At 69.6% G+C, this 112,014-nt stretch carries 101 protein-coding genes, 1 tRNA gene and 1 pseudogene (2 of these 103 cut by a window edge); 61 read left to right on the top strand and 42 right to left on the bottom strand.

Going from position 1 to position 112,014, the window contains the following annotated elements; all coding sequences use genetic code 11:
* A protein-coding gene (locus AC07NG_RS09785; RefSeq protein ID WP_494593642.1) for a TonB-dependent receptor crosses the window boundary here: on the bottom strand, positions 1-514 show its 5' portion. The gene continues 2,246 nt to the left of window position 1, outside the view; only the first 514 of its 2,760 coding nucleotides appear in the window; its start codon is at positions 512-514; its stop codon lies off the left edge, out of view.
* A 306-nt stretch (positions 515-820) separates the two neighbouring features.
* Here AC07NG_RS09785 and AC07NG_RS09790 point away from each other — a divergent pair, with 306 nt between their 5' ends.
* Entirely contained in the window at positions 821-2,656 is a 1,836-nt protein-coding gene (locus AC07NG_RS09790) for an alpha-amylase family glycosyl hydrolase (protein WP_494593644.1), read from the top strand.
* Positions 2,653-4,281 carry an alpha-amylase family glycosyl hydrolase gene (locus tag AC07NG_RS09795; protein WP_492856715.1) on the top strand — a complete coding sequence of 543 codons (1,629 nt, stop codon included), beginning with the start codon at positions 2,653-2,655 and terminating at the stop codon, positions 4,279-4,281. Before AC07NG_RS09790 ends, AC07NG_RS09795 begins: the two co-directional genes overlap by 4 nt.
* A 188-nt stretch (positions 4,282-4,469) precedes the next feature.
* On the opposite strand, the gene AC07NG_RS09800 is transcribed toward AC07NG_RS09795, so the two are convergent.
* Positions 4,470-5,519, bottom strand: a complete 1,050-nt coding sequence (locus tag AC07NG_RS09800; protein WP_494593935.1) for a LacI family DNA-binding transcriptional regulator — start codon at positions 5,517-5,519, stop codon at positions 4,470-4,472.
* 89 nt (positions 5,520-5,608) lie between these two features.
* Between AC07NG_RS09800 and AC07NG_RS09805 the strand changes: the two genes are divergently transcribed.
* Complete coding sequence (locus tag AC07NG_RS09805; protein ID WP_494593646.1) at positions 5,609-7,642, top strand: glycoside hydrolase family 97 protein; 2,034 nt, start codon at positions 5,609-5,611, stop codon at positions 7,640-7,642.
* A gap of 126 nt (positions 7,643-7,768) precedes the next feature.
* Here AC07NG_RS09805 and AC07NG_RS09810 read toward each other — a convergent pair whose 3' ends face one another.
* Positions 7,769-8,662, bottom strand: a complete 894-nt coding sequence (locus tag AC07NG_RS09810) for an NAD(P)/FAD-dependent oxidoreductase (RefSeq protein WP_494593648.1) — start codon at positions 8,660-8,662, stop codon at positions 7,769-7,771.
* Positions 8,652-9,116, bottom strand: a complete 465-nt coding sequence (locus tag AC07NG_RS09815) for an RrF2 family transcriptional regulator (RefSeq protein WP_494593650.1) — start codon at positions 9,114-9,116, stop codon at positions 8,652-8,654. Before AC07NG_RS09815 ends, AC07NG_RS09810 begins: the two co-directional genes overlap by 11 nt.
* Before the next feature lie 327 nt (positions 9,117-9,443).
* Between AC07NG_RS09815 and AC07NG_RS09820 the strand changes: the two genes are divergently transcribed.
* The 9 genes from AC07NG_RS09820 to AC07NG_RS09860 all read left to right on the top strand — a co-directional run bounded on the left by AC07NG_RS09820 (position 9,444) and on the right by AC07NG_RS09860 (position 20,212).
* A complete protein-coding gene (locus tag AC07NG_RS09820; protein ID WP_494593652.1) occupies positions 9,444-10,979 on the top strand; it encodes an MFS transporter in 1,536 nt (511 codons plus the stop codon).
* Between the two features lie 8 nt (positions 10,980-10,987).
* The gene (locus AC07NG_RS09825; protein ID WP_494593654.1) at positions 10,988-13,330 is read left to right on the top strand and encodes a glucan 1,4-alpha-glucosidase; all 2,343 of its coding nucleotides are present in this window, start codon (positions 10,988-10,990) and stop codon (positions 13,328-13,330) included.
* Positions 13,331-13,384: 54 nt separating this feature from the next.
* Positions 13,385-13,801: a DUF5990 family protein gene (locus AC07NG_RS09830; RefSeq protein ID WP_494593656.1), complete on the top strand. Its 417-nt coding sequence runs from the start codon at positions 13,385-13,387 to the stop codon at positions 13,799-13,801.
* Between the two features lie 82 nt (positions 13,802-13,883).
* Positions 13,884-14,888, top strand: coding sequence for a leucine-rich repeat domain-containing protein (locus AC07NG_RS09835; RefSeq protein ID WP_494593658.1), 1,005 nt, complete (start codon positions 13,884-13,886; stop codon positions 14,886-14,888).
* A gap of 81 nt (positions 14,889-14,969) precedes the next feature.
* The gene (locus AC07NG_RS09840; RefSeq protein ID WP_494593660.1) at positions 14,970-16,349 is read left to right on the top strand and encodes a hypothetical protein; all 1,380 of its coding nucleotides are present in this window, start codon (positions 14,970-14,972) and stop codon (positions 16,347-16,349) included.
* Positions 16,350-16,397: 48 nt separating this feature from the next.
* A complete protein-coding gene (locus AC07NG_RS09845; RefSeq protein ID WP_492856727.1) occupies positions 16,398-17,705 on the top strand; it encodes a DNA recombination protein RmuC in 1,308 nt (435 codons plus the stop codon).
* An 8-nt stretch (positions 17,706-17,713) separates the two neighbouring features.
* Complete coding sequence (def, locus tag AC07NG_RS09850) at positions 17,714-18,235, top strand: peptide deformylase (protein WP_494593662.1); 522 nt, start codon at positions 17,714-17,716, stop codon at positions 18,233-18,235.
* Between the two features lie 271 nt (positions 18,236-18,506).
* The gene (gene zapE / locus AC07NG_RS09855; protein ID WP_494593664.1) at positions 18,507-19,625 is read left to right on the top strand and encodes a cell division protein ZapE; all 1,119 of its coding nucleotides are present in this window, start codon (positions 18,507-18,509) and stop codon (positions 19,623-19,625) included.
* 2 nt (positions 19,626-19,627) lie between these two features.
* On the top strand, positions 19,628-20,212 hold the full coding sequence (locus tag AC07NG_RS09860) for a GDP-mannose pyrophosphatase (protein ID WP_492856730.1): 585 nt from the start codon (positions 19,628-19,630) through the stop codon (positions 20,210-20,212).
* Between the two features lie 35 nt (positions 20,213-20,247).
* On the opposite strand, the gene AC07NG_RS09865 is transcribed toward AC07NG_RS09860, so the two are convergent.
* Positions 20,248-21,681 (bottom strand): sensor histidine kinase, encoded by a 1,434-nt coding sequence (locus AC07NG_RS09865; protein ID WP_494593667.1) that lies wholly within the window; start codon positions 21,679-21,681, stop codon positions 20,248-20,250.
* Between the two features lie 180 nt (positions 21,682-21,861).
* On the opposite strand from AC07NG_RS09865, the gene sdhC reads away from it, so the two are divergent.
* The 7 genes from sdhC (at position 21,862) to AC07NG_RS09900 (ending at position 27,400) form a co-directional block, all read left to right on the top strand.
* Positions 21,862-22,269 (top strand): succinate dehydrogenase, cytochrome b556 subunit, encoded by a 408-nt coding sequence (gene sdhC, locus AC07NG_RS09870; RefSeq protein ID WP_494593669.1) that lies wholly within the window; start codon positions 21,862-21,864, stop codon positions 22,267-22,269.
* A 2-nt stretch (positions 22,270-22,271) separates the two neighbouring features.
* The gene (sdhD, locus tag AC07NG_RS09875) at positions 22,272-22,673 is read left to right on the top strand and encodes a succinate dehydrogenase, hydrophobic membrane anchor protein (RefSeq protein ID WP_110119586.1); all 402 of its coding nucleotides are present in this window, start codon (positions 22,272-22,274) and stop codon (positions 22,671-22,673) included.
* Positions 22,673-24,460: a succinate dehydrogenase flavoprotein subunit gene (gene sdhA / locus AC07NG_RS09880; RefSeq protein WP_487291951.1), complete on the top strand. Its 1,788-nt coding sequence runs from the start codon at positions 22,673-22,675 to the stop codon at positions 24,458-24,460. Before sdhD ends, sdhA begins: the two co-directional genes overlap by 1 nt.
* A 10-nt stretch (positions 24,461-24,470) precedes the next feature.
* A complete protein-coding gene (locus tag AC07NG_RS09885) occupies positions 24,471-25,253 on the top strand; it encodes a succinate dehydrogenase iron-sulfur subunit (protein ID WP_110119588.1) in 783 nt (260 codons plus the stop codon).
* A gap of 229 nt (positions 25,254-25,482) precedes the next feature.
* Entirely contained in the window at positions 25,483-26,712 is a 1,230-nt protein-coding gene (locus AC07NG_RS09890) for an NAD(P)/FAD-dependent oxidoreductase (RefSeq protein ID WP_494593672.1), read from the top strand.
* 29 nt (positions 26,713-26,741) lie between these two features.
* Entirely contained in the window at positions 26,742-27,062 is a 321-nt protein-coding gene (locus AC07NG_RS09895) for a 2Fe-2S iron-sulfur cluster-binding protein (protein ID WP_492856734.1), read from the top strand.
* Between the two features lie 53 nt (positions 27,063-27,115).
* Positions 27,116-27,400, top strand: a complete 285-nt coding sequence (locus tag AC07NG_RS09900) for a hypothetical protein (protein ID WP_494593674.1) — start codon at positions 27,116-27,118, stop codon at positions 27,398-27,400.
* Between the two features lie 14 nt (positions 27,401-27,414).
* Here AC07NG_RS09900 and AC07NG_RS09905 read toward each other — a convergent pair whose 3' ends face one another.
* The 6 genes from AC07NG_RS09905 to hemC all read right to left on the bottom strand — a co-directional run bounded on the left by AC07NG_RS09905 (position 27,415) and on the right by hemC (position 32,174).
* Complete coding sequence (locus AC07NG_RS09905) at positions 27,415-27,705, bottom strand: DUF6916 family protein (RefSeq protein WP_110119591.1); 291 nt, start codon at positions 27,703-27,705, stop codon at positions 27,415-27,417.
* A 178-nt stretch (positions 27,706-27,883) separates the two neighbouring features.
* Positions 27,884-27,959: transfer RNA gene (locus AC07NG_RS09910), tRNA-Thr, on the bottom strand.
* A 41-nt stretch (positions 27,960-28,000) separates the two neighbouring features.
* Positions 28,001-29,569 carry a heme biosynthesis HemY N-terminal domain-containing protein gene (locus AC07NG_RS09915; RefSeq protein WP_494593676.1) on the bottom strand — a complete coding sequence of 523 codons (1,569 nt, stop codon included), beginning with the start codon at positions 29,567-29,569 and terminating at the stop codon, positions 28,001-28,003.
* Complete coding sequence (locus AC07NG_RS09920) at positions 29,566-30,465, bottom strand: COG4223 family protein (protein WP_494593678.1); 900 nt, start codon at positions 30,463-30,465, stop codon at positions 29,566-29,568. Before AC07NG_RS09920 ends, AC07NG_RS09915 begins: the two co-directional genes overlap by 4 nt.
* Positions 30,466-30,507: 42 nt before the next feature.
* Complete coding sequence (locus tag AC07NG_RS09925) at positions 30,508-31,209, bottom strand: uroporphyrinogen-III synthase (RefSeq protein WP_494593679.1); 702 nt, start codon at positions 31,207-31,209, stop codon at positions 30,508-30,510.
* Positions 31,206-32,174 (bottom strand): hydroxymethylbilane synthase, encoded by a 969-nt coding sequence (hemC, locus tag AC07NG_RS09930; protein ID WP_494593681.1) that lies wholly within the window; start codon positions 32,172-32,174, stop codon positions 31,206-31,208. The genes AC07NG_RS09925 and hemC overlap by 4 nt, the downstream gene beginning before the upstream one ends.
* Positions 32,175-32,246: 72 nt before the next feature.
* Between hemC and tsaD the strand changes: the two genes are divergently transcribed.
* The 9 genes from tsaD to AC07NG_RS09975 all read left to right on the top strand — a co-directional run bounded on the left by tsaD (position 32,247) and on the right by AC07NG_RS09975 (position 40,281).
* Positions 32,247-33,362 carry a tRNA (adenosine(37)-N6)-threonylcarbamoyltransferase complex transferase subunit TsaD gene (gene tsaD / locus AC07NG_RS09935; protein ID WP_494593683.1) on the top strand — a complete coding sequence of 372 codons (1,116 nt, stop codon included), beginning with the start codon at positions 32,247-32,249 and terminating at the stop codon, positions 33,360-33,362.
* Positions 33,359-34,354 carry an NAD(P)H-dependent glycerol-3-phosphate dehydrogenase gene (locus tag AC07NG_RS09940; RefSeq protein ID WP_494593685.1) on the top strand — a complete coding sequence of 332 codons (996 nt, stop codon included), beginning with the start codon at positions 33,359-33,361 and terminating at the stop codon, positions 34,352-34,354. The genes tsaD and AC07NG_RS09940 overlap by 4 nt, the downstream gene beginning before the upstream one ends.
* A 187-nt stretch (positions 34,355-34,541) precedes the next feature.
* Entirely contained in the window at positions 34,542-34,823 is a 282-nt protein-coding gene (locus tag AC07NG_RS09945) for a YciI family protein (protein WP_110118036.1), read from the top strand.
* Positions 34,824-34,840: 17 nt separating this feature from the next.
* Positions 34,841-35,197 carry a Rieske (2Fe-2S) protein gene (locus AC07NG_RS09950; RefSeq protein ID WP_494593687.1) on the top strand — a complete coding sequence of 119 codons (357 nt, stop codon included), beginning with the start codon at positions 34,841-34,843 and terminating at the stop codon, positions 35,195-35,197.
* A 71-nt stretch (positions 35,198-35,268) separates the two neighbouring features.
* Entirely contained in the window at positions 35,269-36,060 is a 792-nt protein-coding gene (locus tag AC07NG_RS09955; protein ID WP_494593689.1) for a class I SAM-dependent methyltransferase, read from the top strand.
* Between the two features lie 119 nt (positions 36,061-36,179).
* Positions 36,180-36,824 carry a TrmH family RNA methyltransferase gene (locus AC07NG_RS09960; protein WP_494593691.1) on the top strand — a complete coding sequence of 215 codons (645 nt, stop codon included), beginning with the start codon at positions 36,180-36,182 and terminating at the stop codon, positions 36,822-36,824.
* A gap of 168 nt (positions 36,825-36,992) precedes the next feature.
* The gene (locus tag AC07NG_RS09965; protein WP_494593693.1) at positions 36,993-38,825 is read left to right on the top strand and encodes a methyl-accepting chemotaxis protein; all 1,833 of its coding nucleotides are present in this window, start codon (positions 36,993-36,995) and stop codon (positions 38,823-38,825) included.
* Positions 38,826-38,860: 35 nt separating this feature from the next.
* Complete coding sequence (locus tag AC07NG_RS09970) at positions 38,861-39,256, top strand: hypothetical protein (RefSeq protein ID WP_492856746.1); 396 nt, start codon at positions 38,861-38,863, stop codon at positions 39,254-39,256.
* 62 nt (positions 39,257-39,318) lie between these two features.
* Positions 39,319-40,281, top strand: coding sequence for a KpsF/GutQ family sugar-phosphate isomerase (locus tag AC07NG_RS09975; protein ID WP_492856747.1), 963 nt, complete (start codon positions 39,319-39,321; stop codon positions 40,279-40,281).
* Positions 40,282-40,494: 213 nt separating this feature from the next.
* Here the strand turns inward: AC07NG_RS09975 and AC07NG_RS09980 are convergent, their stop codons facing one another.
* Positions 40,495-41,244, bottom strand: a complete 750-nt coding sequence (locus tag AC07NG_RS09980) for a creatininase family protein (RefSeq protein WP_492856748.1) — start codon at positions 41,242-41,244, stop codon at positions 40,495-40,497.
* A 123-nt stretch (positions 41,245-41,367) separates the two neighbouring features.
* Between AC07NG_RS09980 and AC07NG_RS09985 the strand changes: the two genes are divergently transcribed.
* From AC07NG_RS09985 to acs, 5 genes are all read left to right on the top strand, one after another.
* Positions 41,368-42,000 carry a peroxiredoxin gene (locus AC07NG_RS09985; RefSeq protein WP_492856749.1) on the top strand — a complete coding sequence of 211 codons (633 nt, stop codon included), beginning with the start codon at positions 41,368-41,370 and terminating at the stop codon, positions 41,998-42,000.
* Positions 42,001-42,264: 264 nt separating this feature from the next.
* The gene (locus AC07NG_RS09990; protein ID WP_494593696.1) at positions 42,265-43,200 is read left to right on the top strand and encodes a GAF domain-containing protein; all 936 of its coding nucleotides are present in this window, start codon (positions 42,265-42,267) and stop codon (positions 43,198-43,200) included.
* 120 nt (positions 43,201-43,320) lie between these two features.
* Positions 43,321-44,757 (top strand): DUF1593 domain-containing protein, encoded by a 1,437-nt coding sequence (locus tag AC07NG_RS09995; protein ID WP_494593698.1) that lies wholly within the window; start codon positions 43,321-43,323, stop codon positions 44,755-44,757.
* Positions 44,758-44,890: 133 nt separating this feature from the next.
* A complete protein-coding gene (gene adh / locus AC07NG_RS10000) occupies positions 44,891-46,411 on the top strand; it encodes an aldehyde dehydrogenase (protein WP_494593700.1) in 1,521 nt (506 codons plus the stop codon).
* Positions 46,412-46,671: 260 nt separating this feature from the next.
* On the top strand, positions 46,672-48,624 hold the full coding sequence (gene acs / locus AC07NG_RS10005; RefSeq protein WP_494593702.1) for an acetate--CoA ligase: 1,953 nt from the start codon (positions 46,672-46,674) through the stop codon (positions 48,622-48,624).
* On the opposite strand, the pseudogene AC07NG_RS10010 reads toward acs, so the two are convergent.
* Positions 48,589-48,743 (bottom strand): annotated as a pseudogene (locus AC07NG_RS10010) (hypothetical protein). The gene acs and the pseudogene AC07NG_RS10010 sit on opposite strands and share 36 nt — an antisense overlap.
* 60 nt (positions 48,744-48,803) lie before the next feature.
* Between AC07NG_RS10010 and AC07NG_RS10015 the strand changes: the two are divergent.
* Both AC07NG_RS10015 and AC07NG_RS10020 read left to right on the top strand, forming a co-directional pair.
* Complete coding sequence (locus AC07NG_RS10015; protein WP_494593704.1) at positions 48,804-50,462, top strand: lysine--tRNA ligase; 1,659 nt, start codon at positions 48,804-48,806, stop codon at positions 50,460-50,462.
* A 273-nt stretch (positions 50,463-50,735) separates the two neighbouring features.
* Positions 50,736-50,945 (top strand): hypothetical protein, encoded by a 210-nt coding sequence (locus AC07NG_RS10020; protein WP_110119483.1) that lies wholly within the window; start codon positions 50,736-50,738, stop codon positions 50,943-50,945.
* A 28-nt stretch (positions 50,946-50,973) separates the two neighbouring features.
* Here AC07NG_RS10020 and AC07NG_RS10025 read toward each other — a convergent pair whose 3' ends face one another.
* A complete protein-coding gene (locus AC07NG_RS10025; protein WP_494593706.1) occupies positions 50,974-51,603 on the bottom strand; it encodes a S24 family peptidase in 630 nt (209 codons plus the stop codon).
* Positions 51,604-51,808: 205 nt separating this feature from the next.
* On the opposite strand from AC07NG_RS10025, the gene AC07NG_RS10030 reads away from it, so the two are divergent.
* From AC07NG_RS10030 to AC07NG_RS10065, 8 genes are all read left to right on the top strand, one after another.
* Entirely contained in the window at positions 51,809-52,288 is a 480-nt protein-coding gene (locus tag AC07NG_RS10030) for a MerR family transcriptional regulator (RefSeq protein WP_110119494.1), read from the top strand.
* A 118-nt stretch (positions 52,289-52,406) separates the two neighbouring features.
* A complete protein-coding gene (locus AC07NG_RS10035; protein WP_494593708.1) occupies positions 52,407-54,200 on the top strand; it encodes an acyl-CoA dehydrogenase C-terminal domain-containing protein in 1,794 nt (597 codons plus the stop codon).
* 2 nt (positions 54,201-54,202) lie between these two features.
* On the top strand, positions 54,203-55,366 hold the full coding sequence (locus tag AC07NG_RS10040; protein WP_494593710.1) for an acyl-CoA dehydrogenase family protein: 1,164 nt from the start codon (positions 54,203-54,205) through the stop codon (positions 55,364-55,366).
* Positions 55,366-55,719: a hypothetical protein gene (locus tag AC07NG_RS10045; RefSeq protein WP_494593712.1), complete on the top strand. Its 354-nt coding sequence runs from the start codon at positions 55,366-55,368 to the stop codon at positions 55,717-55,719. Before AC07NG_RS10040 ends, AC07NG_RS10045 begins: the two co-directional genes overlap by 1 nt.
* The gene (locus AC07NG_RS10050; RefSeq protein WP_487292472.1) at positions 55,719-56,210 is read left to right on the top strand and encodes an OsmC family protein; all 492 of its coding nucleotides are present in this window, start codon (positions 55,719-55,721) and stop codon (positions 56,208-56,210) included. Before AC07NG_RS10045 ends, AC07NG_RS10050 begins: the two co-directional genes overlap by 1 nt.
* Before the next feature lie 24 nt (positions 56,211-56,234).
* A complete protein-coding gene (locus tag AC07NG_RS10055; RefSeq protein WP_492856759.1) occupies positions 56,235-57,440 on the top strand; it encodes an acetyl-CoA C-acetyltransferase in 1,206 nt (401 codons plus the stop codon).
* A gap of 108 nt (positions 57,441-57,548) precedes the next feature.
* Positions 57,549-59,732, top strand: coding sequence for a 3-hydroxyacyl-CoA dehydrogenase NAD-binding domain-containing protein (locus AC07NG_RS10060; protein ID WP_487292470.1), 2,184 nt, complete (start codon positions 57,549-57,551; stop codon positions 59,730-59,732).
* A gap of 151 nt (positions 59,733-59,883) precedes the next feature.
* The gene (locus AC07NG_RS10065) at positions 59,884-60,534 is read left to right on the top strand and encodes a hypothetical protein (RefSeq protein ID WP_494593716.1); all 651 of its coding nucleotides are present in this window, start codon (positions 59,884-59,886) and stop codon (positions 60,532-60,534) included.
* Positions 60,535-60,760: 226 nt separating this feature from the next.
* On the opposite strand, the gene AC07NG_RS10070 is transcribed toward AC07NG_RS10065, so the two are convergent.
* The 3 genes from AC07NG_RS10070 to mmcB form a co-directional block, all read right to left on the bottom strand.
* Positions 60,761-62,785, bottom strand: a complete 2,025-nt coding sequence (locus AC07NG_RS10070; protein ID WP_494593718.1) for a TonB-dependent receptor plug domain-containing protein — start codon at positions 62,783-62,785, stop codon at positions 60,761-60,763.
* A gap of 28 nt (positions 62,786-62,813) precedes the next feature.
* Positions 62,814-63,329: a hypothetical protein gene (locus tag AC07NG_RS10075; protein WP_492856762.1), complete on the bottom strand. Its 516-nt coding sequence runs from the start codon at positions 63,327-63,329 to the stop codon at positions 62,814-62,816.
* 237 nt (positions 63,330-63,566) lie between these two features.
* Positions 63,567-64,001: a DNA repair putative endonuclease MmcB gene (mmcB, locus tag AC07NG_RS10080; protein WP_487292387.1), complete on the bottom strand. Its 435-nt coding sequence runs from the start codon at positions 63,999-64,001 to the stop codon at positions 63,567-63,569.
* Between the two features lie 171 nt (positions 64,002-64,172).
* Here mmcB and AC07NG_RS10085 point away from each other — a divergent pair, with 171 nt between their 5' ends.
* Positions 64,173-64,856 (top strand): hypothetical protein, encoded by a 684-nt coding sequence (locus AC07NG_RS10085; protein ID WP_494593720.1) that lies wholly within the window; start codon positions 64,173-64,175, stop codon positions 64,854-64,856.
* 9 nt (positions 64,857-64,865) lie between these two features.
* On the opposite strand, the gene AC07NG_RS10090 is transcribed toward AC07NG_RS10085, so the two are convergent.
* From AC07NG_RS10090 to AC07NG_RS10105, 4 genes are all read right to left on the bottom strand, one after another.
* On the bottom strand, positions 64,866-65,369 hold the full coding sequence (locus tag AC07NG_RS10090; protein ID WP_494593722.1) for an STM3941 family protein: 504 nt from the start codon (positions 65,367-65,369) through the stop codon (positions 64,866-64,868).
* A gap of 69 nt (positions 65,370-65,438) precedes the next feature.
* On the bottom strand, positions 65,439-65,990 hold the full coding sequence (locus AC07NG_RS10095; RefSeq protein ID WP_494593724.1) for a lipocalin family protein: 552 nt from the start codon (positions 65,988-65,990) through the stop codon (positions 65,439-65,441).
* Positions 65,991-65,993: 3 nt separating this feature from the next.
* Positions 65,994-66,527: a lipocalin family protein gene (locus AC07NG_RS10100; protein WP_487292382.1), complete on the bottom strand. Its 534-nt coding sequence runs from the start codon at positions 66,525-66,527 to the stop codon at positions 65,994-65,996.
* Between the two features lie 326 nt (positions 66,528-66,853).
* Positions 66,854-67,978: a ferritin-like domain-containing protein gene (locus AC07NG_RS10105; RefSeq protein ID WP_110119468.1), complete on the bottom strand. Its 1,125-nt coding sequence runs from the start codon at positions 67,976-67,978 to the stop codon at positions 66,854-66,856.
* Between the two features lie 157 nt (positions 67,979-68,135).
* Here AC07NG_RS10105 and AC07NG_RS10110 point away from each other — a divergent pair, with 157 nt between their 5' ends.
* A complete protein-coding gene (locus AC07NG_RS10110) occupies positions 68,136-68,840 on the top strand; it encodes an NAD-dependent deacylase (RefSeq protein WP_494593726.1) in 705 nt (234 codons plus the stop codon).
* A 182-nt stretch (positions 68,841-69,022) separates the two neighbouring features.
* Here the strand turns inward: AC07NG_RS10110 and AC07NG_RS10115 are convergent, their stop codons facing one another.
* From AC07NG_RS10115 to AC07NG_RS10135, 5 genes are all read right to left on the bottom strand, one after another.
* Entirely contained in the window at positions 69,023-69,508 is a 486-nt protein-coding gene (locus AC07NG_RS10115) for a tetratricopeptide repeat protein (RefSeq protein ID WP_487292380.1), read from the bottom strand.
* 34 nt (positions 69,509-69,542) lie between these two features.
* Positions 69,543-70,436: a LysR substrate-binding domain-containing protein gene (locus AC07NG_RS10120; RefSeq protein WP_492856767.1), complete on the bottom strand. Its 894-nt coding sequence runs from the start codon at positions 70,434-70,436 to the stop codon at positions 69,543-69,545.
* Between the two features lie 28 nt (positions 70,437-70,464).
* On the bottom strand, positions 70,465-70,656 hold the full coding sequence (locus AC07NG_RS10125) for a hypothetical protein (RefSeq protein ID WP_492856768.1): 192 nt from the start codon (positions 70,654-70,656) through the stop codon (positions 70,465-70,467).
* A gap of 264 nt (positions 70,657-70,920) precedes the next feature.
* Entirely contained in the window at positions 70,921-71,331 is a 411-nt protein-coding gene (locus AC07NG_RS10130; protein ID WP_494593729.1) for an SWIM zinc finger family protein, read from the bottom strand.
* On the bottom strand, positions 71,328-71,729 hold the full coding sequence (locus AC07NG_RS10135) for a metallopeptidase family protein (protein WP_492856770.1): 402 nt from the start codon (positions 71,727-71,729) through the stop codon (positions 71,328-71,330). Before AC07NG_RS10135 ends, AC07NG_RS10130 begins: the two co-directional genes overlap by 4 nt.
* A gap of 121 nt (positions 71,730-71,850) precedes the next feature.
* Between AC07NG_RS10135 and divL the strand changes: the two genes are divergently transcribed.
* Both divL and AC07NG_RS10145 read left to right on the top strand, forming a co-directional pair.
* Entirely contained in the window at positions 71,851-74,160 is a 2,310-nt protein-coding gene (gene divL, locus AC07NG_RS10140; RefSeq protein WP_494593732.1) for a cell cycle protein kinase DivL, read from the top strand.
* An 86-nt stretch (positions 74,161-74,246) separates the two neighbouring features.
* On the top strand, positions 74,247-74,735 hold the full coding sequence (locus AC07NG_RS10145) for a GNAT family acetyltransferase (RefSeq protein WP_494593734.1): 489 nt from the start codon (positions 74,247-74,249) through the stop codon (positions 74,733-74,735).
* 16 nt (positions 74,736-74,751) lie between these two features.
* Here the strand turns inward: AC07NG_RS10145 and AC07NG_RS10150 are convergent, their stop codons facing one another.
* The 4 genes from AC07NG_RS10150 to AC07NG_RS10165 are packed head-to-tail and all read right to left on the bottom strand — an operon-like array spanning position 74,752 to position 76,934.
* A complete protein-coding gene (locus AC07NG_RS10150; protein ID WP_494593736.1) occupies positions 74,752-75,315 on the bottom strand; it encodes a GNAT family N-acetyltransferase in 564 nt (187 codons plus the stop codon).
* Positions 75,290-75,817, bottom strand: coding sequence for a phage tail protein (locus AC07NG_RS10155; RefSeq protein ID WP_487292373.1), 528 nt, complete (start codon positions 75,815-75,817; stop codon positions 75,290-75,292). Before AC07NG_RS10155 ends, AC07NG_RS10150 begins: the two co-directional genes overlap by 26 nt.
* A gap of 15 nt (positions 75,818-75,832) precedes the next feature.
* Positions 75,833-76,366 carry a phage tail protein gene (locus AC07NG_RS10160; protein ID WP_494593738.1) on the bottom strand — a complete coding sequence of 178 codons (534 nt, stop codon included), beginning with the start codon at positions 76,364-76,366 and terminating at the stop codon, positions 75,833-75,835.
* 25 nt (positions 76,367-76,391) lie between these two features.
* Complete coding sequence (locus AC07NG_RS10165) at positions 76,392-76,934, bottom strand: phage tail protein (protein ID WP_110119455.1); 543 nt, start codon at positions 76,932-76,934, stop codon at positions 76,392-76,394.
* 479 nt (positions 76,935-77,413) lie between these two features.
* Here AC07NG_RS10165 and AC07NG_RS10170 point away from each other — a divergent pair, with 479 nt between their 5' ends.
* Positions 77,414-86,008, top strand: coding sequence for a putative Ig domain-containing protein (locus AC07NG_RS10170; protein ID WP_494593740.1), 8,595 nt, complete (start codon positions 77,414-77,416; stop codon positions 86,006-86,008).
* Positions 86,009-86,319: 311 nt separating this feature from the next.
* Here AC07NG_RS10170 and AC07NG_RS10175 read toward each other — a convergent pair whose 3' ends face one another.
* Positions 86,320-86,646: a hypothetical protein gene (locus AC07NG_RS10175; protein ID WP_492853989.1), complete on the bottom strand. Its 327-nt coding sequence runs from the start codon at positions 86,644-86,646 to the stop codon at positions 86,320-86,322.
* Between the two features lie 205 nt (positions 86,647-86,851).
* Positions 86,852-88,702: a DNA helicase RecQ gene (gene recQ / locus AC07NG_RS10180; protein ID WP_494593742.1), complete on the bottom strand. Its 1,851-nt coding sequence runs from the start codon at positions 88,700-88,702 to the stop codon at positions 86,852-86,854.
* 388 nt (positions 88,703-89,090) lie between these two features.
* On the opposite strand from recQ, the gene AC07NG_RS10185 reads away from it, so the two are divergent.
* The 6 genes from AC07NG_RS10185 to AC07NG_RS10210 all read left to right on the top strand — a co-directional run bounded on the left by AC07NG_RS10185 (position 89,091) and on the right by AC07NG_RS10210 (position 95,061).
* The gene (locus tag AC07NG_RS10185) at positions 89,091-89,399 is read left to right on the top strand and encodes a metalloregulator ArsR/SmtB family transcription factor (protein ID WP_492853987.1); all 309 of its coding nucleotides are present in this window, start codon (positions 89,091-89,093) and stop codon (positions 89,397-89,399) included.
* Entirely contained in the window at positions 89,396-90,088 is a 693-nt protein-coding gene (locus tag AC07NG_RS10190) for an SdpI family protein (RefSeq protein WP_492853986.1), read from the top strand. Before AC07NG_RS10185 ends, AC07NG_RS10190 begins: the two co-directional genes overlap by 4 nt.
* A gap of 76 nt (positions 90,089-90,164) precedes the next feature.
* A complete protein-coding gene (locus AC07NG_RS10195; RefSeq protein WP_492853985.1) occupies positions 90,165-90,710 on the top strand; it encodes a hypothetical protein in 546 nt (181 codons plus the stop codon).
* A 151-nt stretch (positions 90,711-90,861) separates the two neighbouring features.
* Complete coding sequence (locus AC07NG_RS10200) at positions 90,862-92,838, top strand: transglycosylase domain-containing protein (protein ID WP_492853984.1); 1,977 nt, start codon at positions 90,862-90,864, stop codon at positions 92,836-92,838.
* A gap of 74 nt (positions 92,839-92,912) precedes the next feature.
* Positions 92,913-94,127 (top strand): NAD(P)/FAD-dependent oxidoreductase, encoded by a 1,215-nt coding sequence (locus tag AC07NG_RS10205; RefSeq protein WP_494593745.1) that lies wholly within the window; start codon positions 92,913-92,915, stop codon positions 94,125-94,127.
* Positions 94,128-94,200: 73 nt separating this feature from the next.
* Complete coding sequence (locus AC07NG_RS10210) at positions 94,201-95,061, top strand: DUF1206 domain-containing protein (RefSeq protein WP_494593747.1); 861 nt, start codon at positions 94,201-94,203, stop codon at positions 95,059-95,061.
* 42 nt (positions 95,062-95,103) lie between these two features.
* On the opposite strand, the gene AC07NG_RS10215 is transcribed toward AC07NG_RS10210, so the two are convergent.
* Positions 95,104-95,490 (bottom strand): MerR family transcriptional regulator, encoded by a 387-nt coding sequence (locus AC07NG_RS10215; protein WP_494593749.1) that lies wholly within the window; start codon positions 95,488-95,490, stop codon positions 95,104-95,106.
* A 69-nt stretch (positions 95,491-95,559) separates the two neighbouring features.
* On the opposite strand from AC07NG_RS10215, the gene AC07NG_RS10220 reads away from it, so the two are divergent.
* Complete coding sequence (locus tag AC07NG_RS10220) at positions 95,560-96,306, top strand: MauE/DoxX family redox-associated membrane protein (RefSeq protein ID WP_494593751.1); 747 nt, start codon at positions 95,560-95,562, stop codon at positions 96,304-96,306.
* Between the two features lie 171 nt (positions 96,307-96,477).
* Here the strand turns inward: AC07NG_RS10220 and AC07NG_RS10225 are convergent, their stop codons facing one another.
* Positions 96,478-98,226: an acyl-CoA dehydrogenase gene (locus AC07NG_RS10225; protein WP_494593753.1), complete on the bottom strand. Its 1,749-nt coding sequence runs from the start codon at positions 98,224-98,226 to the stop codon at positions 96,478-96,480.
* Between the two features lie 186 nt (positions 98,227-98,412).
* Here AC07NG_RS10225 and AC07NG_RS10230 point away from each other — a divergent pair, with 186 nt between their 5' ends.
* The 3 genes from AC07NG_RS10230 to AC07NG_RS10240 are packed head-to-tail and all read left to right on the top strand — an operon-like array spanning position 98,413 to position 101,327.
* On the top strand, positions 98,413-99,036 hold the full coding sequence (locus AC07NG_RS10230; RefSeq protein ID WP_110119447.1) for a YceI family protein: 624 nt from the start codon (positions 98,413-98,415) through the stop codon (positions 99,034-99,036).
* Positions 99,037-99,063: 27 nt separating this feature from the next.
* Complete coding sequence (locus AC07NG_RS10235) at positions 99,064-100,419, top strand: YceI family protein (protein WP_494593755.1); 1,356 nt, start codon at positions 99,064-99,066, stop codon at positions 100,417-100,419.
* Positions 100,347-101,327, top strand: a complete 981-nt coding sequence (locus AC07NG_RS10240) for an L-threonylcarbamoyladenylate synthase (RefSeq protein ID WP_494593757.1) — start codon at positions 100,347-100,349, stop codon at positions 101,325-101,327. Before AC07NG_RS10235 ends, AC07NG_RS10240 begins: the two co-directional genes overlap by 73 nt.
* Here the strand turns inward: AC07NG_RS10240 and AC07NG_RS10245 are convergent.
* A complete protein-coding gene (locus AC07NG_RS10245) occupies positions 101,287-102,366 on the bottom strand; it encodes an NAD-dependent epimerase/dehydratase family protein (RefSeq protein ID WP_494593759.1) in 1,080 nt (359 codons plus the stop codon). The genes AC07NG_RS10240 and AC07NG_RS10245 overlap by 41 nt on opposite strands.
* Before the next feature lie 188 nt (positions 102,367-102,554).
* Between AC07NG_RS10245 and AC07NG_RS10250 the strand changes: the two genes are divergently transcribed.
* Positions 102,555-104,978, top strand: coding sequence for a TonB-dependent receptor (locus tag AC07NG_RS10250; RefSeq protein ID WP_494593760.1), 2,424 nt, complete (start codon positions 102,555-102,557; stop codon positions 104,976-104,978).
* A gap of 210 nt (positions 104,979-105,188) precedes the next feature.
* Here the strand turns inward: AC07NG_RS10250 and AC07NG_RS10255 are convergent, their stop codons facing one another.
* From AC07NG_RS10255 to AC07NG_RS10280, 6 genes are all read right to left on the bottom strand, one after another.
* Positions 105,189-105,950, bottom strand: coding sequence for an ABC transporter permease (locus AC07NG_RS10255; protein ID WP_487290362.1), 762 nt, complete (start codon positions 105,948-105,950; stop codon positions 105,189-105,191).
* On the bottom strand, positions 105,947-106,891 hold the full coding sequence (locus AC07NG_RS10260; RefSeq protein WP_494593937.1) for an ABC transporter ATP-binding protein: 945 nt from the start codon (positions 106,889-106,891) through the stop codon (positions 105,947-105,949). Before AC07NG_RS10260 ends, AC07NG_RS10255 begins: the two co-directional genes overlap by 4 nt.
* Positions 106,892-106,941: 50 nt before the next feature.
* Positions 106,942-107,436 (bottom strand): hypothetical protein, encoded by a 495-nt coding sequence (locus AC07NG_RS10265; protein WP_494593762.1) that lies wholly within the window; start codon positions 107,434-107,436, stop codon positions 106,942-106,944.
* Positions 107,437-107,468: 32 nt separating this feature from the next.
* Positions 107,469-107,933, bottom strand: coding sequence for an NfeD family protein (locus tag AC07NG_RS10270; protein WP_494593764.1), 465 nt, complete (start codon positions 107,931-107,933; stop codon positions 107,469-107,471).
* Positions 107,934-107,937: 4 nt separating this feature from the next.
* Positions 107,938-108,915: an SPFH domain-containing protein gene (locus AC07NG_RS10275; protein ID WP_492854003.1), complete on the bottom strand. Its 978-nt coding sequence runs from the start codon at positions 108,913-108,915 to the stop codon at positions 107,938-107,940.
* Positions 108,916-108,992: 77 nt separating this feature from the next.
* Positions 108,993-109,424 (bottom strand): TIGR02301 family protein, encoded by a 432-nt coding sequence (locus tag AC07NG_RS10280; protein ID WP_492853971.1) that lies wholly within the window; start codon positions 109,422-109,424, stop codon positions 108,993-108,995.
* A 215-nt stretch (positions 109,425-109,639) separates the two neighbouring features.
* On the opposite strand from AC07NG_RS10280, the gene AC07NG_RS10285 reads away from it, so the two are divergent.
* Both AC07NG_RS10285 and AC07NG_RS10290 read left to right on the top strand, forming a co-directional pair.
* Complete coding sequence (locus tag AC07NG_RS10285; protein ID WP_110118296.1) at positions 109,640-109,849, top strand: hypothetical protein; 210 nt, start codon at positions 109,640-109,642, stop codon at positions 109,847-109,849.
* Between the two features lie 123 nt (positions 109,850-109,972).
* Positions 109,973-110,743, top strand: a complete 771-nt coding sequence (locus AC07NG_RS10290) for a Crp/Fnr family transcriptional regulator (protein WP_494593767.1) — start codon at positions 109,973-109,975, stop codon at positions 110,741-110,743.
* Between the two features lie 4 nt (positions 110,744-110,747).
* Here AC07NG_RS10290 and AC07NG_RS10295 read toward each other — a convergent pair whose 3' ends face one another.
* Positions 110,748-112,014, bottom strand: the 3' portion of a protein-coding gene (locus AC07NG_RS10295) for a PI-PLC domain-containing protein (RefSeq protein ID WP_494593769.1). 74 nt of this gene lie beyond the right edge of the window; 1,267 of the gene's 1,341 nt are visible here — the last part of the coding sequence; the start codon falls outside the window, past its right edge; it ends in the stop codon at positions 110,748-110,750.

Below are 112,014 nucleotides of genomic sequence, written 5' to 3' on the forward strand. Positions count from 1 at the left end.
TGCGCATGTCGGCGGTGCCGGCCAGGCCCTGGCCCAGCAGCGAGGCGTCGGGGGTCTTGTAGATGACCACGCCGCTCAGCAGTTCCGACGGATACTGGTCGAACTCGACGCCGCGGTTGTCGCCGGTCGAGACCTGCTCGCGGCCGTTCAGCAGGGCGGTGGTGAAGTCCGGGGCCAGGCCGCGGATCGAGATCACCTGGCCGCGGCCGTCGAGGCGCTGGGCGGTCAGGCCGGGCAGGCGGGCGATCGACTCGGCGATCGACACGTCGGGCAGCTTGCCGATGTCTTCGGCCGAGACGGCCTCGACGATCGAGGTCGAGTCCTTCTTCAGCGAGATGGCGCCTTCGATCCCGCGGCGGATGCCGGTGACGGTGATCTCCTCGACGGTGTCGGGTTCGGTGGTCTGGGCGGCGGCCGGCGTGGTTTGAGCCTGGGCGGCTCCGGCGGCGATCATCAGCGCCAGCCCCGTTCCGCCCATCAGCGCCGCGCGGCGCAGCTTGAATCGGATGTCCATGATGTTCCCTCCCGCAAGTGGTGTCCGCGCGGTTCCTCCGCGCCGTGTTGCGCAAATTACTGCAAACAGGTGCCGGCTTTTGCAACTGAAAAATGGATGGATTGTCATGTTCGTTGACTGGGAGGTGCGCTTTCCACTGCTTTCACAGGGTTTTTGCGGCTATTTCGCCACAGTGCGACAACCTTGCCGTTCATGCTCGTGAGGCGAATGGATTGACAGCAGGTCAGCGGCTTTGCAAATCTATGCAAAATTGACGTGGCGACCGGGTCGTCGAAGATCGCGACGCTAGGGATGGAGGGCAGGGGGATGGACACCCGCAATCGGTGGGGGCGGCTGGCGGCCGCGCTCGGCTGCGCCAGCCTCGCCGCGAACGCCGTCCCGGCCGTGGCCGCCGAGACCTTCCGCGCCAGGCTCCCGCAGGACGAGGTGATCTACTTCGTGCTGCCCGACCGCTTCGCCAACGGCGATCCGTCCAACGACCGGGGCGGGCTGAAGGGGGCCAATTTGTCTGAAGGCCGCCTGGCGACCGGCTTCGACCCGGCCGACAAGGGCTTCTTCCACGGCGGCGACCTGAAGGGCCTGGCCGGCAAGCTCGACTATATCCAGGGCCTGGGCGCGACCGCGATCTGGCTGGCCCCGATCTTCGCCAACAAGCCGGTGCAGGGCCCCAAGGGTCACGAGAGCGCGGCCTATCACGGCTACTGGATCACCGACTTCACGACGGTGGACCCGCATCTGGGAACCAAGGCCGACTTCAAGGCCCTGGTCGAGGCCGCCCATGCGCGCGGCCTCAAGGTCTATATGGACATCGTCGTCAACCACACGGCCGACGTCATAAAGTTCAAGGAATGCGAAGGCCGCCGCTGCGACTACCGCAGCAAGGCCGACTATCCGGTCAACCGGCGCGGCGGCGTCTCGGGGGCTGCGATCAACGCCGGCTTTTCGGGCGACGCCGACGGCTCGGCCGGGAATTTTGCAAAGCTCACCCGGCCCGACTTTGCCTACACGCCCTACGTTCCGGCGGCCGAGGCCAGGGTCAAGAAGCCCGACTGGCTGAACGACCCGATCTGGTACCATAACCGCGGCGAGAGCGACTTCGTCGGCGAGAGCTCGCTCTATGGTGACTTCGCCGGGCTCGACGATCTCTACACCGAGAACCCGCGCGTGGTGGCCGGCTTCATCGACATCTACGGCGCCTGGATCGACGAGTTCGGCATCGACGGCTTCCGCGTCGATACCGCCCGCCATGTGAATCCGCAATTCTGGCAGGCCTTCGTGCCGGCCATGCAGGCGCGGGCGGCCGCGCGGGGCATCCCCAACTTCCACATCTTCGCCGAGATCGCCGATCCGGATCCGGTGGCCCTGGCGCGTTCGACCGTGGTCGACGGCTTTCCGGCCGCGCTCGACTTCGCCTTCCAGCAGGCGGCCACCGAGACGGTGGCGGGCAAGGCCGGGACCGACCGCTTCGCCCGGCTCTACGCCGCCGACGCGCTCTATCGCGGCGGCGAGGCGGCGGGTCTGCAGATCCCGACCTTCCTGGGCAATCACGACATGGGGCGGTTCGGCCGCCGGCTGGTGGCGGGCAACCCCGGCGCTTCCGACGACGAGCTGCTCAAGCGCGACGTGCTGGCTCACGCCCTGCTGATGTTCCTGCGCGGCGCCCCGACCCTCTACTACGGCGACGAGCAGGGCTTCACCGGCGACGGCGACGACAAGGACGCCCGCGAGGACATGTTCGCCAGCCAGGTCGCCGCCTACAACGACAACCGCCTGATCGGCGGCAAGCCGGGCTCGGCCGACCGCTTCGACACCGGCGCGCCGCTCTATCGCGCCATCGCCGGCATGGCCAAGGCGCGCGCCGCCGACCCCGCCCTGCGCGGCGGCCGGCAGGTCATCCGCGCCGCCGGCGACAAGCCCGGCCTGCTGGCCGTTTCCCGTATCCTCCAGGGTCGTGAGACCCTGGTCCTGTTCAACACCGGCCAGACGCCGGTGGAGGCCCAGGTCGAGGTCGAGACGACCTCGGCCGCGTGGCGCTCGGTCGTCGGCGCCTGCGCGCCGGCGTCCGCCGCCCCGGGCAGCTACCGCGTGACGATCGCGCCGCTCGACTACAAGATCTGCGTCTCGGAGGGCGCGCCCCAGTGACCATCGAAAGCCTGGCGAACCCCGCCGCGTCTCTTGCTTCCGTCCCCGCCGCCGAATGGTGGCGCGGCGCGGTGATCTATCAGGTCTATCCGCGCAGCTACGCCGACTCCAATGACGACGGGGTGGGCGACCTGCCGGGGATCACCGCGCACCTCGAGCATATCGCCTCGCTGGGCGTGGACGCGATCTGGCTGTCGCCGTTCTTCGCCTCGCCGATGAAGGACTTCGGCTACGACGTCTCGGACTATCGCGACGTCGATCCGATCTTCGGAAGCCTGGCCGACTTCGACGCCCTGATCGAAAAGGCCCACAAGCTGGGCGTGAAGATCATCATCGATCTGGTGTTTTCCCACACCAGCGACGAGCACGCCTGGTTCGCCCAGAGCCGCGAAAGTCGAGATAATCCGTATGCGGATTGGTATGTCTGGGCCGACGCCAAGGCCGACGGCTCGCCGCCGTCCAACTGGCAGTCCGTCTTCGGCGGCCCGGCCTGGACCTGGGACGCCCGACGCGGCCAGTACTACATGCACAACTTCCTGGCCTCGCAGCCGCAGCTGAACCTGCACAATCCGAAAGTGCAGGAGGCCCTGCTCGACGTCACCCGCTTCTGGCTGGAGCGCGGGGTCGACGGCTTCCGCTTCGACGCCATCAATTTCTCGATGCACGACCCGGCCCTGCGGGACAATCCGCCTATGCCGCCGGGCGGCAAGCGCACCCGGCCGTTCGACTTCCAGGACAAGGTCCATAACCAGGGCCATCCGGACATCCCGAAGTTCCTGTCCCGCCTGCGCGCCCTGACCGACCAATATGGCGACCGCTTCTCGGTGGCCGAGATCGGCGGCGACCGGGCCGACGAGGAGATGAAGCGGTTCACGGCCGGCGAGGATCACCTCAACAGCGCCTACAGCTTCCTCTACCTCTATGCCGACGAGCTGCGCGACGAGCTGGTGCGCAGCGGCGCCACCGACTGGCCGGGCGCGCAGGGCGAGGGCTGGCCGTCCTGGACCTTCTCCAACCACGACGCCCCGCGGGCGGTGTCGCGCTGGGCGCGGGGCCGCGACCGCAAGGCTTTCGCCGAGATGGCCCTGCTGCTGCTGATGACCCTGCGCGGCAACGTCTTCGTCTATCAGGGCGAGGAGCTGGGCCTGCCCCAGGCCCATGTGCCGTTCGAGCGGCTGGTCGATCCGGAAGCCATCGCCAACTGGCCCCAGACCCTGGGCCGCGACGGCGCCCGCACCCCGATCCCGTGGAAGGCTGGCGCGATCAACGCCGGCTTCTCCACCGTCGAGCCCTGGCTGCCGGTCGATCCGGCGCACCTGCCGCTGTCGGTCGACGCCCAGGAAGCCGACCAAGGCTCGACCCTGCACGTCGCTCGCCGGCTGATCGGCCTGCGCGCCCAGTGGCCGGCCCTGAAGACCGGCGGCATGCATCTGGTCGACACCAACACCCCGCTGCTGGTGTTCGAGCGCGGCGAGGGCGAGGCGGCCCTGCTGTGCGTGTTCAACATCGGCTTCGAGGCCGTGGCCTGGGACCTGCCGGACGGCTGGACGGTGGTCGACAGCGTCAATCTCGGCGCGCCGGGCTCGGTGCCGCCGCTGGGCGGGCTGCTGGCGAAGCGGGGGTGATCTCTCACCCCAATTCTCCCGTCATTCCCGCCCTTGTGGCGGGAACCCCTCTGTCAGCCGCAGGTGCGAGTGAGGCGGACCGCCAGCGGTCCGCTTGCGTTTCCCACGCTAGCGGAACCAGGGGTTCCCGCCACAAGGGCGGGAATGACGGGCTGAAAGGTGAGGGGAAGGGTGGGCAGCAGGAGCGGCTACCCCCCGCAGCTCTCGCGGATGATCAAATCCGTCGGCACGCGCTCGGACCGGCTCGCGCCCTGCCCGCTGGCGTCCAGCAGCTTCGAGACCATCAGCCGCCCCGCCTTGGCCGTGTCCTGCGAGATCGTCGACAGGGCTGGGCGCGAGTAGCGGGCGAAGGGCACGTCGTCGTAGCCGATCACCGAGACGTCGCCGGGCACCGACAGGCCGGCATGCTGCAGGGCGCGGATGGCGCCGAGCGCGATCAGGTCGGAGGCGGCCACGACGCCGTCGAACTTCACGCCGCGCTGGATCAGGCTGTCGATGCTGGCCTCGGCCGACTCGACCTCGAAGTGGGCCGGCACGATCAGGTCGGGATCGACGCCCAGGCCGAACTGCTCGACCGCGTCGAGATAGCCGCGGTGGCGCTGCATGGCTTCCGGCGCCTCGGTGTCGCCCAGGAAGACGATGCGCTTGCGGCCGAGGCGCGCCAGATGCAGCGTCGCGCGCTTGGCGCCGAGGGGATTGTCCGAACCCACCGAGCAGTAGGCCTGGTCGGGCAGCTGCGCGCCCCAGACCACGAAGCGGGCCTCGGTCTCGGCCAGGCGGTTGAAGGCGGTGTGCAGCCAGGACTGGCCCAGGAAGATCACCCCGTCGGCGCGGCTGGTGGTCATGGCCGCCGACAGGTCCTCGAAGCTGCCCGGGGCCACGTGGCTGACCAGGATATCGCAGCCGCGCTCGCGGGCCGCCTCGCCGACGCCGGCGAACAGTTCGAGGAAGAAGGGATCCGAAAGGCGTCCCTCGCGGTGCTGCGGACGCGGCACGACGATGGCGATCGTGCCCTCGGCGCCGATCGGGCCGGCGGGCATGTAGCGGCGGAACGGATAGTCCATCTCGCGCGCCAGCTTCCAGATCAGCTGCTTGGTGCGCTGGTTGACGGCGGGGCTGTCGTTCAGCGCCCGCGAGGCGGTGGAGATCGAGACGCCGGCCATCCTGGCCAGGTCTTCCAGACGCGTCGCCCCCTTGCTCACCGTTCCCCGTCCCCGTGCGTTTTCGCGGCCGCAAATTTTGCCGCAAAAGTTTTCACTGACCTTCTTAACGCATCGCCTGTCGCATTTAGCAAGTGCGGCGGACGGGCGATTTTCGGAGTCCGAGCATGATCCTGCGCCTCCTCGCCACGGCCCTCCTGGCCCTGGCCGCCTCACCCGCCTTGGCGGCGGTCACGGCGACCGCGACCTCGCCCGACAAGGTGCTGAGCGTGTCGGTGACCACCGACAACGACGGCCAGCCGACCTACTCGGTCAGCCGCCTGGGCCGGCCGGTGATCGCCCCGTCGAAGCTGGGTTTCATCCTGGTCGACGCCCCCAAGCTGCAGCGCAATTTCGAGGTCACGGACCAGCAGACCCGCAGCGTCGACGAGACCTGGGACCTGCCCTGGGGCGAGCGCAAGACCGTGCGCAATCGCTTCAACGAACTGCGCGTGACCCTGGTCGAGAAGACCCCGCTGCACCGCCGGCTCGATGTGGTGTTCCGGCTCTATGACGACGGCCTGGGCTTCCGCTACGAGTTTCCCGAGCAGGCCAATCTCAAGACCGCCCGCATCGGCGAGGAGCTGACCGAGTTCAGCCTCGTGGACGAGGCCACCGCCTGGTGGATCCCGGCCTATGAGTGGAACCGCGAGGAATATCTCTACAACAGGACCCCGCTCGAGGAGGTGTCGGTCGCCCAGACGCCGATGACGCTGCGGACCCGGGACGGCCTGCACGTCTCGATTCACGAGGCGGCGCTGGTCGACTACGCCGGCATGAACCTGGCCCGCGCCCAGGACCGCCGGTTCAAGGCCAGCCTGACGCCGGGGGTCAGCGAGGCCAAGGTCGAGCGGACCCTGCCGTTCCCAACCCCCTGGCGCACCCTGCAGATCGCCGACAGCGCCGGCGGCCTGGTCACCTCCAGCCTGATCCTCAATCTCAACGACCCCAACAAGCTGGGCGACGTCTCGTGGATCAAGCCGATGAAATATGTCGGCGTCTGGTGGGAGATGCATCTCGACCACAAGACCTGGGGTTCGGGTCCCAAGCACGGCGCGACCAACGAGAACGTCATGCGCCACATCGATTTCGCCGCCAGGCACGGCCTGGGCGGGGTGCTGGTCGAGGGCTGGAACAAGGGCTGGGACGGCGCCTGGTTCGCCGACGGCTCGGAGTTCAGCTTCACCGAGTCCTATCCAGACTTCGATCTTGCGAAGCTCACCGACTACGCCCGCAAGAAGGGCGTCGTTCTGATCGGCCACCACGAGACGGCCGGCAACACCGTCGTCTACGAGCGCCAGATGGACGGCGCCTTCGACCTCTACAAGTCGGTGGGCGTGCCGGCGGTCAAGACCGGTTACGTGGCCGACGCTGGCGGCGCCCAGGTGCTGGGTCCGGACGGCAAGGTCCACTTCGCCTGGCACGAAAGCCAGGCCCTGGCCGAGCACCACGTGCGGGTGCTGGAAGCCGCCGCCAAGCGCCAGATCGCCATCAACTCGCACGAGCCGATCAAGGACACCGGCCTGCGCCGCACCTATCCCAACTGGATCAGCCGCGAGGGCGCGCGGGGCATGGAGTTCAGCGCCTGGGGCCAGCCGGGCAATCCGCCCGAGCACGAGGCCAACCTGGTCTTCACCCGCCTGCTGGCCGGGCCGATGGACTACACGCCCGGCATCTTCGGCATGAAGACCAAGGCCCCCGACGGCGTGGCCACCACCTGGGCCAAGCAGCTGGCGCTGTACGTCGTCATCTACAGCCCGATCCAGATGGCCGCCGACCTGCTCGAGAACTACGAGGCCAATCCCAAGCCGTTCAAGTTCATCGAGGACGTGCCGGTCGACTGGGCCGACACCAAGGTGGTCAACGGCGAGATCGGCGACTTCGTCACCATCGCCCGCAAGGACCGCAAGAGCGACGACTGGTACCTGGGCGCGGTCAGCGACGAGCAGGGCCGGGTGCTTTCCGCGCCGCTGTCGTTCCTCGATCCGGGCCGCAAGTACCGCGCCGAGATCTATCGCGACGGTGAGGCGGCCGACTGGAAGACCGCCCCGCAGGACATCGTCATCGAGACCCGCGACGTCACGGCGGCCGACGTGCTGACCCTGCGCTTGGCTCCCGGCGGCGGCCAGGCGATCCGGTTCGTGGCGTTGGGGAAGCGCTAAGCGTTTCCCTCCTCCCGTAAAATCCCCGCGAAAGCGGGGACCCAGGCTTTTTCTGAAGTCCTCTGCGCTCGACGATAAAACACCTGGGCCCCCGCTTTCGCGGGGGTTTTACGGGGGAGGATGAGCTTACCCGAACACCAGCGACCGGTGCGCGCCCACCCCCGCCAGCACCCCGTCGGCGGAAGCCAGGGTGGCGTTGTGGTTGGCCCTCGCCGCGTCGCCGGCGGCGAAGACGCCCGGCACGCTGGTGGCCTTCCAGTCGTCGACGGCGATCAGCGGACCCAGCGGGCCGTCCTCGAAGGCGCAGCCCAGGCGCTGCGCCAGCGGGCTGGCCATGCGCACGGTCGGCGAGGCGAAGATGGCCTCGATGGCGACGATCCGGCCGTCGGCCAGGCGGGCGCCGGACAGCGCCGGCTCCTCGCCCAGCAGTTCGACCACCGGAACCTCCTCGATCGCCACGCCGCGCGCGGCCAGCTTCGCCCGGGTGTCGTCGTCGATCGGCAGGCCCTGGCTGAACAGGGTGGTCGGCCCCCAGTCGGGCAGCATCTGGGCCTTGTGGGCGTCCATGGCGCTGCTGGCCAGCACGCCTAGCCTTTGGTCGCGCGCCTCGTAGCCGTGGCAGTAGGGGCAGTGCAGCACGCTGGCGCCCCAACGGGGCTTGAGGCCGGGGATGTCGGGCAGCTGGTCGGCGACGCCGGTGGCCAGCACCAGGCGTTTGCCGCGCACGGTGCGGCCGTCGCTCAGGGCCACGGTGAAAGCCTCGTCTTCGGCGCCGGCGTCGCGCGCCTCGCCCTCGACGAACGACACGGTGGGATAGGCCGACAGCTGGCGGCGGGCCTCGCGCAGGATGTCGAACGGCGCCTTGCCGTCCTGGCCGAGGAAGCCGTGCGAGGCGTCGGCGAAGCGGTTGCGGGGCAGGCCGGCGTCGACCACCAGCACGTCGCGGCGGGCGCGGGCCAGCTGCATGGCGGCGGACAGGCCGGCGAAGCTGCCGCCGACGACGATGACGTCATGACTCATGGTGGGGATCCTTGCAGCCGGCCGCCCGCAGCACGACGCGGCGCGGGCCGATCTCGGCGGCCAGGTCCGCCAGGGTGATGTTCGACAGGCGCTCGTCCAGCAACCGGCGAGCCTCGGACACGGCGTCGTCCAGGGCGGCGTTGACCGCCTGCTCGACGACGCAGCCGGGGCTTTCCTCGGCCTTGCCCAGCGCCAGCACCGGCTCGTCCAGGGCGGCCTGAATGTCGGCCAGGCTGACGGCGTCCAGCGGTTTCAGCAGGGTCCAGCCGCCGCCGTGGCCCTTGGTCGAGCCGACGATGCCGGCCTCGCGCAGGCCGGCGAAGGTGCGGCGGATGACCACCGGATTGGTCGCGGCCCAGCCGGCCAGGACCTCGGACGTCAGGGCCTTGTCGGGCTGTTCGGCCATGTGCAGCAGCACGTGCAGGGCGACGGAGAGGCGGCTGTTTCGTTTCATGTAATTATATATGTTACGTGATTGGGCGAGATGCAAGGGGACTTCTTTTCCGCCCGTCATTCCCGCCCTTGTGGCGGGAATGACGGGAGTTGGGAGTGCAAATTTATGAGAATTATTGCCTTTCGCGCGTGACTTCGGACACCTGAGCGCCAGGTCGTGTTACGCCAACAGCAATCGTTTCTGGGCGATATGTCCTAGAAAGGCAGCGATAATCCCACTTCCTCATTGCATCCCTGTGCACCCCATGCGCAAATGCCCGCCGCAAAGCGCACTGCAAAAACTTGCGCAAACGGCCGGGAAAACCGGCGGCGTCACGGCGGGGAAGCGATGACCAAGGCCAGGCTGAGCCTCTTCCAGATCTGGAACATGTGCTTCGGGTTCTTCGGGATCCAGATCGGCTTTGGCCTGCAGAACGCCAACACCAGCCGCATTTTCCAGACCCTCGGCGTCGAGATCGACCACCTGGCCATCCTGTGGATCGCAGCCCCCGCCACGGGCCTGCTGGTGCAGCCGATCATCGGCTACCTCAGCGACAAGACCTGGGGGAAGCTCGGCCGCCGCCGGCCCTACTTCTTCTGGGGCGCGATCCTGACCACGGCCGCCCTGATCCTGATGCCCAACTCGCCATCCCTGTGGATCGCGGCCTCGGCGCTGTGGATCATGGACGCCTCGATCAACATCACCATGGAGCCGTTCCGGGCCTTCGTCGGCGACAACCTGCCCGACGAGCAGCGCTCGACCGGCTACGCCATGCAGAGCTTCTTCATCGGGATCGGCGCCGTGCTGGCCTCGTGCCTGCCGTGGATCCTGACCAACTGGCTGGACGTCGCCAACACCGCCCCGGCCGGCCAGATCCCGGACTCGGTGCGCATCGCCTTCTACGCCGGCGGCGCGGTGCTGCTGGCTTCGGTGCTGTGGACGGTGTTTTCCACACGCGAATATTCCCCCGAGCAGATGGCCGCCTTCGAGGCCGCCGAAGCCGCCGCCAAGGGCGAGGCGGTGTCGGCGGAAGTCGAGGCCGCCGGCCGCGGCGTCGCCGCCTACCTGACCGGCGGCGTGGCCTGGACGATCGCTGGCCTGGCGGTCGCGGTGGGCGTCTACGCCGCCCGGCTGGAGAAGGAACTCTACGTCCTGGCCGCCCTGATCGCCGGCTTCGGCGTGGCGCAACTGGTCGCCGGCCAGCTGAAGGCGGGCGGGCGCACCCGCAACGGCTTCTCCGAAGTGGTCGAGGACCTCTTCGCCATGCCCTCCACCATGAAGCAGCTGGCCGTCGTGCAGTTCTTTTCGTGGTTCGGCCTGTTCGCCATGTGGATCTACACCACGCCCGGCGTCGCGGCCTTCCACTACGGCGCGACCGACACGGCTTCGGCCGCCTACAACGCCGGCGCCGACTGGGTGGGGGTGCTGTTCGGGGTCTATAACGGCGTGGCGGCCCTGGCGGCCCTGCTGATCCCGGTGATCGCCCGCACGACCAGCCGCCGCGTCGCCCACGCCTTTTGCCTCGTTCTGGGCGGCCTTGGCCTGCTGTCGTTCCTGGTCATCCGTGACCCGAAGCTGCTGATCGTCGGCATGGTCGGGGTCGGCTTCGCCTGGAGCTCGATCCTGTCGGCCCCCTATTCGATCCTGTCGGGCTCGGTGCCGGCGCGGAAGATGGGCGTCTATATGGGCATCTTCAATTTCTTCATCGTCATCCCGCAGCTGCTGGCCGCCACCGTGCTGGGCCTGCTGCTCAAGACCTTCTTCGGCGGCCAGGCGATCTATGCGCTCGTGCTGGGCGCGGTCTCGTTCCTGATCGCCGCCGTCGCCGTCTTCGCCGTCAACGACCCGGGCGAGCCCAAGCGGCTGGCCAAGTCTGCTTCGTGAGGCCCCCCATGCGTACCCTCAAGACCCTGATCCTGGCCGCCTCGGCCCTGACCGCCGCCGTCGCCACGACCGCCTGCGCCGCTGAGCCGGCGACCACCTGGGCCTATTCGGCCAAGACCGCCGTCGGCGCCTCGTACGAGGCCTATGTCGACGGCGCCTACAAGGACGGCGGCCGCACCGGCGCGGTGTCGAAGGTCTGGTTCTCGGTCGCCGACGGCGTGCTGACCGAAACCATGTACGGCCTGATCCACGAGGCCCAGATCAAGCAGATGCGGATCGCCGTGAAGACCGCCGACGGCCTGGCGGTCGAGGGTCGCGACACGACCGCCAAGACTGAATATCTGTATACGGATAAAAAGGGCCGACCGCTGTCGCCGGCCTACAAGATCACCACCACCGACAAGGCCGGCCGCTTCGTCATCGAGAAGCGGATCTTCACCGATCCCGACCGCAACGCCCTGTTCCTGCGGGTGACGGTCAAGGCGCTCAAAGGTCCGGTGACGCCGTTCCTGGTGCTGGAGCCGCACATGGCCAACACCGGCGGGAACGACGTCGGCTCGGCCGGCGCGCAAGGCCTGACGGCCGGCGAGGGCAAGGTCTATCTGACCCTGCGCGGCGACCGCCCCTTCGCCAAGGCCGCCGCCGCCAGGCTGGAGGGCAATGACGCCCTGAAGATCCTCGACGGCGGCGTGCTGGAGGACGCCTCCGAAGCCAAGGGCGCGATCGTCCTGGCCGCCCAGTTGCCGATCCTGGCGGCCGGCGAGGCGACCTACGACTTCGCCATCGGCTTCGGCGTCGATCCGGGCGCCTCCAGCCAGACGGCCATGGCCAGCCTGAAGACCGGCTATGCCGAGGTGCTGGCCCGCTACAACGGCGAGGGCGAGCGGGTCGGCTGGGCCGACTACATCGCCTCGCTCTCGGAACTGCCGCGCGTGGCCGCCCAGTCGGCGGATGGCGGCAAGCTGGCCTATGCCAGCGCCCTGATGCTGAAGGTGCAGGAGGACCGCACCCACGCCGGCGCCCTGATCGCCTCGCTGTCCAACCCGTGGGGCGACACGGTGGACGCCGCCCGGCCCTCGACCGGCTACAAGGCCGTCTGGCCGCGCGACTTCTACCAGTGCGCCATGGCGCTGGCGGCCCTGGGCGACAAGGAAACCCCGCTGGCGGCCTTCCATTACCTGCCCACCGTGCAGGTCGGGCCGAAGACCCCGGGCAACAAGGGCGCGGGCGGCTGGTTCCTGCAGAAGACCGAGGTCGATGGCACGCCCGAATGGGTCGGCGTCCAGCTCGACCAGACGGCCATGCCGATCATGCTGGGCTGGAAGCTGTGGAAGCTGGGCTGGCTGTCGGAAGCCGATCTCAAGGCCTACTACGCCCACATGATCAAGCCGGCCGCCGACTTCCTCGTGGATGGCGGCAAGGTGAACATCGGCTGGAACCACGAGACCATCGTCCCGCCCTTCACCCAGCAGGAGCGCTGGGAGGAGCAGGACGGCCACTCGCCCTCGACCACGGCCGCGGTGATCGCAGGCCTCGTCACCGCCGGCGACATCGCCGACCTGGCGGGCGACAAGGCTTCGGGCGACCGCTATCGGGCCACGGCCGACGCCTATTCGGCCAAGGTCGAGGCGCGGATGTTCACCACCAGCGGCAAGTTCGGCGACGGGTCGTATTTCATGCGCCTGAACAAGAACGAGGATCCCAACGACAAGGCCCCGATTGGCGCCGCCAACGGCCAGATCGCCCCGCCCGAGGACGAGGTCGTGGATGGTGGGTTCCTGGAGCTGGTCCGCTACGGCGTGCGCCGGGCCGACGACAGCCACATCGCCGGCAGCCTGCCGGAGCTGGACGACACGGCGCGGGAAGACCTCTATCGCGTGCGCTACGACTTCAGCTTCCCGGGGGTGAAGGGCGAGTTCCCCGGCTGGCGGCGCTACGATGTCGACGGTTATGGCGAGGACGCCAAGACCGGCGGCAACTACGGCGAGGGCGGCGAAATGAGCCCCGGCCAGCGCGGCCGGGTGTGGCCCATCTTCACCGGTGAGCGCGGCCACTACGAACTCGCCCTGGCGGCCGAGAAGGGCAAGGTCGGCAAGGGCCAGATCGACGCCATCCGCGCCCGCTACGTGAAAGCCATCGAACTCTTCGCCAACGACGGTTTGCTGATCCCCGAACAGGTCTGGGACGGCGTCGGCGCCGACGCCCGCCACCCCTATGTGAAGGGCGAGGGTACGGACTCGGCCACACCGCTGGCCTGGTCGCACGCCGAGTACCTGAAGCTGCTGCGCTCGCTGGCCGACCGCCAGGTCTGGGATCGCTACGAGCCGGTGGCGGCGCGCTACGCGAAGTAGAGGCGTTTCGCCCGGGCGCGGGGTCGTCTACGACTTCGCCCTGGGAGAAACGCCATGACCGGTCAGCCGATCACGCTGAGGCTGCGCATCCAGGACCCGATCCCGGGCGTGGCCTACAGCCTGCAGGACAAGAAGAACCATCCCTTGGGGCCGGCAGTCGCCGGTGACGCGCCGCTGGCCTTCGACGTCTCCGTGCGCGTCGCGCCTGGCCCGCGGTTCCTGGGCGAGTTCGTCCGCAGCGAAGGCCCCAGCCGGCGGTTCGTCTACATCGCCATCGGAACCTCGGCCGGCGATCACGCCTCGCCCTGGAGCCGGCGCGCCAAGATCGACATCCACACCATCCCGGCCGACCTGCTGGCGCGGGCTCTGGAAGGCGTGGTGCTCGAGGTCCTGCTGCCCGGCAAGGCCAAGGACGGCGGCCCGGCCTGCGCCACCGTGGTTCCGCTTGAACCGTGGCGAGTGGCCGACTGACGCTCGTCGGAGCGCGCCGCTTTCATGGAGCGCGGCCAAGCTTCGGCTTGTTCGCCGGACGCGCGTCTGCAAGGCTCCACCCATGACGGTGGAGCCCCGCATCAGCAACCCAGCGGCGATCGAGGCCGAGGACATCCGGCGCATCCTGGCGGTGGGGCGCGAACCCATCGTCCAGTTCTCCACGCCCCCATCAGCCGACATGCTGGAACGGGTGAACGAACTTTGCCGGACTTTCGGCGAGGCGCTGGAGGTGCGGTTCTATACTCACTTCGACAGCGTGTTCGACGCCGACCTCCTGGCTCTCCTGCCGGACGTGCGATGGCTGACGCTGGACTGCCTGAGGCGGATCGACAACGTCGAGCGCGTCGCCGACCTGCCGCGCCTGACCCGCTTCGGGTTCGGGGTGGAGGATTTCGACCGGCCTGATTTCCTGGACCTGCTGCCGCTGGAGCGGCTGACCCACCTGTCCGTGGGTGAAAATATTCGACGCGACTTCGACCTGTCGCCCCTGGCCAGGGCGCAGGCCCTGACGGACCTCCAGATCGTCGGCCATACGCGCGGCATCGAGGCGGTGGCGGGGCAGCAGCAGCTTCGCGCGCTCGACCTCAACAGCATTCCCAAGAAGCAGGACCTGGGCTTCGTGTCGGACGTGGCGAATCTGCGATCGCTGCGGCTGGTCCTCGGCGGTCGTGACGCCATCGACGAGATCCGGCACGAGGGGTTGGAGACGCTGGAGATCATCCGCATGCGCGGGCTGGCCGACCTGGGGAGCCTGACGCGCTTTCCCCGCCTGCGCCGTCTTCACGTCGAGGACCAGATCCGTCTTGCCGCGATCGACCTGGCCGGCCCGCCGCTGGAGGAGGTCTTCGTGCTGAACTGCAAGACGCTCGCGACCCTGACCGGGGTGTCCGAGATCCCGAGCCTGCGGCATCTGCGGGTCTACGGAACCGGGTTGGACCTGAACGAGCTCGCCTGCCGCGACTGGCCGCCCGCCATGGACCTGCTGGCGCTCTATTCGGGCCGGGTGAGGGAAGACGAAAGGATCCGGGCGATCCTGGATGCTCGTGGCTACAGGGAGTTCTCGTAGCCGACCTTGATGCGCCCGAGCTGTCTGTCGCGCCGTGTGGGCTCGACCTTTGATGGCGCCGGCGATAATTTTCTCGCCATGATGTCGCTTCTCGCCGCCCTCGCGCTCGCCGCCGCCCAGCCCGCCGCCCCGGATCCGGCGGCGGCCCAGGCTCTGTGCGAGGAGACCGCCGCAGTACTGGCTGCGCCGCTGTCGGAGCCGGCCGGCGTTCGCTACGCCGCGCGATGGGGGCACTTCCTGCGCGATCCCGCGCCCTATCCTTTCAGGCCCGAGGCGGTGGTCGCGGCGGCGCGGGCCAACTGCGTCGGCTCGGGACCGCGCAGCAGCGACTGGATGTTCCTGCAAGGCGTGCTGCAGTCGTCCGGCCGCGCGGTCGAGGCGCTGCGGCTGGCCGAGGGGCGGGTGCGGGTCGAGCCTTCGGACGACGCCTGGGCCGCCCTGGCGGCCGCGCGCCTGCGCCAGGGCGACGAGGCCGGAGCCCTGGCCGCCTGGCGTTCGCGGCGGAGCGCCGGCGAGAGCGATCCGCGCGCCCTGGCCGAGATCACGTCCCAGCTGCTTCACTTGATGAGCGGCTCGCCCGATCGCAAGCCGAGCCTGGTCTACGCGCAGGCCAATGTGCGCCTGTGGCGGTCGATCCTCGACGCCGGCGGCGGTGAGGCCGACAGGGACCAGTTCGGGCTCGTCTCGGCCCTGCGCGCCGAAGGCGACCTGCTGGAGCTGTCCGGCGACGCACGGTCCGCCGCCGATCGGTTCGGCGAGGCGGTCGCCCTGGTCGAGGCGCGGCTCGCCCAGGCGCCCGACGACTTTTCCAGGCAGGAGCGCAAGGCCGGCCTGATGCGCCTCTACGTGGCGCGCTCGCACGCCCAGGCCGCCGCCGGCGACCAGGCGGGCGTGATCGCCACGGCCCGCAAGGCCGCGAGCCTGGTGGACGGCGAGCGCTTCCTGCTGCCCAACGCCACCGTTCTGGACCAGATCGCCACCGGCCGCTGGGGCGGCGACCTGACCGCCGCGCCGGTGGCCGAGGCCTTCGGCGGTTTCGGCCGCGACCTGCTGAAGGTGGACGCGCCGCGGGAGGCGGTCGGCTTCCTGCGGGCCTCGGACGCCCTCTGGAAAGCCCACGCCAAGGCGCAGGGGCGGGCGAGCGACGGCTCATCGGAGGTCCTGCTGGCCCGCGCCCTGCGGCTGTCGGGCGACGCGCCCGCCGCCCTGGCGACGATCGACCGGGGACTGGCCCTGGCCAGGAAGGCCGGGACCGACGACAGCAGCTGGTATTGGACCGGGGCCGGGCTGGAGCGGGGCGAGGCCCTGCTGGCCCTGGGCCGCGCCCCGCAGGCCTGCGCCGCCTTTCGACAGGCGCGGCCGGCCGTCGTCCACGCGACGCCCGAGCCGCAGATCGCCGAGATGCTGGCGACGCTGGACGTCCGGCTGGCCGACAGGGCCTGCGCGCCGGCCGGAACCTGACGCGGCGCCCGCCTTTCTTCCACCCTCGACTCCGGCTAAGAACGGAGCATGAACGCCGTTGACCCCTACCTGATCCTCGCCCTCGTCTTCCTGGCCGCCGCGGCAGGGGCGGTCGTCTGGGCGCTGATGGCGCAGCGCAAGGCCGCCAGCGCCGAGCAGGAGGCCTGGCGGCTGGGCGCCCAGCTGGAGCAGGCGCTGGACCGCCACCGCATGCTGGAGGACCAGTCCAAGACCCAGATCGAGCTGATCCGCGCCCAGGCCGAGAAGAGCGCCCAGGCCGTGGCCGAGCAGCTGATCAAGCGGGCCGACGAGAACGCCAAGAGCCGCGACCAGCTGACCCACGCTCGTCTCGAAGCCCAACTGAAGCCGGTGGCCGAGACCCTGGCCAAGTTCGAGGCCCAGGTCACCGCCGTCGAGAAGTCGCGGGCCGAGGAGAGCGGCGGCCTGAAAGCCCAGATCGCCGCCCTGATGGAGGCCTCGGCCGCCACCCAGACCGAGGCTCGCAAGCTGTCGGCCGCCCTGCGCCGGGGCGCGGGCGTGCAGGGCCGCTGGGGCGAACAGATGCTGCGCAACGTGTTGGAGATGGCCGGCCTCAAGCACGGGGTCGACTTCACCGAGCAGGTGTCGCTGGACGGCGGGCGCGTGCGTCCCGACGTGGTGGTGCGGATGCCGCGCAACGCCGCCTTCGTCATCGACGCCAAGTGCTCGCTGAACGCCTATCTGGAAGCCCAGGACGCGGCCGACGACGTGGCCCGCGAGGCCGCCTATCTGCGCCATGCCGCATCCTTGCGCGAACACATCAAGTCGCTGTCGGCCAAGGCCTATTGGGACGCCCTGGAGGTCTCGCCCGACTTCGTGGCGATGTTCGTGCCCGGCGACGGCATCCTCGCCGCCGCCCTGGAGCGCGCGCCCGAGCTGATGACCGAGGCGATGGAGAAGCGGGTGATCATCGCCACGCCCTCGACCCTGTTCGCGCTGTGCAAGGCCGTGTCCTACGGCTGGCGGGTCGAGGAGCAGGCCAAGAACGCCGTCGAGGTCGCCGCCTTGGGCCGCGAGCTCTACAAGCGCGTCGCCGACATGGGCGGCCACGTGGCCGGGGTGGGCCGCTCGCTGTCGCAGGCGGTGGACAAGTACAACGCCTTCGTCGGCTCGCTGGAGAGCCGGGTGCTGCCCAAGGCCCGCGAGTTCGAGAAGCTGAAGGTCGAGCACGGCGGCAAGGGCATCGAGGAGCTGACGGCCGTCGATACGGCCGTGCGTCCAGTCACCAAGCTCGAAATCGCGGCCCCGGATAGCCAACCGACGGACGAGGTGGGACAATCGCCCGCCTTGACCCTCGGAAACGGGACGCCTACCTGAGTGACGTTATGGCCATCCGTCGCATCCTCACCATCGATAACGCCGCCGATCTGGCGACCCTGAAGAAGATCTCCACCCCCGTGGAGGCCGTCACCGACGACCTGCGCGTGCTGATGGATGACATGCTCGAGACCATGTACGACGCGCCCGGCATCGGCCTGGCCGCCGTGCAGGTCGGCGAGCCCGTGCGCGTGATCGTCATGGACCTGGCCCGCGAGGGCGAGGAGCCGGCCCCGCGCTTCTTCGTCAATCCCGAGCTGTTCGACCCGTCGGAAGAGCTGTTCGCCTACGAGGAAGGCTGCCTGTCGGTGCCGGAATATTACGACGCCGTCGAGCGTCCGGCGAAGATCAAGGTGCGCTACCTGAACTACCAGGGCGAGACGGTGGAAGAAGAGGCCGAGGGCCTGTTCGCCGTCTGCATCCAGCACGAGATGGATCACCTGGAAGGCGTGCTGTTCATCGACCACCTGTCGCGCCTGCGCCGCGACCGCGCCATGGCCAAGGTCAAGAAGGCGCGCCGGGCGGCCTGATCCGCCGACGCTGAGTTTCAATGAAAAGCCCCGGTCCGCAAGGCCGGGGCTTTTTCTTTGGTCCCTCTCCCCTTGCGGGAGAGGGTGGCCTCGCAGCGCGAGGTCGGGTGAGGGGTCTCTCAAACCTGTCCGCCGCGACGGCGGAACGGCTGGGTGGGGCGTTCGACTTCTGAGAGACCCCTCATCCGACGCCTTCGGCGCCACCTTCTCCCGCAAGGGGAGAAGGATCGGGGTTTCCCCGCAGCGCTTCCCGCGCTAACCCGCATCCGCAATGCCTCAGTCCGTCCGCACCGCCTATCGTGAGCGCCTCGCCGCCGGCGAGCTTCGTCCCGACGTCGCCCAGGCCGCCGCCATCGAGGCCCTGGCCCGGCTGGAAGCCGATCTCGACGGGGCCGGCGAGCCCAGCTTCTCGTTCTTCGGCCGCAAGCCCAAGAGCCAGCGCGGCCTCTACATCTGGGGGCCGGTCGGGCGCGGCAAGTCGATGGTCATGGACCTGTTCTTCGGCAGCGCCCCGGTGCACCGCAAGCGCCGCGTTCACTTCCACGTCTTCATGGCCGAGGTGCACGCCCACATCGACGCCTGGCGCAAGGGCGACGCCTCGGAGCGCAAGGCCCGCTTCGGCCGCCACAAGGGCGACGACCCGATCGCGCCGACGGCCGAGCTGATCGCCGACCAGGCCCGGCTGCTGTGCTTCGACGAGCTGCAGGTCACCGACATCGCCGACGCCATGATCCTTGGCCGGCTGTTCGAGGCCCTGTTCGCCGAGGGCGTGACCCTGGTCGCCACCTCCAACCGCCCGCCGGACGACCTCTACAAGGACGGCCTCAACCGCCAGCTCTTCACCCCCTTCATCGCCATGCTGAAGGAGAAGATGGAGGTCGTGGCCGTGCGCGGGCCGGTGGATTTCCGCCTCGACCGCCTGCGGGCCGGCCGCACCTGGCTCTCGCCGGTCGACAAGGCCACCGAGGCCGAGTTCGACACGCTGTGGGCCGACATGCTGGACGGCGCCGAGGAGACTGGCGCGACGCTGGAGGTGATGGGCCGCAAGCTGCGCCTGCCGCGCGCCGCCGGCGGCCTGGTGCGCAGCTCGTTCGCCAGTCTTTGCCAGCAAGCCTTGGGGCCGCAGGACTACCTGGCCCTGGCCGCGCGCTTCCACACCATCTTCCTGGAGGACATCCCCCTCCTGGTTCCGGAAAAGCGCGACGCGGCCAAGCGCTTCAACACCCTGATCGACGCCCTCTACGAGGCCGACGCCAAGCTGGTGGCCCTGGCCGCCGGCGAGCCCGAGGCGCTGTATCCGGCGGGGGACGGGTCGTTCGAGTTCGAGCGCACGGTGTCGCGCCTGCAGGAGATGCGGTCGGCGGACTACGTGGCGCGGGTGCGGGATTGAGCATGAGCGTCAAGGATCGGGTTCGCGTTCGCGAGACCAGGCTGCTGTCGGACAACTGGTACGTCCTGAAGACGACCAGTTTCGATTGGCGGCGGCGCGACGGATCGTGGCAGGCCCAGAGCCGCGAGACCTATGATCGCGGCAACGGCGCGGTGCTGCTGCCCTATAGCCTGGAAAATCGCACGGTGCTGCTGGTCAGGCAGTTCCGCTATCCGGCCTTCGTCAACGGCTACGACGACCTGCTGATCGAGGCGGCCGCGGGGCTGCTCGACGACGCCGACCCCGAGACGCGCATCCGCGCCGAGGTCGAGGAGGAGCTGGGCTATCGTCTCGGCGGCGTCCGCAAGATTTTCGAAGCCTTCATGAGCCCGGGCTCGGTGACCGAGATCCTGCATTTCTTCGTGGCCGAGTATGACGCGGCGATGCGGATCGGCGACGGCGGCGGCCATGCCGACGAGGGCGAGGACATCGAGGTTCTGGAGCCGACCATCGATGCGGCTCTGGCCATGATCGCCGATGGCCGAATCCGCGACGGCAAGACCATCATGCTGTTGCAGTGGGCCGCCCTCAACCTGTTCAAGGCTTAAGACCCGCTGGGCGTCTCCACGGCGGCGAAGAGGGCTCAGAACACCCGGTCCAGCGACACCGTGAACCGGCACGTCAGCCCCGTCTCGGCGTAGTCGATCGCCACCTCGCCGCGCAGTTCGGCGCCGATGCTGCGTTCGATCAGGCGCGAGCCGAAGCCGCGACGGGCCGGCGCGGCCGCCGGCGGGCCGCCGGCTTCGCGCCATTCGAAGCGGAGCGTGCCCGGCGGCTCGACGCTCCAGGCCAGATGCAGCTGGCCGGCCTCGACGCTGAGCGCTCCGTACTTGGCGGCGTTGGTGGCCAGTTCATGGAACACCATGCCCAGCGACAGGGCCACCCGGGCGGGCAGGTTGACGTCCGGTCCGTCCATGACGATGCGGCCGGCGTCGTAGGGCGCCAGTTCCTGGGCCAGGATCGGGCGCAGGCCCGCCCCCGCCCACTGGCTGTCGGTCAGGGCGTTGTGGGTCTGGGACAGGGCCAGCAGCCGCGCCTCGAAGGCCCGCACGAAGGCTTCGGGTTTCTCGACCCCGCGCAGGGTCTGGCGGGCGATGGCCTGGACGGTGGCCAGGGTGTTCTTGACCCGGTGGTTCAACTCGTCGAGCAGCAGGCGCTGCTGTTCGCCGGCCAGCACCTTGTCCGTCACGTCCGAGCCTTCGACCAGCACGCCCGACACCGCGCCGTCGGCCTCGACGATCGGCTGGTAGATGAAATCCAGGAAGCGGTCCTCCAGCGGACCGTCCGGGGTGCGTTGCAGGGCGACCTTGATCTCGCGGCCGACGAACGCCTCACCAGAAGCGCTGACCCGATCGAGCAGGGCGATGAAGCCCTGTTCCACCACCTCGGGCAGGGCCTCGCGCAGCGGCAGGCCGAGCACGTCGCGCCAGCCGATCAGCTGGCTGTAGGCGTTGTTGACCAGGTCGATGCGGTGGTCGGGGCCGCGCAGCACGCCCATGAAGCTGGGCGCCTGCATGAACAGGCGGCGCAGGTCCGCGCTCTGGGCCTCGGCGGCGCCGGCCCGCAGCAGCACGTCGTCCTGCAGCATGATCATCTCGCCGCGCCCGAAGGCCACGTCCTTCAGCCGCTGGATGGCGGTGACGTCCTGGGTGTGCTGGACGATGTAGGCCGTGCGGCCGCCCGGGCCGGGAATCGGCGTGTGGGTGGCGCTCCAGATGCGGTCCTCGAAGCCGCCGCCCAGATGCGCCGGCCGCTCGATGGCGTAGGGGATCAGCGGCAGGTGATCGACCTTGCCGCTGTCGCGGGCGCGGACCAGCGAGTCTTCCACGCGAGCGCGCGACTCGCCCTGGCTGGGGAAGGCCTCGAAGACATGCAGGCCGGCGATGTCGTCCCAGCGGCGGCCCAGGGCGTCGAGATAGGCCTGGTTGGCCGCCACGTACCGCAGGTCGCGATCGAGCATCATGTACGGGGTCGGAAGCCGGTCGAACACGGCCTCGAAATCGATCGGCCCGGTCATCCCCTGGATGTTTCTCCCCATCGGCAGCCAGCCATAACGCAAGCTTGGCTTGAGCGGTTCCTGCATTCACTCGCCAGGCGAATTGAGAACGTATCTCAAGTAATGGCCGTTTCGTTGACACCCCGGCGCTCGCGCTTAAAAGCGTCCCGCAACGCACAAATCCACAGGTTGGACGTAAAAATGACCGAGACCAGCCGGGGGCTCCCAGAGCGTCCGCTGTCGCCGCACCTCCAGGTCTGGCGCTGGCACATCACCATGGCGTGCTCGATCCTGCACCGCGCCAGCCTGTTCGCGCTGTATGTCGGCGTCCTTCTGCTGGCGGGCTGGGCCCTGTCGCTGGCCTCGGGTCCCGACCACTACGCCTGCTACACCGGCCTGCTGGGCTCGCTGCTCGGCAAGCTGCTGCTGTTCGGCATCACCGTCGCGGTCTTCTACAACGTCGGCTACATCGTCCGTCAGAGCTTCTGGGACCTGGGCAAGGGCTTCAATCCCAAGACCGCCGACATGACCGGCCTGGCCGTGATCGCCTTCGCGATCGTCGCCGCCGCCGTCACCTGGATCATCGCCGCCGCGACCGGAGCGATCTGACCATGAGCACCTCCAACAGCCCCTTCCGCACCCCGCTGTCGCGCGCCCGCGGCCTGGGCGCCGCCCACCACGGCGTGAGCCACTTCATCTCCGAGCGCATCTCGGGCCTCGCCCTCGTGCCGCTGTTCATCTGGGGCGCCTTCGCGGGCATCCGCCTGGCCGGCGCCGACTTCGACACCGTCGCGGCCTGGGTGGCGATCCCGCTGAACGCCGTCCTGCTGTCGCTGCTCTTCGTGGCCCTGCTGGTCCACCTGAAGAACGCCATCCAACTGGTCATCGAAGACTATGTCGAAGCCTTCGCCCCCAAGGCGGCGCTGGTCATCGGCAACCTCTTCGTCTGCATTCTCGCCGGCGCCGTGGGGATCGTCTCGATCCTGAAGATCGCCTTCACCGGAGCCCTTTGATGTCGGCCTACACGTTCATCGACCACAAGTTCGACGTCGTCGTCGTGGGCGCCGGCGGCTCGGGCCTCCGCGCCGCGCTCGGCGCCGCGCAAGCCGGTCTCAAGACCGCCTGTATCACCAAGGTCTTCCCGACCCGCAGCCACACCGTGGCGGCCCAGGGCGGCATCTCGGCCTCGCTCGGCAACATGGGCCAGGACGACTGGCGCTGGCACATGTTCGACACCGTCAAGGGTTCGGACTGGCTGGGCGACCAGGACGCCATCGAGTACCTGACCCGCAACGCTCCGGCGGCGGTCTATGAGCTCGAGCACTGGGGCGTGCCGTTCTCGCGCACGGCCGAGGGCAAGATCTACCAGCGCGCCTTCGGCGGCATGACCAAGAACTTCGGCGAAGGCCCGATCCAGCGCACCTGCGCGGCGGCCGACCGCACCGGTCACGCCATGCTGCACACGATGTACGGCCAGTCGCTGGCCCACGACACCGAGTTCTTCATCGAGTACTTCGCCCTCGACCTGATCATGGAAGACGGCGCCTGCCGCGGCGTGACCGCGTGGAAGCTCGACGACGGCACCCTGCACCGCTTCCAGGCCCAGACCGTGATCCTGGCCACCGGCGGCTACGGCCGGGCCTACTTCTCGGCCACCTCGGCCCACACCTGCACGGGCGACGGCAACGCCATGGCGCTGCGCGCCGGCCTGCCGCTGCAGGACATGGAATTCGTGCAGTTCCACCCCACCGGCATCTACGGCGCCGGCTGCCTGATCACCGAAGGCGCCCGCGGCGAAGGCGGCTACCTGACCAACTCGGAAGGCGAGCGCTTCATGGAGCGCTACGCCCCGTCGGTTAAGGACCTGGCGCCCCGCGACATGGTCAGCCGCGCGATGACCATCGAGATCCGCGAAGGCCGCGGCGTGGGCCCCAACAAGGACCACATCTTCCTGCACCTCGACCACCTGGATCCGAAGATCCTGGCCGAGCGCCTGCCGGGCATCTCGGAAACCGCCAAGGTGTTCGCCGGCGTCGACGTGACCAAGGCCCCGATCCCGGTGCTGCCGACCGTCCACTACAACATGGGCGGCATCCCGACGAACTACCACGGCGAAGTGGTCACCAAGGCCGGCGACAACCCCGACCAGGTGATCCCGGGCCTGATGGCCGTGGGCGAAGCCGCCTGCGTGTCGGTGCACGGCGCCAACCGCCTGGGTTCGAACTCGCTGATCGATCTGGTCGTGTTCGGCCGCGCGGCCGGCCTGCGCTGCGCCGAGACCCTGACCCCCGGCGCCAAGCAGCCGGAACTGAAGGCCTCGCACACCGAGGCGCACGTCGCGCGCTTCGACCGCATCCGCAACGCCAACGGCTCGACCCCGACCGCCGAACTGCGCCTCGAAATGCAGAAGGCGATGCAGGAAGACGCCGCCGTGTTCCGCACCGGCGAGAGCCTGGACAGCGGCGTGGCCCGCCTGCAGGCCGTCTGGGACAAGAAGAACGACGTCAAGGTCTCCGACCGCGGCCTGGTGTGGAACACCGACCTGATGGAGACCCTGGAGTTCGACAACCTCATCGGCCAGGCGGTCGTGACGGTGAACGGCGCGGCCAACCGCACCGAGAGCCGCGGCGCCCACGCCCGCGAGGACTACTCCGACCGCAACGACACCGAGTGGATGAAGCACACCCTGGCCTGGCTCGACAACGAGACCGGCAAGGTGAAGATCGATTTCCGTCCGGTGCACAACTACACGATGTCGACCGACATCGACTACATCCCGCCGAAGCAACGGGTTTACTAGGGGAACGCAGATGGTCCAGCTCTCTCTTCCCAAGAACTCCCGCGTTCAGAGCGGCAAGCACTGGCCGGCCCCGGCCGGCGCCAAGACCGTGCGCTCGTTCAAGATCTACCGCTACGATCCCGAAACCGGGATGAACCCGCGGTGGGACACCTACGACGTCGACGTCGAGGCCTGCGGCCCGATGGTCCTGGACGCGCTGCTCTACATCAAGAACACCATCGACCCGACCCTGGCCTTCCGCCGGTCGTGCCGCGAGGGTGTCTGCGGCTCGTGCGCGATGAACATCGGCGGCCGCAACACCCTGGCCTGCACCCACGGCCATGGCGAGGTGCCCGGCAAGGCCGTGCAGATCAGCCCGCTGCCGCACGTGCCGGTGGTCAAGGACCTGATCCCCGACCTGACGCTGTTCTACGCCCAGTACGCGTCGGTCGAGCCGTGGCTGCACACCACGACCCCCGAGCCGCAGAAGGAATGGCGCCAGTCGCCGGAAGATCGCGAAAAGCTCGACGGCCTCTACGAGTGCATCCTCTGCGCCTGCTGCTCGACCTCGTGCCCGAGCTACTGGTGGAACGGCGAGAAGTACCTGGGCCCCGCGGCCCTGCTGCACGCCTACCGCTGGCTGATCGACAGCCGCGATGAAGCGACCGGCGACCGCCTCGACGACCTCGAGGACCCGTTCAAGCTCTATCGCTGCCACACGATCATGAACTGCGCCCAGGTCTGCCCGAAGGGTCTGAACCCGGCCAAGGCCATCGCCTCGATCAAGAAGATGCTGGTGGAGCGCGTGGTCTGACGACCGCCCGTTCGCCGATATCCTCGACGGTTTGGAAGCCTCGCCGCTCAGCGGCGGGGCTTTCGCATGCCGGCCGTCCTGTTCGCCTGCCGCAGTTTCCGGACGCCGCTCTTCACGTCGGGCTCGGTGCTGTCTATGGCTGGAGGCGGATGAACCCTCGGCTCGGCTTGCAAAAGATGACGGGGTCGTCAATTTTGTCGTGGAGGCAGACGCGTTGAGTGAAGCGGTCGTGAGCGATCCTAAAGCCAAGGTGGTGATTGTCGGCGCGGGTCATGCCGGCGGCTCGGCGGCGGCCTTCCTGCGTCAGTACGGGCACGAAGGCCCGATCGTGCTGATCGGCGAAGAGCCGCTGCTGCCCTATCAGCGCCCGCCGCTGTCCAAGGCCTGGCTGAAGGGCGAGGCCGACGCCGACTCCCTCGCGCTGAAACCCCAGGAATGGTACGCCGAGGCCAATGTCGCCCTGCGCCTGCAAGGCGTGGCGACCAGCCTCAACCGCGGCGCCCGCACCGTGACCCTCGCCTCGGGCGAGGTGATCTCCTACGACTTTCTGATCCTCGCCACCGGCGCCCGCGCCCGCGCGCTGCCGATCCCCGGGGCCGATCTTTCCGGCGTCCTGGCCCTGCGCACGGCGGCCGACGCCGAGGCGCTGAAGGCGGCCCTCGGTCCAGGCAAGCGCCTGGCCGTGGTCGGCGGCGGCTATGTCGGGCTGGAGGCGGCGGCCTCGGCCCGCGCCCTGGGCGCCGCAGCCACCGTCATCGAGCGCGAGAGCCGGGTGCTGGCCCGCGTGGCCTGCGAGACCCTGTCGACCTTCTTCCAGGACTATCACGGCGCCCGTGGCGTCACGTTCGAGCTGAACGCCAATGTCGAGGCGTTTGAAGGCGAGGGCGGCCGGGTGACCGGGGTGCGCCTGAAGGGCGGCGAGGTCGTGGCCTGCGACGCGGCCCTGGTGGGCGTCGGCGCCCATCCGAACGTCGAGCTGGCCCAGGACGCCGGCCTGGAGTGCACGGGCGGCATCGTCGTCGACCTCGAAGCCCGCACCAGCGACCCGCGCGTCTTCGCCATCGGCGACGTCGCCCACCGGCCGCTGCCGATCTATGAGCGCCAGTTCCGCCTCGAGAGCGTGCCCAACGCCCTGGAGCAGGCCAAGCAGGCCGCCGCCGCCATCGTCGGTCGGTCGGGGCCGCCGCCCGAGCTGCCGTGGTTCTGGTCCGACCAGTACGACCTCAAGCTCCAGATCGCCGGCCTGCCGTTCGACGCCGACAGCACGATCGTGCGCGGCGACGTGGCGGCGGCCAAGTTCGCCGTCTTCCACCTCAAGGGCGACCTCGTCCAGGCCGTGGAAGCCGTCAACGCCCCGCCGGAGTTCATGGCGGGCAAACAATTGATCGCCAAGCGAACGCCCGTGTCTAAGACAAAGCTGGCGGATCCGGCGATATCCATGAAGGAAGTGGCGGCCTGAAAGCCGCCCTCTAGCTACGCAGGGGAACCATGGCGAAGATCACCTACATCGAATTCGACGGCACCGAGCACGTCCTCGACGTCAAGCCGGGCCTGACGGTCATGGAAGCGGCGGTGAAGAACAACCTGCCGGGCATCGACGCCGACTGCGGCGGCGCCTGCGCCTGCGCCACCTGCCACGTCTATGTGGACGACGCCTGGGCCGACAAGACCGGCGAAAAGTCGGCCATGGAGGAGTCGATGCTCGACTTCGCCGAGAACGTCGAGCCCAACAGCCGCCTGTCCTGCCAGATCAAGGTCAGCGACGCCCTCGACGGCCTGGTCGTGCGCCTGCCGGAAAGCCAGCACTGAGGGCGATCGCGCCCCGATTGCGGTCCTGCGCCCGATCCGTGTAGGGTCGGGCCATGGCTCAAGCTGACCGTCCGCCCCTGGATCACGTGTTCGCCGGACTGCTGAACGGCGTGGCGATGTCGTCGATCGGCGTCGCCGTGCCGGCGTTCTTCGCCTGGGGCGCGATCACCCACTACGACGGGCATGTCCCGTCGTTTCGGGTCGGCGACCTGCTGGCCGAACCTTTCGACACGATCATCGCGACGGTGCTGCTGCTGGCGAGCGTTCGCGCCCTGATCTTCGGCGTCGGCCTGATCGCGCGGAACGTCGCGCTGCTGCGCGCGCGCCGCGCGCCGTAGGGGCGCGAGCGCCCCTAGTTATAGACCGCCTGATAGGTCACGCCCTGGGCGTCGCGGCCCAGCGGCACCAGGAACATGTCCACCTCGCCCTGCACGGCGTTGCGCACCCGGTAGACGGCCTGGGGCAGCACGTGCTGCACGTTCGACTTGAACACCAGGCTGAACGGCGCGCGCTGCGAATTGGGATCGTGGGCCTTCAGCGGCTGGATGTCGATCAGGGTCAGGTGCATCGACCCGCCGGCGACCAGCAGTTCGTAGGTCGTGTTGGCCTGAGCGCCGAAGCTCTGCATCTGAAGCAACTGCATGGTGGTCCTTCCCCCTCTACCAGCGGCGCGGCGTCGACCGTCCAGCGCGCATCCGGAACAGGGCTGCACTTTGGCGCGCGGCCGCGAACCGCGCAACCGCCGAGCTTTGTGCAAATGCGCACGGCAGCCCAAAGCGCTCCGGGCGAAGCCGGTATTGGAACCTGGAAAAGGGAGAAAGTGGTGCCGCCTAGGTGACTCGAACACCTGACCTACGCATTACGAATGCGCCGCTCTACCGGCTGAGCTAAGGCGGCCCACGGCCCGTCTGGCGAGATTCGCCGGGCGGAGGGAGCGCCTATTTAGCGGGGCGCGGGCCGCTTGCCAAGCGTCGGCGTGCGTTCGTGTTGCGACGGGGCGCCGGAGCCGGTCCTGGGGCGTCCGGCGAGGGCGGATCGTCGAGCCCGCCGGCGTCGTCCAGGCCTGGGTGGTCAAGGAACGGGATCAGGGCGCCGCCGGTCTCGGCCGCGTGCACGAAGGCGGTGGATTCGGCGTAGGCCGACTGTCCGTAGGCCGAGGGCAGCTCGGGCAGGTCGCTCATCGTGCGCTCGCGGCGCTCGAATCGCGGATGCACCAGTTCGCCGGTCTCGGCGTAGCTGGCGGCCAGGCGGGCCCAGTCCTCGCGGCCGTAGGCGAAGGCCTGGCCCTCGGGGTCGAGGTCGCTCCAGTCGGGCTCCTGGGGGGCGGCGACGCCCCGGGCGACCCAGGCGCGGGCCTCGTCGGGCTCGCCGTTGGCGAAAGCCACCCGGGCCATCAGCCCGGCCAGGCGGGCGGTCGGGACGGGCTCTTCCGGCAGCAGGCGGGCGGCGGCGCTGGCGGCGGCCGGATCGCCGGCGATCAGGGCGCTCTCGACCTTGAGGATGCGGCTTTCGCGGGCCTCGGGCTTCAGCTGAGCCAGGGCGGCCAGGCGCGCGGCGCGGGCCTTGGGGGTCTCGCTGGTCTTCAGGTCGCGATAGGCCAGCCACAGGGCCGGGTGGGGCGCGCCCTTCCAGGCGGCCTCGATCAGGGTTCCGGCCTTGGCGGCCTTGCCGTCGGCGGCCAGCAGGCGGGCGGCCATGACCACGCCGGGGGCGAAGTCGGGCTTCAGCTTCACCGACTGCAGGGCGAAGTCGAGGGCCTGCGACAGGCTCTTGGGTTCGTCGGACTCTTCGAGACTCGCCGCGGAAGCGGCAAGGAGCGCGGCGCGGGCCCGCTCGGCGACGGCCGGCGAGACGATCTTGCGCTCCTGGCCGCCTTGGACCAGTTGCAGAGCCGCCGCCCAGTCGCCGGCTTCGAGCTTGGCCTCCAGCAGGGCGCGCCAGGCCCACAGGGCCGAACGGGCCAGGCCATAGGCGGTCTCGGCGTGGCGCAGGGCCAGTTGGCGGTCGCCTTCGGCCAAGGCCAGCTGCATCAGGCCGCGCAGGCCGGCCAGCCGCATCTCGGGAAAGCCCAGCATGGCGTTCCAGGCCTGGCGGGCGGCGACATTGTCGCCCGCGGCTTCGGCCGCCTGGGCGGCCAGCACGCGGACCAGGGCCGGGGCGTCGTCATTGAGGTCGGCGGCCTTCTGGGCCAGGCGGCGGGCCTCGGAGCCGTCGCCGGCCGCTACGGCGAGGAAGCCGCGCGACAGGGCCTCGGTCGCCTGCTTGCGGCGGGCCTCGGCGCGCGCGCGCGCGGCGCGCGCGGGGGCCTCGATGATCCACAGCAGGCCGCGCCACAGGGCGGCGGCGACCAGGGCCAGCAGCAGGGTCAGCAGGGCGGCGGCGGCGGCCGTCATCTCGACCCGCCAGCCCAGCCACTCTAGGCTGGCCGCGCCCGGTTCGCCGGTCAGCGAGACCACGACCACGGCGACGACGGCGATGACGACCAGGGCGAAGAGGGCGCGGATCATTGAGCGCCCCCGGCGAGACGGGCGTCGGCCTGGCTGCGCTGCACCTGGACGAGGCCGGCCAGGGCCTGCTGGCGGACCGAGGCGACCAGGCGGCCGATCTCGGCCCGGCGCTCGGCTTCGGCCCGCCAGGCGGCGAGGGCGGGGCGGGCGCTGGCCGGCAGGGCGTCGAGCAGGCGCAGGGCGCCGCCGACGTCGCCGGCGTCGAGCCTGGCCTGGGCGCGGGCCAGCAGGGCGTCGGGACCGCTGCCGGTCGTCGAGCCGACCTGGCGGATGGTGACGACGCGGGAAAGGGCGTGGCCCAGGCGGGCGAGGGCGCCGGCGTCGGGGCCGGGATCGTGGGCGGCGACCGAGACGCTGCCGGCCAGGTCGTCGAAGCTGGCGGCCAGGCCCGCCACGGTCGGCGCGCCGGCCCTAGCCAGGCGTTCGAGGGCGCGGACCTCCGACGACATCGGCAGCACCCGCTCCAGGCTCGCCACGGCGTCGGCGAAGGGCTCGCTGCCCTGCGCGGCCTCGGCCAGGCTGGCGGCGGCCAGGGCGCCGGCGGCGGCGTCGAGGGTGCGCTGCTGGCCCGATTCGAGCAGGGCGATGCGACCCTCCAGCCGGCCGATCTCGGGCGAGGGGGAGGGCGCCTCAGGCGGGGTCGCGACGACGGGCGCCGACGAGGACGCCGCAGCGAAGCCGCCGGCGACGGGCGCGGGGGCGGCGGGCGCTTCCGGGGCCGCGCCGCGCTTGGAAAACCAGGTCGGGCCGTAATGGGCGATGGCCGCGCCGGCTCCGACGCAGATCACGCACAGCCCGATCATCACCCAGAACATGGGGCCGAGCAGGGGCTTCCTGGCGTAGAGGGCCGGGTCGCTGGGGGCGGCGATTTCGGTGGGATCGGGGGCGGCGCTCATGGTCCATTCGTGCCCCACGCGCGGTTTGCGTGCAACTTCGCCTTAAGGGACGAGCAGGTCGAACAACGCTGTTTCGCGGGGGCGCGGCGCGGCGGCCACAGCGCCCAGCCGTCCGTCGGCGACAAGGCCGGCCAGCGCCGCGGCCACGGCGGGCGACAGGCACAGCGCGCGCAGGGCCGGGGCGGGGCGGGCTTCCAGCACCGCCGCCAGGGCCCGCGCGGCCTTGGGCGAATGGAGCAGCACGGCGGCCAGGTCGTCGAGGGCGTCCAGCGTCGCGGCGTTCGGGGCGCGCTCGACCGTCTCGTAGACGGCGACCGATCGCGCCTCGATCCCGGCGCGGACCAGGGGCGAGACGAGGTCGCCGGCCGGTTCGGCGGCGGCGGGATGCAGCACGGCGCCGGCCGGGCGGCGCTCGGCGATCAGGGCGGCGAGGTCGGCGACGTCGCCCTGGGCCGATTCGATGCGGGTGAAGCCGGCCTCGGCGGCGACCTCGGCCGTGGCCTCGCCGACCGCGAACACCGGCAGGCCCCGCTCTCCGCTGGCGCGGGCGAAGGCGGCGACGCCGTTGCGGCTGGTGAAGGCCAGGGCGCCGACGCCCGCGAGATCGGCCGTCCACGGCAGGTCGCGGACCTCCAGCAGCGGTTCGATCAAGGGTTCGAAGCCCAGGGCCGAAAGGCGCGCGGCGGTGGCCTCGGCGCCGGGGCGGGCGCGGGTGATCCAGACGCGGGGCGCGCCCGTCGTCATTCGCTCGGCGCGATGATGGCGTCGCCGCCCTCGGCCTTGACGACCGCGCCCAGCTCCAGGCCTAGCGCCCGGGCCTGGCCCTCGTCGTCGGCGCCGGCGAGCGTGATTTCGCCCTCGTGGCGGATGCGGATCACGCCGTCGGGGCTGAGGGCCTCGACGATCAGGTGGAGCTTGGCCCCATCCAGGCGGGCGTGAGCGCCGACGGCCGTGCGGCACGAGCCTTCCAGGGCGTAGAGCGCGCCGCGCTCGGCGGCGACGGCCAGGGTGGTGGCGCGGCAGGCGATGGCCTGCAGCCAGGGCAGGCCGGCGTCTTCGGCCCGGCTCTCGATGGCCAGGGCGCCCTGGCCGGGGGCGGGAGGCGCGGCGACCGGGTCGAGCCAGCTCTGCGGGATGTGGCCCAGGCCCAGGCGGTTCAGACCCGACTGGGCCAGCAGGATGGCGTCGGCCTCGCCGCGCTCCAGCTTGGCCAGGCGGGTGTCGACATTGCCGCGCAGCATGACGATGTCGAGGTCGGGCCGCACGTGCAGGGCCTGGGCCTGGCGACGCAAGCTGGCGGTGCCCAGGCGCGCGCCGTGGGGAAGGTCTTCCAGCCGCTGGGCCTTGTGGCTGATGAAGGCGTCGCGGACGTCTTCCCGTTCCGGCGTCGCGGCCAGCACGAGGCCCGGCGGCAGCACGGCCGGCATGTCCTTCAGCGAATGCACCGCGCAGTCGATGCGGCCGTCGAGCAGGGCCTCCTCGATCTCCTTGGTGAACAGGCCCTTGCCGCCGATCTCCATCAGCCGGCGGTCCTGGATGCGGTCGCCGCTGGTGACGATCGGGATCAGCTGGGCGTAGGTGGCGATCTCTTCCGGACCGGCGGCGTCGGGGGCGCCGAGGGCTCGGGCGATCCGCGCCTGCATGTGGCCGGACTGGGCCAGCGACAGCTTGGAGCCGCGCGCGCCGATGCGGATGGGTTGCCGGGACACGGTCTGGACGTTACCTGCTGAGCGAAACAACTGCCTTCGCTGCTACAGGAGCGGCGGGAACCCCGCAACCGAATGACAACCCTTACGAACTCGGGCCTGGACAAGGGTCTCACCATCCTCGGGCTGGAGACCAGCTGCGACGAGACCGCCGCGTCCGTCGTGCGCCGGGACGCCGACGGCCGCGTGGAGGTGCTGTCCTCGATCGTCGGCACCCAGTTCGAGCAGCACGCCCCGTTCGGCGGGGTGGTGCCCGAGATCGCCGCCCGCGCCCATGTGGAAGTCATCGACAGCGTCGCGGCCGAAGCGATGCGCGCGGCCGGGATCGGCTACGACGCCCTGGACGGTGTGGCGGCCACGGCCGGTCCCGGCCTCGTGGGCGGGGTGATGGTCGGCCTGGCCTTCGGCAAGGCGGTGGCCCTGGCCCGCGACCTGCCGCTGGTGGCGGTCAATCATCTGGAGGGTCACGCGGTCTCTGCCCGGCTGGGCGCGGAGGTGGCCTATCCGTTCCTGCTGCTGCTGGTCTCCGGCGGGCACTGCCAGCTGCTGGAGGTCGGCGGCGTCGGCGCCTGCAAGCGCCTGGGCACCACCATCGACGACGCGGCCGGCGAGGCCTTCGACAAGATCGCCAAGAGCCTGGGTCTGCCCTATCCGGGCGGTCCGGCCCTGGAGAAGCTGGCCAAGACCGGTGACGCCAGCAAGTACGAGCTGCCGCGCGCTCTGCTGGGCCGCAAGGACTGCGACTTCTCGTTCTCGGGCCTGAAGACCGCCGCCGCCCGCATCGCCGTGACCCTGACCACCGACAAGGAACGCGCCGACCTGGCGGCCGCCGTGCAGTTCGCCATCGCCCGCCAGCTTTCCGAACGCACCGACCGGGCCATGAAGCTCTATGCCGAAGGTCACGCGGCCGGCGAGCGCCGCTTCGTCGTGGCCGGCGGGGTGGCCGCCAACGGCGCGGTCCGCGCGGCCCTGCTGAAGGTCTGCGAGGACAACGGCTTTACGTTCGATGCCCCGCCGCTGGCCTATTGCACCGACAACGCCGCCATGATCGCCCTGGCCGGGGCCGAGCGTCTGGCGGCCGGCATTTCCGATGATCTGGACGCCGTCGCGCGTCCTCGCTGGCCCCTCGACGAGGCGGCGGCGTTATCCAATCCGAGCAACAGTTTCGGTCGAAAGGGAGCCAAGGCATGAGCTTCAAGCAGGCGGGCGTCGTCGGCGCCGGGGCGTGGGGCACGGCCCTGGCCCAGGTCGCGGCGCGCGCCGGCCTTCAAGTCACGTTGCAGGCCCGCGAGCCGGAGGTCGTCGCCTCGATCGCCGACAAGCGCGAGAACACGATGTTCCTGGCGGGCGTCGCGCTGGAGCCGGCGATCACCGCCGTTTCCGACATGGCCGCCCTGGCCGAGTGCGACCTGATCCTGGCCGTGCCGCCGGCTCAGCACCTGCGCTCGGCCATGGCCGCCCTGAAGCCGCACCTGAAGCCGGGCGTTCCGGTGGTGCTGTGCTCCAAGGGCGTCGAGCAGGGCTCGCTGAAGCTGATGACCGACGTGGCGGCCGAGACCCTGCCGGGCGTGGCCATCGCCGTGCTGTCGGGTCCCAGCTTCGCCGGCGAGGTCGCGCGCGGCCTGCCCGCCGCCGCCACCCTGGCCTGCGAGGACGAGGCCCTGGGCAAGGCGATCGTCGAGGCCATCGCCATCCCGACCTTCCGCCCCTACTGGGCCGCCGACGTGATCGGGGCCGAGGCCGGCGGGGCGGTGAAGAACGTCCTAGCCATCGCCTGCGGCATCTCCGAGGGCAAGGGCCTGGGCCGCAACGCCCACGCCGCCCTGATCACCCGCGGCTTCGCCGAGCTCACCCGCCTGGCCCTGGCCCTGGGCGGCAAGGCCGAGACCGTCGCCGGCCTCTGCGGCCTGGGCGACCTGGTGCTCACCTGCTCGTCCAGCCAGTCGCGCAACATGACGGTGGGCCTTGCGCTGGGCCAGGGCCAGACCCTGGAACAGGCCCTGGCCGGCAAGGTCAGCGTCGCCGAAGGCGTCGCCTCGGCCCCGGCCGTCCGCGCCCTGGCTCAAAAACTCGGCGTCGAGACCCCGATCTGCGAAGCCGTCGCCGCCATCCTGGCCGGCGAGGTCGATGTCGACAGCGCCATCCTCGGCCTGCTCTCCCGCCCGCTGAAGGCGGAGGGGTAAGGGTGACAAGATCCTCCCCCTCTGGGGGAGGTGGCGCGTAGCGCCGGAGGGGGGGGCGGTTTCAGCTTTCGAGGCGCTGGCCGTCTCATCAGCCACACCCCCCTCCGTCGGCTTCGCCGACACCTCCCCCAGAGGGGGAGGATCCTTTAGGACGGCCTCGCTCACTGACTTCAACAAGGAACCGCCCATGCCGCTCTACGCCATCGTCTGCAAGGACAAGCCCGGCGCTCTCGAGACCCGCCTGGCCGTGCGCCCCAAGCACCTGGACTACCTGAACGCCTCGACGGGTCTGAAGGCCGCCGGGGCCCTGCTGGACGACGACGGCAATCCGATCGGCTCGATCATCGTCGTCGAGGTCGAGGACAAGGCCGCCGCCCAGGCCCAGGCCGACAACGACCCGTTCACCGCCGCCGGCGTGTTCGAGAGCGTCGAGGTCCGCCCCTGGCGCCTTGCCATCGGTTCGTTCTGATCCCCCGACCCTGAACGATGAGCGACAACCCCGCCCGCCCAGCGCCCGGCCAGGCGATCTGCGCCCTGGCCGACATCCCCGAGCCGGGCGCGGCGGGCTTTCGCTATCGCGAGGGCGAGGCGATGTTCGCCGGCTTCGTCGTCCGCAAGGACGGCGGGGTCTTCGCCTATGTCGACAGCTGCCCGCACGCCGGCTGGCCGCTGGCCGGGATCAGCGGCCGGTTCCTGACCCGCGAGAACGACCTGATCCTGTGCGGCGGCCACGCGGCCCTGTTCCGCATCGCCGACGGCGCCTGCGTGGCCGGCCCCTGCGGCGGCAAGAGCCTCACCGTCTGGTCCGTGCGGGTCGAGGGCGGGCAGGTGGTCGCGGCCTGACTCCTGATCGCCTGACCCTTCCTTAACCGATGGTCGGTAAGGCTCTCTCCACCCAAAGAGGAGTCAGGGCCATGGCCGACGGATCTAATCCCGCTTTCGACGCCGAACTGACCGACGCCGTCGACGCGCGCGGGGCCGGCGCCAAGCTGCGCTCCCTGGGCAAGATCAATCCGCGCTTCGCCTCGCAACTGGCCCGCACCATGCTGGCCAAGACCCGCGACCACGACAGCGCCGGCCAGTTCGCCGCCTATTCCGAGGCCAAGGGCTTCGAGTTCACCTCGGCCTGGGCCGCCAACAACATCCCGTTCGTGGCCCCGCTGCTGCGCGACTTCATGGACAAGCGCCCGGCCGCCGGGCCGAAGGTCCGCTACATGGAGATCGGCGCCTACGAGGGCCGCAACCTCGCCTTCATGGACTGGATGTTCCCCGATCGCCTCGAGGTGACGGTGATCGATCCCTGGTTCGACGAGAACCTGAACCCGGAAGAGAAGTACCACGCCGTCGAGCCGCGCTTTCACCGCAACATGGCGCGCACCACCTTCGGCAAGGTCCACACCCACAAGGGCTTCTCGACCTACGAGCTGCCCAAGATGCTCGAGGCCGACCAGAAGTTCGACCTGATCTATGTCGACGGCAGCCACACGGCCCTGGCGGTGATGATCGACCTGTGCTGCTGCGCCAGCCTGCTGGAGGTGGGCGGCATGATGGTGCTCGACGACTACTGGCACGACATCAGCGAGATCGGCGGCCCCGGCGTGAAGCAGGCCGTCGACCAGTTCCACGCCGCCTTCGGCCGCTACTTCGACGTCGCCGCCGTCTACCGCCAGGTGGCCCTGGTGAAGATGGCGGAGATTCCGCGGTAGGGAAGCCTGAGACCCCTCTTCCAAGTCAGAAACCCCATCGATACCGACAGAGCCCCCGGCTAAGCTCGGCTACGGCGAAGGGCTGGAAGTCGGATGCGGCGGCGATGTAGAAGGTTGAGATGGAAGAGGTAGCTCAATCGAAAAGATCGGTCCGCGTACGGGCGAACGCGATCAAGCCATTCCGCTGCAAGAACGTCATCGCGGTCATCGAAAATCCTACTGATGTAAAGAACATCGGGACGGTGATCCGCAACGTGAACGCCTTTGGCGTCGAGAAGGTCTATGTCGTCGATCCGCGACGCGCCCTTTCCGACGATTGGCAGGATTTGCGTGGCGACAGAGCCCATTCGAAGGTCTCGGCTTCCGCCGTGAAGTGGACCTTCGTGAAGCGCTTCGACAGCACCGACGATTGCTTCGATCACCTTGAAGAGGCGAATTTCAAGTCGATCGTCACCTCGCCGCACGTGAAGGGCAAGGCGAGCGTCTTCCTCGACGAGGGCGACTACACGGTCCATCCCAAGCTTGCCGTCTGGTTCGGCAGCGAGACGACGGGGATCAGCGAGAGGGCCGTCGAGCGAAGCGAGATGTGCGTCAGCATTCCGATGTTCGGCATGATCGAGAGCCTGAACATCGGCACCAGTTCGGGCATCGTCCTCTACGAGGTCTCGAAACAGAGACGCGCCTATCAAAGCCTCTACGCGCGGCGCAACCAGAAGGGCGAGCGCCAGACGCCCTTGCCCACCCTGCTGGTCGCCGGTGAGTAGACGGGAAGCGTCCGGTCAGGGTCGCGGGAAATCGGCGCGGGCGCCGAAGCCGGGAACCTGACCCACCTCCGCAACCTCCGGTCCGTGACCATCGGTCGCTGGCGTGGTTAAGGCCCGTTAGAGACCCCGCCCCGCATCCTTGCGCGTGAGATCGCGGGGGAGGGGCCTATGGCTTCGCTGAGTCAGAAGATCATGGGCGCCAGCGTCGGGGCGGCGCTGCTGTGTGCGGCCGCGGCGGGCGCTGGCCTGTGGGTCGCCGTCAGCCTGTCGCACGCGCTGGACCGCTCGGCGGCCTCGTCGCGGGTGCTGCGGCTGCACATGCACGCCGACATGATGCACGACGCCCTGCGCGGCGACGCCAGCGGCGCGATCATGGCCACCGACCCGTCGCTGGGCGTCGACCTCAAGCAGGTCCAGGCCGATCTGGCCGAGCACGTCGGCGCCTTCGAGACCGACATCAAGCAAGGCCGGTCCCTGGCCCAGGACCCCGCCGCCCAGGCCGCGCTCGACCACGTGTCCGGGCCCCTGGCGGCCTATATCGCCACCGCCCGCAAGCTGGTCGGCGCGGCCGGGAGCGATCCCGCCGCCGCCCGCGCCCTGTTGCCCGAGTTCAACAAGCAGTTCTCGGCGCTGGAGACGGCGATGGAGGACGCGTCGCAGAAGATCGAGGTCGCCGCCCAGGCCGACGCCGACGCCGCCAAGCGCATGGGCGATCTTGGCCAGGTGCTGATGGCCGCCCTGCTGGGCGTGGCGGCCCTGTTCGCCGCCGCCATGGTCATCGCCGCCCGCCGGGTGCTGATCGCGCCGCTGGTGGCGATCACCGGCTGCCTGCGCCGCCTGGCCCAGGGCGACCTGACCGTGGTGCTGCCCAGCAGCGCCCGCAAGGACGAGATCGGCCAGATGACCGCCGCCCTGCACGCCTTCAAGGACGCCGTCGTCGCCCGCCAGCAGGAGCTGGAGGCCGCCGATGTTCGTGAAGCGCTGGAAGAAGAGCGCAAGGCCGCCGAGGCCCGTCGCGACGAGGCCGACGCCACCCAGCGCGCGGTGGTCGAGGCTCTCGGCTCGGCCCTGCAGAGCCTGGCGGTCGGCGATCTGTCGCAGCGCATCGACCAGGCCTTCCCGGCCGGCTACGAGGCCCTGCGCCAGGACTACAACCTCGCGCTGGACAAGCTGGCCGGCCTGGTCGCCGCCTCGCTGGACGGGGTGGCCATGATCCAGGGCGGCGCCCGCGAGATCACCGAGGCCGCCGACGACCTCTCCCGCCGCACCGAGCACCAGGCCGCCAGCCTGGAAGAGACAGCCGCGGCCCTCGACGAGATCACCAGCACCGTCCGCGCCGCCGCCGACGGGGCCGAGCGCGCCCGCCAGGTGGTGGCCCGCGCCCGCCAGGCCGCCCAGGCCAGCGGCGACGTCGTCGACCAGGCCGTCGGGGCCATGGCCGGCATCGAGCAGTCCTCCAGCCAGATCGGCCGGATCATCGGGGTGATCGACGAGATCGCCTTCCAGACCAACCTTCTGGCCCTCAACGCCGGGGTCGAGGCCGCCCGCGCGGGCGAGGCCGGCCGCGGCTTCGCCGTGGTGGCCTCCGAGGTGCGGGCCCTGGCCCAGCGCTCGGCCGAAGCCGCCAAGGAGATCAAGACCCTGATCGCCGCCAGCGCGGCCGAGGTCGGGCAGGGGGTCTCTTACGTGGGTCGCGCCGGCGAGGTGCTGCGCGGCATCGCCGGCCAGGTCGAGGAGATCGACACCCTGGTGCGCGAGATCACCGCCTCGGCCAAGACCCAGGCGCAAGGGTTGGCGGAGGTCAATGCGACCGTGAACCAGATGGACCAGGTCACCCAGCAGAACGCCGCCATGGTGGAGGAGACCACGGCGGCCAGCCACGCCCTTTCCAACGAGGCCACGCGCCTGGCCGACCGCATGGGCGAGCTGAAGATCGCCGGCGGGGCCGAGCGGACCGGTCAGCGTCCGGGTGAACGTCCGGGCGGGCGCCGCGCGGCCTGATTTCCTCCCGCCGCGCTTTGGGTTATCGGAGGGGCGTGACCGCCGCCGATCTCCACGCCCTCGAAACCTGCGCCGACGCCGTCGAGCGCAACGCCCTGGCCCTGAAGCTGGCCGACGCCGGGACGCCAGGCCTGGCCGAGGTGCTGGCGCGGCTGATCCGGCGGCCGGATCTCGCGCGGCAAAGGGGAACGCTGGTCCACGCCCTGGGCATGCTCGACTGCGCGCCCTATGTCGGGCTGCTGGTCGAGCTGGCGATCACCGGCGGGTTCGAGGTCGCCCACGAGGCGGTCTCGGCGCTCGAAGCGATCGACCCGATGCCGTCCGACGAAGGCCGCCGGGCTCAGGCCCGTCTGGACTCGGCCCGGGCGGGCGCGGTCGCCGAGGACTGGCGGCAGGATCTGCTGGAAGAGGCCTGGGTCCTGTTCGGCTAGCGGCGCGCCCTCGCTCAACCGCGCGCGGGCTGGTATGGGCAGCGCACGGAGTTTCTGACCACATGACCGATACGATTTCCGACGCCGTGGCCGTGGGCCGCCGAGTGCTGAGCATCGAGGCCCAGGCCCTTTCGCAGATGGCCGACGGCCTGGGCGAGGCCTTCACGCAGGCCGTGCGGGTGATGCACGACGCCAAGGGCCGCATCGTCTGCACCGGCATGGGCAAGTCGGGCCACGTGGCGCGCAAGATCGCCGCCACCCTGGCCTCGACCGGCAGCCAGGCGATGTTCGTCCACCCGGCCGAGGCCAGCCACGGCGACCTCGGCATGATCGGTCCCGACGACGTGGTGCTGGCCCTGTCGAAGTCGGGCGAGGCCCGCGAACTGGCCGACACCCTGACCTACTGCAAGCGCTTCTCGATCCCGCTGATCGCCGTCACCGCCGTCGCCACCAGCCAGCTGGGCAAGGCCGGCGACGTGCTGCTGCTGCTGCCGGATGCGCCGGAAGCCACGGCGGAGGTCAACGCCCCGACCACCTCGACCACCCTGCAGATCGCTCTTGGCGACGCCCTGGCCGTGGCGCTGCTGGAAAGCCGCGGCTTCACGGCCAGCGACTTCCGCATCTTCCACCCGGGCGGCAAGCTGGGGGCGGTGCTGCGCACCGTGGCCGACCTGATGCACGGGGCCGAGGAACTGCCGCTGGTGGCCGAGAGCGCGCCGATGGGCGAGGCCCTGCTGGTCATGAGCCAGAAACGTTTCGGCGCGGTGGGCGTGACCGACGCGGCCGGCGATCTCGTCGGCCTGATCACCGACGGCGACCTTCGCCGCCACATGGACGGCCTGATGGGCCACGCCGCCGGCGAGGTGATGACCAGGAGCCCGCTGGTGATCGCCTCGGGCGCCCTGGCCGCCGAGGCCCTGAAGGTGATGAACGAGCGCCGGATCACCGTGCTGTTCGTCGTCGAGGCCGGCAAGCCCGTGGGCGTGCTGCACGTCCACGATCTGCTGCGGGCCGGGGTTATTTAAAGACCCCTCTCTCTGAGAGAGAGGGAGGGGCCCACGCCGGAGGCGTGGGAGGGTGAGAGGTTACAGCTCGTCCGAACGTGGCGCGGACAGACGCCGAGCAAAGATGGGGCTTAGGGTCGAGGTTTCCCGGCAAACGGTGAAACCTCTCACCCTCCCACCGCTGCGCGGCGGGCCCCTCCCTCTCTCAAAGAGAGAGGGATCTTATGACGGCGCCTACGGGCGCGCCTCGGACCCGAACGCCGCAAGGTCACGGATCAGCGACACGACCGCCTGCTCGACCAGTTCGCCGCCCTTTTCGGGGGTGGCCAGGGCGGGGTCGGAGCCCATGCGGCCGTCGGCGTAGCGGGCGCGGAAGTCCAGCGCCTCGCGGATCGGGCCGGTGGGGGCGATCTTGGGCTCATAGTCCGCCGTCTTGATGCTGTCGGGATAGCCCCACTGGGTCACCGCGATCTCCGACGGGGTGGCGTGGCTGCCGTGGCCGACGGGGAATTGGCGCATGGCCAGGCTGTTGACGCCGTCCAGATCCCACCAGTTCTTCAGCTTCATGGCGAAGGGGCAGCGCTCCCTGCGGAAGCTGTACTCGGCGTAGATCTCGGAGAACGCCGCCTCGATGGTGGCGACGTTGCCGCCGTGGCCGTTGAGGAAATAGATCCGCTCGAAGCCGTGGGCGCCCAGCGAGCGCGTCCAGTCGCCGATCGCCGCCATGAAGGTCGAGGGGCGCAGGAAGATGGTGCCCGGGAAGGCCAGGTGATGCTGGGCCATGCCGACATTGAAGGTCGGGGCCACCAGCACCTCGTCCGAGCGCTTGCTGGCCTCGTGGGCGATGATCTCGGGGCACAGCCAGTCGGTGCCCAAGAGGCCCGTGGGGCCGTGCTGCTCGTTGGAGCCGATCGGCACCACCACCGTCTTCGACCGCGTCAGGAAGGCTTCGATCTCGGGCCAGGTCGAAAGGGCGAGCAGCATGGCTGGAAACTCCGAAAGAAATCCTGGGTCGGCGCGGCGGGGGACCCGCGCCTAGTGTCCGGCCACGGCTTTACGCCCGATGGCGCGCGGAGCCGACCCGAAATTTCAGCATGGGAGCCCGCCATGGGCCTGCAACTCGGCGACATCGTTCCGGACTTCACCCAGGCCTCCACCGAAGGCCCGATCCAGTTCCACGACTGGGCGGCCGGTTCGTGGGTGGTGCTGTTCTCGCACCCCAAGGACTTCACCCCGGTCTGCACCACCGAGCTCGGCACGGTGGCCAAGCTGAAGCCGGAATTCGACAAGCGCGGCGTCAAGGTGATCGGCCTGTCGGTCGACGGCCTGGAGAATCACGGCGGCTGGGCGGCCGACATCGAGGAAACCCAAGGCGCGAAGCTGAACTTCCCGCTGATCGCCGACACCGACCGCTCGGTGTCGAACCTCTACGGCATGATCCATCCCAACGCCTCGGACACCCTGACCGTCCGCAGCGTCTACATCATCGACGCCAACAAGAAGCTGCGCCTGACCCTGACCTATCCGGCCTCCACCGGGCGGAACTTCGACGAGATCCTGCGGGTCATCGACAGCCTGCAGCTGACCGACGGCCACAAGGTCGCCACCCCGGCCAACTGGACCCAGGGCGGCGACGTGATCATCGTCCCCTCGGTCGATAACGAGACGGCCAAGACCCTCTTCCCGGGCGGCTGGGACGAGCAGAAGCCCTATCTGCGCGTGGTGCCGCAGCCCGCGTAAGGGCTTTCGTCCTCGTCGTTCGGCTATTTTTCTTCGAGCATCCCCGCGAAGGCGGGGACCCAAGCCGAGCTAGAGGAAGCTGGCGCTGAACGCGCCCAAACCCGAACGTCAGCTTGGATCCCCGCTTTCGCGGGGATCTAACGGTTTGGGGTGGCCGCGCTTACTGCCGCACCCGCTCCACCTTCGCGCGCTTGCACGGGAGCGCCGCGCGCGCGCAAAGTCCTCCTCCTGGCGTCAACGAAGACGCCGGGGGAGGAGACATCGATGGCCGCAGCCCACGCCCGGGACGTGCTCGCCGTGCTCGACGGCGCGGGTCCGGCCCTGTCGCCGGTGGCGGCCTCCTGGCGGCGCAGCCTCGTCCTGCACGGCCTCGATCCCGAAAACCGCAAGGCCCCCGACACCCTGACCCAGCGCGAGCTGGGCGAGGCCCAGGAGCGGATGGGCGCCCTGCGCGCGGCCGCCTCCGACACGCTGGACGCCCTGTTCCAGGCCGTCGGCGCCTCGGGCGCCTGCGTGCTGCTGACCGACAGCGTCGGGGTGCCGGTCGACCGGCGCGGCATGGCGGCCGACGATCCGGTGTTCCACCGCTGGGGCCTGTGGCCCGGCGCGATATGGAGCGAGGCCCGCGAGGGCACCAACGGCATCGGCACGTGCCTGGCCGAACAGCGCACCCTGACCATCCACCGCGACCAGCACTTCCACACCCGCAACATCGGCCTTAGCTGCACGGTCGCGCCGCTGTTCGATCCGCAAGGTAGATTGGCCGGGGCGCTCGACGTTTCGTCCTGCCGGCCGGGTCTCGACGGCATGACCGGGCTGATGGAGACGGTGGTCAACGACGCCGCCCGCCGCATCGAGTCCAAGGCTTTCCGCGAGGCCTTCCCCGGCGCGCGCATCGTGCTGCTGGGCGAGGTGCGCGCCGACCGCGCCTCGACCCCGATGCTGGCCGTCGACGCCGACGACGTGGTCATCGGCGCCACCCGCGCCGCCCGCCAGGCCCTCGACCTCACCGACGACAAGCTCAAACGCGGGATGCCCTCGCCCGATCGCGGGGCCGACCTGGAAGACGCCGAACGCGCGGTGGTGCGCCGGGCGCTGGGGTCGGCGGGCGGCAACGTCTCCGCCGCGGCTACCGCTCTGGGGGTGAGCCGGGCGACGCTGCACCGGAAGATCAACCGGCTGGGGCTGGGGCGCGGCTAGGGGCCGCGATCAGCGGCATCCATGCTTCGCATTCAGGGATTGAATTTTCCGCCCCCGGGAGCGCTGGCTAGCCTGCTCCCGAAACGAAGCGCCCGCCGAGGCGCCGACAGGGACGGAACGATGACCAGGAAAATCCGAGGGTTCTCGAGGCTCGCCGGCGCGATCCTCGCGCTGGGTCTGGCCGCCGGAGCGCTGGGCGCGGCGGCCGCCGACCCGGCCCCCTCGGCGCCGCCGAAAACCAAGGTCATCATCCTGACCGACGTGCTCAACGAGCCGGACGACACCCAGTCGCTGATCCGCGCCCTGCTCTACAGCAACGAGATCGAGATCAAGGGCCTGGTCGCGACCACCTCGGCCTGGCAGCGGAGCGCGGTTCATCCCGAGGAGATCCGCCGGCTGATCGCCGCCTACGGCCAGGTCCTGCCCAATCTTCGCGTCCACGCCTCGGGCTACCCTGACGCGGAGCAGCTGCTGGCCACGGTTCGCGCCGGCAGCGCCAGCTATGGCCTGTCCGGCGTGGGCGACGGCAAGGACACCGAGGCCTCGCGGCTGATCGTCGACACCGTCGACGCCGCCCAGGGGCCGGTGTGGATCTGCGTCTGGGGCGGCGCGGCCGACCTGGCCCAGGCGCTGCACCACGTCAGGCAGACCCGCTCGCCGCAGGCGCTCGCGGCCTTCGCGCGCAAGCTGCGGGTCTATTCCATCTCCGACCAGGACGACGCCGGCCCGTGGATCCGCGCGCGGTTTCCGGAGATCTTCTGGATCGCCAGCATCCACGCCTTCAGCGACTACCCGCAGGCCGCCTGGCAGGGCATGTCGGCCGACACCGTCTTTCCTGATCCCGGGCCCGACACCAAGCTGATGAGCCCCGACTGGCTGGACCGCCACATCCGCCTGGGCGCCCTGGGCGGGCTCTATCCCAAGCCCCTGTTCGCGATCGAGGGCGACAGCCCGTCGTTCCTCTATCTGATCCCGAACGGGCTGGGCGATGTGGAGCACCCGGACTACGGCGGCTGGGGCGGCCGATACGGGGCGCTGGCGCCCGGCGTCGGACTGTTCGCCGACACCCAGGACAGCGCGATCGGCGCGGACGGCGCGCCGCACCTGGGCAACCGCGTGGGCGTCTGGCGCTGGCGGGACGCGGTGCAGTTCGACTTCGCCAACCGCATCCAGTGGACGCTTCGCGCGGACTATGGCTCCGCCAACCATCCGCCCCAGGTGCTGCTGCAGGGGCAGGGCGGTCTCGCGCCGCTGGAGATGACGGTGAAGGCCGGCGCGACCATCACGCTCGACGCGGCGGGATCGACCGATCCCGACGGCGATCCGCTCGTCTACAAATGGTGGTGGTACAGGGACCCTTCGCCGCCGCTGTTCCCGATGACCCCGCCCGACATCCGCACCCCCGCCGCCGCCTCGACGCAGGTCGTGCTGCCGACCAAGCAGATGGTACCCGGCGAGAAGGTCTATCACCTGATCCTGGAAGTGCGCGACCAGCCCAAGGCCGGCGGCCCGCCCTTCGTCCGCTACCGCCGCGCGATCATCCACGTTTCGCCCTGAGAGCTATCGAACGCTCTGAACCTGTCGCAAGCCTGAGACACCTCCGGCCCGTCGCCGCTTGCGCCCCGCTCCAGATCAAAAATCGGGGCGCAAGCTCCTCCCAGACGCCGAAGACGGCGCGACGGAGGAAACCATGACCAAGCCAGAGTTCATCGACTCGCTGTCCCGCCCGCCGTTCAAGGCGCGCTACGACAACTTCATCGGCGGCCAGTGGGTCGCCCCGGCCGACGGCCGCTATTTCGACAACGCCTCGCCGATCACCGGCCGCAAGGTCTGCGAGATCGCCCGCTCCCAGGCCGAGGACGTCGAGCGCGCCCTCGACGCCGCCCACGCCGCCAAGGACGCCTGGGGCAGGACGAGCGCCGCCGACCGCTCGCGCGTTCTGCTCCGGATCGCCGACCGCATGGAGGAGAACCTCGCCACCCTGGCCACGGCCGAGACCTGGGACAACGGCAAGCCGATCCGCGAGACCATGGCCGCCGACCTGCCGCTGGCCATCGACCACTTCCGCTATTTCGCCGGCTGCCTGCGCAGCCAGGAAGGCTCGATCTCCGAGATCGACCACGACACCATCGCCTACCACTTCCACGAGCCGCTGGGCGTGGTCGGCCAGATCATCCCGTGGAACTTCCCGCTGCTGATGGCCTGCTGGAAGCTGGCCCCGGCGATTGCGGCCGGCAACTGCGTGGTGCTGAAGCCCGCCGAGCAGACGCCGGCCTCGATCATGGTGCTGTTCGAGCTGATCGGCGACCTGCTGCCGCCCGGCGTGGTCAATGTGGTCAACGGCTTTGGCCTGGAGGCCGGCAAGCCGCTGGCGTCCAGCCCGCGCATCGCCAAGATCGCCTTCACCGGCGAGACCAGCACCGGCCGGCTGATCATGCAGTACGCCAGCCAGAACCTGATCCCGGTGACGCTGGAACTGGGCGGCAAGTCGCCCAACATCTTCTTCGCCGACGTCACCGCCGAAGATGACGACTATCTCGACAAGGCGCTGGAGGGCTTCGCGATGTTCGCCCTGAACCAGGGCGAGGTCTGCACCTGCCCCAGCCGCGCCCTGGTGCAGAAGTCGATCTACGACAGGTTCATGGAGAAGGCGCTGAAGCGCGTGCAGGCGGTGGTGCAGGGCAATCCGCTCGATCCCGCGACCATGATCGGCGCCCAGGCCTCCGAGGAGCAGTTGAAGAAGATCCTCGGCTACATGGACATCGGCAAGGGCGAGGGCGCCAAGCTCCTGACCGGCGGCTCGCGCACCGTGCTGCCGGGCCAGCTGGCCGACGGCTTCTATGTCGAGCCGACGGTGTTCGAAGGCCACAACAAGATGCGGATCTTCCAGGAGGAGATCTTCGGCCCCGTCCTGGCGGTGACCACCTTCGAGACGGAAGAAGAGGCGCTGGAGATCGCCAACGACACCGCCTTCGGCCTCGGGGCCGGGGTGTGGACCCGCGACGGCTCGCGCGCCTACCGCTTCGGGCGCGGCATCCAGGCGGGCCGGGTGTGGACCAACTGCTACCACGCCTATCCGGCCCATGCGGCCTTCGGCGGCTACAAGCAGTCGGGCGTGGGCCGCGAGACCCACAAGATGATGCTCGACCACTACCAGCAGACCAAGAACCTGCTGGTCAGCTACAGCGCCAAGGCGCTGGGCTTCTTCTAGGCGCTTTCCGTTCCTCCCCCTGGGCCTCCGCCGCGTGGCGGGGGCCCTTTCTTTCGCCCGGCGACGGGCTGATGGGGTGGGCTCTAGCGGCCTCAAAACCGACAAATCGAACAAGACCAAGTTTCTGTCGTCAGAAACAGAATTGGTCTGCTTGCGCAGGGGGCGGCGCTTCGCATACTCCCGCTCGCAAGACGACGACTGACGCAGCGGCAACATCGCTGGCGACGACAAGATCGACTGTAGAGACCTTAGGGAGACGCGTGGTGAGCGACGGACAGCTGTTTCCGGTTCCGGAAGACTGGGCGGGCAAGGCCCATATCGACGCCGCCGCCTACGAGGCCGCCGTGGCCCGGGTCGAGAGCGATCCTGAAGGCTACTGGCGCGATCTCGCCGCCCGCCTCGACTGGATCAAGGCCCCCACCAAAATCAAGGACGTCTCCTACGCCAAGGACGACTTCCGCATCCGCTGGTACGAGGACGGGGTGCTGAACGTCAGCGCCAACTGCATCGACCGCCACCTGCCGCACCGCAAGGACGACGTCGCCCTGATCTTCGAGGGCGACGAGCCGGGCGTCTCCGACAAGATCACCTACGGCCAGCTGCACGACGACGTTTGCCGCATGGCCAATGTGCTGAAAGACCTGGGCGCCAAGAAGGGCGACCGGATCACCATCTACCTGCCGATGGTCCCCGTGGCCGCCGTCGCCATGCTGGCCTGCGCCCGCATCGGCGCCATCCACTCGGTGGTGTTCGGCGGCTTCTCGCCCGACAGCATCGCCGGCCGCATCCAGGACTGCGACTCCCGCCTCGTCATCACCGCCGACCAGGGCCGTCGCGGCGGCAAGAAGGTGCCGCTGAAGGCCAATATCGACGAGGCGCTCGAGCAGTGCCCGCAGGTCGAGAAGGTGTTGCTGGTCCGCTGGACCGGCGCCGAGGTTCCGATCGTCGAGGGGCGCGATGTGGTCTGGAACGACGTCCGGGACGCCGCCTCGAACGTCTGCGAACCCGAGCCGATGAACGCCGAGGATCCGCTGTTCATCCTCTACACCTCCGGCTCGACGGGTAAGCCCAAGGGCGTGCTGCACACCACCGGCGGCTACCTGGCCTGGGCCAGCTGGACCTTCGAGTCCGTCTTCGACTATCGCCCGGGCGAGGTGTTCTGGTGCACGGCCGACGTCGGCTGGGTCACCGGCCACAGCTACGTCGTCTACGGCCCGCTGGCCAATGGCGGGACCAGCCTGATCTTCGAGGGCGTGCCCAACTACCCGACCCCGTCGCGGTTCTGGGAAGTGGTCGACAAGCACAAGGTCGAGATCTTCTACACCGCCCCCACCGCCCTGCGCGCCCTGATGCGCGAGGGAGACGAGCACGTCACCAAGAACGACCTGTCGTCCCTGCGCCTGCTGGGCAGCGTCGGCGAGCCGATCAATCCTGAGGCCTGGCTCTGGTACCATCGCGTGGTCGGCAAGGATCGCCTGCCGATCGTCGACACCTGGTGGCAGACCGAGACCGGCGGCATTCTCGTCTCGCCGCTGCCGGGCGCCACGGCCCTCAAGCCGGGCTCGGCCACCAAGCCGCTGCCGGGCGTCAAGCTGCAGCTGGTCGACGCCGAGGGCGCGGTGCTGGAGGGGGCGACCGAGGGCAACCTCGTCATCACCGACAGCTGGCCGGGCCAGATGCGCACGGTCTATGGCGACCACCAGCGCTTCTTCGAGACCTATTTCTCGACCTATCCCGGCAAGTACTTCACCGGCGACGGCTGCAAGCGCGACGCCGACGGCTACTACTGGATCACCGGCCGGGTGGACGACGTCATCAACGTCTCGGGCCACCGCCTGGGCACCGCCGAGATCGAGAGCGCTCTCGTGGCCCACGAAGCCGTCGCCGAGGCGGCGGTGGTCGGCTATCCGCACGACATCAAGGGCCAGGGCGTCTACGCCTACGTCACCCTGAAGGCCGACGCGACGCCGACCGAGGAACTGCGCAAGCAGCTCGTCCTCTGGGTCCGCCACGAGATCGGCCCCTTCGCCGCGCCGGACGTCCTGCAATGGGCGCCGGGCCTGCCCAAGACCCGGTCTGGCAAGATCATGCGCCGCATCCTGCGCAAGATCGCCGAGAACGCGGTGGACGCCCTGGGCGACACCTCGACCCTGGCCGATCCGTCGGTGGTCGACGACCTAGTGCGCAACCGCGCGGGCGCGAAGGCGGCGTAATCGTCCCTCTCCCCTTGCGGGAGAGGGTGGCCCCGCGGAGCGGGGTCGGGTGAGGGGTCTCTCAGAACCCTCCGCGCGCCCCCTCATCCGTCGCCTTTCGGCGACACCTTCTCCCGCAAGGGGAGAAGGGAAGGGCGGTCGCCCTAGCCTCATCCCCCGCCAGGGTTTATAGCCCGGCCATGTTTGAAGGCCTCTCCCCCCTCGCCCGCGAAGCCCGCTCCTGGCCGTTCGAGCAGGCGCGCGCCACCATCGCCCGCGTCCTGCGCGTGCGTCTTCCCGACCGCGCCGACCAGGAGGCCGCCAAGGCCCTGATCGACGCCGGCAAGACCGACGAGGCGGTGAAAGCCTATCCGGCTCTCTCCAAAGCGGTGATCTTCGAGACCGGCTACGGTCCGTCCGGCCTGCCGCACCTGGGCACCTTCGGCGAAGTGGCGCGCACGACCATGGTGCGCCAGGCCTTCCGCGCGCTCACCGACGACGCCATCCCCACGCGCCTGATCGCCTTCAGCGACGACATGGACGGTCTGCGCAAGGTGCCGGACAACATCGAGAACAAGCAGCCGCTGATCGAGGATCTGGGCAAGCCGCTGACCGTCGTCCGCGACCCGTTCGGCACCCATGACAGCTTCGGCGCCCACAACAACGCCCGCCTGCGCGCCTTCCTCGACGGCTTCGGCTTCGAGTACGAGTTCGTGTCCTCGACCGAATGCTACAAGGGCGGCCTGTTCGACGAGACCCTGCTGACGGCCCTGGCCCGCTTCGACGCCATCCAGAAGGTCATGCTGCCGACCCTGGGCGAAGAGCGCCGCGCCACCTATTCGCCGTTCCTCCCCGTCAGCCCCAGCACCGGCAAGGTGCTGCAGGTGCCGACCCTGGAGCGCAACGTCGAGAAGGGCACGATCGTCTTCGAGGACGAGGACGGCTCCAAGGTCGAGGTCCCGGTCACCGGCGGCCACGTGAAGATGCAGTGGAAGCCCGACTGGGCCATGCGCTGGACCGCCCTGGGCGTCGACTACGAGATGAGCGGCAAGGACCTGATCGACTCGGTCAAGGCCTCGGGCGCGATCTGCAAGGCGCTGGGCGGCACGCCGCCGGAAGGCTTCAACTACGAGCTCTTCCTGGACGAGAACAACCAGAAGATCTCCAAGTCCAAGGGCAACGGCCTGTCGATGGAGGACTGGCTGCGCTACGGCGCGCCGGAAAGCCTGTCGTACTACATGTTCCAGAGCCCCAAGTCGGCCAAGAAGCTCTATTTCGACGTCATCCCCAAGGCGACGGACGAGTACCTGCAGCAGCTGGACGCCTTCGGCCGCCAGGAACCCGCCAAGCAGCTCGACAACCCGGTCTGGCACATCCATTCGGGCAAGCCGCCGCAGCAGAGCTCGCCGGTGTCGTTCAGCCTGATGCTGAACCTGGTGTCGGCCGCCGACGCCTCGACCAAGGAGATCCTCTGGGGCTTCCTGTCGCGCTACATCCCGGGCGCGTCGGCGGAGACCCAGCCGCTGCTCGACCGCCTGGCCGGCTACGCGATCAACTATTACGAGGACTTCGTGAAGCCCACGAAGACCTTCCGCGCCCCGACCGACGTGGAGCGCGCGGCGATCCTCGACCTGCTGGCCAAGCTGAAGGCCATGCCGGAGGGCGCCCAGGACGCCGAGTTGATCCAGAACGAAGTGTTCGAGGTCGGCAAGACCCACGGCTTCGACCCGCTGCGCGCCTGGTTCCAGGCCCTGTATGAGGTTCTCCTCGGCCAGAGCCAGGGCCCGCGCTTCGGCTCGTTCGCGGCGATCTTCGGCGTGGATCGCACGATCGCGCTGATCGAAGAGAAGCTCTCCTGATCCTTCTCCCCTTGAGGGAGAAGGTGTCGCCGCAGGCGACGGATGAGGGGTCTCTCAGAAGTAAAACGCCGCGACAGCTGAACAGCCGTCGCGGCGTTTCTGTACGTGCGACCCCTCACCCGACCTCCTTCGGAGGCCACCCTCTCCCGCAAGGGGAGAGGGAGCAGAGTGCGACACCGTGCCTCGTTTGATGAACGCTTTCTGAATTTCGAATTAAGGGTTTGTGCGAACTTCGGAGTCTAGGCTGGAACCATCAGAACCAGGAATAGTCCGATGGCTTCCTTCACCCTTCGCCCGCACGACCGTTCGGAATTCGACTCCCTGATCGGCGGCATCGCTTCGCAGTTTCCCGGCGCTCGCATCGAGGCCGCGCACAACGACACCTGGCAGTCCTACCGGGTCGACGTGTCGTGCGAGGATCCCCGCGCCACGGCCCTTCGCGACTGGCTCAACGGCCACCACGCCGCCTGCCCGCGCACCTGATCGCCTGACCTTCCCGTGAGGTCGGCCGCTACTGGCTGACCCACTGGATGCAGGCCGCCCAGGCCACGCTCATGCGGTCGAGCACCCGGTCGTCGCCGTCGCGCAGCACCGAGGTCAGTTCGATCGTCCGGGCCGTCAGGCGGCCCATCTCGCGGATCAGCACCTCGCCCTGCGTGGTCATCACCACCACCCGGTCGCCGCGTCGCGGTTCGGCCGTCGGCGAGACCAGCAGCCGGTCGCCGTCGCGATAGACCGGCGCCAGGGCGTCGCCCTCGATCTCCAGGGCGAACAGGCCCTCTTCCCGCGGCCCCGGCAGTTCCACCTCTTCCCAGCCCGATCCGCGCGGCGTCCCCGCCTCGTCGAACATGCCCGGCGCCCCGGCCCGCGTGAGGCCGATCAGCGGCACGCCCGCCCGCCGGCCCGGCGCAGCGGTCTCGGTCAGGGCGGCGAATTCCGAAAAACCCACCCCCGTCGCTTCCAGCACCTTGGCCAGGCTCTCGGTCGAGGGCCAGCGCGGCCGCGTGTCGGCGTCGCCGCGTTTCGAGCGATTGAAGGCGGTGGGATCCAGGCCCGCCAGCTTGGCCATGGCCGAAGGGCTCATGTCGAAGCGTTTGGCCAGGGCGTCGATCGCCGTCCACAGTTCGGCGTGCGAGAGCATCGGATCGTCCCCGAGTCCTGATGACGCCGAGCCGCGGGCGTCCCGAGGAAATTATGCCCAGGGCTTAGGAATGTAAACCTAGCGACAATGGTCAAGGTTGACGTTTACGTAAGCGTTGACGTTCCGCAGGGTCCGGCGTAGCGTGAACGTCGATAACCAACGACCCGGCCGGGAAGGCCGGCCGCACCCTGGGAGGGTAACGATGGTGGCTGATCTTCGACGTCCCGAGCGCACGTTCTCGATCCGTCAGCTCTGCAACGAGTTCAAGGCCACGCCCCGGGCGCTGCGCTTCTACGAGGACAAGGGCCTGCTGACGCCGGCCCGCGAGGGCCTCAACCGCGTCTATTCCCACAAGGACCGCGTCCGCCTGCAGCTGATCCTGCGCGGCAAGCGCGTGGGTCTGTCGCTGTCTGAAATCCGCGAACTGCTGGACCTGTACGACGAGAACGACGACGGCGCGGCCCAGATGGCCCGGTCGCTGAAGAAGTTCCGTGAGCGCGCCGCCGCCCTGGAGCAGCAGCGCGAGGACATCGACGGCGCCCTGATCGAACTGCGCGAGGCCTGCGATCGCCTCGAGAAGCGCCTGGCCGAGATCCGTCCGGACCTGCTGCCGCGCTCGGCCGACTACGAGCAGCTGCTGCGCGCCCGCCTCGACGGCCACGCCGACATGGCCCTCGGTAAGTAAGGTTGGGCAAGTAACCAGCCAAGACCATCCCTTCCGCGCCCGCTTTCGCCAAGACCGGCGGAACGGGCGGGTTTCCCTTCGCCTTTCTCCCCGATCCCGATCAGTCAGGACCGCTTAAATGACCTATCAGCCGCCCGTCCGCGACCACATGTTCCTCCTGCGTGACGTGCTCAACATCGAGCAGTACGGCAACCTGCCGGCCTTCGCCGACGCCTCGATCGACGTCGTCGAGCAGATCGTCGAGGGCGCGGCCCAGTTCACCGGCGAAGTCCTGGCCCCGCTGAACAGCGTCGGCGACAAGACCGGCTGCAAGCTCGACCCGGTCACCAACACCGTCACCACCCCGCCGGGCTTCAAGGAAGCCTACAAGGCCCTGTGCGAAGGCGGCTGGACCGGCCTCGGCTCGGACCCGACCTACGGCGGCCAGGGCCTGCCGCACGTCGTGAACCTGTCGTTCTCGGAAATGTCGAGCTCGGCCAACATGGCCTTCTCGATGTATCCGGGCCTGGCGCACGGCGCCTATTCGGCCATCCACACCGGCGGCACCGACGACCAGAAGCAGACCTACCTGCCCAAGATGATCACGGGCGAGTGGACCGGCACCATGAACCTGACCGAGCCGCACTGCGGCACGGACCTCGGTTTGCTGCGCACCAAGGCCGTTCCCAACGGCGACGGCAGCTACAAGATCACCGGCCAGAAGATCTGGATCTCGGCCGGCGAGCACGACATGTCGGACAACATCGTCCACCTGGTGCTGGCCCGTATCGAGGGCGCCCCGGCCGGCGTGAAGGGCATCAGCCTGTTCATCGTGCCGAAGTTCTTCCCCAACGCCGACGGCTCGGTGGGCGCGCGCAACGAGGGCGCCAAGTGCGTTGGCCTCGAAGAGAAGATGGGCATCCACGGCAACGCCACCTGCGTCATGCAGTACGACGACGCCGAGGGCTATCTGATCGGTGAAGAGAACAGCGGCCTGAAGCTGATGTTCGTGATGATGAACGAGGCCCGCCTGGGCGTCGGCCTGCAGGGCGTCGCCCAGGCCGAAGCGGCCAACCAGGCCGCCGTCGCCTTCGCCAAGGACCGCCTGCAAGGCCGCTCGCTGACCGGCCCGAAGAACGCCGAAGGCCCGGCCGACCCGATCATCGTCCACCCGGACGTGCGTCGCCTGCTGCTGGAAAACAAGGCCATCATCGAAGGCGGCCGCGCCTTCCTGTTCTGGACCGCCCTGCACGGCGACCTGGCCCACAGCCACCCCGATGAGGCCGTGCGCACCAAGGCCGACGACTACATGGGCCTGCTGACGCCGGTGCTCAAAGGCTACCTGACCGACCGCGGCTTCCAGGTCTGCTCGAACGCGGTGCAGGTGCACGGCGGCTCGGGCTTCACCGAGCACTTCCCGGTCAGCCAGTACCTGCGCGACTGCCGCATCGCCCTGATCTACGAAGGCACCAACGGCGTGCAGGCCCTCGACCTGGTCGGCCGCAAGCTGGCGGCCAAGGGCGGCCGCGGCGTGATGACCTTCTTCCAGGAGATCGACCAGTTCGTCGGCGAGAACGACGGCGACGCCGACCTGAAGCCCTTCGTCGACGCCCTGGCGGCGACCAAGGCCCAACTGCAGGACGGCACCATGTGGCTGATGCAGAACGGCCTGCAGAACCCGGACAACGCCGGCGCGGCCTCGACCGACTACATGCACCTCTTCGGCCTGACGGGCCTGGCCTACATGTGGGTCCTGATGGTCAAGGCGGCCAACGCCAAGATCGCCGAGGGCTCCACCGACCCGTTCTTCACGACCAAGGTCGCCACGGCGCGTTATTTCATCGAGCGGGTCTTGCCTGACGCTGCGGCGCATCTGGCCAAACTGAAGACCGGCTCGGCGACCCTGATGGCGCTGCCCGCGGAGGCCTTCTGATCATGAGCGTGCTCGACGTCGCCAAACCCGCCTTCATGGCCGAAGAAGACATCACGATCTTCGAGGACGCGGTGGGCAAGTTCTTCGACGAGCACGCCCCTGAATCCGTCGTCGCGACCTGGCGCAAGAATCACTGCGTCGATCGCGCGATGTGGAACAAGGCGGGGGAGGCCGGGCTGCTCGGCCTCTCCACGCCCGAGGAATACGGCGGCTCCGGCGGCGACTATCGCCACGAGGTCGTGCTGATGGAACAGCTGGGCAAGAAGGGCGTCGACGGCTTCGGCGCCAGCCTGCACAACGCCATCGTCATGCCGTACATCACCCATTACGGCACCGAGGAGCAGAAGCGCCGCTGGCTGCCGCGCCTGTCGACCGGCGAGCTGGTCGGCGCGATCGCCATGACCGAGCCGGGCGCGGGCTCCGACCTGCAAGGCATCAAGACCAGCGCCAAGAAGGACGGCAACCAGTACGTCCTCAACGGCTCCAAGACCTTCATCACCAACGGCCAGACGGCCAATCTGATCATCGTCGTGGCCAAGACCGATCCGGCCGGCGGCGCGCGCGGCACCAGCCTGCTGGTCGTCGAGACCGACGGGGCGGAAGGCTTCGAGCGCGGCCGCAACCTCGACAAGCTGGGCCACGAAGCCCAGGACACGTCCGAGCTGTTCTTCAACGACGTGAAGATCCCGACCGAGAACCTGCTGGGCACGGACGAGGGCCAGGGCTTCTTCCAGCTGATGGCCCAGCTGCCGCAGGAGCGGCTGAACATCGCCGTCCAGGGCATGGCCACCATCGAGCGCGCGCTCGAGCTGACCATCGCCTACGTCAAGGAGCGTCAGGCGTTCGGCAAGCCGATCATCGCCTTCCAGAACACCCAGTTCGTGCTGGCCGAGTGCAAGACGGAAGGCACCGTCGCCAAGGTGTTCGTCAACCACTGCATCGAGCGCCACCTGAAGGGCGACCTCGACGCGGCCACCGCCTCGATGGCCAAGTACTGGGTGACCGACCTGGAGAACAAGATCGTCGACCGCTGCCTGCAGCTGTTCGGCGGCTACGGCTTCATGAACGAGTACCCGATCGCCCGGATGTACAAGGACAGCCGCGTCCAGCGCATCTACGGCGGCACTAACGAGATCATGAAACTGCTGATCGCGAGGACGCTCTGATGTTTTTCGCCGACGCTCCGCCTCCGCCCGCTCAGGATACGGCCCGCGCGGCCGTGGTCTGCGTGCGCGCCGAGGGCCGCCGCCCGCTGCAGTTCTCCGGCAAGCTGGAGGGCAAGCGCCCGCAGCCCGGCGCCTTCGACCTGCCGCTGAAGCCGGGCGTCGAGCAGTGCAACAACCTGCTGCGCTCCAAGATCGCCACCTGGACCCTGACCGTGAACACGCCGGGCTTCACGCCCTGCCGCCTGCCCACGCCGGAGTTCGGCCAGCGGGTGGTCTATTCGGCCAAGGCCGGCGCGCGCGGCCTGTCCTGCGCCCCGATCCACAAGTCGCCGATCGGCGCCTGGAAGAAGTGATGTCGACCCACGTCGCCATTATCGACTGGAAGCTGGAGGCCGGGGCGGATTTCCCCAAGGGCCGCTACAGCCGCGCCCATACCCTGTCGTTCGACGGCGGCGTGACGGCGCTCGGCTCGGCTTCGCCGTCGGTGGTGCCGCTGCCCTGGTCGGACCCGGCGGGCGTCGATCCCGAGGAGATGTTCGTGGCGGCGCTGTCGTCCTGCCACATGCTGACCTTCCTCGACCTAGCCCGTCGCGCCGGCTTCTTCATCAGCGCCTATCGCGACGAGGCCGAGGGAACGATGACCAAGAACGAGCATGGCGCTCACTGGGTCAGCCATGTCGCCCTTCGTCCCGACATCGTCTTCGAGGGCGACGCGCCCGACGAAGCCAAGCTGGCGGCCCTGCACGAGGCCGCCCACCACGCGTGTTTCATCGCCAACTCGGTGCGGACGGACGTCCGCGTCGAGCCGGCGGTCAAAGAATCCCCTTTGGGGCTAACGATTTAAAAGATCGCAGGAAGGAGCCATTCAATGGCCGACGCTTACATCTTCGACGCCGTGCGCACCCCGCGCGGCAAGGGCAAGAAGGACGGCTCTCTGCATGAGATCACCGCCCTGTCCCTCGCCAGCCAGGTCCTGGAAGCCATCCGCGACCGCAACGGCCTGGACACCTCCAAGGTCGACGACGTCGTCCTGGGCTGCGTCGCCCCGGTCGGCGAGCAGGGTTCGGACATCGCCCGCACCGCCGTGCTGACCGCCGACTACGCCGAGAGCGTCGCCGGCGTGCAGATCAACCGCTTCTGCGCCTCGGGCCTGGAAGCCGTGAACATGGCCGCGGCCAAGGTCATCTCGGGTGAAGCCGACCTGACCATCGGTGGCGGTGTCGAGAGCATGAGCCGCGTGCCGATGGGCAGCGACGGCGGCGCCTGGCCGACCGACCCGTCGTCGGCCTTCAAGACCTACTTCATGCCGCAGGGCGTGTCGGCCGACCTGATCGCCACCCTCTACGGCTTCAGCCGCGACGACGTCGACGCCTACGCCGTCGAGAGCCAGCGCCGCGCCGCCCAGTCGTGGGCCGAGGGCCGCTTCTCCAAGTCGGTCGTGCCGGTGAAGGACCAACTGGGCCTCAACATCCTGAGCCACGACGAGACCGTCCGCGCCTCGACCACCATGCAGACCCTGGCCTCGCTGAACGCCTCGTTCACCGGCATGGGCGAGATGGCCTTCGACGCGGTGGCCACCCAGCGCTACCCGCAGGTCGAGCGCATGACTCACGTGCACCACGCGGGCAACAGCTCGGGCATCGTCGACGGCGCCGCCGGCGTGCTGATCGGCACCAAGGAAATGGGCGACGCGCTCGGCCTCAAGGCCCGCGCCCGCATCAAGGGCATGGCCTCGATCGGTTCGGAGCCGTCGATCATGCTCACGGGTCCGTCGCTGGTCACCGAGAAGCTGCTCAAGAAGCTCGGCATGGAAGTCGCCGACATCGACCTCTACGAGCTGAACGAAGCCTTCGCGGCCGTCGTCCTGCGCATGATGCAGGCGCTGGACATCCCGCACGAGAAGATGAACGTCAACGGCGGCGCCATCGCCATGGGCCACCCGCTGGGCGCCACCGGCGCGATGATCCTGGGCACCATGGTCGACGAGCTGGAACGCTCCGACAAGGAAACCGCCCTGATCACCCTGTGCGTCGGCGCCGGCATGGGCACCGCCACGGTCATCGAACGCGTCTGATCATAACAACCCGATGCTCCCCCTCTGGGGGGAGCTGTCGCGGAGCGACTGAGGGGGTGAGCGCGGCGCGCTCCTCTTTCCAGTCCCCGCGGATCTGGAGAAGAGAACATGGAAAACTTCAAGATCGAGGTCGACGGCGACGGCATCGCCCTGGTCACCTTCGACGTCCCCGGCCGTTCGATGAACACCCTGACCGCTTCGGTGATCAAGGAAGTCGGCGAGCTGGTCGAGCGCATCAAGACCGACGCCGAGATCAAGGGCGTCGTCATCACCTCGGGCAAGACCACCGGCTTCTGCGCCGGCGCGGACCTGGGTGAACTGGGCGGCAATGGCGGCCTGGGCGGCGGTGATTTGCAAGCCGCGTTCGACGCCGGCTTCGCGCTGAACAAGGCCTTCCGCGGCCTGGAAACCAGCGGCAAGCCGGTGGCCGCGGCCATCAACGGCCTGGCGCTCGGCGGCGGCCTGGAATTCGTCCTGGCCACCCACTACCGCGTGGTCGCCGACCTGCCGAAGCTGCAGCTGGGCCTGCCGGAAGCCAAGGTCGGCCTGCTGCCGGGCGGCGGCGGCACCCAGCGCCTGACGCGCCTCATGGGCGTCATGGCCGCAGCTCCGTACCTGCTCGAAGGCAAGTCGATGAAGCCGGCCGAGGCGCTCGGCGCCAAGGTCGTGCACGAAGTCGTGCCGGCCGGCACGGAAGTCGAAGCCGCCAAGACCTGGATCAAGACCAAGGGCGACCCGGTCGCGCCCTGGGACAAGAAGGAATTCAAGATCCCCGGCGGCGGCCCCTACACCCCGACCGGCGCCCAGGTGTTCATCATGGGCAACGCCATGCTGCGCAAGAACACCTACGGCAACTACCCGGCCCAGCAGAACATCATGAAGGCCGTCTATGAGGGCCTGCAAGTTCCGTTCGACGCGGCCATCCGCATCGAGACCCGCTACTTCCTCAAGACCCTGATGACCCCGCAGGCCAAGGGCATGATCCGCACCCTGTTCCTCAGCTTGCAAGAGCTGGGCAAGGGTTCGGGCCGTCCGGCCGGCGTGCCCTACTACGACGTCAAGAAGGTCGCCGTGCTCGGCGCCGGCATGATGGGCGCGGGCATCGCCTACGTCCAAGCCATGGCCGGCATCGAGACCGTGCTGATCGACCAGACGCAGGAAGCCGCCGACAAGGGCAAGGGCTACGCCGAAGGCCTGGTCAAGAAGGCCGTTTCGCGCGGCAAGCTGACGGCCGAGAAGGGCGAGGCCATCCTGGCCCTCATCCATCCGACGTCGGACTACGCCAACGTCAAGGGCAGCGATCTGGTCGTCGAGGCCGTGTTCGAGAACCGCGACGTCAAGGCCGCCGTCACCAAGCTGGCCGAGGCTGAGCTGGCCGACACCGCCGTGTTCGGCTCCAACACCTCGACCCTGCCGATCACCGGCCTGGCCGAAGCCTCGATCCGTCCGGAAAGCTTCATCGGCATCCACTTCTTCTCGCCGGTCGACAAGATGGGCCTGGTCGAGATCATCCTCGGCGAGAAGACCGACCAGGCGACCATCGCCAAGTCGATCGACTACGTCCTGAAGATCAAGAAGACCCCGATCGTCGTCAACGACAGCCGCGGCTTCTACACGTCGCGCTGCTTCGGCACCTTCGTGCAGGAAGGCATGGAGCTGCTCAGCGACGGCATCGCCCCGGCGATCATCGACAATGTCGGTCGCGCCACCGGCATGCCGCGCGGCCCGCTGGAAATGCACGACGACGTCGCGCTGGACCTGTCGCACAAGATCGCTGTCCAGACGAAGAAGGACCTCGGCGACAAGTACGAGGAGCGCCCGTTCACCGCGATCATCGCCAAGATGGTCGAGGACCTGGGCCGCTACGGCCGCAAGAACGGCAAGGGCTTCTACGACTATCCGGAAAAGGGTCCCAAGACCCTGTGGCCGGGCCTTTCTGAGCTGGTTGAAGTCAAGACCACCGAAGCCGACAAGGCGCTGATCGAGCAGATCCGCACCCGCCTGCTGTACCGCCAGGCCGTCGAGGCCGCGCGCTGCTTCGAGGAAGGCGTGATCACCGATCCGCGTGAAGCCGACGTCGGCGCCATCCTGGGCTGGGGCTTCGCGCCCTGGACCGGCGGCCCGGTCAGCTTCATCGACGGCATCGGCGTGGCCAAGTTCGTCGAGACCCTCGACCAACTGACCGCGTCCTACGGCGCGCGCTTCGCCCCGCCGGCCCTGCTGCGCGAGATGGCCGCCAAGGGCGAGACCTTCTACAGCCGCTTCGGCGTCAAGGAGAAGGCGGCCGCCTGAGGTCGCTTTCGCCCCACAGGTGAAATGAGGAGGCCCGGCGGCGACGCCGGGCCTTTTCTTTTCGCCGCCGCATCATTGCCGACATCCTCGCGCCCCATGGGCTCTGTAACGGGAACGCCTCGCGCCTGTTGCGCGGAGGTAAGGATTCGGGATGGCCGGTAGGCGATCGACAGCTCGCCGCAGAAGGCCTTTCGCCCTCGCCCTGATCGTGGTGAGCGGCCTGCACGTGCTGCTGGGCGTGGCCCTGGTCAGCGGTATCAAGATCATGCCGCCGCCGGTCGAGCCGCAGAGCCTGATCGTCGACCTGGTCGACGTCGCCCCGCCGCCGCTCGCGCATCTGCGGCTCCCGGACGCCGCGCCCGCGCCGCAGGCCTCCGCCGCCGCGCCTCCGGCCCACGCCGTGGTTCCGCTGCCGCCCCAAACGCCCGCCCAGGTCGCCAGCGCTCCGACGCCGGCGCCGGCCGCGCCCGAAGCGCCCCGCGCCGCCGTCGCTCCCCCTGGGTTCAAGTCGCGCGGCACGCCCACGCCCGGCGGTGATGCGCTGCGCCAGGCCGCCCGCGAAGGCGGCGGCTGCAACCACGCCGACCTCTACCGCCTGACCAAGGCCGAACGCGCCGCCTGCGACGACAAGCTGGGGATCAAGGCCAAGGACGCGCCGATGTACGCGGTGATCGACCAGTCCAAGAAGGACTTCTTCGACGGCGCCTGCAAGAAGGACGACGAGTGGTGCCTCTACCGCACGGGGCAGGGGCCGTATCCGGGCCTGCTGGCCCTGATGAAGAAGAAAAAGGACGACTGGTGATCCCTCTCCCCTTGCGGGAGAGGGTGGCCTCCGAAGGAGGTCGGGTGAGGGGTCTCTCAGACCTCTACACCGCGTAGGGCGGATCAGCCGGGTGAGGTGTCTGGAGTTTGAGAGACCCCTCATCCGACGGCTTCGCCGCCACCTTCTCCCGCAAGGGGAGAAGGCTGAATCAAAAAGGGCGGCCCTCGCAGGCCGCCCTTTCCGGTTTTCGGGAGACCCGAAACGCTTACCAGGTCTTGCTGACGCTCAGGAACACGCGGCGTTCGACTTCCAGGCCGGCGCTCTGGCGCTGGCGGTTGTCGCCGAGGTTCTGGCCGCTCAGGGCCACGGTCACGCCGTGGTCGAACGCGCGGGCCACCCGGCCGCCGAGGGCGGCGTAGGCGTCGATGTCCACCAGGTTCGGCGCGGCCGCGGCGCTGTAGAGCGCGTAGGCGCGGTGCTCGCCGACGAAGTGGGCGTAGCCGTCGACGGTCCAGGCGCCGCCGGTCCAGCCCAGCGAGACGTTGCCGCGGTTTTCCGGGGTGGTCTCGGCGTAGGCGGCCGTGCGGAGCACCGGTGAGAAGCCGGCGGTCGGCTCGTCGTCGACCTCGGTGTGGGTCCAGTCGGCGTTCCAGCGGAAGCCGCCCGTCAGCTGACCCGAGGCGGCCAGCTCGAAGCCGGTCATCTTGCTGTCGCCGATGTTGCGGTAGCTGAGCACCGGCAGGCTGACCAGGGTCGCCGCCACGTCGATCTGGGCCGAGGTCGGCTGGCCCTTCACGTCCTCGGTCTTCTGCACGAAGGCCTTGGCGCTGACTTCGGCCTTGAGAGCGGGCAGGGCGCGCTCGTAGGTCAGCTGGTAGTTGGTGATGATCGCCGGCTCGAGGGTCGGATTGCCGGCCAGACCGATGGTGTACGGACCGACGGTGACGCGGGCCTGCAGGGCGCCCAGGTCGACCAGGGTCGGAACCTGCACGCCGCGGGCGGCGGTGGCCTTGAAGGTGTCGACGTCGGTGGCGCGCCAGACCAGGCCGAGGTTGTAGCTCGGCTCTTCGATCTTGCGGTCCCAGTAGCCGTTGCCCAGCGGCGGCGAGCCGGCCGGGAACGTGCCTTCGCGCGACAGGTCCAGGCTGTCGTAGCGGCCGGCGGCGGTGAAGGCGAGCTTGTCGGTGATCGCCCAGTTCCACATCGCCGAGGCCGACAGCACGTCATAGCTGACCTGCGCGCCGCCGATCGGGGCGGTGTTGACCTCGTTGTGGCGGTACTCGCCGCCGATGCGCAGGGTGTGCTTCGCGCCGATCTTGAACAGGTCCTGCACCGAGACGACGCGGATCTGGTTCTCGAAGCGGGCGTTCTGGCCGAGGATCAGGTGCTTGGCGGTCAGGTCGTTCTGGTAGGCCGACAGCTGCAGCTGGCCGACCTTGGTCTCGGCGGTCAGCGTGCCCTTCACCGAGCTCGTCAGGTACTTGCTGGGCGAGTAGGCGTAGTTGGACAGCATGTCGCTGACCTGGACGTTCGAGTACGAACCCTCGACGCGCAGTTCGGCCTTGTCGGTCAGCTGGGTGACGGTGTCGATGTTGGCGGTGACGCGCGACGGGTCGTTCAGCTGGCTCTTGGCCACGCCGACGGTGTTTTCGTACTCGTCCGACTTGGCCGCGCCGGCCGAGACGCGGGCGCTGAAGCGCTCGCCGACCTTGAACGACTTGGCGGCCGAGACTTCACCGTAGCGGGCCGAGCCGGTGCGCAGGGTGATGTCGCCGGTGTCGTCGAACTTCGGGTTGACCGTGATGATGTTGACCACGCCGCCGACGGCGTTGAAGCCGAACAGGGCGCTGTTGGGGCCCTTCACCACTTCGATCTGGCGGATTTCCGACAGCTGCACGGGCAGGGTGGCCCAGGCGGTGTAGCCGTAGTGGTCGAGATAGACCTGGCGGCCGTTGATCAGCACCAGCAGGCGCGGCGACATGGCCTGGTTGTAGCCGCGGACGCTGACGTCCGAGGCGCCGGCGCCGCGGCTCTCGACGTCGAGGCCGGCCACGCGCGACAGGATGGTCGGCAGGTCGGTCGCGCCCGAGCGCTGGATGTCGGCGGCCGAGATGATGGTCATGTCCACCGGCGCTTCGGTCGAGCGCTGCGGGGCGCCGGTGGCGCTGGTGGTGACCGGTTCGTTGAACAGCTGCTCGAGCGAGCCGTAGTCGATGGATTGCGCGTGCGCGGCCGAGGCGGCGACGACGAGGAGGCCCGCGGAAGCGCCGGCCAGGAGAGTCTTTTTCATGTGATTATGTCTCTTCAGCTGGCCGGGATCAGACTTCGCGGATCATCATGCGGAAGGCGGACTTGAAGACCGCGCCGACGGCCGCGGCGGCCGAACGGTTGACGATGATCTCGACCTTGGGGTCGGCCGACACGCTCATCACGCATGCGCCGCTGGCGGCGCAGGAGGCGTCCGAGCCGATGGTGATGATCTTCTTGGCCTTGGCGGCCGCGCCGACGTTGACGCCGGTGGTGACATAGAGGGCGGCCACGCCGCTGACGCCCGAGACGGCGCCGGCTTCGACCGGCTTGGCCGTCAGGGTCAGGGCGCCGGTGTTCATGCCGCCACCGATGGCGGCCATGACGGCGTTCTTCTCGGCGACCGAGGCCGGCTTGGACGGATCGAACACCACGCCCAGCACCTGTTTGCCGGTGGGGCCGTTCTCGAGGAAGGTCAGCGCGCGGCCAGCGATCTGGAGGTCCTTGGCGGCGTCGGCGTGAGCGCTCAGAGGCGCGATGGTGAGGAGCGCCGCGGCCAGCGCCGCTGCGGGTTTCGTCTTCGACATTCTGTTGAAATCCCCTGCCCTTTGTTGGGCTTATGAGCGGGGTGATCGCGCGCCGGACGTAAAGAAGAGGTAACGCTGCCTAAATCACGACGTTATCCGACTAACCAGGAATGTCCGGTAGTCGACCAATGAACAACTCTAGATCGGCATTTCCCTATAGGGCAGGGTGGGTCTTTCCCCTGCTTTGGCGTCATCTTGAGTTGTGTTCGGACAGAATGTCGCAGGGATGGTTTATTTTCAGATCGACAGGCGCTCGGCGGTGACTCCGGCGGCGCGCAGGGCGGCCAGGCGGGCGAAGGCCAGGGTCAGGGCCTTGCGCCGGGCCGGCGCCAGGGGCGTGACGGGGGCGGCCCGCACCACGGCCCCGCCGAAGCCGTCGGCGACGATCAGGCCCGGCTCCTCCGGCAGGATCCCATCCGGAAAGTGCGGGGCGACGGCGAAGTGGAAGGCGTCGCAATAGGGCGCGTACTCGCCCCACTTGCGGTCGACGCGATAGTCCTCCAGCCCCGACTTCACTTCGACGATGACGATGTCGCCCTTGGGGCCCAGGGCCATCAGGTCGGCCCGCCGGCCGTTGGGCAGGGTCACCTCGGCCAGGGGCGCGTAGCCCAGATCGACCAGCAGCCGCGCGGCCCCGCGGGTGACGGCCAGGGTGGTCTCCGGCCGGGACATGTCCGAGCGCGAGAGGGCGATGTCGACGACGACGTCCATGGTTGTCACCATGTTCCATCTTTGTTCGCCGTGCAAGCGGGCGGCGTCTGCTCGGTGCACGGCGGGCGGGCGCCTTTCGGGCTCGACCAACCTGCGGTTCGCGCTATAGCGGCGGGCGAGGGGGAGACCGTCTTGAAGAGAAGAACCTGGATCCTGGCCGCCGTCGCGCTGGCCGTGGCCGGCGTCGGCGGCGTGGCGGTGCTGAAGGCCAAGGCCGCCTCCGTGGAGGACGCCTTCCAGACCGACGCCGACGCCAAGCGCGTGGCCGACGTGCACGAGATCGCCGAGCTGGTCGAAGCCTACCGCGTCCGCACCGGCAAGCCGCCCTTCGTCGACCGGGCCCGGCGGGCCGAGCACGGGGACTATACGGTGATCATCGGCGCGCCCAAGGCCGAGCAGGCCCTGATGGGCGAAGGCAATCCGCTGGGCAGGGAGGACCCCGCCGCCGGCGCGGTCGATCTTGGACGGGCGCTGCGCGCGGTGCTCGGCGGCGACGGGAGCCTGCCGATCGATCCCCAGCGCGCGCCCACCGGCGGGTCGCCCAACGTCTATTATCTGCGGGTGAAGTCGAACGGCCAGTACCTGGTCGCCGGCTTCCTGCGCCGGCCCGACGCGCGGGCGACGCCGGTCGCGCCGGGCATCTGGGCCTACGCCCTGCGCTCGGAGGCGGGCGCCTGGGGCGCTCCGATCTGGGACCATGCCCGTACGCTGGCCCAGGTTCCCGCCGAGGAGCGCAAGGCTATCGCCGAGGCGGGCGAGCAGGCCACGGCGAAGTTCGCCCGCTACGCCCGCACCCGCAGCGATCCGCCGACCTAGGGCCGGCGGCTACTCCACCAGGATCGGCGGGGCGACGGGTCTGTTCGCGGGGCCACGCGTACGCCAAGCCTCCATCTCGGCGAGCAGGGCCTTGGTCCCGACGGTCAGGGTTCGGGGCAGGACGCCGTCGACGCCGGGGCCGCGCCCGAAATTGCCCACGGGCGCGTGCTGTCGCGGCTTTTCGTGCAGGCGCCAGGCGACCATCGTCCCGCCCTTGGGCAGCTTCCAGGCGAAGAACGCCTCGACGTCGCCCCAGGCCACCTTCCCGCCGGGCTTCAGCCCGCCCTGGATCTGGAAGCCGTCGGCGTCGAGCACCAGCCGCTGGGGCTTGAGCAGTTGCACCAGGAAGGCCGCGGCGCAGAAGCCGAAGAACAGGATGCACAGCCAGGGCATCAGGCGCTCGTCGTCCTTGGCCTTGTCGATGAGCCAGGCGCCCAGCGCCACGAAGGCCAGGCTGCCGGCCAGGCCCAGCGCCAGCTTCCACCGCGCGCTCTCGATGACTTTCCGTTCCATGGACGCCCCCGTCGATGACGGGAGCGAACCTGCCACGACCGGCGGGCGAGCGCCACCGTGGCGCTCGCCCTAGCCCGGCGCGTGCTTCGTCACCCGCAGCCGCGAGACGTCGTAGCCCATGGCCTTGGCGCGGTCGGTCAGCTGCTGGGTCAGGGCCGGGGTCGGCTTGTCGCGGGTCAGGAGCCAGAGATAGCGGCCGCTGCCCTCGCCGACGATCGACCAGCTGTAGTCGTCGGCGTGGTCGAGCACCCAGTAGTCGCCGACGAAGAACGGGCCGAAGAACGACACCTTCAGCTTCGCGCCGGTCACCTTGTCGGCCAGCTTGGCCTTGCCCAGGCTGATCTTCTCGACACCTTCGGGACCGCCCTGGCGGCAGGTGTTGCGCACCTCCACGAGGCCGTCGGGGCGCAGGGCGTATTCGGCGGTGACGCCGTCGCAGCCCTTTTCGAAGTGGAAGTCGTAGCGGGCGGCCTCGTACCAGAGGCCGAGATAGCGCTTCAGCTCGACGCTCTTGGCCGGCTGCGGCGGGCTGGGATTGCCGGTCGGGCGGGCGGCGCAGGCGGCCGCCGCGCCCAAGGCCAGCAGGACCGCGCCGACGATGGCCGGGGAGACGCGCCGCATGCGTCAGGCTTCCGGCTGCTGTGGGAACACCAGCTTGGCGTAGCCCAGCGCCTTGACCCGGGCCAGGGCCGCCTCCTTGGCCGCCTCGTCCATCACCGGCTTGCGCGACAGCAGCCAGACGAAGTTGCCGCCGGGCGTGGCCATGATCGCCCAGGACTCGTCGTCGGCCCGGTCGAGCACCCAGTATTCCTGCTTCTTCATGCCGCCCAGGAAGCTCATCGAGAACTTGGCGTTCTCGGATCCGGCGACGATCTTGCCGGTGGTGTTGAAGGTGCGGGCTTTGCCGCCGGCGCTGTCGCGGCGGCAGACCTGGCGCACCGAGAAGCTGTCGGCGGTCCTGGCCGTGAACTCGGTGGTCGGGGCCTCGCAGTTGCGCTGGCCCGAATTGGGGGTGCGGGCGATCTCGTACCACTTGCCCGTATAGAAGCCGGCCGCCACCGGCTTGGACGGCGGCTGCGCGCCGGCGAAGGCCAGCATCGGGCCCATGGTGGTAAGGGCGGTGACGACCGCCGCGATGGTGATCAGGCCTGCTCGCATTCCGACACCTTGCTGCTTGCCCCCTTGCTGGTTGCCAGGGGAGGCGGGCTTTTCGCCCTGCTCAAGTTCATCCCTCGAACGGAAGCAAACGCAAGGCGGCGCAGGGGTGTTCCCCTACGGGTCGTATCGCCGACGGGGTGGGTGGCGGCGCACCGCCGCCAAATAACGTCCCGTCATTCCCGCCCTTGTGGCGGGAACCCCTCTGTCAGCCGCAGGGTCAGGAGGGGGCGGCGTGCTCAGCACGCCGCTTGCGCTTCCCTTGCTAACGGAACCAGGGTTTCCCGCCACAAGGGCGGGAATGACGGGAGTTTAGAGGGCTTTAGCGCCTACTCCGCCGCGATGGTCACCGGGGCGACGCGGTCCTTGAAGTTGATGGCCTGCAGGTGGCGGATGCCTTCCTCGGCGATGTCGTCGCCGACCATGCGGTCGCCCTCGGCGCGCAGTTCGTCGAGGTCGACGTACATGGCGTAGAAGGCCTTGGTGCGGTCGGTGATGATGCCGGCGTTGAGCAGGGTCTTCACCAGCACCCGGAAGATGTTGGTCTGCTCCTTCATGTTCTCCCGACGCAGGTCGTCGGTCATGATCTTCCCGTACTCCTCGACCACCTTGTCCGGATCCAGGCCGAACTCGCGGTAGAGATCCAGCTGCTGGTGCGGCGAGACGAGGTTGAACAGCAGGGTCTGGAAGCAGTGGGCCGCCCAGTCCTCGATGATGGCGTGCTCCTCGGGCGTCAGCTTGGGCACGGTGCGGTCGGCCCAGATCTTCCCGAACTTGTGGTGGAAGGCCTCGTCGGTCATCACCAGCTGCAAGAGCTTCTTGCCGAGCGGATCGTGGATTTCCTTGAAGAAGGTGGCGAAGGCGCCCATGGCCAGGCCCTCGACCAGCATCTGCATGCCGATGATCTTCTTGTAGACCTCGGGGGCGGCGATGATCTCGACCAGCAGGGTCTTCAGCGCCGGGCCGCACTCGACCGGCTTGCCCCAGCGGGCCTTGATGTACTTGGCGAAGGCGGTGACGTGGCGCGCTTCTTCGCGGGTCTGGTTGGCGGCGTATTCCTGCGCGCCCTGGTCCTTCAGCACGTGGCACAGGCTGGCCGACAGGTTCAGCGCGCCCTGCTCGCCGTGCAGGATCGACGAGAAGCTGCGCAGCACCGACTGGTTGATGAAGCGGGTGCGCTGCTTGGGATCGGAGAGGTGATTGGAGACGTAGTCGGTCGACAGGGCGATGACCAGTTCCTCGGGAACCAGCGGCTGGTTCTCCATGTCGAACGGCTCGTCGAAATCGATATAGGCCTTGTCGAGCGGGTCCCAGAAGTGGTCGTGAGTGGCCGAGATGATCTTGTCGAAAGCGGTCGAGCGGTTGTTGTACCGGTCGAGCTCGAGCATGGACTCGAAGTCGTCGGGCGCCACGGCGTCGTACATGGCGTCCTTGGTGATGTTCTTGTCCGTCACGGTCGGCTCCTCTCCTGTGGGCGCGGAGAGGGCCCGTCTGGCGCGGGCCTCTATCCGAGTGAACACTGTCCACTCAAACTTCCGGTACGGTCAAATTAAAAATGACGATGGCGTCACCTTCGCCGCAGTCGCTTGAAGCAGAAAGAGAAACGCCGCCATGGGCTTGAACGTCTTCGTGCTTACCGGAGCCGGGGTTTCCGCCGAGAGTGGGCTGGGCACCTTCCGCGACGAGGGCGGGGTGTGGACCCAGTACGACCTTTCGGAGGTGGCCACGCCGCAGGGCTTCGCCCGCGATCCGGCCAAGGTGCGGGCCTTCTACAACGCCCGTCGCGAGAACCTGGCCGGGGCGGCGCCCAACCCCGCCCACTTCGCCCTGGCGCGGCTTCAGACCGAGCTGGCGGCGCGGGGCGGGCGGCTCTTCCTCTGCACCCAGAACGTCGACGACCTGCACGAGAAGGCCGGCTCGACCGAGGTCGTCCACATGCACGGCGAACTGGCCGTCACCCGCTGCCACGCCTGCCAGGCGACGCGTCCCGATCCGGGTCCGCTCGACGCGGCGGCGGTCTGCGAAGCCTGCGGCGAGGTCGGCATGGCGCGGCCGCACGTCGTCTGGTTCGGCGAGACGCCGCTGTTCATGAACGAGATCTTCGACGCCCTGGAGGAGGCCGACCTCTTCGTCGCCATCGGCACCTCGGGCTCGGTCTATCCGGCCGCCGGCTTCGTGGGCGAGGCGCGGCGGATGGGGATCCGCACCTGCGAGATCAATCTGGAGCCGTCCGACAACGCCCGGGCCTTCGACGAGCGCCTCTATGGTCCCGCCGGCGAGGTCGTGCCGCGCTGGGTGGAGAGCGTGCTGGCCTGAGGCGGATCGGCATTCGGCGGCCCGGGCTCATTTTTCACCGAGCATCCCCGCGAAGGCGGGGATCCAAGCCGAGGTCGCAATCGACCCACGGCCGCGCCTCATCCTGAAATCCAGCTTGGGTCCCCGCCTTCGCGGGGATGCACGGATTTGAAGGTCGCGAACAGCTGACTGTCGATACGGTCCTAGGCCAGGCGCGGCCGGAACTGCTCCATCAGCGCCTCGGCCTCGTCGGCGTCGTCCTCGTAGACGGTGTCGGACGACAGCACCTTGGCCAGGCACCGCACGGCCGCCTCGACCGAGCGCCGCACGCCGATGCCTTGCAGATAGCACTTGGCCAGTTGCAGGCAGGCGGAGTCGTCGCCCGCCGCCGCCCCGCGCGCGAACCAGCGGACCATGGCGCGATGGTCGCCGCGCTCGCGATAGAGGATGGCGATGTTGTTGGCCGCGACCGTGCAGCGGGCCTGCCGCCAGGCCCGCTGATAGAGGCGCATGGCCTCGTCCTTGTCGGGCGGGGCGCCCAGGCCCGTGTCGTGCATGTAGGCCAGGTTGGTCAGGCCGGTGATGTCGCCCAGGTCGGCGCAGCGGGCGTAGCCCTCTCGGGCGCGGGCGTAGTCGCCGGCCTGCTCGGCTTCGCAGGCGATGTGCAACAGGGCTTCGGTCTCGATCATCGCCCCAGCTATGGCACAGGCGCGGCGGCGCGGCCTAGTCCTTCGCCGCCGGTTGCGGGATCAGTTCCAGGAAGTTGCGCACCAGGGGCGAGGCGTCGCCGGCCCGGGTGGCCAGGGCCAGGGGCACGCGCGGCGTCGCGCCGTCGAGCGGGCGATAGACCACCCCCCGCACGGCCAGCTGGGCGATCGAGCCGGGGATCATGGCCACGCCCAGGCCCGCGGCGACCAGGTTGATCATCGCCACGATGTGCGGCGTCTCCTGGGCGATGACGGGCTCGAACCCCTCCTGCGCGCAGGCCTGCCGGATCAGGCCCAGGAAGGTGCGCCCGATCCCCTGCGAGAAGATCACGAACGGCTCGCCGCGCAGCTCCGCCACCGGCGCCCGGGCCTGGGTCGCCAGCCGATGGCCGGCCGGCAGGGCCAGCACCAGCGGCTCCTCGCCCAGCGGCAGCAGGTCTAGACCCTCGGCCGCGACATTGCCCGGCCGCACGAAGGCCGCGTCCAGTTCCGCGCGCCGCAACCGCTCGGCCAGGCGGGCCGAATGGCTCTCCTCGACGATCAGGCTGGCGTCCGGATATTTCCAGTGGAAGACGGCGAAGGCCTCGGTCACCGCCGGGTGGAAGTTGGCCGACGAGGTGAAGCCCACCCGCAGCGCGCCCACGTGGCCGCCGCCGGCCCGGCGGGCGGCCTGCAAGGCGCGGTCGGCCTGTTCGAGGATCTGGCGGGCCTCGGCCAGGAACACGCGGCCGGCCTCGGTCAGTTCGGCCCCGTGCGGGCGGCGCAGGAACAGGGGATAGCCGATCTCGGTCTCAAGGTCGCGGATCTGCTGGCTCAGCGGCGGCTGGCCGATGCCCAGGCGCGCGGCCGCCCGCGTGAAGTTCAACTCCTCCGCAAGGGCGACGAAATAGCGGACGTGGCGCAGTTCCATGGACGGGACGGGGACTCGAAAAGCGGGTTCAGGCTGGTGGAAACTTGCCCGGAGGCGCCGGCCGGCTGGCCTTCCACAGCGTGACGGCCAGGGCCGCCAGCGCCGCGGGAACCAGGGCGACCAGCCATACCAGCACCACGGCCGTCAGTTGCAAGACCGACAGCAGGACCACGAGGGTCTTGTTCTCCGGCTTGCCGACCTTGGCGCGAGGGGTGAACACGGGACGCAATCTCTCGCAACGCGGCTGACCGCCACGCGTCCACGTCGTGGAGCGTCGGGCGGCCAGTCGTCAGCGGTGTTGCATCAACCTCCGACGAATCTGCGGAAAGTATTGCGCAGAATCCGTGATATTCAATCGCAAACTCTCGTGACGAGGGATATTGTGCTTTTACGCACCGATCATTGAGCGAAACCGGGCGATAATCGCCGTTTTATCCTCAGGTATTGCTCAGAACTCTTGATCGATTGCTTTTAGCTATCGCCGTCAGGCTTCCAGGCTGGCCAGCACCTTCGGATCGCGCCGGGCCAGATCGATCAGGCGCTCGACCAGCGCCTCGCGGCTGTCCAGGGCCAGGCCGTCGCGCAGGCGGGCCATGCGGTCGCGCACCGCCTGCAGGCCGGGCTCGTCCAGGCCGTTGGCGGCGACCACCACGGCCGCCTGGTGCTTGCAGGCGCCGAACTTCTCGAAGCCCGGACAGTCGCAGCGGCCTTCGCCGGCGGGGCTGCGCAGCTCGACCACATAGAGGTCGCCGGCGCTGCCGGTGACGTGGGCGGTCACCGCGTCGTCCTCGATCGCCACCAGGTCGACGTCGCCCTTTTCGGCGATGGCCACGCCGCTTTCGAACCAGCGCTCGTCCATGCGCTCGCGCCAGGTGTCGGTGTCGAAAAGGCTCATGCCTCGTCCTCGATGCGGTGGATGTCGTCGTCCGACAGCCCGAAATGGTGGCCGATCTCGTGGACCAGCACGTGCTCGATCAGCTCGCCCAGGGTGACGTCGCCGCGTTCGGTCCATTCGTCCAGGATCGGACGGCGATAGAGGAACACCATCGACGGGTTGGGCAGGGTGTCCAGCACCGAGCGGCGCGACAGGTCCACGCCCTGGTAGAGGCCGGTCAGCTCGAACGGATCCTCGATGCCGAGACTGGCCAGCACGTCGTCGGTGGCGAAGTCGTCGATGCGGAAGACGACGTCGCCGGTCAGGCGGCGGAAGTCCTCGGGCAGGGCGTCGAAGGCGGCCTTGGCCAGGGCGGCGAAGTCGTCCAGCGAGGGGGCGAGGCGGTCGGTCCAGGTCATGGACTCCAAATAGCGTCATTCGTCCTGTGGGGAAGGGCTGATCGCGCTCTCGCCGCGCGCGGTCTAAGCTGCCAAATCTGATTCGACCTTTCCGCCTTGTTGGGGCCTAGCGACACGCCGGATGACATCGCTTGATCTGATCCTGGCCGCGGCGGCCGGCGCGGTCTGCCTGGCGATCTGCGCCACCCTGTGGGCCCTGGCCCAGCGGCGCGCCTTCGACGCCCGCATGGCCGCCATGCTGCGCCGCCTGCAAGAGCTGGAGAGCGGCTCGCTCGCCACCCAGGCCTCGTCCGAAGCCTTCGACAACGCCCTGGTCGCGGTCGAGGACGGCTCCGCGCGCCTGGTCTCCGGCGAGGACAGCCTGGCCGCCTGCGCCCAGGTGCTGGGCGTCGCGGCGACCCCCGATGCGGTGGTCCAGGCCCTGGCCGTCGGCGATCCCGACCACGCGGCCCGGCTCAAGACCCTGTTCGAGCGCGGCGAGGCCTGCGCCTTCGAGGCCCGTGGTCCCGGCGGCCGGGTCATCGTCGAGGGCCGCGCGGCCGGCGCCCTGGCCTGGCTGCGCCTGGCCGCCCAGACCGGCGACGCGGGCCTGCCCAGCGCCGCCCGCTTCGCTGCCTTCGTCGACGGCCTGTCGGAACCGGCCTGGATCGCCGCCGCCGACGGCGCCCCGACCTGGGCCAACGCCGCCTATCTGCGCGCCACCGGCGTCGAGAACGCCCAGCAGGCCGCCCGCGACGGCAAGACCTTCGACCGGGCCGTCGACGCCCTGGCCGTCGAGACCGCCGCCAAGGGCGAGCGCCGCGAGACCGTGCGCTGGACGCCGATCGACGGCCGCCGCCGGGCCTTCCGCTTCACCGTCAAGCCGCTGGAAGGCGGCGGGGCCGGGGTGTTCAGCGCCGACGTCACCGAGGTGGAAGACGTCCGCGAGACGCTGAAGAACCACGTCGCCGCCCACGACGAGACCCTGAACCACATCGCCGACGGCGTGGCGATCTTCAGCGCCAGCCGCCGCCTGTCGTTCCACAACACCGCCTTCGCCGACCTCTGGGGCCTGGAGCCCGCCTGGCTGGCCGAGCGGCCGACCCATGGCGAGGTGCTCGACCGCCTGCGCCAGCGTCGCCGCCTGCCCGAGACGGTCGACTACGCCAAGTGGAAGGCCGCCGAACTGGCCCGCTACGAGGACCTCGGTCCCCAGGCCGACGAGCTGTGGGACCTGCCCGACGGCCGCACGCTGAAGGTGGTCCGCCAGCCCCACCCGCTGGGCGGCATGCTGCTGCTCTATTCCGACATCACCGGCGAGCTGCGCCTGAAGGCCCAGTACAACGCCCTGATCCAGGTGCAGCAGGCCACGCTGGACAAGCTGAACGACGCCGTGGCCGTGTTCGGCTCCGACGGCCGCCTGCGCCTGCACAACGAGGCCTTCGAGACCTTCTGGAACGTCACCCCGCTCGCGCTTCAAGCGGCCGGCGACTTCGAGGGCGTGGTCGAGCTGTGCGTGCGCCGCCTGCACGACCTGACCTTCTGGCGCGAGCTGAAGGGCCGGGTGGCCGATCCGGATCCGCAGATGCGCGCCCCCACCTCGGGCGAGGTGCGCACCTCGGACGGCCGCATCGTCGTCTACCAGAGCCGGCCGCTGCCCGACGGCGCGACCCTGATCGCCTTCGCCGACGTCACCGACACCCGCCACCTGGAAAGCGCCCTGGCCGACCGCTCGGCCGCCCTGGCCGAGGCCGAGCGGCTGAAGCGCGACTTCGTCGGCAACGTCTCCTACGAACTGCGCACGCCGCTGACGACGATCATCGGCTATTCCGAGCTGCTGGAGCGGGCCGAGGGCCTGCACGAGCGCGGCAAGGGCCACGTGGCCGCCGTGCGCGCCGCCGCCACCCAGCTGGCCCGCTCGATCGACGACGTGCTCGACATGGCCCAGATCGACGCCGGCGAAATGGCGCTGGAGATCGAGGACATCCGCGTCGGCGACCTGCTGCAAGGCGCCTTCGATCGTGGCGGCAAGGACGCCGAGATCGGCGGCGTCACCCTGGAAGTGATCTGCGAGGAAGAGGTCGGCCTGATTCGTGGCGACGCCAAGCGCCTGAACCAGACCGTCGACCACCTGGTCGAGAACGCCCTGCGCCAGACGCCGCCGGGCGGCAAGGTGACGATCTCGGCCACGCGGGCGCTGGGCGAGGTCAAGCTGCACGTGACCGACACCGGCCGGGGCGTGCCCTTCCACGTCCAGGCCCACATCTTCGACCGCTTCGTCGGCCGTGATCGCGGCGGCCCGGGCCTGGGCCTGGCCCTGGTCAAGGCGCTGGTCGAGCTGCACGGCGGCTGGGTGGCCCTGGAAAGCGAGCCGGGCGCCGGCTCGACCTTCACCTGCCATCTGCCCGAAACCCAGCACCCCGGCGCGGCCCAGCCGGAGTTCGGGTTCTAGGCTCTTTGGCTGCGGCCGCTTGATCGGCGCGAAACGGCTTTCCGGCCCGGGCGTTGTGTCGGGACCTCCAAGGCGAGCCGGAGCCGATGCACCTTCTGATCCGCGCCGCCTTCGCCGGCGCCAGCCTGCTGCTGATGATCGCGTCCCTGGCCCTGGTGGCGCTGGGTTTCGCCGACGTGCTGCAGAGCCTTCGCCAGGCTCAGGGCGACGGAGCGGACGCCGTGCTGGACGGCCTGGGCTACCTGATCGTGGCCATCGCCGTCTTCGACGTCGCCAAGTACCTGTTCGAGGAGGAGGTGCGGCGGGGCAAGGAAAAGCGCAGCGCGGCCGAGGCCCGGCGCAGCCTGACCAAGTTCCTGTCGACCATCGTCATCGCCCTGTTCCTCGAAGGGCTGGTCGTGGTGTTCAAGACCGCCCGCACCGACGTGGCCCTGCTGGTCTATCCGACCATGCTGCTGCTCGCCGCGGCCGTCATCCTGGTCGCGCTGGGGGCGTTCCAGCGCTTTTCGGCCGCGGTCGAGGAGAAGGTGGGCGAGGACGACGACGCCGAGGAGCGCAAGGAGCGCACGCATTGAGCGCGCGCAGGCGCTCTCAACGCGCCGGCCAGTCCATCCGCCAGTGGGTCGCGGTCTCGCCGGTGGCGGCGAAGCCGAGGCGCTCGTAGAGCGTCCGTGCGCGGACATTGTCCTTGAGCACGTGCAGCCAGACGCCTGGGGAGCCCTGGCGCCGAGCCTGGGCCTGGGCGGCCTTCAGCAGGTCGCCGCCGATCCCCTTGCCGCGCACCAGCGCCAGCAGGCCGATATCGACCACCAGCAGGCCTTCGGGCGTGTCGTCCAGATAGAGCCGGCCGACGGCCTTGCCGCGCCGCTCGACGATCAGCCGCCAGGCGTGCGGATGGGCGCGGCCGAAATGGGCGTCCTGCAGGTCGTACTGGCTGTCGGTGAAGGCGCGCTTCTGGGCCGGCGGCCAGTCGACGGCCGCCAGTTCCCCGGCGCGCAGGTCGGCATAGAGGTCGCGAAGGAAAAACGTGTCCTCGAAACGGATCGAGCGAAGGGCCAGGCCCTTCGCTCGCCAGTTTACGGGCGCGAGGTTCGGCGGCGGGACAGGTCCCGCCGCCGACGCCGTCAGGTCAGTTGAAGCTGGGGAAGACGCCATAGAGCGCGATCGACCAGTTCAGGGCCAGGAGCGGCGAGTTGTTCTCGTGCGGCAGACCGCCGCCCGTGGGCAGGATGGTGTTGGGCGCCAGCGACGTATTGGGCGACTGGGCGGCCAGGAACACCTTGGTGGCGCCTTGCGAGATCAGCGCGCCCGAGGTGGGGGCGGCCGACCGCGTGGCGGTGCCGCCGCTGTAGGTCTGGAAGGCGTGGGTGTGCTGCGGGATCGTGTCGGTCGTCAGGGTGACGCTCGACGTCCCGAAGGTCTCGCCGATCGTCCGGGGCGACAGGCCGGCGCCCGTGCCCTGGTTGGCGACGCCGCGGTTGACCAGGTTCGGCAGCTGGAAGGTGCTGCTGCCGTTGCCGCCATAGTAGGTGCCCAGCAGCGAGAACAACGCGGTGTTCTGCTGGACCGCCAGGGTGGCGCCGTTGCACAGCGCCCACTGGTAGGGCGCGTAGCTGAAGGCGAAGAGCTGGATCTCGCCGACGAAGGGTTCGCTCATGGTTGGATCTCCAGCTCAGTTTTGCGACGGGAAGATGCCGAAGGCGGAAATGCAGATCGACACGGTCAGGGTCGGCGCGCAGTTCTGGTGCGGCTGGCTGCCGCCCGTGAGACCGACGGCCTCGGTGTCCATGGCGACCACCGTCGTGCCCGCGGCGTCCGGCAGGTAGAGCGTATCGGTGCCGCCGATCGTGCCGGGGAACAGGGTCGGCCCGGGGGTGATGGCGGTGGACGCGCCAGCGACCGCGACCATGGTGTGGTTGTGGGCCGGGATCTGCTGGGTGATCAGCGTCACTTCTTCCGTGCCCGACTTCTGGCCCAGAACATAGGTGCTGCCGCCGGGCAGGGTGCCCCAGTGGATCGGGCGACGGCCCTTGAGGTCCGGAATCCCGAAGGTGGTGATCCCGTCGCCGCCGAAGGTGGTGCCGAGCAGGGTGTAGAGGGTCTGGTAGTCCGCGATCGACAGCAGTCGTCCATCGCAGGGAAACCATCCCGTGGGCGTGCGCGAGAAACCGAACGCACGAATCTCGCCGACATACGGCTGGCTCATTTTAGAACTCCGTTTTGACGGCTGATCAGTTGCGCGAGGGGTAGATGCCCGACAGGGCGATCACGAACGTGATGGCCTCGTAGGGCTGCAGGTTCGGGTGCGGCTGGGTGCCGCCCGTCACGCCGATCGTGGCCGGATAGAGCGGCTGCAGGGAGCCTCCGCCTTGCGCCACATAGGCCGACGTCGTGCTGACGCTCGAGGTCGCGAACAGGCCGCCGGTCGGGTTGCGCCCGCCGCCTACCTGGGTGGTGGCCGTCGCCGTGTGGGTGTGCGACGGCAGGTTGCTGGTCAGCAGCGTGACGTTCTCCACGCCCGTGACCGTGCCCAGTTGATAGGGCGCCGGCTGCCAGGACGGATCCACCGAACTGCCGAAACCGACCGGCGTTCGGCCGCGCAGGTCGGGTAGGGCGAAGTTGGAAACGCCGTTGCCGCCGTAATAAGTACCCAGCAGCGAAAATAGCGCCGTATTCTGATTGATGGGCAAAAGCTGCCCGTTGCAGAAGGCGAAATACTTCTGCGCGAAGTTGTAGCCGGTCATCATGACCTGGCCCATGAAGAATTCTGCCATAGCCCTCCCCCGGGATAGACGCGCAAGGAGTGCGCGCCCAGGCCAAGCATGGCCCGGGATAAAATCAACTGTAAAGCGAAAAACCGAGATCTCGGTTTTTGTCTGGACTGTCAGGTTCCGGACTAGTCGCAACCAAAGAATGCGAATTTTTTGAAATCTGTGCATAAATGCACTGGAGCGGGCAATTAATTCGCTCTAGCGTTGAGATGGGGCGGCTGTGCGTTTTGGCCGCGAAACGCGTTTGGATTGTGCACCGCGGGGGCGGTGCGTTTGGGGGACGGCTTTTGAAAAGCGTCAGCATGCTTCGCGCCGGTTATCCGGCCGCGGAATCTTCGTCCGTGTTCGCCAAGATATTTTCGGCGTTCGCGTCCCGGTTCGGCAAACTTCTCGCCGTTCCATTGGTCTTCGCCGCCGTGCTTCTGGGGGCGAGCCTCGGGACTCCAACGGAATCGAGAGCCGCTGACTGCACCCTCTCAGCCATGACCTTCACCTCGGTGGGAGCCACGCAGACGCTGAACGCCAGCAGCTGCGACATCTTCATCACCTATGCGGGCGACAGCTTCTGGACCGGGATCCACTCGATCCAGGGCGAGAACGGGATCGACTATCCGGGGGAGGGGTACAGCAACATCTACCCCTATCCATCCGCGGACACGACGGTCACGACAGCGAACGCGACCTACAAGTTCCGGTCCAACAGCGCCTATTCCGACGCTTCGGCCACCGACATCTTCACGGTGACCCTGATGTCGGTGAACGCCAACGCGCCGGCGAGCGAGACCCTGACGCTCTATACCTGTCCGTCCTACGGCGGCGGGGCGACCTGTAACGCCACCAAGTCGGTGGGCATCACGGTGAACCTCAACGTTCCGCCGGCGGTGAGCTCGCTCAGCCCGACCAGCGGCTCGACCGCGGGCGGCACCAGCGTCGTTCTGACCGGCTCCAACTTCGTCAACATCACCGCCGTCACCTTCGGCGGCACGAACGCGACCGGCTACACGGTCAACAGCGCCACCCAGATCACCGCGACGGCCCCCGCCGGCTCGGCTGGTACGGTCAACGCCCGCGTCACCTCGTCCACCGGCGGCACCAGCGCCACCGCGGCCGGCAACCAGTACACCTACGTGGCCCCGCCGACCGTGACGAGCATATCGCCGACGGCCGGACCGACAGCGGGCGGCACAAGCGTCACCATCACCGGCACCAACCTCAGCGGCGCCACGGCGGTGAGCTTCGGCGGCACGGCGGCGACCGGCTTCACGGTCAACAGCGCCACCCAGATCACCGCGACCTCGCCGGCTGGCACCGGCACCGTGGACGTGCGCGTCACCACCGCCGGCGGCCAGAGCGCCACCAGCGCGGCCGACCAGTACACCTATGTCGCGGCCCCGACCGTGACCGCGGTCTCGCCGACCACCGGCAGCACGGCGGGCGGCACCTCGGTGACCATCACCGGCACCGGCTTCTCGAGCGCCACGGCCGTGACGTTCGGCGGCACGGCGGCGACCGGCTTCACGGTCAACAGCAACACCCAGATCACGGCGACCTCGCCGGCCGGCTCGGCCGGCACGGTGGATATCCGCGTCACCAATCCGGGCGGAACCAGCGCCACCAGTGCGTCCGACCAGTTCACCTATTCGGCCCTGCCGACGGTGACCTCGATCTCGCCGACGGCGGGCCCGACAGGCGGCGGCACGTCCGTGACGATCACCGGCACCAATTTCACCGGGGTCACCGCGGTGACGTTCGGCGCCACGGCGGCGACCGGCTTCACGTTCAACAGCGCCACCTCGATCACGGCGACCGCGCCGGCCGGTTCGGCTGGCACGGTGGATATCCGCGTCACGACGCCGGCCGGCTCCAGCGCCACCAGCGCGGCCGACCAGTACACCTATGTCACCGCTCCGACGGTGACCTCGGTCTCGCCGACGGCGGGTCCGACGGGCGGCGGCACGACCGTGACCATCACCGGCACGGGCTTCGCGGCCGCGGCCGGTACGGGCGCCGTCAAGTTCGGCGCGGCCACCGCCACCTACACGATCAACAGCAACACCCAGATCACGGCGACGTCGCCGGCCAACTCGGCGGGCACCTACGACATCACCGTGACCACGGTGGGCGGCACGAGCGCCACCAGCGCTTCGGACCAGTACACCTACGTCTCGGCCCCGACCGTGACCTCGGTCTCGCCGACGGCGGGCCCGACGGGCGGCGGCACGACCGTGACCATCACCGGCACCGGCTTCGCGTCGGCGCCGGGTACGGGCGCGGTGAAGTTCGGCGCGGCCACCGCCACCTACACGATCAACAGCAACACCCAGATCACGGCGACGTCGCCGGCCAATTCGGCGGGCACCTACGACGTCACCGTCACGACGCCTGGCGGCACCAGCGCCACCAGTGCGTCTGACCAGTACACCTACATCAGTGCCCCGACGGTGACCTCGGTGTCGCCGACCTCGGGTCCCACCGCGGGCGGCACGACGGTGACCATCACCGGCACGGGCTTCGCGGCGGCTCCGGGCACGGGCGCGGTGAAGTTCGGCGCGACCACCGCCACCTACACGATCAACAGCAACAGCCAGATCACGGCGACGTCGCCGGCCAACTCGGCGGGCACCTACGACATCACCGTCACGACGCCCGGCGGGACCAGCGCCACCAGCGCGTCCGACCAGTACACCTATGTCGCGCCGCCGGTCGGCAGCTCGCAGACCTACGGCTCGATCGTCGCCTACAACACCGGCTCGAACGCGACGACCAACATCGACCTGTCGCTCTACATCACGGGCGGCGGCACGCCGACCAACTACGCTGTCGGCTCGGCCACGACCGCCCAAGGCGGCTCGGTCAGCGTCAACAGCAGCGGGATCGCGACCTACACGCCGCCGATCGGCTACCGTAACGCCAACGACAGCTTCACCTACACGGCGTCCAACGTCGGCGGCACCTCGGCGCCGGCCACGGTCACCGTGACCATCGGCAATCCGACCATCACGGTCACCCTGCCGGCCAGCACGGGCACGGTCGAACGCGTCTACAATTCGGGCGCCGCCGCCGTGACCTTCGCGGGCGGCCGGGCCAGCTACACCGTCAACAGCATCAACGGTCTGCCTTCGGGCCTGACCGACGCTGGCGGCGGCGTCATCAGCGGCACGCCCTTGGCCAACGGCGTGTTCACGGTCACCGTCAACGTCACCGACAGCTCGCTGGGCGCGGGTCCGTACAACGCCAACACCACGGCGACCCTGACGGTCAGCCTGCCGCCGGCGCCGGTGGTCTCGTCCTTCAGCATCAACGGCCTGACCTACAACAGCGGTTCGGCCACGGCGACGACCTTCAGCGCGGCTCCGCACGCCACCGAAAGCCCGACCGGCTACCAGGTCGGCGCCTCGTCCTACGGCGCTACGGTCAGCGTCGATAGCGCGGGCCTGATGAGCTACACCCCGCCTGTCGGCTTCCGCGGCACCGACACCTTCAACTACGTCGCCACCAACGCCGGCGGCACGTCGAACGTCGGCCAGGTCTTCGTGACCGTGGACGACCCGGTGTTCTCGGTCACCCTGCCGGCCTCCACCGGCACGGTGGGCGCCGTCTACAACAGCGGCTCCTCGGTCGTGACCATCAGCGGCGGTAATCCGCCCTACAACAACTTCTCGGCCACGGGCCTGCCCGCCGGCCTGACCATGGACAGCTCGGGCGTCATCAGCGGCACCCCGACCACGGCGACCACCGCCACGGTCGTGGTCACCGTCACCGACAGCTCGGGCGGCAACGGCAGCTACACCGGCACGGCCTCGGCCAACCTGACCATCGCCGCGCCGACCATAACCCTGTCGCCCGCCGCGGGCGCCCTGCCGGGCGGCCAGGCCGGCGTCAGCTACAGCCAGACCTTCACCAGCACGGGCGGCGTCACGCCGACGACCTTCAGCGTCACCGCCGGCGCCCTGCCTCCGGGCCTGTCGCTGGACACCAGCGGCGTGGCCTCGGGCACGCCGACATCGACGGGGACCTACAACTTCACGGTCACCGCCACCGACAGCAGCGGCAACAGCTACACGGGCTCGGCCGCCTACAGCATCACGGTGAGCGCTCCGACGATCGTCGTGTCGCCCTCGACCCTGCCGGCCGGGACCGTGGCCGCCGCCTACAGCCAGACGATCACCGCCAGCGGCGGCACGACTCCCTATGTCTTCTCTCTCGACAGCGGGACTCTGCCTGCCGGCCTGACCCTGACGACCGGCGGGGTGCTCTCGGGCACGCCGACGCAAGGCGGGTCGTTCCTGATCACCATCAAGGCGACGGACGCGACCGCGGGCGGCGCCTATAGCGGCACGCAGACCTACACCCTGGTCATCGGCGCGCCGTCGATCGCCCTGTCGCCCGCTTCGGGCGCCCTGGCCGGCGGCCTGATCGCCACCGCCTACAGCGACACGGTCACCGCCAGCGGCGGCACGGCCGGCTATACCTTCCAAGTGACCGCCGGCAGCCTGCCGCCCGGTCTGACCCTGTCGACCGGCGGCGCCATCAGCGGCTCGCCGACGGGTGGTGGAACCTACAACTTCACGATCACCGCCACCGACTCCAGCACGGGTTCGGGTCCCTATACGGGCGCGGCCGCCTACAGCATCACCGTCGCCTCGCCGACGATCACGCTGTCGCCGACCTCGCTCGCCAACGGCACGGTCGCCGCGGCCTACAGCGCCTCGATCACCGCCAGCGGGGGCACCACGCCCTACAGCTACGCGGTGACCAGCGGCGCCCTGCCGGCCGGGGTCACCCTGTCGACCAGCGGCGCGCTCTCGGGCACGCCGACGGCGGGCGGGACCTTCACCTTCGACGTCACCGCCACCGACAGCTCGACGGGGACCGGCGCGCCGTTCGCCGGCGTGCGGTCCTACAGCCTGACCATCGCGGCGCCGACCATCACGGTCTCGCCGACCAGCCTGACCTCGGTCGCGGTCGGTACGAGCGTCAGCGAGACGATCTCCGCCACCGGCGGCACCAGCGGCTACACCTACGCGGTGACCGCGGGCGCTCTCCCGGCCGGGGTCACCCTGTCCGGCGACGCGCTCTCGGGTACGCCGACGGCCGCGGGTTCGTTCAACTTCACGATCACCGCCACCGACTCCAGCACCGGCACGGGTCCCTATACGGGGTCGCGCGCCTACACCTGGGTCATCGGCGCGCCGACGATCACGGTCGCTCCGACTTCGCTGTCGAACGGCCAGATCGGCGCGGCCTACGTCGCCACGATCACCGCCAGCGGTGGCACCGCGCCCTACAGCTACGCGGTGACCAGCGGCGCCCTGCCGGCCGGCGTCACCCTGTCGACCAGCGGCGCGCTCTCGGGCACGCCGACGGCGGGCGGGACCTTCACCTTCGACGTCACCGCCACCGACAGCTCGACGGGGACCGGCGCGCCGTTCACCGGCGTGCGGAGCTACACCCTGACCGTCTCGGCGCCGACCATCACGGTCTCGCCCACCACCCTGGGCACGGTCGTGGTCGGCACGGCGGTCAGCCAGACGATCACCGCGTCGGGCGGGACCAGCGGCTACACCTTCGCGGTGACCGCCGGCGCTCTGCCGGCCGGCCTCACCCTGTCCGGCGACCTGCTCTCGGGCGTGCCGACGGCCTCGGGTTCGTTCAGCTTCACGATCACCGCCACCGACTCCAGCACCGGCGTGGGTCCCTACACGGGGTCACGGGTCTATAACGTCACGGTCGATGCGCCGACCCTGAACATGAGCCCGACCACCCTGTCGGCTGCGACCCAGCACGCCGCCTACAACGAGACGCTCACCGCCACCGGCGGCACGGCGCCCTACACCTACACCGTGACGTCCGGCACGCTGCCGACCGGCGTCACCCTGTCGCCCACCGGCGCCCTCTCGGGGACGCCGACCGTCACGGGAACCTTCAACGTCTTCATCCGGGCCACCGACTCCACGACCGGCGGCGGACCCTACATCGTCGAAAATTCCTACAGCCTGGTCGTCAACGTGCCCGCGCCGCCGACGCCGGGGGCGGTCTCCACGACCGTCGCCGCCAACAGCAGCAACAACGTGGTCACCCCGGCCCTGAGCGGCGTGCCGGCGACCTCGGTCACCGTCGCCACCGCCCCGGCTCACGGGACGGCCACGGTCAGCGGCATGACCTTCCTCTACACGCCGACGGCCGGTTACTCGGGCGCCGACAGCTTCACCTACACCGCCTCCAACGCCGGCGGGCCTTCGGCGCCGGCCACGGTCTCGATCACCGTGACCGCCCCGGTCCTGGTGGTCGCCGGTTCGCCTCCGGGCGGCACGGTGGCGGCGGCCTACGCCGGCGCGACCTTCACGGCCACGACCGGTACGGTTCCCTACACCTTCACGGGTACGGGCCTGCCGCCCGGCCTGACCCTCAGCACCGCCGGCGTCCTTTCGGGCACGCCGACCGCCGGGGGGACCTACAGCACGGTGATCACCGCCACCGACGCCTACGGCGCCACCGGTTCGGCGACCTTCTCGATCACCATCGCCGCGCCGACCCTGTCGGTGACGCCGACCTCGCTGCCGACGGCCGACTACGGCACCGCCTACAGCCAGACCTTCCACGGGGTCGGCGGCGTGGCCCCCTACACCTACGCCCTCACCGGGACCCTCCCGACGGGCGTGTCGTTCAACACCTCGACCGGCGTGCTCTCGGGCTCGCCGACCGATGACGGCAACTTCCCGCTGACGGTCACGGCCACCGACTCGGCCGGCGGCTCTGGCCCCTACTCGGCCAGCGTCTCCGTCACCCTGTCGGTCAACGTGGCTCCGCCGCCGGTGGTCGAACCGACCAACACCTCGACCCCGGCCGGGGCGCCGACCACCATCGACGTCGCGCCGCTGATCGACGGCTTCTACGACACCGTCATCATCGTCCAAGCGCCGCAACACGGCACGGCGACGGTCAGCGGAGGGGCGTCGCGGATGCACTCGCAAGGCTCGGGCTCGGTGCAGATCATCTACACGCCGAACCCCGGCTACTATGGCTCGGACAGCTTCACCTACGCCGCCACCGGTCCTGGGGGCACCTCGTCGCCGGCCGCGATCAGCGTCGCCGTCGCCGCCCCGGCCCCGGTCGTCGTCAACGACACCGCCACGCTCGCCGCCAATGCGACGGTGAACATCGCGGTGACCGCCAACGACACCGGTCCGATCAGCACCATCGCCATCGCCACGGCCCCGAGCCACGGCACGGCGACGGTGTCGGCCCTGACCGTCAACTACGTGCCGGCCACCAACTTCTTCGGTACGGACACCTTCACCTACACGGCCACCGGCGAAGGCGGCACGGGCGGTCCGGCGACGGTCACCGTCACGGTCACCCCGCTGGCCACGCCGACCCAGACCGCCCAGGTCATCACCGTCCTGGCCGGCCAATCGGCCACCCTGGCGGCGACCCAAGGCGCCACGGGCAGCCCGTTCACGAGCGTCACCGTCGCCACCGCCCCGACCAAGGGCACGGCCACGATCAACGGTCTGAACATCGTCTACACCCCGGCCGCGGGCTTCTCGGGCGCCGACGCCTTCACCTACCGGATCAACAATCCCTTCGGGGCCTCCGATCCGGTGCCGGTGACGGTGACGGTCAACCCGGCGCCGCTCACGGCCCCGCCGATCACCGTCGAGATCCTCGCCGGCCAGAAGGCGGTCGTGAACCTGGTGACCAACGCCAGCGGCGGGCCGTTCATCGGCGCGGCGGTGGTGGCGATCACCCCGGCCAACTCGGGCGCGGCGGTCATCACCAACCCCTCGACCGGCGCCTACACCCTGACCTTCACCCCCGACAACGCCTTCGCGGGCACGGCGGTGGTGACCTACACGCTGAGCAACGCCTTCGCGACTTCGGCCCCCGGCCGGATCAACGTGATCGTCACGGCTCGTCCCGATCCCTCGCAGGATCCGGAAGTGAAGGGTCTGGTCGCGGCTCAGGACGCGGCGGCCATCCGGTTCGCCGACGCCCAGATCAGCAACTTCAGCCGTCGCCTCGAGCAACTGCACAACGGCGGTGGCGCGGGTCGCGGGTTCGGGGTCAGCGTCCGCGGCGGCAACACCGAGCGGGAAGACGGGCTGGAAGCGCGCGAGCGGTTCCGCAAGTACGCCAGCCTCGGCATGAACGACGCGGCCGATCCGTCCTCGCCGCTGCTGCCGGCCGCCTCGTCGGCCGACGCGGCGCCCGGGAACGACGGCGAAGACGGCCAGGCCGGTCCCCAGCGCTGGGGCGTGTGGGCCGCGGGTTCGGCCGACTTCGGGATGCGTGACACGGTCGGTTCGCAAAGCGGCTTCCGCTTCACGACCGACGGTCTCACCGCCGGCGTCGACTACCGGGTCAACGGGCAGTTCGCCTTCGGTGTGGGCCTCGGCTACGGCCGAGACTCCAGCCGGGTCGGCAAGAACGGCACCAAGAGCCGGGCCGAAAGCTACAGCGCCGGCCTCTACGCCAGCCTGCAGCCGAGCGAGAAGACCTTCGTCGACGGCGTCGTCGGCTTCGGGTCGCTCGACTTCGACAGCCGCCGCTACGTCACCACGACGGGCGAGCTGGTGACCGGCAAGCGTGACGGCGACCAGACGTTCCTGGCTCTGACCTTCGGGTACGAGCACCGGACCCCGACCAGCCTGCTGTCGCCCTACGGGCGCATGGCCTACAGCCGGTCGGTTCTGGACGCCTTCTCGGAGAACGGCGGCGGACCCTACGGTCTGACCTACCACGAGCAGACCGTGCGCAGCCTGACCGGCACGCTGGGCCTGCGCGGGGAGTTCGCCCGCAAGACCGCCGCCGGCCTGCTGGCGCCGCGCTTCCGGGTCGAGTACTCGCACGACTTCGAGAAGGCCGCTGACGCCATGCTCAGCTACACCGACTGGGTGGGCGGGCCGACCTACCGCCTGGCGGTGGATCCGATCGACCGCGACCAGCTGCGGCTGGAGCTCGGGGCCGACCTGACGGTCAAGAGCGGCTGGAAGATCGGTCTGGACTTCGACAACTCGGTGTCGAAGGACAGCGACAGCCAGGGGGTCCGCCTCTCGGTCCAGTCGCCCTTCTGATCGGGACGACGAACTGAAGACTAGGAAGGGCGGCGCCAGCAAAGGCGCCGCCCTTTTCTTTTCTCCTCCCCCGCGTCCGCGGGGGAGGGGGACCACCCCCGGGTCGCGCGAAGCGCGCGCCCGAGGACAGGCTCCGTGGTGGAGGGGGGCGGCCGCGCGCACGGCGCTTTGTCACTCGCCCCCTCCGTCACGCTGCGTATCCGCAGCGCGCCACCTCCCCCGCTTCACGGGGGAGGAGCCGGCGCCGCGAACGAAAAACGCCCGGCGGGTCGGACCCGCCGGGCGTTCTCGTCTTCAGCGATGCGTGAAGATCAGCGGTCGAAATTGCGGGCCAGCAGGAAGCCGAACACCGCGCCGGCCACGAAGGTCCCCAGCGCCAGGGCCAGGGGGTGGTCCTCGGCGGCCTTGTGGGCGGCTTCGGCCTTGGGTTTGGACCAGGCGATGGCCGCGTCGGTCTTGTCGTGCACGTAGTCGCGGGCGACCTGGGTCTTTTCGGTCGCGGTCTCGGCGACGGTGGCGGCGGCCTTCTTGACCGCGGCGGTGGCCTTGGCGGCGGTCTTCTTGGCGCTGCTCTTGGCGCGGGCGGAAGCGGCGCTGGCCTCGCCGGCGAGATCGGTCTTGATGGTGGCGTCGGTCATCGGCGTCTCCCGATTTGGGGTGTGTTCGAGGACCCTGGGGGCCCCGAGGGCGTTGGAGGGCGCTGCGGCGCGCGCGGTGCGTCCGGAGACTAACACCTGGCGTGCCGGTTTGGTTCGGACAAGAGGGGCGGGCGACAGCTTTTGCGTGCATCGCGCCGCGGGCGTCCCGGAGGGCGGTTCCGAGCGCTCCGGTCCCCCGGCGGCCTCAGTTGTCGCGCACGACCTTCAGCACCGCCTCGCCGTAGCGGTCGAGCTTGCCCTGGCCGACGCCGCCGGATTTGCCCAGGGCTGGCAGGGTCGTGGGCCGGGCGGCGGCGATCTCGGCCAGGGTGGCGTCGTGGAAGATGACATAGGGCGGCACGTGCTGGGCCGAGGCCTGGTCCTTGCGCCAGGCGCGCAGGGCCTCGAACAGCGCCTGGTCGCCCGGCGGCACGGTCAGGGCCTGGCGCCGGCGCAGGCTCTTGCCGCCGGAACCAGCCTTGCCGCCGCCGGCATCGCCGCCCGGGGCCTGGCGCAGCGACACCTGCCGCTCGCCGCGATAGACTTGGCGCACGCCCTCGGCGTCGCCGAGGCCGATGAGGGGCCGGCCGTCATTGGGATCCTCGCGCAGCAGGCCCTCGAACACCAGGGTGTCGAGCAGGTCGCGCCAGCCCTGGGGGCTGAACTCCTTGCCGATGCCGAAGGTCGACATCTGGGCTTCCTGCTGGGTGACGTCCTTGGTCTTGCCCAGCAGGTGGTCGATCAATCGGCCGCGCCCGAAGCGCCCGCCCAGGCGATGGGCGGCCGACAGGGCCTTCTGCGCCGCCTGGCTGGCGTCGATCCCGCTCGGCGGCGAGACGCAGATGTCGCAGGTTCCGCAGCGCTCCACCCCCTCTTCGCCGAAATAGCGGCGGACGGCGGCGGCGCGGCAGGTCATGCCTTCGAGCATGGCGTAGAACTGCCGCAGCTTGCGGCTCTGCACCTGCTTGACCTCGTCGGGGGCCTCGCGGCTGTCGATGCGGCGGCCGGCCCAGGCGAGATCCGAGCTGCTGTAGAGGGTGATGCCCTCGGCCGGCTGACCGTCGCGCCCGGCGCGGCCGATCTCCTGCCAATAGGCCTCGATGGCGGCCGGCGGATCGGCGTGGATCACGAAGCGGACGTCGGGCTTATCGACGCCCATGCCGAAGGCGATGGTCGCCACCATCACCGCCTCGTCGGCCTCGAGGAACTGCTCCAGGCGGCGGGCGCGCACGGTCTTGTCGAGGCCGGCGTGATAGGCCAGGGCCGGCACGCCGTTGTCGATCAGCGCCTGGGCCAGCTTTTCGGTCGAGTCCCGGCTGCCGGCATAGACCACGCCGGCGCGGCCCGGCCGCTCGGTGACCAGCTCGATCACCCGGTCGTGGCCCTTGCCGCGCTTGCGCTCGGCGTTGAGGGCCAGTTCGGGGCGGGCGAAGCTGTCGACGAACTCGGCCGCGCCCTGCAGGCGCAGCTCGGCGCGGATGTCGTCGCGGGTGCGGGCGTCGGCGGTGGCGGTCACCGCCAGGCGCGGGGCGTCGGGGAAGACCTCGGCGATGCGGCCCAGCATCCGGTATTCGGGCCGGAAGTCGTGGCCCCACTGGCTGACGCAGTGGGCCTCGTCGACGGCCACCAACGACAGCGGCAGGCGCGACAGCCGCTCCAGCATCCAGCCCTGCATCAGGCCTTCGGGCGACAGGTAGAGCAAGTCGAGCTGGCCGGCCTCGATGCGCCGCCAGATCTCGGCGCGCTCCTCGGGCAGGGTGTTCGAGTCCAGGCGCTCGGCGGCGACCCCGGCCTGCTGCAGCCCGGCCACCTGGTCGGCCATCAGGGCGATCAGCGGCGAGACCACCAGGCCCAGACCCGGGCGCACGAGGGCGGGGATCTGGTAGCACAGGCTCTTGCCGCCGCCGGTGGGCAGCACCGCCAGGGCGCTGCGCCCCTCCAGCAGTTCGCCGACCACCTGGGCCTGCAGGCCGCGGAAGTCCTGGTGGCCGAAGGTGCGGCGCAGGACGTCGCGCGCGGCGTCGAGCGAGGGCGGGGAGGCGAGGGCGGTGGACACGTGGCTCTTCTGGCAGGGGCGGCCGCCCGCGCCAAGGCCGGAAACGGCGGATTTTTTGAGATCCTCCCCTAAGGGGGAGGGGCGGGCCGCGGATATGCAGCGTGACGGAGGGGGCTGGCTCGACGCGAGATCCCTCTCCCCTTGCGGGAGAGGGTGGCCTCCCGGAGGGAGGTCGGGTGAGGGGTCTCTCAGATCTCAACACCGCGTGGGGCGGACAGGCCGGGCGGGGTGTCTCAAGTCTGAGAGACCCCTCATCCGACGGCCTTCGGCCGCCACCTTCTCCCGCAAGGGGAGAAGGGGCGCTGACGCGAGCCTGGAAAAGCCGTGTCCGCAAGGCTGGCCGACCTCCCTTGACTCTTAGTCAATCGGCTAATTAGTCTCTTGCCTCATGAACGAGGTGTTCAAGGCCCTGTCGCATCCTGCCCGCCGCCGCATGGTCGCCATGCTGCGCGACGGGCCGCTGGCGTCGGGCGAGATCGCCTCGCGGTTCGAGATGGCCTGGCCGACGGTCACCGCCCACCTGGCGGCGCTGAAGGCGGCGGGGCTGGTCGAGGCCGAGAAGGACGGCGTCTCCGTCCGCTACCGCCTGGTGATCTCGGCGGTGGAGGAGGCGGTGGCCTTCATGATGGACCTGATGGGCGCTGGCGAGACCGTCGATGCGCCCGACACATCCTTGCGAGGGGAGAACAAGGCATGAGCAGCGAGCATCCGCGCGGCCTGACGTCGCTGGACGGCGTCTCGATCCTGGTGACGGCGGCGATCGGCGCCGCGGCCCTGGCCGTCTGGCGTCTGGGACCGCCCGGCCCGATGCCGATGCACTTCGACCTGGCCGGCCAGGTCGACCGCTGGGGCGACCGGGCGCAGATGGCCCTGGCCATCGGCTTCATCGGCCTGGTGGCCGGCGGCGTGGCTTGGCTGTGCGCGGTGCTGGAGCGGCAGGCCAAGGACCCGCTGGGCGAGCGCTTCACCTGGCGACTGGGCCGGATCGTCGGTCTGGCCGTTCCGGCCTTCACCGCGGCCCTGCTGACCAGCGTGGCCTTCGACCTGCTGCCGCGCGTCGGCGGTCAGGACCTTTTCCTGCGGCTGATGATGGGCGGCATGGCGGTGCTGTTCCTGGGGCTCGGCGCCTTCGTCGGAAGGGTCAAGCCCAACCCCGTGGTCGGGGTTCGCACCTACTGGGCGCTGCGCAGCCGCCTGGCCTGGGACAAGTCCAACCGCCTGGCCGGACGGCTGCTGAGCCTGACGGGCCTGCTCGGCCTCGTCGCCGCCCCCGTCGCTCCCCAGCCCGTCGGCTTCCACGTGATGATGATCGGCATCGTCGCTTCGGGCCTGGCCGCCGGCGTCGAAAGCTGGCGGGTCTGGCGCACCGATCCCGACCGCGCCTGAGGGTGACGGATCAGGCCGACGGGCGCCGGCGAACCGCGCTATCATGCAACCTGGTCGCGAATCGGGGGATTGCGCCGTGTTCCGTAAAGCCATGCGATGGGCGGCCCTGCCGGCCGTGATGATCGCCGTCTCGGCGCAGGCGGCCGGCGGGACGCCCTACGTCAATCATAACTGGGGCTACGCCGTCGCCCTGTCCGGCAAGGTCAGGCTGATCCAGAACACCCCGCCGGCGCCCAACCACGGTTTCGGCGTCCGGGTGGCCAAGCGCGCCTATCTCTGGGTCGACGGCGGCTCGTCGGACGGCGAAAATCTGGCCGAGACCGTCGAGGAGAGCACCGGCTTTCTGCTGCGCGACGAAGGCTGCGTCGTGCTCGAACGCGCCGCCGACAGCCTCGGCGGCAAGCCGGCCCAGCGCCTCGTCCTGCGCTGCCCCGCCGACAAACCCCGGACCGGGACGGAACTGCGGCGCTCGGTGATCGCCCTGGCCGCCCCGCCAGGGCATGGCGCCGCCGCCTACTCGGTCAACGTGACCTATCCGGAAGACGGCGGCGCGGAGGCCAGGCGGGCGCTGGCGCTGTTCGACGACGCCCAGCGCGGCTTCCGCTTCCTGGGAAAGCGGTAGGCGGATCGACCGGGCCCTTCGTCCACGCCGGCCGCCGCCGCGACGACGGGGTTAAACCGCGTTCATCTCTCGTCAACCCTATCGCGTGTTTGGTCGGCGTGAGCTATGACACCGCCACGCGGGCGGGGTTGCACGAGACCTAGGGTTACAGATGGCTAACGGCGCCTTCGGCGGAAACAAGCCGGCGAAGACTTCTCGCACGCCCCTGCAGGCGGCGCTCTATTGGGCGACCGTGCTGGGGGTCTGGGGACTGATCTTCGTGGTCACCTTCTTCGCGGTGTTCGCGCGCGACCTGCCCGACACCTCGAAGCTCTACGACGTCACCCGTCAGCCCTCGATCAACTATCTCGACCGCTCGGGCGCCCTGCTGGCCGTGCGTGGCAGCCAATATGCGCCGCCGGTCGACATCGACGCCCTGCCCGAATACGTGCCGGCCGCCTTCGTCGCCATCGAGGACCGCCAGTTCTACCACCACTTCGGGTTCAACCCGTGGGGCATCGGCCGTTCGCTGATCTGGAACCTGACCCACGAGGGCGGACCCCAGCGCGGCGGCTCGACCATCACCCAGCAGCTGGCCCGCAACCTGTTCCTGAGCCCGGCCCAGAACTACAAGCGCAAGGCCCAGGAACTGATCCTGGCCGTCTGGCTGGAGCTGAAGTTCAGCAAGAAGCAGATCCTGGCTCTGTACATGAACCGGGTCTATTTCGGCGCCGGCGCCTACGGCATCGAGGCCGCCTCGCAGCGCTATTTCAACAAGCCCGCCTCGCAGCTGACGATCGGTGAATCGGCGCTGCTGGCCGGCATGATGAAGGGCCCGGCCCGCTATTCGCCGGTCAGCGCCAGCGAGCGCGCCGCCCGCCGCGCCACCGTCGTGCTCGACGAGATGGTGCGCATCAAGGCCATCACCGCCGAGCAGCGCGACGAGGCCTTCAAGACCCCCGTGCAGGTTTCGGCCACCCTGGCCAACCAGCGCGCCCAGTACTTCACCGACTATGTCGACGCCCAGGTGCGTTCGCTGGTCGGCGAGCCGACCGAAGACCTCGTGGTCGAGACTACGCTCGATCTGCCGATCCAGGTCGCGGCCGAGCGCGCCGTGCAGCTGGGCGTCGAGGGCCACCTGAAGCAGGGCGTGCAGCAGGCCGCCCTGGTGGCCATCGACGGCGAGGGCCGCATCCGCGCCTATGTCGGCGGCGAGGACTACGGCGAAAGCCAGTTCGACCGCGCCACCAGCGCCCGCCGCCAGGCCGGCTCGGCCTTCAAGCCGTTCGTCTACCTCACCGCCATGGACCAGGGCCGCAACCCGTCGGTCATGGTGGTCGACGAGCCGGTGAAGATCGGCAACTGGGAGCCGCGCAACTACACCAACACCTTCCTGGGCCCCATGACCCTGCAGACGGCCCTGGCCCAGTCGATCAACACGGTCGCCGCCCGCCTGGCCAACGAGGTCGGCACCAGCAACGTCGCCGCCACGGCCCGTCGCCTGGGCATCACCAGCAAGATCCAGCTCGATCCGTCGATGGCCCTGGGCGCCGTCGAGGTCAGCCCGCTGGAAATGGCCCAGGCCTACGCCCCGTTCGCCAACGGCGGCTTCCTGGCCAAGGGCTACGGCATCGAGCGCATCCGCACCGCTTCGGGCAAGGTTCTCTACGACCACAGCGTCGACAAGCAGCCGCGCTCGTCGGTGATCGGCTCGCCGTCGCTGCAGTACATGAACCAGATGATGCGCCAGGTGGTGAACGGCGGCACCGGCGGCCGCGCCAAGGTCGCCGGCTACGACATCGCCGGCAAGACCGGCACCACCAGCGACTACAAGGACGCCTGGTTTGTCGGCTACACGGGCGGCTTCGTCGCCGCGGTGTGGACCGGCAAGGACGACAACACCGCCATGAAGCGGGTCAGCGGCGCCGGTCCCCCGGCCGAGATCTGGAAGGTGTTCATGAGCTCGGCCCTGCCGCGCCTGAAGGCCACCCCGATCCCCGGCGGCTTCGCCGAGGCGCCCGCGCCGACCAGCGATCCGATCGGCGACCTTCTGAACGCCGGCGAGACGCCGACGGCCGACCCGGGCGCGACCCCGCCCCCGGCCGCAGGTCAGCCGGCCCAGCAGACGGCGCCGGAACTGCCGTACTAGGGGCGGACGGAACCTCGAAGCCTCCCGGGAGCTAAGCCTCCGCTGGAGCCAAGTCTCCGCTTCGGGGGGCTTCGATGACCGGCGCAACGATCAAGCGCGACCTTCGCACCGGTCGCTCGCTCTGGGCGGACAGTCCGGGCCTGGGCGTGCCGACGGGGCCGCTCACCCGGGCGATCAGCGTCGACGTCGCCATCGTGGGCGCCGGAATCAGCGGCGCCTTCATGGCCCATGAACTGTCCCGGGACCACGCCGTGGCGGTGCTGGACCGCCGCCCCCCGCTGACCGGCTCGACCATCGCCTCGACCGCCCTGCTGCAGTGGGAGATCGACCTGCCGCTGACGGCCCTGGCGGAGAAGATCGGACAGGCCAAGGCCCGGCGGGCCTATCTGCGATCGCGGGCCGCCGTCGACGCGCTGAAGCGGATCGTCGACGAGGAGCGGATCCCCTGCGGCCTGAAGGCCAAGTCGTCGCTCTATCTGGCTGGCGACGACCATGGCCACCGCGCGCTCGAGGCCGAGGCGCAGGCGCGGGCGGCGATCGGGCTGGACAGCCGCTATCTCGGCCCGGCCCAGCTGCGCGAGCGGTTCGGGATCGACCGGACGGGCGCCATCGTCTCCAGCGGCTCGGCCAGCGGCGATCCGGCCCGGCTGGCGGCGGGCCTGCTGCGGCGGGCGGCTGCGCGCGGCGCGAAAATCTGGTCGCCGGTCGAGGTGCTGCAAGCCGTCAGCGACCCCGACGGCGTGACCCTGCTGACCGACGCCGGCCAGGCCGTGCGGGCCAGGGCGGTGGTGTTCTGCTGCGGCTATGAATTTCCCAAGGGCGTGCCGACCCCGGGCGCGAGCGTGATCTCGACCTGGGCGACGGCCTCCAAGCCGCGCAATCGCTGCCCGGCCTGGCTGCGCGACATGCTGGTGTGGGAGGCGTCCGATCCGTACCTCTATCTGCGCATGGGCGGCGACGGGCGGCTGATCGCCGGCGGTGAGGACGAGCCCTCGCCCGACGCCCACCAGGACCCGGCCAAGCTGAAGCGCAAGTGCGAGACCGTGGCGGGAAAGCTGAAGGCCCTGCTGCCCGGCATCGACTTCGAGATCGACTACGGCTGGGCCGGCGCGTTCGGCTCCAGCGCCACGGGCCTGCCCAGCATCGGACCGGTCGAGGGCATGGACCATACCTGGGCGGTCATGGGTTTCGGCGGCAACGGCATCACCTATTCGGTCATCGCCTCGCAGATCGTGGCGGCCCAGATCCGCGGCGACGACGATCCGGACGCGGATCTCTATCGCGCCTGATCCTCCCGTCTTCGCGGCGGGAACGGAGGGCGGGGCGCTTCGTTGCTCCGGCCAAGCGGGACGAGAAGGCGGCATGATCCACGCATCGGTCTGGAAACTCAAGCGCTGGCCGCCGAAGGCCCTGCGACGCCTCGACCTGCGTACGCTGCTCGAATGGGCCTCGCGGCTGGGCTATGCCGCGCGGGGAGCTGTCTATGTCGGGCTGGGCGGCCTGGCCCTGCTGGCGGCGGCCGACCTCGTGCCCCGGGCGCGCGGCGCGACGGCGATGCTAGCGGCCTGGGCCAGCTGGCCGCCGGGCCTGGTGCTGATCGCCGTGGTCGCGGCCGGGCTGATCGGCTTTTCGCTCTGGCGGGCCTTGCAGGCGGTGTTCGACGCCGACCGCCACGGAACCTCGCCCAAGGCCTGGGCGATCCGCGCGGGCCAGGCGGTCAGCGGCGTGGTCTACGGCTCGCTGGCCTGGTCGGCCCTGGAGTTGCTCGACGCTTTCGAGGACGTGGGCGAGGCCGACGAGGAGCAGACCGCCGACGCCACGGCGGCGACCATCCTGGCCCTGCCCCATGGCGACCAGCTGCTGATGGCGGCGGGTCTCGTCCTGCTGGGCGTCGGGATCGGCGGGGTCGTCCAGGGCCTGGCCCAGGACTTCGCCAAGCGCCTGGACTGCGGCGAGGCGGCCTGCCGCCGGCTCGTGCCCCTGGCGCGGTTCGGCTATGCGGCGCGCGGGCTGGCGACGCTGTGCGTTGGCCTGTTCGTGGTCGGCGCCGGCTGGCACGCCCGCAGCAGCGAAGCCCGAAGCTGGGCTGGGGCCTTGCAGGCCCTCGAACGCCAGCCGTTCGGCGCCTGGCTGCTGGGCCTGCTGGCCCTGGGGCTGGTGGCCTTCGGGGTGTTCGGCTTCGGCGAGGCCGTCTATCGCCGCATCCGGCCGCCGGCGGTTTAGGTTTCCTTCTCCCTGGAGGGAGAAGGTGGCGCGAAGCGGGGATTATCCCTCGAACGCCGCGATGATCGGGCAGGGGCCTTCGTCGCCGGCGCTGCAGGTGTGCAGCAGGCGCGACAGGCCGGCGCGGGCGGCTTGCAGCTCGGCGATCTTGCCGTCGAGGTCGGCGATGCGCTCGCGGGCCAGCTCGCGGGCCCGGGCGCGGTCCTGGCCGGCGTCGAGGGCCAGGAGTTCGCCGATCTGCTCCAGGGTGAAGCCGGCCGATTGCGCCGAGCGGATGAAGCGCAGCCGGCGCACGGCCTCGTCGCCGTAGCGCCGCACGCCCTCACCGCGCTCGGGCGTCTCCAGCAGGCCCCGGCGCTGGTAGTAGCGGACGGTCTCCACCCCCACCCCGCCGGCCCGCGCCAGTCCTGCAATAGTGTCCGCCGCCATCCCTTGACTCCGTACCATGGTACGGAACCCATATGAGGCGGGTCCGGTTCGCGTACAAGGAGATCCGCCGTGAGTTCAGCCGCCCCGAAGACCGCCGTCCTCTACCGCATGGTGATGGACAAGCACGTCTGTCCCTACGGCCTGAAGGCCCGCCATCTGCTGCGCGCCCGGGGCTACGCGGTCGAGGATCATCACCTGACGACGCGCGAGGAGACCGACGCCTTCAAGGCCCAGCATGGCGTCAAGACCACGCCGCAGGTGTTCATCGACGGCGAGCGGATCGGCGGCTTCGACGACCTGCGGCGGTTCTTCGGCGGCAAGCCGCGCGATCCCAAGGCCAAGACCTACCAGCCGGTGATCGCCCTCTTCGCCATGACCGCCCTGCTGGCCCTGGCGGCGGCCTATGTGGTCGACGGGACGCCGTTCACCCCGCGCGCGGTCGAGTGGTTCATCAGCTTTTCCATGGTGGTGCTGGCGATCCAGAAGCTGCGCGACGTCGAGAGCTTCTCGTCGATGTTCCTGGGCTACGACCTGCTGGCCAAGCGCTGGGTCCCGTACGGCTACGTCTATCCGTTCGCGGAGGGTCTGGCGGGGGTGCTGATGACGGCCGGGGTGCTGACCTGGTTCTCCGCGCCCCTGGCCCTGGTGATCGGCGGGATCGGCGCGGTGTCGGTGTTCAAGGCCGTCTATCTCGACAAGCGCGACCTGAAATGCGCCTGCGTCGGCGGTGACAGCAACGTGCCGCTGGGCGGGGTGTCGCTGCTGGAGAACGTGATGATGGTGGCGATGGCGGTGTGGATGCTGGCGAGGCACTAGGTCCTTCTCCCCTTGCGGGAGAAGGTGTCGCCGAGAGGCGACGGATGAGGGGTCTCTCAAACGAAAACCGCCGCGACAGCCGATCAGCCGTCGCGGCGGACAGGTCTTTCGACCCCTCACCCGACCCCACTTCGTGGGGCCACCCTCTCCCGCAAGGGGAGAGGGATCAGATCAGTGAACCCCCAGGGCCTCCGGCGTCACCGCAACGAGGTCTTCCGCGCCCAGGGTCACGGCGGCCAGCTGGCCCGGGACCTGGGCCAGGACGCTCTCGGCATAGACCCGCAGCAGCTGGCCGCGCAGGGCCTCGGCTTGCGGGGCCAGGGCGCCCTTGGCCAGCATCCAGCCGCCGACGGTGTCGCCCAGCAGCTTGAGGTAGGCGGTGGCGCCCGACAGGGCGTCGGGCATGGCGCGGGCGCGGCGGTCGACCAGCCAGGCGGTGGCCGAGGCCGCGGCGTTCAGCGCCGCTTCCAGGCGGCCGGCGACCGGGGTCAGAGAGGCGTCGGCGCCCTTCAGGGCCTCGATGGTGTCGCGGATGTCGTCCATCAGGTCGGCCACGGCCTGGCCGTCGGCCAGACCCAGCTTGCGGCCGATCAGGTCGATGGCCTGGATGCCGTTGGTGCCCTCGTAGATCGGGGTGATGCGGGCGTCGCGATAGTGCTGGGCCGCGCCCGTCTCCTCGATGAAGCCCATGCCGCCGTGGATCTGCACGCCCAGCGAGGCGACCTCGACGCCGACGTCGGTCGACCAGGCCTTGGCGATCGGGGTCAGCAGCTCCTCGCGCAGCTTGGCGGTGGCGCGCACGGCCTCGTCGGCGGCCGCGTGGGCCAGGTCGGCGGCGACGGCGGTCGACAGGCAGATGCCGCGGGCGGCCTCGATCTTGGCCTTCATCAGCAGCAGGGTGCGGCGCACGTCCGGGTGGTCGAACAGGCGCGAGGGATAGGCGCCCGTCCAGGCCGAGCGGCCCTGCACGCGCTCCAGGCTGAAGTTCAGGGCCTGCTGGTAGGCGCGCTCGGCGATGGCGGTGCCCTGGGCGCCGACCTGCAGGCGGGCGGCGTTCATCATCGTGAACATGTGGGCCACGCCCTGGTGCAGCTTGCCGACCAGCTCGGCCTTGGCGCCTTCGAACAGCATGACGCAGGTGGGCGAGCCGTGGATGCCCAGCTTGTGTTCCAGGCCGCCGACGCGCACGTCGTTGGCCGCGCCCGGCTTGCCGTCCTCGTCGATCAGCACCTTGGAGGCCAGGAACAGCGACACGCCCTTCACGCCGGGAGGGGCGTCGGGGGTGCGGGCCAGAACGAGGTGGACGATGTTGTCGGTGGCGTCGTGGTCGCCCCAGGTGATGAAGATCTTCTGGCCCGACAGGGTGTAGCCGCCCTGGCCGTCCGGCGTGGCCATGGTGGTCAGAGCCGCGAGATCCGAGCCGGCCTGCGGCTCGGTCAGGTTCATGGTGCCGGTCCATTCGCCGGAGACCAGCTTGGGCAGGAACACGCTCTTGTGGCGCTCGGTCCCGTGCAGGGCCAGGGCCTCGATGGCGCCCAGGCTCAGCATCGGGCACAGGCCGAAGGCCATGTTGGCCGCCTGCACCATCTCCAGCGTGGCGATCTCCAGCGCTTTCGGAAGGCCTTGGCCGCCATGCTCGGGGGCGGCCGCCAGGCTGGTCCAGCCGGCCTCGGCGAAGGCCTTGTAGGCGTCGGCGAAGCCGGGGGCGCTGCGCACCACGCCATTTTCGAGCTTGGCGCCGACCAGGTCGCCCTGGCGGTTGATCGGGGCCAGCACCTCGGCGGCGAACACGCCGGCGGCTTCCAGCACGGCGTCCACGGTGTCGGAATCGGCCTCGGGATAGGCCTCGGCGAGCTGGTCGAAGCCGGCCACGTGGCGCAGGGCGAAGGCGAGGTCGCGGACGGGGGCGCGGAAGGTCATGCAGGGGCCGATCTGTTCAAGCGTCGGGTTGGGGGTATGTGATCCCTGTTTAGATCGCGCGACCCGCCGCGCCAAGGACCGCCAGGCGATCACGGCTTCGTGAGGAGACGCCCCTTCAACTGGACGGTGAAGTTCCTAAGTCGGGTAATCGCAACCGTCACTATGACAGTTTGGAGAACTGAACCCATGGCTCGCCCCTTCGCCTACGCCATTCTGGCCGGCGCCCTTCTCGCCGCTCCCCTCGCGGCCCCGGTCGCCGCCCTGGCGCAACCGGCGACGGATCCCGCCGCCGCCCCGGCCGGGACCTGGGCTCTCGACAAGCGCCACGCCAGCCTGACCCTGCGCGTGCGCCACTTCGGCACCTCGAACTACACCTTCCGCCTGTCGGGCCTCGACGGCTCCTACAGCTTCGACCCGGCCAAGCCGCTGGACTCCAAGGTGTCGATCACGGTCGACCCGAAGTCGGTCGACACCGGCCTGCCCAACTTCAACAAGGAAATCTCGGACGATCCGAAGTTCTTCGACTCGGCCAAGTATCCGACGATCACCTTCGTCTCGACGAAGATCGAGCAGACCTCGCCCGGCAAGGGCAAGCTGACCGGCGACCTGACCTTCCGCGGCGTGACCAAGCCGGTGACCCTCGACGTCACCTACAACGGCTTCGCCAAGACCCCGTTCGGCTCGCAGATCATGGGCTTCTCGGCGACCGGCAAGATCAAGCGCTCGGAGTTCGGCTTCACCCACCTGGTTCCGATGGTGGGCGACGACGTCGACCTGGCGATCGAAGCCGAATTCAATCCGAAGAAGTAAGACAGATATCGAATTAGGGACGGCCCAATGACCGCCGAGACGCTTTCAAAACCCGCCTCGGCGGCGGGTCCTTCCCGTTATTCTACGGTGGCGATCATCCTGCACTGGCTGATCGCCGCCGCCCTGATCTTCCAGGTGATCCTGGGGTGGCGGGCCGATGACGGCCCCAAGGGCGCGACCACCTTCGCCCTCTTCCAACTGCACAAGTCGATCGGCATCACCATCCTGGTGCTCAGCCTCGCGCGCCTGATCTGGAAGCTGACCCACAAGTCGCCGCCGGCCCCGGCCGGCCAGCCGACCTGGGAGAAGATCGCCGCCCACGCCGTGCACGTCGGCTTCTACGTGATCATGATCGGCCTGCCGCTGACCGGCTGGATCATCGTCTCGACCAGCCGCATCAACATTCCGACGATCCTGTTCGGCGCCATCCCCTGGCCGCACCTGCCGGGGCTGCCCGAGCTGGCCGAAAGCGCCAAGCAGGCCTGGAACGACTTTGGCCATCTGGGCCACGGTCTGCTGGTCAAGTTCACCTACCTGCTGCTGGCCCTGCACCTGGGCGCGGTGGCCAAGCACCAGATCCTCGACCGCGACGAGGTGTTCGGCCACATGGCCGCCGGCGCCAAGCCGGGCCTGAAGGAGCCGCGCCTGTGGCTGGCCGCCGCCGGCTTCGCCGCCGTGGTCGCCGCCGCCTATCTCTACACGCCGGCCAAGGCGAAAGCCCCCGCGCCGGCCCCGGCCGCCAGCGCCGCCGACGAGCTGGCCCTGCCGGACGAGACGCCCGCGCCCGCCGCCGCCGCGCCGACGACCGCTGCGCCTGGAGCCGCGCCCGCCGCTCCGGCTGAAACGGCCGCCGCGACGCCGCCGGCCGACAGCGCCTTGAAGGACCCGGTCGCCTGGGCCGTGCAGAAGGGCTCGCACCTCGACTTCGACCTGGCCTGGGCCGACACCCCGATCCACGGCACGTTCAGCCGCTGGACCGCCGACATCCTGTTCTCGCCGGAAGCGCTGGATCGCTCCAAGCTGACCGTCAGCGTCGACCTGGCCTCGGCCGGCACGGGCGACGGCCAGCGCGACGAGAGCCTGCAGGGTCCCGACTTCTTCAACACCTCGGCCACGCCCAAGGCGACCTTCACCGCCACCAAGTTCCGCAAGACCGCCGAGGGCCGCTTCGTGGCCGACGGGACGCTGGACCTGCGCGGGACCAAAAAGCCGCTCAGCCTGCCCTTCAGCTTGAAGATCGACGGCGACACGGCCAAGGCCCGCGGTGTAACCACCGTCGACCGGACCGTGTTCGGGGTTGGACAGGGCGAATGGGCGTCGACGGATCAGATACCGGGCAAGATCAAGGTGAGCTTCGCCCTGACGGCCAAGAAGAAGTCGTAGCCCAAGCCGCCGAGGCCCTCGCTGGCGGGGGCCTCGTCCTGCTGCCCACCGAAACCGTCTACGGCCTGGGGGCGGATGCTTCCAACCCCACGGCCGTGGCGGCGATCTTCGAGGCCAAGGGCCGCCCGCGCTTCAACCCGCTGATCGCCCACGTCGCCGACGCACAGGCCGCCGCCCGTATCGCCGCCTTCGACGACCGGGCGGCCGCCCTGGCCGACGCCTTCTGGCCCGGCCCCCTGACCATCGTCGCCCCGATCGCCGACAGCTCGGCCGTCTGCGACCTGGCCCGCGCGGGGCTGGAGACCGTCGCCATCCGCGTGCCCGGCCATCCGCTGGCCCGCGCCGTGCTGGCGGCCTTCGGCGGACCGGTCGTGGCCCCCTCGGCCAACCGCTCGGGCCGCCCCAGCCCCACCACCTATGCCGACGCCTTCGCCGAGACCGGCGACAAATGCGCCGCCGCCCTCGACGGCGGGCCGTGCCAGGTGGGCCTGGAGTCCACCGTCGTCGCCGTGCTCGACGGCCCCGTGCGCCTGCTGCGCCCCGGCGCCGTCACCCGCGCCCAACTGGAGGCCATAGTCGGCCCCCTTGCCGAAGCCGACGACGACGCCAAGCGCTCCCCGGGCCGCCTCGCCCTCCACTACGCCCCCGACGCCCCGGTGCGCATCGACGCCGAGGCTCCGAAGGCGGGGGAAGCGTTCTTGGCCTTCGGAGAATGGCCGACCGGGGAGGGGGTGCTGAATCTCAGCCCCTCGGGCGACCTCGCCGAAGCCGCCGCGAACCTCTTCGCCTATCTCCGCGCCGCCGACCGCCTGAAACCGACGGCCATCGCGGTGGCGAAGATCCCCGACGAAGGTCTGGGCGAGGCGATCAACGATCGTTTGCGCAGAGCGGCGGGGTTTGTGGGCTGACGGCCTTCGGTTCGCTCGCGCGCAAGGCCGCGTCTTCCGCCGCATAGTCGAAAAGGTCGTAAGGATAGCTGGCCAGGATCGGGAACGCTTGGCGCCAGTCCCGGCCGGCGGCGGCCTGGATGATATCGTCGCAGATCTCGCCGATGGTCGCGCCGTAGTCGGCCACGGGCGCATAGCCCAGCGCCTGCGCCGCGCGCGTATCGAGCACGAAGGGACGCGGCGTGGACCACGGCGTGCGTCCGGCTCGGGCCGGGAAGGCGTCGTCGTCCAGCCCGACCAGGGCGCCTTGGAAGTTCATGCGCTGGGCGATGATCGCGCCGATCTCGCCGACGGTCAGGGCTTGCGGATCGGCGATGTTGAGAACGCGCGTCCCCGGACGATCGAGGCAGACGGCCGTGAGTTCGGCGATGTTCAGCACCGACGAGGTGTGAAAACGGCTTCGTCCCCCGTAGGCCAGCGGGATCGCTTCGCGGCCGTCCAGCATGCGCTTGAGGAACCACCACTCGCGCGGGTGGGTCGAGCCCGGGCCGTGGATCGCCGCCGGTCTCAGCACGGTGACGGGGCACGTCGCCCTGTCGAGCAGGATCCGTTCGAGCGCCACCTTGCGCGTCGAATAGGTGGCGTCGCCGGGTTCGACCACGGCTTGGTCCTCGGAGATGGGGTCTGGCAGGTCTGGAAAGCCCGTCTGGCGCGCCTCGTCTAGCGTCCGCCCTTCGGCGTCGCGATAGACGCTGGACGACGAGACGACCACCAGGGCGCCGACATCACCCTGCAAACTCAGCAGTTGTCGCCCGTCGTCGGCGTCATAGGCCGTGATGTCGATGAGCGCGTCGGCGCCACCGCCGACCGCGCGATCCAGGTCGCCCGGCTGGGTCCGATCCGCGGTCACGAAGCGTGCGCCGCGCTCGGCCAGCCCCGCCGGAAGCGGGCGTTGGCCTCTGCTGACGACCGTGACGGTCCAGCCCGCGTCGAGCAGGCGCCGGGTCACCGCGCGACCGACCTGTCCGCCGCCGCCCAGCACGATTGCCGACTGGCTCATCGCGATCCCCCTCATCCTCCGGACCCGGCTTCGAGGATCCGCCGCGATCATTTGCGCTCCACCCCTCCGTACACCCCGCAGAAAAACTCTCCCCCTGCCCACCCATTCTCTATTTCACCGATAGGAATAGGTAACTATCACGCTCCCCAACACGCCGAATGGCGTTATCTCAAAACGAGGGGGCTCTCGTGGCTATCGGAATTTCGGGCGGCCTTTCGGCCAAGGGCGTCGGCCGCGCCGCGCTGCTGAGCGTGCTTCTTTCCACCACCGCCGGCGCCGCGCTGGCCGCCGACCTGGCGCCGGCCGCCGATGTCGCCGCCGCCGCGACGCCCGCCGCCGACCCGGCTGATCCGACCGCCACCGACGCTTCGGCCGTCGGCCAGGTGTTCGTCACCGCCCGCCGTCGCGAGGAGAGCGCCCAGGAGGTGCCGATCGCGCTGACCGTGACCTCGGCCGAGACCCTGACCCAGACGGGCGTCAACAGCATCGTCGCCCTGACCCAGCTGGTCCCGACGCTTCAAGTCCTGTCGCCCAACCCCCGCAACACCGCCCTGACCATCCGCGGTCTGGGCGCCAGCTACGGCCTGGCCAATGACGGCCTGGAGCAGGGCGTCGGCATCTATGTGGACCAAGTCTACAATTCGCGCCCCGGGGCTGCGACGCTCGACTTCATCGACATCCAGCAGATCGAAGTGCTGCGCGGCCCGCAGGGCACGCTGTTTGGCAAGAACACCACGGCCGGCGCGCTGAACATCACCACCCGCGACGCCACCCAGAAGTTCGAGGCCGACGCCGAGGCCAGCTACGGCAGCCTCAACTTCCGTCAGTTCAAGGCCACGGTGGCCGGGCCGCTGATCGAGGGCGTGCTGGCCGGCCGCCTGTCGTTCGTCGGCACCTGGCGCGACGGCGACCTCTACAATCCCAAGAGCAACACCTGGCAGAACGCCCGCTCGAGCACCGGCTACCGCGGCCAGCTGAAGTTCACCCCGAACGAGCAGCTGACGGTCAAGCTCTACGGCGACTACGCCTTCCAGCAGCCCGAGTGCTGCACCCAGGTCTATGTCACGGTCGGCACGACCCTGAAGCCGACCGCCCAGCAGTACGCCGCCCTGGCCGCCGGCAAGAACTACACCGTCGCCAGCACCAACCCCTATGACCGGATCTCCGACATCGACGATCCGATCCAGGCTGACCAGTGGGTCAACGGCCTGTCGGCGGTGGCCGACTACGACTTCGGCCCGGTGACCCTGACCTCGGTCACCGCCCACCGCGAATGGGACTGGGAGCCGCGCAACGACCGCGACTACACCGCGCTGGACGTCACCCGCCGCTCCAACAACCCCTCGCACCAGAAGCAGTTCAGCCAGGAGTTCCGCCTGTCCAACAACGAGGGCGAGCGCTTCGACTGGACCGTGGGCCTCTACTACTTCGACCAGAACGTCACGACCCACGGCGTCACCGAGTACGGCTCTGACGCCTCGTACTGGCTGCTGCCGGCCACCAACACGCCCTCGTCGCTGCTCGACGGCTACACGGTGTTCAACGACAGCACGATCGACACCACCAGCTACGCCGCCTTCGGCCAGCTGACCTGGAAGGTCAACGACCGCCTGAGCGTCACGCCCGGCGTGCGCTTCACCCAGGAAAAGAAGGACGGCACCTACGTCCAGACCACCACGGGCGGTTCGGTGACCACCGACACCACCCTGATCAACCGTCGCCTGGGCATCGCCCGGCCGCAGACCTTCTCGGCCAAGACCGACGACGGCGCCTGGTCGGGCCAGATCGCCGTGGTCTACCAGCTGACCGACGACATCAACGCCTACGCCACGGTGTCGAGCGGCAACAAGTCGGGCGGCATCAACATGACGTCGCTGCCGCTGACCAGCAGCAACACGGTGTCGACCTCGGCCGCGGTGATCCGTCCGGAAAAGGTGTCGACCATCGACATCGGCCTGAAGACCCAGTGGTTCGAGCGCCTGCTGACGGCCAACCTGGCGCTCTTCGCCACCGACGTGAAGGACTACCAGGCCAACGTCGTCGACAGCGGTCCGGGCGCCCTGCGCGGCTACCTGGCCAATGTCGAGAAGGTCGAGGTGCGCGGCGTCGAGCTGGACGCCACCACCCGCTCGATCGGCGGCTTCAAGTTCTACGGCAACCTGGCCTGGACCGAGGGCAAGTACGCCGACTTCAAGAACGGGCCGTGCCCGCTGGAGAAGATCGGCACCTCGACCGCCCAGTGCGACCTGTCGGGCCGTCCGCTGCCGGGCCTGTCGAAATGGGCCGGTTCGGCCGGCGCCGAGTACCGCCGCGAGGCGACCCTCGGCCGCCTGGCCGGCGAGGTCTATGCCGGCGCCGACGCCAGCTTCCGCTCCAACTACTACGCCGACAGCTCGGACTCGCGATACACGATCATCAAGGCCTATGAGATCGTCAACCTGCGGGCCGGCTTCAAGTCGGAAGCGGGCTGGGAAGCGTTCGTGTCGGTGCGCAACGCCTTCGACGCCGAGTACCTGCAGAACATCACCGTGGTCTCGGGCAATTCGGGCCTGGTGGTCGGCACCCCCGGCGACGCCCGCGCCTTCGCCTTCACCCTGAAGGCCAGCTACTGAGGCTAAAATCCCTCTCTCTGAGAGAGAGGGAGGGGCCCGCCGCGAAGCGGTGGGAGGGTGAGAGGTTTCACTGTTGGCCGGTAAACCTCGAGCCTTCCCGCCAGCCTTCGAGGCGGGCCGCGCCTTGTTCGGAGAGGCTGTAACCTCTCACCCTCCCACGCCTGCGGCGTGGGCCCCTCCCTCTCTCAAAGAGAGAGGGGTCTTCTGCGGCTACTGCTTCAGCCGATAGCCGGTCTTGAAGATCCAGCCCACGACCGCCAGGCACAGCGCCAGCACGCCGACCGTCGCGGCCAGGCTGATGCCCACCCCGACGTCCGACGTGCCGAAGAAGCTCCAGCGGAAGCCGCTGATCAGGTAGACGACCGGGTTGAACAGCGAGGCCGTCCGGAAGGCGCCGGGCAGCATGTCGATCGAATAGAAGCTGCCGCCCAGGAAGGTCAGGGGCGTGATCACCAGCAGGGGCACGATCTGCAGCTTCTCGAAGCTGTCGGCCCAGATGCCGATGATGAAGCCGAACAGGCTGAAGGTCACCGCCGTCAGGACGAGGAAGGCGGCCATGAACAGCGGGTGCTCGATCTCGAACGGCACGAAGAGACGCGCCGTGGCCAGGATGATCACCCCCAGCATCAAGGACTTCGACGCCGCCGCGCCGACATAGCCCAGCACGATCTCGAACGGCGACACGGGGGCCGACAGCACCTCGTAGATCGTGCCCGACCACTTGGGCATGTAGATGCCGAACGAGGCGTTCGACAGGCTCTCGGTCAGGATCGACAGCATGATCAGGCCCGGCACGATGAAGGCGCCGTAGGGCACCCCGTCGACCGAGGTCATGCGCGAGCCGATGGCCGCGCCAAACACCACGAAATAGAGCGAGGTCGACAGCACCGGGGCTGCGATGCTCTGGGCCAGGGTGCGGAAGGTCCGCGCCATCTCGAAGCGATAGATGGCGGCGATGGCGTGGATGTTCATGGCCGGTCCTTCACCAGGCTGACGAAGATCTCTTCGAGAGAACTCTGGCGGGTGTTGAGGTCGGTGAAGTCGACGCCCTCGGCGTGCAGCCGGCGCAGCAGCGGGGCGATGCCGGTGGCCTCGGCCTGGGCGTCGAAGCTGTAGACCAGCTCGCGGCCCTCGTCGGCCAGCGCCAGGTCGTAGTCGTCCAGGCCCGCCGGCACGGCTTCCAGCGGCGACTGCAGGTGCAGGGTCAGCTGCTTCTTGCCCAGCTGCCGCATCAGCACCTTCTTGTCCTCGACCAGGATGATCTCGCCCTTGCGGATCACCCCCACCCGGTCGGCCATCTCCTCGGCCTCCTCGATGTAGTGGGTGGTCAGGATGATGGTGACGCCCGTCTCGCGCAGCTTGCGCACCATCTCCCACATGTCGCGGCGCAGCTCGACGTCGACGCCGGCGCTGGGCTCGTCGAGGAACAGGATCGAGGGCTCGTGCGACAAGGCTTTGGCGATCATCACCCGCCGCTTCATGCCCCCCGACAGGGTCATGATCTTGGCGTCCTTCTTGTCCCACAGCGACAGGTCGCGAAGGATCTTCTCGATCAGGGCCGGGTTGGCCGGCTTGCCGAACAGGCCGCGGCTGAAGGTGACGGTGGCCCAGACGGTCTCGAAGGCGTCGGTGGTCAGCTCCTGCGGCACCAGGCCGATCTTGGTGCGGGCCGGACGGTATTCGCGGGCGATGTCGTGGCCGTCGGCGACGACCGTACCGGTCGAGGCCCGCACGATGCCGCAGATGATGCTGATCAGCGTGGTCTTGCCGGCGCCGTTGGGGCCCAGCAGGGCGAAAATCTCGCCGCGCCTGATCTCAAGATCGACGGTCTTCAGGGCCTGATGGCCCGAGGCGTAGGTCTTGGTCAGACCCGACGCCGTGATGATGGGTTCCACCCGGTCGTTCCCTTCGATGCGTGCGGTCCCGCGCCAGATGGGGGCGGGGAGGGGCAAAAGCCAGTGGCTCAGGTCACCTTCAGTTCGACCTGAGCGCCGTCCGGGACCGCGCTCAGCTGTTCGTGCATGGCGCCGGTGGCGGCCAGCCATTCGCCCGCCGACAGGACGAAGGCGTTGCCGACGTCGTACAGCCCGCCCTCGAACACTGGCAGGATCGTCAGGCCATAGCACTGGCCGGGGGAGGGAACCTTGCCGGCTGCATGAAGGTCTTCAAGCAGGCCGGGCAGGAACCACTCGTCGATACGCTCTTCCCAGGCCGGCGTCCGGGCCCCGCCGAGAAAGGCGTGCAGGGCCTCGGCGGTGTCGGCCACCGGCTCGATGTCGCCGGTCGGGCACTCCAGCCAGACCACGCCGTCGGCCGGCGTCTCGATGAACAGGCCGCCGAACATCGTGCTGAAGACGATCCGCCAGGGACCGGGCAGCCGCCAGCGCCAGGCCGCCTGCGCGTCCCTGGCGGCCTGTTCGTCGGGGACGAACATCATCTGCGCCCAGCCCACGGCCATGGTCGCTCGCTCCTAAGCTCTGCGCGTTCTTGTCAGCGAACCGTCAGCACCGCCCCGTGCACGCCCACCACCGAGACGCGGGTCCCGGTCGTCGGGGCGCTTTCGGCCTCGCCCTCGCCTTCGGTCTGGGCCGCCCACTCCTTGCCGTCGACGAAGACCCGGCCGCGGCCGTTCTCGAAGGCGGCGACCACCTCGGCCGGGCGGCCGAGCAGGCGCAGGGTGGGGTCGTTGAGGTCGGGGTCGGGCCCGGCCAGGGCCGGCCGCAGGAAGCGGCGGGCCAGGTAGGTCGAGGCGATGGTCAGCACGGCGAAGAGGACGATCTCCACCGGCAGGCTGGTGGGGAGGAGGAGGGCGACGACGCCGACCGCCGCCGCCGAGGCGGCCGGCCACAAAAGCCAGCCGGTGCCGGTGCCCACCTCGATCGCCAGAAACGCGGCCGCGATCGACAACCACAGCCAGAAGGGATGGGCGACGAAGAAATCGATCAGGCCGGTCATGGGATCAGGCTCCCTTGCGCGGCGCGGACGGAACCGCGCTCGAACGCGACGGCGCGGGCGACGGGGTCGGACGCGGCGGGGCGTCGGGGCCGCCCAGCGAGCGGATCAGCTCGCCGACCCCGGCCACCGTGCCGGTGATGCCGGCGAAGTCGGCCGGCACGATCACCGTCTTGGCGTTGGGCGAACGGGCCAGCTCGCCGAACGCCTCGACGTACTTCTGGGCGACGAAGTAGTTGATGGCGTTGACGTCGCCGCGGGCGATGGCTTCCGACACGAAGGCGGTGGCCTTTGCTTCTGCCTGGGCTTCCCGCTCGCGGGCCTCGGCGTCGCGATAGGCCGCTTCGCGCCGGCCCTCGGCCTGCAGGATGGCCGACTGCTTGGCGCCCTCGGCGCGGGCGATCTGGGCCTGCTTCTCGCCCTCGGCCTCGGTGATGACGGCGCGGCGTTCGCGCTCGGCCTTCATCTGGCGGGCCATGGCGTTGGTGATGTCGGCCGGCGGGGTCAGGTCCTTGATCTCGATGCGGGCCATCTTGACGCCCCAGGGGCTGGTGGCTTCGTCGATGGTGGCCAGCAGGCGCGAGTTGATGTGGTCGCGCTGGCTCAGCACCTCGTCCAGCTCCATCGAGCCGACCACGGTGCGCAGGTTGGTCTGGGCCAGTTGGGTGATGGCGTAGATCAGGTTGTCGACGCGATAGGCCGCGGCGGGGGCGTCCATCACCTGGATGAAGACGATGGCGTCGACGGTCACCGACACGTTGTCCTTGGTGATGACCTCCTGCTTGGGAACGTCGAGCACCTGCTCCATCATGTTGACCCGGCGGCCCACCGTCTCGACGAACGGGGTGAGGATGCTGATGCCGGGCTTCAGGGTGCGGGTGTAGCGGCCGAACCGCTCGACGGTGAATTCGCGGCCTTGCGGCACGATCTTGATGACGTTGACGACCAGCAGGATCGCCAGCACCAGAAGCACCAGAGGGACCAGAAAAGCGGTCACGAAAGCCTCCCGAGACGCGGCCCGGCGGCCCAAGCCGCCAGTCGCCGTGCGTCCATGAGGAGAATTTAGCGCGCCGCTCGCCCTTCCGCCACGGAATCCGGCGCAGCTTGCTCGTTGACCCGCACCGTCTGCGACAGCTTGTTGGCCAGAGCCCGGCCGCGAAGAGCGGCCTGGCGCTCGGCCCGGCGGCTTTCGGGGCTGCACTCGGGATGGGCGGCCTGGGCCGCGGCGTAGCCGCCGTTGAAGCGGTCGCGCAGCTGGCCGTCGAAGGTCTGGTCGGCCTGCTCCACCTCGGTCAGCCGCACCATGCGGGCCCGCCAGAACTGGTCGCCGACGCCCTCGCAGGCCTGGCGCAGGGCATGGCTCTGGCCGATGGCGTAGGCCAGGTCCAGCAGCCGCTGGCGCTCGGCCGGCGCGCGGTCCTGGGCGCTGGTCACGGCCGGTGCGGCCAGCAGCAGGGCGGCCAGGAACGGAGTGGCGAGGCGGGCGCGAAGCATGCGGGCACTATCGCCGCAAGCGCCTCGCCTGTCATCGCCTCGCCCGCGAGGGGCGAAATCAACCTTGAGGATATCCACAGCGGCGCTTGCCCATTTCAAGTCGAAACTTCGACTCTTCAGGGCCTTGCTATCAACAAGGATCGGGATCAGGCTGTGGATAAGTCAGGGGTGGCGAGAAACGACCAACTCCGACAGCGCAGAAGGGAGGACGTGTCATGGCTGAAGTGCACTACGGCGTCGTCCAGGTGGGCGACCGGTGGACCATCATCGGCGACCAGCTCAGGTTCGGGGCTTATCGCAGCCGCCACGAGGCCGAAAAGGCCGCCAACCGCCTGGCCGAGCAGGCCACGGGCGTCGGCATACCGGTGCGCATGCACCTCCAGGACGAGACCGGCCAGCTGCACCGACCCACCTTGATGAGTTGATGGGATGAGCTGAGAGGGATGAGCTGACGCGCGGCGCGTGTCGGCGTCCCGACAGGTCCACGCAACGAAACCCTCGGTCCGCGCGCTTTAACCGACGTGCAAGCGCCGCCGTTGGATGCCGCCATGGCCGACTCCGCAGAAATGAACGACCGAGACACCCGCGCCGAGCGGGTGCACCACGCCTATGCCGGCAATCGCCTGCTGCTGGCGATGCCCGAAGATGCGCGCGCGGCCCTCAAATCGGCCATGTCGCTGACGGCTCTCGCCCGCGGGACGGTGCTGTTCGACGTCGGCGAGGACGTGCGCACCACCTATCTGCCCTGCCGGCCGACCATGGTCTCGCTGCTGGTGCTGACCCCCGAGGGCCGCGAGGTCGAGGCGGCCACCGTCGGCTGGGAGGGCGCGCTGGGCGGCGTGGTCAGCGGCGGCCTCAAGCCCGCCTACGGCCGGGCGGTGGTGCAGGCGCCGGGACCGGCCTTCACCGTCCAGACCGCCCGCCTCGACGAGATGCGCCAGCGCTTCCCGGCCCTGGGCGACCTCTTCACCCGCTACGCCGACGCCATGATCGCCCAGATGATGCAGTCGGTGGCCTGCAACGCCCTGCACACCATCGAGCAGCGCTGCTGCCGCTGGCTGCTGGCCGCCCACGACCGGGCCGGCGAGGACATCGTGCGCCTGACCCAGGAGGCCCTGGCCGACATGATGGGCGTGCAGCGCACCACCGTCACCGCCGCGGCCAAGATCTTGCAGGCCGACGGCATCATCCAGACCCGCCGCGGCCGCGTGGAGATCCGCGACCGCCGCAAGCTGGAGCGCCGCGCCTGCGAGTGCCACGCCCAGGTCGAGGCCCATTTCCACAAGCTGCTGCCGGAACTGGACCTCGACGCCGGCTGAGGGGTCAGATCGCGTAGTTGAAGTTCGACGCGATGATGATCTCCACGCAGTCGATCAAGCCAAAGCTGCTGTTGGCGCTCTGGTCCTCGTAGTCGAACAGAGACCAGCCGCTGGCCGTGGGTCGGTTCTTGTCGAAGTAGCCGACGACCTGGTCCTGGATGTAGACGCCGCCCAGTTTCAGGCGCGTGGCGCTGGCGAAGTTGATCAGCAGGCCGTCGGCGGGCTTGTTGGGGATGGCCGCGACGTACAGGGCGTATTTCTGGGCGCCCGGATCGATGATCGGCAGGTCCTCGTACATGTCCTGCACATAGATCGGAAAGTTGCGGCCCTTGGTGGCGGGCAGCAGGACGCCGGGCGTGTTGTCGGGGATGTCTAGCGAAACGCCGAACGAAAAGGCCGCGACCTGCTGGGCGACGACGGGATCCAGCGGCGGCTTGCGGTTGGGATCCAGCAGGGCCGGGATGATCCGGTCGAGCAGGTAGACCCGCTTGCGGACGGTGTCGAGCGAAGGCATGTCGCCCTGCCAGGGGCCGACATTGTGGTTGGCCAGGACGTTGGTCAGCGCCTTCAGCACCCCCGGCAGGTCGGTGTCGGCCACGCCGTTCTGGTCGTCGATCTTCAGCGACATGGCGATGAATTCCGACGGGTGGGCGTAGAGGAAGTCGTGGCACTCCACCAGCAGCGACACCAGGCTCTGGTAGACGTGCGCCCGCGAGTTCAGCCCGGTGCTGCCGTGGCAGGTGTAGAACTCCCAGGTCGCGGGCGAGTGCGGCCCGGCGGGCACCGCATCGATGATCAGCCGCACGTCCAGCAGCCGCACCCCCGCCTCTAGTTGCTCGGTGATGCTGCGATAGTGGCAGGCGTAGGGCGTGTGGATGGTGGAGTTGATGGCGGCGCTGTCGTGCGTGCCCGGCAGGTTGATGTCGCCGATCAGGGTGTCGCCGGGAACGTGCGACAGCCAGACGCGCGGATTGATCAGCTGCAAGGTCAGGGCGCCGGCGTTGTTGGCGGTGTCCGACCAGGAGATGTAGGTCTCGTCGCCGGTCGGGCCGTAGAGCATGTGCGCCGGCTCGCCTTTCAGCGACACCGTCTTGTCGCCGTTGTAGGTCACCGGCGCGTACCAGTCCAAGCCCCAGCCGGCGTAGCCGCCCGTGGCGCGGCCCAGCCAGCGGTCGCCCGGCGCGGTGTCCTTGGCCAGATGGAGGTCGCCGTTCTTGTAGGTCCACTTGCACCAGGCCGCATCGGCCGTGGACTGGACCAGGGTCAAACAG

The sequence above is a fragment of the Caulobacter sp. GW821-FHT10C03 genome (assembly GCF_059415485.1).

What these genes read in the sequence shown, in the direction of transcription:
- AC07NG_RS10035 (WP_494593708.1), top strand. Translation starts at nt 52,407, where the DNA reads ATGACCTATCAGCCGCCCGTCCGCGACCACATGTTCCTCCTGCGTGAC.
- AC07NG_RS10040 (WP_494593710.1), top strand. Translation starts at nt 54,203, where the DNA reads ATGAGCGTGCTCGACGTCGCCAAACCCGCCTTCATGGCCGAAGAAGAC.
- mmcB (WP_487292387.1), bottom strand. Translation starts at nt 64,001, where the DNA reads ATGTCCCGGCCGGAGACCACCCTGGCCGTCACCCGCGGGGCCGCGCGG.
- AC07NG_RS10200 (WP_492853984.1), top strand. Translation starts at nt 90,862, where the DNA reads ATGGCTAACGGCGCCTTCGGCGGAAACAAGCCGGCGAAGACTTCTCGC.
- AC07NG_RS10215 (WP_494593749.1), bottom strand. Translation starts at nt 95,490, where the DNA reads ATGGCGGCGGACACTATTGCAGGACTGGCGCGGGCCGGCGGGGTGGGG.
- AC07NG_RS10285 (WP_110118296.1), top strand. Translation starts at nt 109,640, where the DNA reads ATGGCTGAAGTGCACTACGGCGTCGTCCAGGTGGGCGACCGGTGGACC.
- sdhA (WP_487291951.1), top strand. Translation starts at nt 22,673, where the DNA reads ATGTCGGCCTACACGTTCATCGACCACAAGTTCGACGTCGTCGTCGTG.
- AC07NG_RS10025 (WP_494593706.1), bottom strand. Translation starts at nt 51,603, where the DNA reads ATGCTCTCGCACGCCGAACTGTGGACGGCGATCGACGCCCTGGCCAAA.
- AC07NG_RS10210 (WP_494593747.1), top strand. Translation starts at nt 94,201, where the DNA reads ATGATCCACGCATCGGTCTGGAAACTCAAGCGCTGGCCGCCGAAGGCC.
- AC07NG_RS10100 (WP_487292382.1), bottom strand. Translation starts at nt 66,527, where the DNA reads ATGCGAGCAGGCCTGATCACCATCGCGGCGGTCGTCACCGCCCTTACC.
- AC07NG_RS09825 (WP_494593654.1), top strand. Translation starts at nt 10,988, where the DNA reads ATGCGTACCCTCAAGACCCTGATCCTGGCCGCCTCGGCCCTGACCGCC.
- AC07NG_RS09860 (WP_492856730.1), top strand. Translation starts at nt 19,628, where the DNA reads ATGAGCGTCAAGGATCGGGTTCGCGTTCGCGAGACCAGGCTGCTGTCG.
- divL (WP_494593732.1), top strand. Translation starts at nt 71,851, where the DNA reads ATGACATCGCTTGATCTGATCCTGGCCGCGGCGGCCGGCGCGGTCTGC.
- AC07NG_RS10075 (WP_492856762.1), bottom strand. Translation starts at nt 63,329, where the DNA reads ATGTCGAAGACGAAACCCGCAGCGGCGCTGGCCGCGGCGCTCCTCACC.
- AC07NG_RS09985 (WP_492856749.1), top strand. Translation starts at nt 41,368, where the DNA reads ATGGGCCTGCAACTCGGCGACATCGTTCCGGACTTCACCCAGGCCTCC.
- AC07NG_RS10065 (WP_494593716.1), top strand. Translation starts at nt 59,884, where the DNA reads ATGGCCGGTAGGCGATCGACAGCTCGCCGCAGAAGGCCTTTCGCCCTC.
- AC07NG_RS09975 (WP_492856747.1), top strand. Translation starts at nt 39,319, where the DNA reads ATGACCGATACGATTTCCGACGCCGTGGCCGTGGGCCGCCGAGTGCTG.
- AC07NG_RS10015 (WP_494593704.1), top strand. Translation starts at nt 48,804, where the DNA reads ATGTTTGAAGGCCTCTCCCCCCTCGCCCGCGAAGCCCGCTCCTGGCCG.
- AC07NG_RS10265 (WP_494593762.1), bottom strand. Translation starts at nt 107,436, where the DNA reads ATGGCCGTGGGCTGGGCGCAGATGATGTTCGTCCCCGACGAACAGGCC.
- tsaD (WP_494593683.1), top strand. Translation starts at nt 32,247, where the DNA reads ATGACAACCCTTACGAACTCGGGCCTGGACAAGGGTCTCACCATCCTC.
- AC07NG_RS09920 (WP_494593678.1), bottom strand. Translation starts at nt 30,465, where the DNA reads ATGAGCGCCGCCCCCGATCCCACCGAAATCGCCGCCCCCAGCGACCCG.
- AC07NG_RS10095 (WP_494593724.1), bottom strand. Translation starts at nt 65,990, where the DNA reads ATGCGGCGCGTCTCCCCGGCCATCGTCGGCGCGGTCCTGCTGGCCTTG.
- AC07NG_RS09955 (WP_494593689.1), top strand. Translation starts at nt 35,269, where the DNA reads ATGGCCGACGGATCTAATCCCGCTTTCGACGCCGAACTGACCGACGCC.
- AC07NG_RS10120 (WP_492856767.1), bottom strand. Translation starts at nt 70,436, where the DNA reads ATGGAACTGCGCCACGTCCGCTATTTCGTCGCCCTTGCGGAGGAGTTG.
- AC07NG_RS10045 (WP_494593712.1), top strand. Translation starts at nt 55,366, where the DNA reads ATGTTTTTCGCCGACGCTCCGCCTCCGCCCGCTCAGGATACGGCCCGC.
- AC07NG_RS09840 (WP_494593660.1), top strand. Translation starts at nt 14,970, where the DNA reads ATGTCGCTTCTCGCCGCCCTCGCGCTCGCCGCCGCCCAGCCCGCCGCC.
- adh (WP_494593700.1), top strand. Translation starts at nt 44,891, where the DNA reads ATGACCAAGCCAGAGTTCATCGACTCGCTGTCCCGCCCGCCGTTCAAG.
- AC07NG_RS09810 (WP_494593648.1), bottom strand. Translation starts at nt 8,662, where the DNA reads ATGAGTCATGACGTCATCGTCGTCGGCGGCAGCTTCGCCGGCCTGTCC.
- AC07NG_RS09990 (WP_494593696.1), top strand. Translation starts at nt 42,265, where the DNA reads ATGGCCGCAGCCCACGCCCGGGACGTGCTCGCCGTGCTCGACGGCGCG.
- AC07NG_RS10290 (WP_494593767.1), top strand. Translation starts at nt 109,973, where the DNA reads ATGGCCGACTCCGCAGAAATGAACGACCGAGACACCCGCGCCGAGCGG.
- AC07NG_RS10235 (WP_494593755.1), top strand. Translation starts at nt 99,064, where the DNA reads ATGACCGCCGAGACGCTTTCAAAACCCGCCTCGGCGGCGGGTCCTTCC.
- AC07NG_RS09830 (WP_494593656.1), top strand. Translation starts at nt 13,385, where the DNA reads ATGACCGGTCAGCCGATCACGCTGAGGCTGCGCATCCAGGACCCGATC.
- AC07NG_RS09950 (WP_494593687.1), top strand. Translation starts at nt 34,841, where the DNA reads ATGAGCGACAACCCCGCCCGCCCAGCGCCCGGCCAGGCGATCTGCGCC.
- AC07NG_RS10060 (WP_487292470.1), top strand. Translation starts at nt 57,549, where the DNA reads ATGGAAAACTTCAAGATCGAGGTCGACGGCGACGGCATCGCCCTGGTC.
- AC07NG_RS10185 (WP_492853987.1), top strand. Translation starts at nt 89,091, where the DNA reads ATGAACGAGGTGTTCAAGGCCCTGTCGCATCCTGCCCGCCGCCGCATG.
- AC07NG_RS10230 (WP_110119447.1), top strand. Translation starts at nt 98,413, where the DNA reads ATGGCTCGCCCCTTCGCCTACGCCATTCTGGCCGGCGCCCTTCTCGCC.
- AC07NG_RS09820 (WP_494593652.1), top strand. Translation starts at nt 9,444, where the DNA reads ATGACCAAGGCCAGGCTGAGCCTCTTCCAGATCTGGAACATGTGCTTC.
- AC07NG_RS09980 (WP_492856748.1), bottom strand. Translation starts at nt 41,244, where the DNA reads ATGCTGCTCGCCCTTTCGACCTGGCCCGAGATCGAAGCCTTCCTGACG.
- AC07NG_RS10020 (WP_110119483.1), top strand. Translation starts at nt 50,736, where the DNA reads ATGGCTTCCTTCACCCTTCGCCCGCACGACCGTTCGGAATTCGACTCC.
- AC07NG_RS09900 (WP_494593674.1), top strand. Translation starts at nt 27,116, where the DNA reads ATGGCTCAAGCTGACCGTCCGCCCCTGGATCACGTGTTCGCCGGACTG.
- sdhC (WP_494593669.1), top strand. Translation starts at nt 21,862, where the DNA reads ATGACCGAGACCAGCCGGGGGCTCCCAGAGCGTCCGCTGTCGCCGCAC.
- AC07NG_RS10090 (WP_494593722.1), bottom strand. Translation starts at nt 65,369, where the DNA reads ATGGAACGGAAAGTCATCGAGAGCGCGCGGTGGAAGCTGGCGCTGGGC.
- AC07NG_RS09995 (WP_494593698.1), top strand. Translation starts at nt 43,321, where the DNA reads ATGACCAGGAAAATCCGAGGGTTCTCGAGGCTCGCCGGCGCGATCCTC.
- AC07NG_RS10170 (WP_494593740.1), top strand. Translation starts at nt 77,414, where the DNA reads ATGACCTTCACCTCGGTGGGAGCCACGCAGACGCTGAACGCCAGCAGC.
- AC07NG_RS10130 (WP_494593729.1), bottom strand. Translation starts at nt 71,331, where the DNA reads ATGAGCCTTTTCGACACCGACACCTGGCGCGAGCGCATGGACGAGCGC.
- AC07NG_RS10135 (WP_492856770.1), bottom strand. Translation starts at nt 71,729, where the DNA reads ATGACCTGGACCGACCGCCTCGCCCCCTCGCTGGACGACTTCGCCGCC.
- AC07NG_RS10245 (WP_494593759.1), bottom strand. Translation starts at nt 102,366, where the DNA reads ATGAGCCAGTCGGCAATCGTGCTGGGCGGCGGCGGACAGGTCGGTCGC.
- AC07NG_RS10150 (WP_494593736.1), bottom strand. Translation starts at nt 75,315, where the DNA reads ATGGCGTCTTCCCCAGCTTCAACTGACCTGACGGCGTCGGCGGCGGGA.
- AC07NG_RS09845 (WP_492856727.1), top strand. Translation starts at nt 16,398, where the DNA reads ATGAACGCCGTTGACCCCTACCTGATCCTCGCCCTCGTCTTCCTGGCC.
- AC07NG_RS10155 (WP_487292373.1), bottom strand. Translation starts at nt 75,817, where the DNA reads ATGAGCGAACCCTTCGTCGGCGAGATCCAGCTCTTCGCCTTCAGCTAC.
- AC07NG_RS09905 (WP_110119591.1), bottom strand. Translation starts at nt 27,705, where the DNA reads ATGCAGTTGCTTCAGATGCAGAGCTTCGGCGCTCAGGCCAACACGACC.
- AC07NG_RS09815 (WP_494593650.1), bottom strand. Translation starts at nt 9,116, where the DNA reads ATGAAACGAAACAGCCGCCTCTCCGTCGCCCTGCACGTGCTGCTGCAC.
- AC07NG_RS10240 (WP_494593757.1), top strand. Translation starts at nt 100,347, where the DNA reads ATGGGCGTCGACGGATCAGATACCGGGCAAGATCAAGGTGAGCTTCGC.
- sdhD (WP_110119586.1), top strand. Translation starts at nt 22,272, where the DNA reads ATGAGCACCTCCAACAGCCCCTTCCGCACCCCGCTGTCGCGCGCCCGC.
- AC07NG_RS09965 (WP_494593693.1), top strand. Translation starts at nt 36,993, where the DNA reads ATGGCTTCGCTGAGTCAGAAGATCATGGGCGCCAGCGTCGGGGCGGCG.
- AC07NG_RS10070 (WP_494593718.1), bottom strand. Translation starts at nt 62,785, where the DNA reads ATGAAAAAGACTCTCCTGGCCGGCGCTTCCGCGGGCCTCCTCGTCGTC.
- AC07NG_RS09835 (WP_494593658.1), top strand. Translation starts at nt 13,884, where the DNA reads ATGACGGTGGAGCCCCGCATCAGCAACCCAGCGGCGATCGAGGCCGAG.
- AC07NG_RS09915 (WP_494593676.1), bottom strand. Translation starts at nt 29,569, where the DNA reads ATGATCCGCGCCCTCTTCGCCCTGGTCGTCATCGCCGTCGTCGCCGTG.
- AC07NG_RS10055 (WP_492856759.1), top strand. Translation starts at nt 56,235, where the DNA reads ATGGCCGACGCTTACATCTTCGACGCCGTGCGCACCCCGCGCGGCAAG.
- zapE (WP_494593664.1), top strand. Translation starts at nt 18,507, where the DNA reads ATGCCTCAGTCCGTCCGCACCGCCTATCGTGAGCGCCTCGCCGCCGGC.
- AC07NG_RS09925 (WP_494593679.1), bottom strand. Translation starts at nt 31,209, where the DNA reads ATGACGACGGGCGCGCCCCGCGTCTGGATCACCCGCGCCCGCCCCGGC.
- AC07NG_RS10050 (WP_487292472.1), top strand. Translation starts at nt 55,719, where the DNA reads ATGTCGACCCACGTCGCCATTATCGACTGGAAGCTGGAGGCCGGGGCG.
- AC07NG_RS10175 (WP_492853989.1), bottom strand. Translation starts at nt 86,646, where the DNA reads ATGACCGACGCCACCATCAAGACCGATCTCGCCGGCGAGGCCAGCGCC.
- AC07NG_RS09945 (WP_110118036.1), top strand. Translation starts at nt 34,542, where the DNA reads ATGCCGCTCTACGCCATCGTCTGCAAGGACAAGCCCGGCGCTCTCGAG.
- AC07NG_RS10115 (WP_487292380.1), bottom strand. Translation starts at nt 69,508, where the DNA reads ATGATCGAGACCGAAGCCCTGTTGCACATCGCCTGCGAAGCCGAGCAG.
- AC07NG_RS09865 (WP_494593667.1), bottom strand. Translation starts at nt 21,681, where the DNA reads ATGACCGGGCCGATCGATTTCGAGGCCGTGTTCGACCGGCTTCCGACC.
- AC07NG_RS10190 (WP_492853986.1), top strand. Translation starts at nt 89,396, where the DNA reads ATGAGCAGCGAGCATCCGCGCGGCCTGACGTCGCTGGACGGCGTCTCG.
- AC07NG_RS09885 (WP_110119588.1), top strand. Translation starts at nt 24,471, where the DNA reads ATGGTCCAGCTCTCTCTTCCCAAGAACTCCCGCGTTCAGAGCGGCAAG.
- AC07NG_RS10160 (WP_494593738.1), bottom strand. Translation starts at nt 76,366, where the DNA reads ATGAGCCAGCCGTATGTCGGCGAGATTCGTGCGTTCGGTTTCTCGCGC.
- AC07NG_RS09940 (WP_494593685.1), top strand. Translation starts at nt 33,359, where the DNA reads ATGAGCTTCAAGCAGGCGGGCGTCGTCGGCGCCGGGGCGTGGGGCACG.
- AC07NG_RS09960 (WP_494593691.1), top strand. Translation starts at nt 36,180, where the DNA reads ATGGAAGAGGTAGCTCAATCGAAAAGATCGGTCCGCGTACGGGCGAAC.
- AC07NG_RS10225 (WP_494593753.1), bottom strand. Translation starts at nt 98,226, where the DNA reads ATGACCTTCCGCGCCCCCGTCCGCGACCTCGCCTTCGCCCTGCGCCAC.
- AC07NG_RS09805 (WP_494593646.1), top strand. Translation starts at nt 5,609, where the DNA reads ATGATCCTGCGCCTCCTCGCCACGGCCCTCCTGGCCCTGGCCGCCTCA.
- AC07NG_RS10145 (WP_494593734.1), top strand. Translation starts at nt 74,247, where the DNA reads ATGCACCTTCTGATCCGCGCCGCCTTCGCCGGCGCCAGCCTGCTGCTG.
- AC07NG_RS10255 (WP_487290362.1), bottom strand. Translation starts at nt 105,950, where the DNA reads ATGAACATCCACGCCATCGCCGCCATCTATCGCTTCGAGATGGCGCGG.
- def (WP_494593662.1), top strand. Translation starts at nt 17,714, where the DNA reads ATGGCCATCCGTCGCATCCTCACCATCGATAACGCCGCCGATCTGGCG.
- AC07NG_RS10110 (WP_494593726.1), top strand. Translation starts at nt 68,136, where the DNA reads ATGGGCTTGAACGTCTTCGTGCTTACCGGAGCCGGGGTTTCCGCCGAG.
- AC07NG_RS09790 (WP_494593644.1), top strand. Translation starts at nt 821, where the DNA reads ATGGACACCCGCAATCGGTGGGGGCGGCTGGCGGCCGCGCTCGGCTGC.
- AC07NG_RS10280 (WP_492853971.1), bottom strand. Translation starts at nt 109,424, where the DNA reads ATGCTTCGCGCCCGCCTCGCCACTCCGTTCCTGGCCGCCCTGCTGCTG.
- AC07NG_RS09895 (WP_492856734.1), top strand. Translation starts at nt 26,742, where the DNA reads ATGGCGAAGATCACCTACATCGAATTCGACGGCACCGAGCACGTCCTC.
- AC07NG_RS10165 (WP_110119455.1), bottom strand. Translation starts at nt 76,934, where the DNA reads ATGGCAGAATTCTTCATGGGCCAGGTCATGATGACCGGCTACAACTTC.
- AC07NG_RS10270 (WP_494593764.1), bottom strand. Translation starts at nt 107,933, where the DNA reads ATGACCGGCCTGATCGATTTCTTCGTCGCCCATCCCTTCTGGCTGTGG.
- AC07NG_RS10205 (WP_494593745.1), top strand. Translation starts at nt 92,913, where the DNA reads ATGACCGGCGCAACGATCAAGCGCGACCTTCGCACCGGTCGCTCGCTC.